114 protein-coding genes (2 of these 114 cut by a window edge) are annotated in these 115343 nt (G+C 49.1%); 59 read left to right on the top strand and 55 right to left on the bottom strand.

Annotated elements, in window-relative coordinates; all coding sequences use genetic code 11:
• The 8 genes from hflK to LAT77_RS07265 form a co-directional block, all read right to left on the bottom strand.
• Positions 1-422: the beginning of an FtsH protease activity modulator HflK gene (gene hflK / locus LAT77_RS07300; protein ID WP_290563901.1), read on the bottom strand. 760 nt of this gene lie to the left of the window's left edge; the window shows 422 of its 1182 coding nt (coding positions 1-422); its start codon is at positions 420-422; the stop codon falls past the left edge of the window.
• A gap of 44 nt (positions 423-466) precedes the next feature.
• Positions 467-1762 (bottom strand): ribosome rescue GTPase HflX, encoded by a 1296-nt coding sequence (hflX, locus tag LAT77_RS07295; RefSeq protein ID WP_290563900.1) that lies wholly within the window; start codon positions 1760-1762, stop codon positions 467-469.
• Between the two features lie 35 nt (positions 1763-1797).
• Positions 1798-2043: an RNA chaperone Hfq gene (gene hfq / locus LAT77_RS07290; protein WP_290563899.1), complete on the bottom strand. Its 246-nt coding sequence runs from the start codon at positions 2041-2043 to the stop codon at positions 1798-1800.
• A 229-nt stretch (positions 2044-2272) separates the two neighbouring features.
• Positions 2273-3232, bottom strand: coding sequence for a tRNA (adenosine(37)-N6)-dimethylallyltransferase MiaA (gene miaA / locus LAT77_RS07285; protein ID WP_290563911.1), 960 nt, complete (start codon positions 3230-3232; stop codon positions 2273-2275).
• 44 nt (positions 3233-3276) lie between these two features.
• Positions 3277-5142, bottom strand: a complete 1866-nt coding sequence (gene mutL / locus LAT77_RS07280; RefSeq protein WP_290563898.1) for a DNA mismatch repair endonuclease MutL — start codon at positions 5140-5142, stop codon at positions 3277-3279.
• A gap of 2 nt (positions 5143-5144) precedes the next feature.
• Positions 5145-6458 (bottom strand): N-acetylmuramoyl-L-alanine amidase, encoded by a 1314-nt coding sequence (locus tag LAT77_RS07275; RefSeq protein WP_290563897.1) that lies wholly within the window; start codon positions 6456-6458, stop codon positions 5145-5147.
• A gap of 44 nt (positions 6459-6502) precedes the next feature.
• Complete coding sequence (tsaE, locus tag LAT77_RS07270) at positions 6503-6976, bottom strand: tRNA (adenosine(37)-N6)-threonylcarbamoyltransferase complex ATPase subunit type 1 TsaE (protein WP_290563896.1); 474 nt, start codon at positions 6974-6976, stop codon at positions 6503-6505.
• 39 nt (positions 6977-7015) lie between these two features.
• Entirely contained in the window at positions 7016-8569 is a 1554-nt protein-coding gene (locus tag LAT77_RS07265; RefSeq protein ID WP_290563895.1) for an NAD(P)H-hydrate dehydratase, read from the bottom strand.
• Positions 8570-8610: 41 nt separating this feature from the next.
• Between LAT77_RS07265 and queG the strand changes: the two genes are divergently transcribed.
• The gene (queG, locus tag LAT77_RS07260) at positions 8611-9753 is read left to right on the top strand and encodes a tRNA epoxyqueuosine(34) reductase QueG (protein ID WP_290563894.1); all 1143 of its coding nucleotides are present in this window, start codon (positions 8611-8613) and stop codon (positions 9751-9753) included.
• A gap of 23 nt (positions 9754-9776) precedes the next feature.
• On the opposite strand, the gene LAT77_RS07255 is transcribed toward queG, so the two are convergent.
• A complete protein-coding gene (locus LAT77_RS07255; protein WP_290563893.1) occupies positions 9777-9986 on the bottom strand; it encodes a YheV family putative zinc ribbon protein in 210 nt (69 codons plus the stop codon).
• A gap of 117 nt (positions 9987-10103) precedes the next feature.
• Here LAT77_RS07255 and LAT77_RS07250 point away from each other — a divergent pair, with 117 nt between their 5' ends.
• Entirely contained in the window at positions 10104-12050 is a 1947-nt protein-coding gene (locus LAT77_RS07250; protein WP_290563892.1) for an ATP-binding cassette domain-containing protein, read from the top strand.
• A gap of 59 nt (positions 12051-12109) precedes the next feature.
• Here LAT77_RS07250 and ptrA read toward each other — a convergent pair whose 3' ends face one another.
• A complete protein-coding gene (gene ptrA, locus LAT77_RS07245; RefSeq protein WP_290563891.1) occupies positions 12110-15013 on the bottom strand; it encodes a pitrilysin in 2904 nt (967 codons plus the stop codon).
• A 138-nt stretch (positions 15014-15151) separates the two neighbouring features.
• On the opposite strand from ptrA, the gene LAT77_RS07240 reads away from it, so the two are divergent.
• Entirely contained in the window at positions 15152-15373 is a 222-nt protein-coding gene (locus tag LAT77_RS07240) for a YheU family protein (protein ID WP_290563890.1), read from the top strand.
• A 3-nt stretch (positions 15374-15376) separates the two neighbouring features.
• On the opposite strand, the gene cysQ is transcribed toward LAT77_RS07240, so the two are convergent.
• A complete protein-coding gene (gene cysQ / locus LAT77_RS07235; RefSeq protein ID WP_290563889.1) occupies positions 15377-16210 on the bottom strand; it encodes a 3'(2'),5'-bisphosphate nucleotidase CysQ in 834 nt (277 codons plus the stop codon).
• Between the two features lie 7 nt (positions 16211-16217).
• The gene (nudE, locus tag LAT77_RS07230; RefSeq protein ID WP_290563888.1) at positions 16218-16796 is read right to left on the bottom strand and encodes an ADP compounds hydrolase NudE; all 579 of its coding nucleotides are present in this window, start codon (positions 16794-16796) and stop codon (positions 16218-16220) included.
• Positions 16797-16875: 79 nt separating this feature from the next.
• On the opposite strand from nudE, the gene yrfG reads away from it, so the two are divergent.
• Together yrfG and sthA are read left to right on the top strand one after the other, a co-directional pair.
• On the top strand, positions 16876-17541 hold the full coding sequence (gene yrfG, locus LAT77_RS07225) for a GMP/IMP nucleotidase (RefSeq protein WP_290563887.1): 666 nt from the start codon (positions 16876-16878) through the stop codon (positions 17539-17541).
• Positions 17542-17629: 88 nt separating this feature from the next.
• Positions 17630-19054 (top strand): Si-specific NAD(P)(+) transhydrogenase, encoded by a 1425-nt coding sequence (sthA, locus tag LAT77_RS07220; RefSeq protein WP_290563886.1) that lies wholly within the window; start codon positions 17630-17632, stop codon positions 19052-19054.
• Here sthA and envZ read toward each other — a convergent pair.
• On the bottom strand, positions 19014-20321 hold the full coding sequence (envZ, locus tag LAT77_RS07215) for a two-component system sensor histidine kinase EnvZ (RefSeq protein ID WP_290563885.1): 1308 nt from the start codon (positions 20319-20321) through the stop codon (positions 19014-19016). The two genes, sthA and envZ, sit on opposite strands and share 41 nt — an antisense overlap.
• Before the next feature lie 3 nt (positions 20322-20324).
• Positions 20325-21050, bottom strand: coding sequence for a two-component system response regulator OmpR (gene ompR, locus LAT77_RS07210; RefSeq protein WP_290563884.1), 726 nt, complete (start codon positions 21048-21050; stop codon positions 20325-20327).
• Between the two features lie 139 nt (positions 21051-21189).
• Here ompR and greB point away from each other — a divergent pair, with 139 nt between their 5' ends.
• The 4 genes from greB (at position 21190) to LAT77_RS07190 (ending at position 25496) form a co-directional block, all read left to right on the top strand.
• Positions 21190-21672, top strand: a complete 483-nt coding sequence (greB, locus tag LAT77_RS07205) for a transcription elongation factor GreB (RefSeq protein ID WP_290563883.1) — start codon at positions 21190-21192, stop codon at positions 21670-21672.
• Positions 21673-21910: 238 nt separating this feature from the next.
• A complete protein-coding gene (gene csrA, locus LAT77_RS07200; RefSeq protein WP_290563882.1) occupies positions 21911-22093 on the top strand; it encodes a carbon storage regulator CsrA in 183 nt (60 codons plus the stop codon).
• Positions 22094-22224: 131 nt separating this feature from the next.
• Positions 22225-24552 (top strand): Tex family protein, encoded by a 2328-nt coding sequence (locus LAT77_RS07195; protein ID WP_290563881.1) that lies wholly within the window; start codon positions 22225-22227, stop codon positions 24550-24552.
• Between the two features lie 20 nt (positions 24553-24572).
• Complete coding sequence (locus LAT77_RS07190) at positions 24573-25496, top strand: AEC family transporter (RefSeq protein WP_290563880.1); 924 nt, start codon at positions 24573-24575, stop codon at positions 25494-25496.
• On the opposite strand, the gene LAT77_RS07185 is transcribed toward LAT77_RS07190, so the two are convergent.
• On the bottom strand, positions 25430-26404 hold the full coding sequence (locus LAT77_RS07185; RefSeq protein ID WP_290563879.1) for a fatty acid desaturase: 975 nt from the start codon (positions 26402-26404) through the stop codon (positions 25430-25432). The two genes, LAT77_RS07190 and LAT77_RS07185, sit on opposite strands and share 67 nt — an antisense overlap.
• 162 nt (positions 26405-26566) lie before the next feature.
• On the opposite strand from LAT77_RS07185, the gene fabR reads away from it, so the two are divergent.
• Positions 26567-27202, top strand: coding sequence for an HTH-type transcriptional repressor FabR (gene fabR / locus LAT77_RS07180; RefSeq protein ID WP_290563910.1), 636 nt, complete (start codon positions 26567-26569; stop codon positions 27200-27202).
• A 50-nt stretch (positions 27203-27252) separates the two neighbouring features.
• Positions 27253-29286, top strand: coding sequence for a S9 family peptidase (locus LAT77_RS07175; protein ID WP_290563878.1), 2034 nt, complete (start codon positions 27253-27255; stop codon positions 29284-29286).
• Between the two features lie 180 nt (positions 29287-29466).
• On the opposite strand, the gene LAT77_RS07170 is transcribed toward LAT77_RS07175, so the two are convergent.
• From LAT77_RS07170 to coaD, 3 genes are all read right to left on the bottom strand, one after another.
• Positions 29467-32238: an EAL domain-containing protein gene (locus tag LAT77_RS07170; protein WP_290563877.1), complete on the bottom strand. Its 2772-nt coding sequence runs from the start codon at positions 32236-32238 to the stop codon at positions 29467-29469.
• A gap of 158 nt (positions 32239-32396) precedes the next feature.
• Positions 32397-33998 (bottom strand): phosphoenolpyruvate carboxykinase (ATP), encoded by a 1602-nt coding sequence (gene pckA, locus LAT77_RS07165; RefSeq protein WP_290563876.1) that lies wholly within the window; start codon positions 33996-33998, stop codon positions 32397-32399.
• Between the two features lie 114 nt (positions 33999-34112).
• On the bottom strand, positions 34113-34604 hold the full coding sequence (gene coaD / locus LAT77_RS07160) for a pantetheine-phosphate adenylyltransferase (RefSeq protein WP_290563875.1): 492 nt from the start codon (positions 34602-34604) through the stop codon (positions 34113-34115).
• A gap of 190 nt (positions 34605-34794) precedes the next feature.
• Here coaD and LAT77_RS07155 point away from each other — a divergent pair, with 190 nt between their 5' ends.
• The 6 genes from LAT77_RS07155 to ubiA are packed head-to-tail and all read left to right on the top strand — an operon-like array spanning position 34795 to position 39661.
• Complete coding sequence (locus tag LAT77_RS07155; RefSeq protein WP_290563874.1) at positions 34795-35985, top strand: glycine C-acetyltransferase; 1191 nt, start codon at positions 34795-34797, stop codon at positions 35983-35985.
• A 41-nt stretch (positions 35986-36026) separates the two neighbouring features.
• Positions 36027-37052 carry an L-threonine 3-dehydrogenase gene (gene tdh / locus LAT77_RS07150; protein ID WP_290563873.1) on the top strand — a complete coding sequence of 342 codons (1026 nt, stop codon included), beginning with the start codon at positions 36027-36029 and terminating at the stop codon, positions 37050-37052.
• A 20-nt stretch (positions 37053-37072) separates the two neighbouring features.
• The gene (gene glpE, locus LAT77_RS07145; protein ID WP_290563872.1) at positions 37073-37396 is read left to right on the top strand and encodes a thiosulfate sulfurtransferase GlpE; all 324 of its coding nucleotides are present in this window, start codon (positions 37073-37075) and stop codon (positions 37394-37396) included.
• Positions 37389-38210, top strand: a complete 822-nt coding sequence (locus LAT77_RS07140; RefSeq protein ID WP_290563871.1) for a rhomboid family intramembrane serine protease — start codon at positions 37389-37391, stop codon at positions 38208-38210. The genes glpE and LAT77_RS07140 overlap by 8 nt, the downstream gene beginning before the upstream one ends.
• Before the next feature lie 9 nt (positions 38211-38219).
• Positions 38220-38792 (top strand): chorismate lyase, encoded by a 573-nt coding sequence (locus tag LAT77_RS07135; RefSeq protein WP_290563870.1) that lies wholly within the window; start codon positions 38220-38222, stop codon positions 38790-38792.
• Positions 38789-39661 (top strand): 4-hydroxybenzoate octaprenyltransferase, encoded by an 873-nt coding sequence (ubiA, locus tag LAT77_RS07130; protein WP_290563869.1) that lies wholly within the window; start codon positions 38789-38791, stop codon positions 39659-39661. Before LAT77_RS07135 ends, ubiA begins: the two co-directional genes overlap by 4 nt.
• Positions 39662-39718: 57 nt before the next feature.
• Here ubiA and plsB read toward each other — a convergent pair whose 3' ends face one another.
• Positions 39719-42160 carry a glycerol-3-phosphate 1-O-acyltransferase PlsB gene (gene plsB, locus LAT77_RS07125; RefSeq protein ID WP_290563868.1) on the bottom strand — a complete coding sequence of 814 codons (2442 nt, stop codon included), beginning with the start codon at positions 42158-42160 and terminating at the stop codon, positions 39719-39721.
• Between the two features lie 159 nt (positions 42161-42319).
• Here plsB and lexA point away from each other — a divergent pair, with 159 nt between their 5' ends.
• The 6 genes from lexA to LAT77_RS07095 all read left to right on the top strand — a co-directional run bounded on the left by lexA (position 42320) and on the right by LAT77_RS07095 (position 47977).
• Entirely contained in the window at positions 42320-42940 is a 621-nt protein-coding gene (gene lexA / locus LAT77_RS07120) for a transcriptional repressor LexA (protein WP_290563867.1), read from the top strand.
• Entirely contained in the window at positions 42937-43359 is a 423-nt protein-coding gene (locus tag LAT77_RS07115) for a hypothetical protein (RefSeq protein ID WP_290563866.1), read from the top strand. Before lexA ends, LAT77_RS07115 begins: the two co-directional genes overlap by 4 nt.
• A gap of 387 nt (positions 43360-43746) precedes the next feature.
• Positions 43747-44868, top strand: a complete 1122-nt coding sequence (gene coxB / locus LAT77_RS07110; protein WP_290563909.1) for a cytochrome c oxidase subunit II — start codon at positions 43747-43749, stop codon at positions 44866-44868.
• 11 nt (positions 44869-44879) lie between these two features.
• Positions 44880-46481, top strand: a complete 1602-nt coding sequence (ctaD, locus tag LAT77_RS07105) for a cytochrome c oxidase subunit I (RefSeq protein WP_126791641.1) — start codon at positions 44880-44882, stop codon at positions 46479-46481.
• A 13-nt stretch (positions 46482-46494) separates the two neighbouring features.
• Entirely contained in the window at positions 46495-47079 is a 585-nt protein-coding gene (locus LAT77_RS07100; protein WP_290563865.1) for a cytochrome c oxidase assembly protein, read from the top strand.
• 10 nt (positions 47080-47089) lie between these two features.
• Positions 47090-47977, top strand: coding sequence for a cytochrome c oxidase subunit 3 (locus LAT77_RS07095; protein WP_290563864.1), 888 nt, complete (start codon positions 47090-47092; stop codon positions 47975-47977).
• 19 nt (positions 47978-47996) lie between these two features.
• Here the strand turns inward: LAT77_RS07095 and LAT77_RS07090 are convergent, their stop codons facing one another.
• The gene (locus LAT77_RS07090; protein WP_290563863.1) at positions 47997-48215 is read right to left on the bottom strand and encodes a DUF2909 domain-containing protein; all 219 of its coding nucleotides are present in this window, start codon (positions 48213-48215) and stop codon (positions 47997-47999) included.
• A gap of 21 nt (positions 48216-48236) precedes the next feature.
• Here LAT77_RS07090 and LAT77_RS07085 point away from each other — a divergent pair, with 21 nt between their 5' ends.
• From LAT77_RS07085 to LAT77_RS07065, 5 genes are read left to right on the top strand one after another with little or no spacing between them, the layout of a single operon-like run.
• Positions 48237-49022, top strand: a complete 786-nt coding sequence (locus tag LAT77_RS07085) for an SURF1 family protein (RefSeq protein ID WP_290563862.1) — start codon at positions 48237-48239, stop codon at positions 49020-49022.
• Positions 49019-49594 carry a hypothetical protein gene (locus LAT77_RS07080; RefSeq protein ID WP_290563861.1) on the top strand — a complete coding sequence of 192 codons (576 nt, stop codon included), beginning with the start codon at positions 49019-49021 and terminating at the stop codon, positions 49592-49594. The genes LAT77_RS07085 and LAT77_RS07080 overlap by 4 nt, the downstream gene beginning before the upstream one ends.
• 45 nt (positions 49595-49639) lie before the next feature.
• Complete coding sequence (locus LAT77_RS07075) at positions 49640-50644, top strand: heme A synthase (RefSeq protein ID WP_290563908.1); 1005 nt, start codon at positions 49640-49642, stop codon at positions 50642-50644.
• On the top strand, positions 50637-51530 hold the full coding sequence (gene cyoE / locus LAT77_RS07070) for a heme o synthase (RefSeq protein WP_290563860.1): 894 nt from the start codon (positions 50637-50639) through the stop codon (positions 51528-51530). Before LAT77_RS07075 ends, cyoE begins: the two co-directional genes overlap by 8 nt.
• 27 nt (positions 51531-51557) lie before the next feature.
• Entirely contained in the window at positions 51558-52205 is a 648-nt protein-coding gene (locus LAT77_RS07065; RefSeq protein ID WP_290563859.1) for an SCO family protein, read from the top strand.
• A gap of 58 nt (positions 52206-52263) precedes the next feature.
• On the opposite strand, the gene LAT77_RS07060 is transcribed toward LAT77_RS07065, so the two are convergent.
• Positions 52264-54432: a S9 family peptidase gene (locus tag LAT77_RS07060; protein WP_290563858.1), complete on the bottom strand. Its 2169-nt coding sequence runs from the start codon at positions 54430-54432 to the stop codon at positions 52264-52266.
• 70 nt (positions 54433-54502) lie between these two features.
• On the bottom strand, positions 54503-55609 hold the full coding sequence (locus tag LAT77_RS07055; RefSeq protein ID WP_290563857.1) for a polysaccharide deacetylase family protein: 1107 nt from the start codon (positions 55607-55609) through the stop codon (positions 54503-54505).
• Between LAT77_RS07055 and LAT77_RS07050 the strand changes: the two genes are divergently transcribed.
• Positions 55608-56996 (top strand): MATE family efflux transporter, encoded by a 1389-nt coding sequence (locus LAT77_RS07050; protein ID WP_290563856.1) that lies wholly within the window; start codon positions 55608-55610, stop codon positions 56994-56996. The genes LAT77_RS07055 and LAT77_RS07050 overlap by 2 nt on opposite strands.
• Before the next feature lie 43 nt (positions 56997-57039).
• Here the strand turns inward: LAT77_RS07050 and LAT77_RS07045 are convergent, their stop codons facing one another.
• A complete protein-coding gene (locus LAT77_RS07045; RefSeq protein WP_290563855.1) occupies positions 57040-58443 on the bottom strand; it encodes a DUF4397 domain-containing protein in 1404 nt (467 codons plus the stop codon).
• Between the two features lie 137 nt (positions 58444-58580).
• Here LAT77_RS07045 and LAT77_RS07040 point away from each other — a divergent pair, with 137 nt between their 5' ends.
• Entirely contained in the window at positions 58581-59186 is a 606-nt protein-coding gene (locus LAT77_RS07040) for a hypothetical protein (RefSeq protein WP_290563854.1), read from the top strand.
• Here the strand turns inward: LAT77_RS07040 and nfuA are convergent.
• A complete protein-coding gene (gene nfuA / locus LAT77_RS07035) occupies positions 59183-59761 on the bottom strand; it encodes a Fe-S biogenesis protein NfuA (protein WP_290563853.1) in 579 nt (192 codons plus the stop codon). The two genes, LAT77_RS07040 and nfuA, sit on opposite strands and share 4 nt — an antisense overlap.
• Before the next feature lie 136 nt (positions 59762-59897).
• Between nfuA and LAT77_RS07030 the strand changes: the two genes are divergently transcribed.
• The 3 genes from LAT77_RS07030 (at position 59898) to LAT77_RS07020 (ending at position 65525) form a co-directional block, all read left to right on the top strand.
• Positions 59898-62534, top strand: a complete 2637-nt coding sequence (locus LAT77_RS07030; RefSeq protein WP_290563852.1) for a M14 metallopeptidase family protein — start codon at positions 59898-59900, stop codon at positions 62532-62534.
• Positions 62535-62700: 166 nt separating this feature from the next.
• On the top strand, positions 62701-64602 hold the full coding sequence (locus LAT77_RS07025; protein WP_290563851.1) for a GNAT family N-acetyltransferase: 1902 nt from the start codon (positions 62701-62703) through the stop codon (positions 64600-64602).
• On the top strand, positions 64602-65525 hold the full coding sequence (locus LAT77_RS07020) for a histone deacetylase family protein (protein WP_290563850.1): 924 nt from the start codon (positions 64602-64604) through the stop codon (positions 65523-65525). The genes LAT77_RS07025 and LAT77_RS07020 overlap by 1 nt, the downstream gene beginning before the upstream one ends.
• A 10-nt stretch (positions 65526-65535) precedes the next feature.
• On the opposite strand, the gene LAT77_RS07015 is transcribed toward LAT77_RS07020, so the two are convergent.
• Positions 65536-66213: a hypothetical protein gene (locus LAT77_RS07015; protein WP_290563849.1), complete on the bottom strand. Its 678-nt coding sequence runs from the start codon at positions 66211-66213 to the stop codon at positions 65536-65538.
• A gap of 49 nt (positions 66214-66262) precedes the next feature.
• Here LAT77_RS07015 and bioH point away from each other — a divergent pair, with 49 nt between their 5' ends.
• Positions 66263-67120, top strand: a complete 858-nt coding sequence (gene bioH, locus LAT77_RS07010; protein ID WP_290563848.1) for a pimeloyl-ACP methyl ester esterase BioH — start codon at positions 66263-66265, stop codon at positions 67118-67120.
• Position 67121: 1 nt separating this feature from the next.
• Here the strand turns inward: bioH and mutM are convergent, their stop codons facing one another.
• Positions 67122-67931, bottom strand: coding sequence for a bifunctional DNA-formamidopyrimidine glycosylase/DNA-(apurinic or apyrimidinic site) lyase (gene mutM / locus LAT77_RS07005; protein ID WP_290563847.1), 810 nt, complete (start codon positions 67929-67931; stop codon positions 67122-67124).
• Positions 67932-68046: 115 nt separating this feature from the next.
• Between mutM and LAT77_RS07000 the strand changes: the two genes are divergently transcribed.
• Positions 68047-68727, top strand: a complete 681-nt coding sequence (locus LAT77_RS07000; protein ID WP_290563846.1) for a 2OG-Fe(II) oxygenase — start codon at positions 68047-68049, stop codon at positions 68725-68727.
• Between the two features lie 28 nt (positions 68728-68755).
• On the opposite strand, the gene LAT77_RS06995 is transcribed toward LAT77_RS07000, so the two are convergent.
• The 4 genes from LAT77_RS06995 to radC form a co-directional block, all read right to left on the bottom strand.
• Positions 68756-70021, bottom strand: a complete 1266-nt coding sequence (locus LAT77_RS06995; RefSeq protein WP_290563845.1) for a DUF418 domain-containing protein — start codon at positions 70019-70021, stop codon at positions 68756-68758.
• Positions 70022-70181: 160 nt separating this feature from the next.
• Positions 70182-70337 carry a 50S ribosomal protein L33 gene (rpmG, locus tag LAT77_RS06990; protein WP_007420939.1) on the bottom strand — a complete coding sequence of 52 codons (156 nt, stop codon included), beginning with the start codon at positions 70335-70337 and terminating at the stop codon, positions 70182-70184.
• A gap of 29 nt (positions 70338-70366) precedes the next feature.
• A complete protein-coding gene (gene rpmB / locus LAT77_RS06985; RefSeq protein WP_126791681.1) occupies positions 70367-70603 on the bottom strand; it encodes a 50S ribosomal protein L28 in 237 nt (78 codons plus the stop codon).
• Positions 70604-70759: 156 nt separating this feature from the next.
• Positions 70760-71482: a DNA repair protein RadC gene (gene radC, locus LAT77_RS06980; protein WP_290563844.1), complete on the bottom strand. Its 723-nt coding sequence runs from the start codon at positions 71480-71482 to the stop codon at positions 70760-70762.
• 110 nt (positions 71483-71592) lie between these two features.
• Between radC and coaBC the strand changes: the two genes are divergently transcribed.
• The 4 genes from coaBC (at position 71593) to LAT77_RS06960 (ending at position 75136) form a co-directional block, all read left to right on the top strand.
• Positions 71593-72837 (top strand): bifunctional phosphopantothenoylcysteine decarboxylase/phosphopantothenate--cysteine ligase CoaBC, encoded by a 1245-nt coding sequence (gene coaBC, locus LAT77_RS06975; RefSeq protein WP_290563843.1) that lies wholly within the window; start codon positions 71593-71595, stop codon positions 72835-72837.
• Positions 72838-72857: 20 nt separating this feature from the next.
• Positions 72858-73316: a dUTP diphosphatase gene (gene dut, locus LAT77_RS06970; RefSeq protein WP_290563842.1), complete on the top strand. Its 459-nt coding sequence runs from the start codon at positions 72858-72860 to the stop codon at positions 73314-73316.
• A gap of 96 nt (positions 73317-73412) precedes the next feature.
• A complete protein-coding gene (gene slmA / locus LAT77_RS06965; protein WP_290563841.1) occupies positions 73413-74006 on the top strand; it encodes a nucleoid occlusion factor SlmA in 594 nt (197 codons plus the stop codon).
• A 68-nt stretch (positions 74007-74074) separates the two neighbouring features.
• Entirely contained in the window at positions 74075-75136 is a 1062-nt protein-coding gene (locus tag LAT77_RS06960; protein ID WP_290563840.1) for a tetratricopeptide repeat protein, read from the top strand.
• Between the two features lie 10 nt (positions 75137-75146).
• On the opposite strand, the gene gpsA is transcribed toward LAT77_RS06960, so the two are convergent.
• The 3 genes from gpsA to LAT77_RS06945 form a co-directional block, all read right to left on the bottom strand.
• On the bottom strand, positions 75147-76163 hold the full coding sequence (gene gpsA, locus LAT77_RS06955) for an NAD(P)H-dependent glycerol-3-phosphate dehydrogenase (protein ID WP_290563907.1): 1017 nt from the start codon (positions 76161-76163) through the stop codon (positions 75147-75149).
• A gap of 25 nt (positions 76164-76188) precedes the next feature.
• A complete protein-coding gene (secB, locus tag LAT77_RS06950) occupies positions 76189-76695 on the bottom strand; it encodes a protein-export chaperone SecB (RefSeq protein WP_290563839.1) in 507 nt (168 codons plus the stop codon).
• A 72-nt stretch (positions 76696-76767) separates the two neighbouring features.
• Positions 76768-77220, bottom strand: a complete 453-nt coding sequence (locus LAT77_RS06945; RefSeq protein ID WP_290563838.1) for a rhodanese-like domain-containing protein — start codon at positions 77218-77220, stop codon at positions 76768-76770.
• A 211-nt stretch (positions 77221-77431) separates the two neighbouring features.
• On the opposite strand from LAT77_RS06945, the gene gpmI reads away from it, so the two are divergent.
• Both gpmI and LAT77_RS06935 read left to right on the top strand, forming a co-directional pair.
• Positions 77432-78976 (top strand): 2,3-bisphosphoglycerate-independent phosphoglycerate mutase, encoded by a 1545-nt coding sequence (gene gpmI / locus LAT77_RS06940; protein ID WP_290563837.1) that lies wholly within the window; start codon positions 77432-77434, stop codon positions 78974-78976.
• A 7-nt stretch (positions 78977-78983) separates the two neighbouring features.
• Positions 78984-80213, top strand: coding sequence for a peptidoglycan DD-metalloendopeptidase family protein (locus LAT77_RS06935; protein WP_290563836.1), 1230 nt, complete (start codon positions 78984-78986; stop codon positions 80211-80213).
• A gap of 22 nt (positions 80214-80235) precedes the next feature.
• On the opposite strand, the gene LAT77_RS06930 is transcribed toward LAT77_RS06935, so the two are convergent.
• The 5 genes from LAT77_RS06930 to ftsY all read right to left on the bottom strand — a co-directional run bounded on the left by LAT77_RS06930 (position 80236) and on the right by ftsY (position 84758).
• Entirely contained in the window at positions 80236-80508 is a 273-nt protein-coding gene (locus tag LAT77_RS06930; protein ID WP_290563835.1) for a YkgJ family cysteine cluster protein, read from the bottom strand.
• Between the two features lie 85 nt (positions 80509-80593).
• On the bottom strand, positions 80594-81454 hold the full coding sequence (gene rpoH, locus LAT77_RS06925) for an RNA polymerase sigma factor RpoH (protein WP_290563834.1): 861 nt from the start codon (positions 81452-81454) through the stop codon (positions 80594-80596).
• Positions 81455-81648: 194 nt separating this feature from the next.
• Positions 81649-82638 (bottom strand): permease-like cell division protein FtsX, encoded by a 990-nt coding sequence (gene ftsX, locus LAT77_RS06920; protein WP_290563833.1) that lies wholly within the window; start codon positions 82636-82638, stop codon positions 81649-81651.
• Complete coding sequence (gene ftsE, locus LAT77_RS06915) at positions 82629-83339, bottom strand: cell division ATP-binding protein FtsE (RefSeq protein WP_290563832.1); 711 nt, start codon at positions 83337-83339, stop codon at positions 82629-82631. Before ftsE ends, ftsX begins: the two co-directional genes overlap by 10 nt.
• Before the next feature lie 48 nt (positions 83340-83387).
• A complete protein-coding gene (gene ftsY, locus LAT77_RS06910; protein ID WP_290563831.1) occupies positions 83388-84758 on the bottom strand; it encodes a signal recognition particle-docking protein FtsY in 1371 nt (456 codons plus the stop codon).
• A gap of 150 nt (positions 84759-84908) precedes the next feature.
• On the opposite strand from ftsY, the gene rsmD reads away from it, so the two are divergent.
• Entirely contained in the window at positions 84909-85526 is a 618-nt protein-coding gene (rsmD, locus tag LAT77_RS06905; RefSeq protein WP_290563830.1) for a 16S rRNA (guanine(966)-N(2))-methyltransferase RsmD, read from the top strand.
• The gene (locus tag LAT77_RS06900; protein WP_290563829.1) at positions 85523-85825 is read left to right on the top strand and encodes a DUF1145 domain-containing protein; all 303 of its coding nucleotides are present in this window, start codon (positions 85523-85525) and stop codon (positions 85823-85825) included. The genes rsmD and LAT77_RS06900 overlap by 4 nt, the downstream gene beginning before the upstream one ends.
• A 9-nt stretch (positions 85826-85834) precedes the next feature.
• Here the strand turns inward: LAT77_RS06900 and LAT77_RS06895 are convergent, their stop codons facing one another.
• Positions 85835-86422 carry a YjaG family protein gene (locus LAT77_RS06895; protein WP_290563828.1) on the bottom strand — a complete coding sequence of 196 codons (588 nt, stop codon included), beginning with the start codon at positions 86420-86422 and terminating at the stop codon, positions 85835-85837.
• Positions 86415-87020 (bottom strand): YhgN family NAAT transporter, encoded by a 606-nt coding sequence (locus LAT77_RS06890; RefSeq protein ID WP_290563827.1) that lies wholly within the window; start codon positions 87018-87020, stop codon positions 86415-86417. The genes LAT77_RS06895 and LAT77_RS06890 overlap by 8 nt, the downstream gene beginning before the upstream one ends.
• Before the next feature lie 89 nt (positions 87021-87109).
• Between LAT77_RS06890 and LAT77_RS06885 the strand changes: the two genes are divergently transcribed.
• Together LAT77_RS06885 and LAT77_RS06880 are read left to right on the top strand one after the other, a co-directional pair.
• Complete coding sequence (locus LAT77_RS06885; protein WP_290563826.1) at positions 87110-88105, top strand: threonine/serine dehydratase; 996 nt, start codon at positions 87110-87112, stop codon at positions 88103-88105.
• A gap of 9 nt (positions 88106-88114) precedes the next feature.
• Positions 88115-89200, top strand: coding sequence for an alanine racemase (locus tag LAT77_RS06880; protein WP_290563825.1), 1086 nt, complete (start codon positions 88115-88117; stop codon positions 89198-89200).
• Positions 89201-89246: 46 nt separating this feature from the next.
• Here LAT77_RS06880 and LAT77_RS06875 read toward each other — a convergent pair whose 3' ends face one another.
• From LAT77_RS06875 to LAT77_RS06865, 3 genes are read right to left on the bottom strand one after another with little or no spacing between them, the layout of a single operon-like run.
• Entirely contained in the window at positions 89247-89666 is a 420-nt protein-coding gene (locus LAT77_RS06875) for a VOC family protein (protein WP_290563824.1), read from the bottom strand.
• Entirely contained in the window at positions 89666-90838 is a 1173-nt protein-coding gene (locus LAT77_RS06870; RefSeq protein WP_290563823.1) for a PLP-dependent aspartate aminotransferase family protein, read from the bottom strand. The genes LAT77_RS06875 and LAT77_RS06870 overlap by 1 nt, the downstream gene beginning before the upstream one ends.
• A 12-nt stretch (positions 90839-90850) precedes the next feature.
• Entirely contained in the window at positions 90851-91816 is a 966-nt protein-coding gene (locus tag LAT77_RS06865) for a PLP-dependent cysteine synthase family protein (protein WP_126791723.1), read from the bottom strand.
• 158 nt (positions 91817-91974) lie between these two features.
• On the opposite strand from LAT77_RS06865, the gene LAT77_RS06860 reads away from it, so the two are divergent.
• Entirely contained in the window at positions 91975-92592 is a 618-nt protein-coding gene (locus LAT77_RS06860; RefSeq protein ID WP_290563822.1) for a hypothetical protein, read from the top strand.
• An 86-nt stretch (positions 92593-92678) separates the two neighbouring features.
• A complete protein-coding gene (locus LAT77_RS06855) occupies positions 92679-94586 on the top strand; it encodes an ABC transporter ATP-binding protein (RefSeq protein WP_290563821.1) in 1908 nt (635 codons plus the stop codon).
• Between the two features lie 7 nt (positions 94587-94593).
• Here the strand turns inward: LAT77_RS06855 and LAT77_RS06850 are convergent, their stop codons facing one another.
• Both LAT77_RS06850 and LAT77_RS06845 read right to left on the bottom strand, forming a co-directional pair.
• Entirely contained in the window at positions 94594-95223 is a 630-nt protein-coding gene (locus LAT77_RS06850; protein ID WP_290563820.1) for a hypothetical protein, read from the bottom strand.
• Between the two features lie 134 nt (positions 95224-95357).
• Positions 95358-96038: an ATP-binding protein gene (locus tag LAT77_RS06845; RefSeq protein WP_290563906.1), complete on the bottom strand. Its 681-nt coding sequence runs from the start codon at positions 96036-96038 to the stop codon at positions 95358-95360.
• A 149-nt stretch (positions 96039-96187) separates the two neighbouring features.
• Between LAT77_RS06845 and LAT77_RS06840 the strand changes: the two genes are divergently transcribed.
• The 6 genes from LAT77_RS06840 to LAT77_RS06815 all read left to right on the top strand — a co-directional run bounded on the left by LAT77_RS06840 (position 96188) and on the right by LAT77_RS06815 (position 102977).
• Positions 96188-96865, top strand: a complete 678-nt coding sequence (locus LAT77_RS06840; protein ID WP_290563819.1) for a TnsA endonuclease N-terminal domain-containing protein — start codon at positions 96188-96190, stop codon at positions 96863-96865.
• Positions 96866-97034: 169 nt separating this feature from the next.
• Positions 97035-98786 carry a Mu transposase C-terminal domain-containing protein gene (locus LAT77_RS06835; RefSeq protein WP_290563818.1) on the top strand — a complete coding sequence of 584 codons (1752 nt, stop codon included), beginning with the start codon at positions 97035-97037 and terminating at the stop codon, positions 98784-98786.
• 6 nt (positions 98787-98792) lie between these two features.
• A complete protein-coding gene (locus tag LAT77_RS06830) occupies positions 98793-99677 on the top strand; it encodes a TniB family NTP-binding protein (RefSeq protein ID WP_290563817.1) in 885 nt (294 codons plus the stop codon).
• A complete protein-coding gene (locus tag LAT77_RS06825) occupies positions 99653-100777 on the top strand; it encodes a TniQ family protein (RefSeq protein ID WP_290563816.1) in 1125 nt (374 codons plus the stop codon). Before LAT77_RS06830 ends, LAT77_RS06825 begins: the two co-directional genes overlap by 25 nt.
• A gap of 658 nt (positions 100778-101435) precedes the next feature.
• Positions 101436-102170, top strand: a complete 735-nt coding sequence (locus tag LAT77_RS06820; protein ID WP_290563815.1) for a hypothetical protein — start codon at positions 101436-101438, stop codon at positions 102168-102170.
• Positions 102171-102197: 27 nt separating this feature from the next.
• A complete protein-coding gene (locus LAT77_RS06815; protein WP_290563814.1) occupies positions 102198-102977 on the top strand; it encodes a hypothetical protein in 780 nt (259 codons plus the stop codon).
• On the opposite strand, the gene LAT77_RS06810 is transcribed toward LAT77_RS06815, so the two are convergent.
• Positions 102974-104653: a hypothetical protein gene (locus tag LAT77_RS06810; RefSeq protein WP_290563813.1), complete on the bottom strand. Its 1680-nt coding sequence runs from the start codon at positions 104651-104653 to the stop codon at positions 102974-102976. The two genes, LAT77_RS06815 and LAT77_RS06810, sit on opposite strands and share 4 nt — an antisense overlap.
• Positions 104654-104766: 113 nt before the next feature.
• Positions 104767-104946: a hypothetical protein gene (locus tag LAT77_RS06805; protein ID WP_290563812.1), complete on the bottom strand. Its 180-nt coding sequence runs from the start codon at positions 104944-104946 to the stop codon at positions 104767-104769.
• A 248-nt stretch (positions 104947-105194) separates the two neighbouring features.
• Between LAT77_RS06805 and LAT77_RS06800 the strand changes: the two genes are divergently transcribed.
• A complete protein-coding gene (locus tag LAT77_RS06800) occupies positions 105195-106079 on the top strand; it encodes a WYL domain-containing protein (protein ID WP_290563811.1) in 885 nt (294 codons plus the stop codon).
• A gap of 262 nt (positions 106080-106341) precedes the next feature.
• Positions 106342-107271, top strand: a complete 930-nt coding sequence (locus LAT77_RS06795; protein WP_290563810.1) for a hypothetical protein — start codon at positions 106342-106344, stop codon at positions 107269-107271.
• Between the two features lie 343 nt (positions 107272-107614).
• Here the strand turns inward: LAT77_RS06795 and LAT77_RS06790 are convergent, their stop codons facing one another.
• From LAT77_RS06790 to LAT77_RS06775, 5 genes are all read right to left on the bottom strand, one after another.
• Entirely contained in the window at positions 107615-108073 is a 459-nt protein-coding gene (locus LAT77_RS06790) for a hypothetical protein (RefSeq protein ID WP_290563809.1), read from the bottom strand.
• A 350-nt stretch (positions 108074-108423) separates the two neighbouring features.
• Positions 108424-108537: an IS66 family insertion sequence element accessory protein TnpB gene (tnpB, locus tag LAT77_RS12390; RefSeq protein WP_367118138.1), complete on the bottom strand. Its 114-nt coding sequence runs from the start codon at positions 108535-108537 to the stop codon at positions 108424-108426.
• Positions 108538-108572: 35 nt separating this feature from the next.
• Positions 108573-108875, bottom strand: coding sequence for an IS66 family insertion sequence element accessory protein TnpB (locus LAT77_RS06785; RefSeq protein WP_290563808.1), 303 nt, complete (start codon positions 108873-108875; stop codon positions 108573-108575).
• 600 nt (positions 108876-109475) lie between these two features.
• Complete coding sequence (locus LAT77_RS06780; protein WP_290563807.1) at positions 109476-110168, bottom strand: hypothetical protein; 693 nt, start codon at positions 110166-110168, stop codon at positions 109476-109478.
• A 37-nt stretch (positions 110169-110205) separates the two neighbouring features.
• A complete protein-coding gene (locus tag LAT77_RS06775; RefSeq protein WP_290563806.1) occupies positions 110206-111159 on the bottom strand; it encodes a hypothetical protein in 954 nt (317 codons plus the stop codon).
• A 292-nt stretch (positions 111160-111451) separates the two neighbouring features.
• Between LAT77_RS06775 and LAT77_RS06770 the strand changes: the two genes are divergently transcribed.
• The 3 genes from LAT77_RS06770 (at position 111452) to LAT77_RS06765 (ending at position 112490) form a co-directional block, all read left to right on the top strand.
• Positions 111452-111808 carry a hypothetical protein gene (locus LAT77_RS06770; RefSeq protein ID WP_290563805.1) on the top strand — a complete coding sequence of 119 codons (357 nt, stop codon included), beginning with the start codon at positions 111452-111454 and terminating at the stop codon, positions 111806-111808.
• A complete protein-coding gene (locus LAT77_RS12385) occupies positions 111753-111956 on the top strand; it encodes an integrase core domain-containing protein (protein WP_367118136.1) in 204 nt (67 codons plus the stop codon). The genes LAT77_RS06770 and LAT77_RS12385 overlap by 56 nt, the downstream gene beginning before the upstream one ends.
• A gap of 222 nt (positions 111957-112178) precedes the next feature.
• On the top strand, positions 112179-112490 hold the full coding sequence (locus tag LAT77_RS06765; protein ID WP_290563804.1) for a HigA family addiction module antitoxin: 312 nt from the start codon (positions 112179-112181) through the stop codon (positions 112488-112490).
• A 611-nt stretch (positions 112491-113101) separates the two neighbouring features.
• Here LAT77_RS06765 and LAT77_RS06760 read toward each other — a convergent pair.
• The 3 genes from LAT77_RS06760 to LAT77_RS06750 all read right to left on the bottom strand — a co-directional run bounded on the left by LAT77_RS06760 (position 113102) and on the right by LAT77_RS06750 (position 114892).
• Positions 113102-113989, bottom strand: coding sequence for a magnesium chelatase domain-containing protein (locus tag LAT77_RS06760; RefSeq protein WP_290563803.1), 888 nt, complete (start codon positions 113987-113989; stop codon positions 113102-113104).
• A 171-nt stretch (positions 113990-114160) separates the two neighbouring features.
• A complete protein-coding gene (locus LAT77_RS06755) occupies positions 114161-114580 on the bottom strand; it encodes a transcriptional regulator (RefSeq protein WP_290563802.1) in 420 nt (139 codons plus the stop codon).
• A 9-nt stretch (positions 114581-114589) separates the two neighbouring features.
• Positions 114590-114892, bottom strand: coding sequence for a type II toxin-antitoxin system HigB family toxin (locus LAT77_RS06750; RefSeq protein ID WP_290563801.1), 303 nt, complete (start codon positions 114890-114892; stop codon positions 114590-114592).
• A 292-nt stretch (positions 114893-115184) separates the two neighbouring features.
• On the opposite strand from LAT77_RS06750, the gene LAT77_RS06745 reads away from it, so the two are divergent.
• Positions 115185-115343, top strand: partial view of a hypothetical protein gene (locus LAT77_RS06745; protein WP_290563800.1) — the 5' portion only. The gene runs 63 nt beyond the window's last position; the window shows 159 of its 222 coding nt (coding positions 1-159); its start codon is at positions 115185-115187; the stop codon falls past the right edge of the window.

Genomic DNA, 115343 nt, shown 5'->3' with positions numbered 1-115343 from the left:
CGAACAACGTTTTCGTCTTCGGTCAACATGAAGCCCGACGTTTGTTGCGAGCTGACGTTATTGACGTCGACATTCGTCACGCTATCGATAAACACAGGACGCCAATGCAGACCTGACGTCACTTCGTTATGGTACGCACCAAAACGCAAAATTACACCGCGCTCTGCTTCTTTTACAGTGTAAAAACCTGCGATAAACCAAATGACACCAAGCAAGACCAGGGCGAAACCTAGTCCTTTCATCGGCAAGCCGCCGCCAGACTGTTGACCGCCGCCACCGCCTTTGCCGCCTAGCCCCAATTTTCCCATCAAGTTGCGCAAAGCTTCGTCAAGATCAGGTGGTCCCTGATCCTTGCCGCCTTGGTTGTTTTGATTCCAAGGATCTTTGTCTTTGCCGCTATTTCCCGGTTGATTCCAGGCCATTGATTACTCCAGCAAATGCCAAGTTAAACACAAAACCAACGCGCTCAGTCCACTTCGTTCTGCAGTGAACGCGTCAATTGATCTCCAAACTGTTTCAATAATCGCTGCCATTCGATGGCAGGCACTCGCACCGATAGTAACACATCTCCATCGTCCTGTGCGCGTTCTTCGGTGACACAATGCATCGCGTATAAGCTACTACGTAATTTACCCGAGTTTGACGATAATTTTAAGGTGGTAATCACCAATTCGGGCGCCAACAAATCATGCAAGGCTTCACGCAGCAGATCAATGCCTTCACCCGTTTGCGCCGAAAGCCAAACTTCCTGCGGTTTACCTTGTTCGTTACGCACGATTCGTGGCGAAATATCTGGCACTAAATCGAGCTTATTCATAACCAAGAGTTGCGGCACGTCCGTCGCTTCAATTTCGGTCAACACCGAGTCGACCTCACGACGATTATCGGCCATTTGCTCGTCATGGCAATCCATCACGTGCAGGAGCAAATCTGCGTCTTTCGTTTCTTGTAAAGTGGCCTTAAATGCGGCAACCAAGTCGTGCGGTAAATGCCGAATAAATCCAACTGTATCGGCAAATATGACTGCGCCAACGTCCGGGAGTTCGTATTTTCTTAACGTCGGGTCCAAGGTCGCAAATAACTGATCTGCAGCATAGACATCCGCATTCGTTAAGCGGTTAAACAAGGTGGATTTACCCGCATTAGTATAGCCCACTAACGCTATGGTCGGGATCTCCGCTCGCTGCCGCGAACGTCGACCTTGTTCACGCTGCTTCTCAACTTTATCGAGACGCGCGAGAATATGTTTAATCCGACCGCGAATTAAGCGGCGGTCGGTCTCGAGCTGAGTTTCGCCCGGTCCGCGCAGGCCGATACCACCCTTTTGCCGTTCTAAATGCGTCCAGCCGCGAATTAATCGGGTCGAGACATGACGCAACTGAGCGAGCTCAACTTGTAACTTACCCTCGTGAGTACGGGCGCGTTGAGCAAAAATATCAAGAATCAGACCGGTACGGTCGAGCACTCGGGCTTTCACGACACGTTCAATGTTACGTTCTTGAGAAGGCGACAACGCGTGATTAAAAATAACCACCTCAGCACCAGTACTTTGTACGAGCGCCGCTACTTCTTCCGTTTTCCCAGAACCAATAAATAGACGTGAGTCGGGGGACTTTCTTGCAGTCGTGATCACACCAACCGCTTCAACACCGGCTGAGGACACAAGTAATTTTAATTCTTCGAGATCTTCGCGTGCAGACTCATGTGGGAAATCAACATGAACCAACACGGCTTGCTCGCCACCTTCATACCGCTCAAACAAGCAAGCCGCTCCTATACTGTTCGACTACAAACAGATTATTCGTCGCCGTCCTGACCCGCTGCTGGCGGATATTGCGTGGGAGTACGCGCAGGAACAACTGTAGAAATTGCATGTTTATAAACCATTTGGCTAACCGTATTTTTTAACAGCACAACAAATTGATCAAACGATTCAATTTGTCCCTGTAATTTAATACCGTTGACTAAGTAGATTGATACCGGAATTCTTTCCCGACGCAAAGCGTTCAAAAAAGGGTCTTGTAAAGTTTGCCCCTTGGCCATGTTTGGCTCCTTATTTATTAGAATTGTTACGGCCGCCAACTGCTAGTTATTCAGCTTCCTTGTTTACACTCGTTCCGCCAGATGACTGCCTAATCCCAAATTGGGGGACACACGACAGCAGCGAAATAATATTACCATTTGGTAAACTAACACAGAGTTTAGCAACAAAATGTCATTTTCGTCCAAATAGATTTGGTGACTTTTTTCAATATTTCAATACTTTTCTTAATTATTCATGCAGCCATGCCGCTGAGGGCAAAGGTTGCTCCGCTAAAATTGCGACCAATTGCCCCATGACATCCGCTTCTAACGGGTTTAGCCAGTGCAGTCCGGTCCACGATCGCAACCACGTGATTTGACGTTTAGCTAACTGCCGCGTGGCAATAATGCCGCGCTCGCGCATTTCTGCTGCGCTGAGTTGACCGTCTAAATACTGCCACATTTGACGATACCCAACACAACGCATCGATGGCAAATCTAAATGCAGATCACCACGTTGGCGAAGGGCGGCGACTTCCGTTTCGAAGCCTTGTGCCAGCATCGTGTCAAAGCGCTGCTGTATACGCTGATGCAGTATCTTTCGATCAGGTGGTGAGACCGCGATTTGCCAAGTTGGCAACGACAATCCCGGTTGCTGTGTTTGCGTCAGCTCAGTCATTGTTTTGCCACTGATATAAAAAACTTCCAATGCTCGTAATAATCGTTGCGGGTCATTCGGGTGAATGCGCTGTGCAGATTTGGGATCACGCTTCGTCAGTTCGTCATGCAGCGCTTGCCAGCCTTCTGTGTCTGCGCGTTGTTGTAGTTCCACCCTAACCTTGGTATCTGCAGGAGGTAGATTCGACAATCCAGCTAACAGCGCCCGATAATAGAGCATCGTGCCGCCGACCAGCACTGGAATATTGCCGCGCTGACGAATCTCGTCAATCAACACCAGTGCATCCGTTCGAAAGTCAGCCGCTGAATATATTTCCGCAGGGTCACGAATATCAATCAAGTAGTGTGGGTATTGCTCTAACTCCGCTGCACTCGGCTTCGCCGTGCCGATATCCATACCGCGATAAATCAAAGCCGAATCAACACTAATCAATTCTACCGGCAAAGCATCATACAATTGCATCGCTAATGCCGTCTTTCCCGCTGCTGTCGGGCCGCTAATGCAAATCACGCCTTGTTGCAGGTGCTCAATGAATGCCGTCTGCGATAACTCTTGAGGCCATGGAAATACGGTTGTCACTTTAAGTTTCCTTGTTTTACGTCTTCAGCGCCGGCTGCACGTATAGCGTTTTGCCAGTCCAATCGCAGTAGCCAATCCGTTTCAATATCAGACATCGACACCCATGCTTGCAATTGTTGCCAGACCTGCTCCGCACGCTTTTTATCATGAATTGGCTCGCGCTCATGCGCGGCTAGCCAACTGGCAATACCAGCGTCCATTAACGCTTGCACCTGTGACGACGACTCGAGCTGTGGTGAGAGTCTGCCAAGCTGGGCAAATAATTGCGGCAGAACCGCAGCCAAATTTGCCTTACGCAAACTTGCTGGCACATGCGTAATACGCAAGGTCTGCTGGTCCCCTACACGCCGTTGCTGTTGGTAATGAATCCCCAGGCGATGTAAATAGCAGTCATGCATAGCCTGATCAGCGGCCACTTTAATCTGAGTGGGCAAGAGCAGTGGCTGGCCACTTAGCCCTTGCGAAAACTGCTCATTGAGCTGCTGGCTGCGCAGATACTGATGCGCTTTGATTAAGTCGAACAACGCCAGTTGATCATCGCCCTGCTTTAACAACAGGTATCGGTGCTGGAGAATATCCATTGCCCGCCATTCAGAAGGGGACTCTGGCGCATTTTCACCAGGCTCCGTTGCCCGAGCGCCCGGCAGAATACCTCCCGCCATCGACCAATATCGTTCATTATGCTGCGCTTCACCAGCGCTGAGCGCCGCTTTCCCGTGCCATTTTACCGCCCCACTTTGACGCTGTTCCGGAAAAGCATCCTTGTAGGTTTCGTTTGCTTGCTGATAGTGATGACTTACTTCACTTTCGGTCACTTGCATCCCTTGCATCTGCAACAGAGCTTCGCGAACTGTCGCATAAACGAAATCATGCACCTGTCGCGCCTGATGAAAGCGTACTTCGTGTTTTGCCGGATGGACATTGACATCGACATGCTGCGCTGGCAAACGCAAATACAAAACATAGGTCGGTAGACGATCCTCTGCCAGCCACTCTTGATATGCCTGACGAATTGCATGACTGAGCAATTTGTCTTTCATCATCCGGCCATTGACATAAATATACTGCAAATCCGCTTGATGACGACAAGCGTTCGGTGGCGCCAGCCAGCCAAACATGGAAAGTCCGTCCGCACTTTGCGTATTACTCACAAATGCGGCTTCTGAACTAAAGCGCTTACCGACAATTTGTTCGAGTCGACGCGCCCAAGCCTGCTGTTGCTCAGTGCTCGGAGATTCATCAAGATTTGCCACCGCGACTGCACGAAACTGACGCAAAGTTTGTTGGTTGTGGCTCAACTGGATATCAACATCCGGACGCGCTAACGCGATCCGTCGGACGACTTCGTCAATATGGCCAAACTCGGTCTTTTCCGTGCGCATGAATTTGCGCCGTGCGGGGGTGTTAAAAAATAAGTCCTGAACATCAACCGTGGTGCCGTCAGGATGTGCGGTCGGCGCTAGCTTCACCTCCATGTCACGGCCTTCACACCACGCTTCCCAAGCTTCTTGCTGCGCAGCCGGTTTTGACACCAAACGAAGGCGTGCAACCGAACTAATACTGGCTAAGGCTTCACCGCGAAAGCCTAGACTTAAAATCGCTTCTAGGTCGTCCAGCGTCGCAATCTTGCTAGTCGCATGACGGCTCAGAGCCAAGGTCAGTTCATCACGTTCGATACCACTGCCATTGTCACGAATTCGAATTCGCCGAGCGCCACCTTTCTCGATATCAATCCAGACTTGTGTCGCGCCAGCGTCAAGACTATTTTCCACCAGTTCTTTGACGACGGATGCTGGGCGTTCAACCACCTCGCCGGCCGCAATTTGGTTGGCTAATTGTGCCGGTAATAATCGAATCGCCATTTTTACCTCGCCACAGGAATTTCGAGGCGTTGGCCAATCCGAATGGTGTTGCCCGTTAAGTTATTCTGCCGCCGAATTGCATCCACTGTGACGCCATACCTTTGCGCAATCACAGAGAGTGACTCGCCGCGGCTGACCACATGCGTCCGAATATCGGTCGCTGCCAATACTGTACCTTCCACCGGGTTGCGCAGAAAATATTCGCGAACGCCGCGGTAAAGAGCATCAGCCAAGCGATCTTGATGATTGCCATTAATCAGTAACCGTTCTTTCTGGGGGTTAGAAATAAAACCTAACTCTACCAATACGGACGGCGTTCGTAATGAACTCAGCACACCAAAGCTTGCCGCTTCTGGCCGACTGCGGTGCAACGTGGTAACGCCGCCAAGCTCGCGTAATAAAATGGTCGCAGCTTCAAATCCACCCGCCATCGAACTGTCCCGATACATATCAAGAATGGCTCGATTCAAAAACGGATCTTCTTCCTCGCCTTGTAATAAATGTTCGACATCGATGAGCTCTTCACTCAAGCGCTCTTTATTCTCCAATGCCCGACCAAGTTCTGTTTCGGAACGTCGATGTGACAAGATCCATACCGAAGCTCCGCGTGGTTGTGGCGACGTGAATGCATCGGCATGTAAGGACACGAAAAAATCAGCACGTTCGCGCCGAGCGATACTTGTCCGTTGCGCCAAGGATAACGTCTGATCACCGGTGCGAGTCAGCACGGCGCGCATTCCTGGATCCGCATTGATACGCGCAGCGAGTTTCCGCGCCACAGCTAAAGTGACATTCTTTTCATGGGTTCCATTGGGTCCAACAGAACCTGGGTCGCGACCACCGTGCCCCGCGTCAATGGCAATGATGAGTGGGCGCAGTGGCATTTCATCCAATGTCCGGGGTATCCGCGCCGGCGCTTCTGCAGCACTAGTAGGCTCAATGGTTCTGGAGCTATTGGCACCAGGAATATCAACGACAAGTCGATGCCCAGCAAATTCGGAAGGTCCGAGGGGAAATACTTCCGGCTGAATCGCACCACTAATCTCCAACACAATCCGTGTTGTTCCAGATTGAGGCGGATTACTGGTCCGGATAACCCGAAGGACGTCGGATTTTACATCCACGTTTTGCAGTGTGACTTGGTTCGTCGTTTGTCGAAAATCGATAACGATACGATGTGGTTGCGTATCAAATATGGTGAAATAGCTATACTGAGCTTCGCTGGACAGGTCAAATACCACCCGCGTTTTCTCCGCAGATGGCCACACACGCACATTATCAATCTGGTTGCTTGCTTGCGCTGAGACAACATTCATCACAGCACTGCTAAAAAGCACGCATAGGCACGTCCAGAGTACGACTACAACTCGTTTAATAACACTTCCCCAATCGCCGAATAGGCTTCAATTTCCGCCGTTCGCCCACTATTTGTGGGTCTCAATGTAATCACAATGTCCGCAGCGGGTAATATTCCAACACCACGTTCTGGCCATTCCACTAAACAAATCGCCCCATCGCCAAAATAGTCACGGATCCCCATATATTCCAATTCTTCTGGGTCGGCCAAGCGATATAAATCAAAATGATAGATGCGAAATGTCGCCAGCTCATACGGTTCAACCAAGGTGTAAGTTGGGCTTTTCACCGCGCCCTGATGACCCAGTGCCTGAATAAAGCCACGGCTAAACGTCGTTTTACCCGCACCGAGGTCACCACGCAGATAAATAGTTTGCACGGATCGTTGCCGATTTGCTGCCTGCTGACTAATTATTTTCGCTATCTGAGCGGCAAATCGCTCGGTTGCCTCTTCATTGACTAAATCTATCGTTTTCAAAGCCTTCGATCCACAGTTCAAAGTTTAAATAATGCGTTATTAACCATTTTGGCTGCTCGCTAGACCGGGCAATTCGGCAAGTAAGTCCGTCGCTAGCAACCCGCGTGAGATCCCACCAAGTCGTCCTGCTGCCTGTTCGCCGGCACAGGCATGCATGAGTACCGCAAGCCGAGTAATGGCAGCGGTCGAGGTCGGAAAGCCACCACTCTGTCGTTGTGCTAACAAGCCAGCAATAACGCCAGTTAAAATATCACCCATGCCTGCGGTTGCCATTGCCGGTGTTCCCTGTGTACACACCGCGAACGTTTGCTCATCACCATCCGCGACAACCGTTCCTGCGCCTTTTAAGACCACAGTTCCTTGTAATTGTTCGCGTAACGTATCCGCCGCTAACCAACGGTTCTTTTGAATTTCAGTGACTTGTGCACGCAAAAGACGTGCTGCTTCGCCTGGGTGAGGCGTGTAAATCATTCCCTCTGCAGGCTGCATGCCCTTTTCACCAGCGTATTGTGCCAGCAAATTCAAGCCATCAGCATCAACAACAGCGGTCAGATCACGTTCATAAGAACGTTGACAAAATTTTTGCCACCATGCTCTGCCCCAGTCACTTTGTCCCAAGCCCGGTCCAATCGCAATAACACTCGCCTGTTCGAGCAATCGTTCAGCGAGCGTTTCATTGGCATCGGCAGCAATCACCATAATCTCAGGTTGTTGACCGATAATCGACTCGTTACCCACTGCACAAATAACTGTCACTTTACCCGCCCCAACACGCAATGCAGCAGTTGCGGCCATACGCACTGCGCCTGCCATGCCGCGGCTGCCACCAATGATCACGACATGACCAAAATCACCTTTCTGGCAGACCGGTAAACGACGCGGTAAATCATGTTGCAGCTGAACGGGCTGCAGCCACCAAGCAGCTGGCTCGGTCAATAAACGGAATTCACGCTGAATGCCAAGGTCACTGAAGGCGAGTTCACCGACATAATTCGCAGCATCACCGGTGAGCAATCCTCGTTTCACACCGACAAAAGTAACGGTTTTTCGTGCTTGTACCGCAATACCTAAAGCGTTACCTGTGTCTGCGTGTAACCCGCTCGGCACATCGATCGCCAAAACTGGCAAACCGCTATCATTCACCGAAGCAATACACTCGAAGAGTTCACCACTGACATCACGTTGTAAACCCGTGCCAAGTAGTGCGTCCACCAGCCAATCACTTTCGCCCTCTTGCCAATCCTGCAATGGCTCGACATCACCCTCAACGTCGAGCCACAGCTGCAGCGCTCGACGCGCATCGTCACTCGCTGGAAAACCATGCGCGCACACACGAACAGAAAATCCCGCCTGTTTGGCGAGACTGGCGAGCACATAACCGTCACCGCCATTGTTGCCAGTGCCACATAACACCGTGATCGCAGCGGACTGCGGTAACGCATCGGCCAATGCCTCCCACGCGGCCGCACCGGCGCGCTGCATCAAGGTCCACAAATCAACACCAGAACGCTGCGCAGCCTCCGCTTCGAAGTCGCGTACCTGTTCCGGCCGATAAACTTGCTGTGGTATGCTTGTGTTTAACCAAGTGTGCATTGGCGAATCCTCTGAGCAATATGCTCAGTCTATCGCATTCTATGAGGAATAAACCACTGGACTACCACGCTCTTGCCGAAAAAATTAAACAATGGGGACTTGAGCTGGGCTTTCAGCAGGTCGGAATTACTGATCTCGACCTCAGCGAGCATGAAGCGACCCTGCAGCAGTGGCTCGACAAGCAGTACCACGGCGACATGCATTTTATGGAGCGCCACGGCATGTTGCGCGCGCGTCCTGCTGAGTTGCAGCCCGGAAGTGTTCGCGCAATCTGTGTCCGTATGGACTACCTCCCCAAAGGGGCTAAGTTCGCTCAGGTCTTAAAACAGCCGCAGCTCGGCTATATTAGTCGTTATGCCTTGGGGCGTGACTATCACAAGATGATGCGCAAGCGCCTGAAGGCACTCGGTGATCGCATTCAAGCCGAAGTCACGACAGCTGAATTTCGACCGTTTGTCGACTCAGCGCCAATTCTTGAGAAACCTTTAGCGGTAAAAGCTGGGCTAGGTTGGACCGGTAAACATTCGCTCGTGATGGACAGCAAGGACGGCTCTTGGTTTTTCCTCGGCGAGCTATTGATTAACTTACCCTTACCGATTGACCAACCACAACCCGAACAATGTGGCAGTTGCACGGCTTGTATCACGATCTGTCCGACACAGGCGATTGTTGAGCCTTATGTGATTGATGCACGCCGTTGCATCAGTTACTTAACCATCGAACACAGCGGTGCAATACCGGTCGAATTCCGGCAAGCCATGGGGAATCGAATTTATGGTTGCGATGACTGTCAGTTGATTTGTCCATGGAATCGCTATGCCACGCCAACGCCAGAAACTGACTTTTTACCTCGCCACGAGCTGCATGAACCCAATTTAATTGAATTGTGGCGTTGGACCGAAGCGGATTTCCTGCGTATCACTGAAGGCTCACCAATCCGCAGGATTGGCTTCGAAAAATGGCAACGGAATTTAGCCGTTGCCATGGGTAATGCGCCAGCAAGTCAAGCCATGATCAGTGCACTGGCTCAACAACGGCCGCATGCAACTGCTTTGGTGCAAGAGCATATTGATTGGGCTTTGGCGCAACTTGAAGCGCGTCTAACACAAGCCGAGAAGCCTGCAGATCGATTAAAACAACGGCTTATTCGAGTAATTGAAAAAGGTTTACCGCGCGACGCTTAAGTCGCGCGGCGAATCACAATGCGCTATTGCGGTTTAAAGATGCCGATCACTTGGTCAACTGAGACTGCGGCACCTTTCTTCTCTTGCTCGCGCTCAGCTTCGCTCATTTGGTAATCACACTCGACACAGGTGACCTGCTCCTGGTCATTTTCTAAGTACACCATTAAGGTGTCTTGAGCCTTGCACTGGGGACAAGTGGCACCGGCTATAAAACGCTTACGACTGCGTGACATAAGTATTCCTCGTGTGAAGTATCCTGCGCTTTTCGCTGAGTATGGCTGCGAGCGCTAGCGAACTCAGGTAAACTACGCCTCATTACGACGATTTTCAATTTTCTGGACCAACTGTTTATGATCCAAGCCGACGGCTTAAGTTTATTGCGAGGCGGGCATCAGCTCCTCGCCGCTGCTCAGTTTACCATTTTTCCGGGCCAACGTGTCGGTTTAGTCGGCGCCAACGGTGCGGGTAAGTCTTCGTTATTTGCGTTAATTCGCGGGGAACTTAAGGAAGACGCGGGGCAACTGCAAGTGCCACAACATTGGCGGATTGCCAGCGTCGCACAAGAAACGCCGGCACTCGATATCCCCGCTTTGGCCTATGTCATGCAGGGCGATCAAGACTACACGCATATTCAACAGCAGTTGCAGCAACTCAATCAACAACTGCATGCAGAACCAGATAATCACCGCATTGGTGAGCAAGTCGCCGCCTTGCATGGGCAGCTCGATGCAATCGGTGGTTATGATATTGAAGCACGTACTGCACAATTATTGACTGGGTTGGGGTTTAGTCAAGATCAGCTGCAAGCTCCGGTAAGAAGTTTTTCGGGTGGGTGGCGTATGCGCCTCAACCTTGCCCAAGCGTTAATCGCCCGTGCTGATCTCCTGCTCCTCGATGAGCCCACTAACCACCTCGATTTAGATACCATCGTCTGGCTCGAGCATTGGTTGAAACGCTTTCCTGGCACCGTCATGGTGATTTCTCACGATCGTGACTTCCTCGACGGGGTCGTGACCCATATTATTCATATCGAACGCAAGTCGACCAACAGTTACCAAGGCGATTACACGAGTTTCCAGCGCCAGCGCAGCGAGCGACGAGCGCAACAACAACAGCAATATGATAAAGAACAAACACAACGTGCTCACTTGCAAAGCTTTATTGACCGCTTCCGCGCCAAGGCGAGTAAGGCTAAACAGGCGCAAAGCCGCCTCAAAGCCTTAGAAAAGCTAACGGCCACAGCACCGCTTGGCGATCAAGAGCCGTTTGATTTAAGTTTTCCTGAACCGACTAAACTACCAAACCCGTTAATGCAGCTTGATCAAGTGCAAGCCGGATATGGTGAAAGCACTATTCTTGAAAAGATTCAGCTCAACTTGGTGCCAGGAAGTCGCATTGGTCTGCTTGGTCGCAACGGTGCAGGTAAATCAACCTTGATGAAAGTTCTTGCAGGTGAACTCGCACCACAAGGCGGTGTCCGTGAAGCCAGTCCAGGTTTGGTGATAGGCTATTTTGCTCAACATCAATTAGAAACATTAAGTCTTAACGATAACGCCATCACGCATTTGTATCGAATTGACCCGAAAGCGCCAGAGCAACGTTTACGCGATTTCCTCGGCCGCTTTGGTTTTACTGGCGATCGCGCATATGAACCGGTCGAGCCTTTTTCGGGCGGCGAAAAGGCTCGTCTGGTGTTGGCTCTACTGATTTATCAAAAGCCCAACTTACTCTTGCTCGATGAGCCAACTAACCACCTTGACCTCGACATGCGCGAGGCCCTCATCCAAGCTCTACAAGAATTTTCCGGGGCCATGGTCATTGTCTCGCATGATCGTCACTTTTTACGCGCAACGGTCGATGACTATTATCTCGTTGCGCATCGCGAAGTGGCACCCTTTAAGGGAGATTTAGATGACTACGCCCGTTGGCTTGACGAGCAAGCAGCGTTAGCAAAAGCGACACTTCTGTCTGCGTCTGTGAATGCAAAAACCACTGCAGATAATCAACAGTCGTCATCCAATCGCAAAGCTGAACGCCAAGCGGCAGCACAGAAGCGCCAACAGTTGCAGCCTTTACGGAAGAAAGTTAAACACGCCGAGCAGCAATTGGAACAAGTAACTGAACAACTCGAAGCCGTCGAAGCGCAGCTGGCCGATCCAGAGATTTATCAAGCTGCACGAAAGGAAGAATTGACCGACTTATTGCTACACCAAGGGCAGCTAAAAGAGCAACTTGAGACAATCGAAATGGAATGGATGACGCTCAGCGAAGAATTACAACACCTCGAATCTGAATAGCTCCAAAAAATAAAGGCACTGCCATCACGACAGTGCCTTTTTATTTCAAAGCGCAGCGATTATTGCTGTGACGCACTCCATTCCGTCATGCTTTCAATCACTTGCACACCGTCAAAGGTAGCAAAGTCTTCTTCAGCAAAGCGAGTACCACGCAGCTGCACTAAAATGCGTGCTGCTTCACCGTCCATGATCAGACGCTGATAGAAGTTTTGAATGTCCGCTTTCGTCAAAGCGCGCAGTTCGGCAGCCATTTGCTCGGTGCTGTCGAAGTCATAGCGTTCATTTGACCAATCACCACGGAAACGGCCGGCTTCTTGTCCGAGTGTCTGCGGTGGCTGCAAGAGGTCCGTCAACACACTCGCACGAACTTGCTCGAACTGCTCATCGCTGAGGTTAGCGATTCGCTCGGCATAACCAGCACGAAACTCGTCAAAGCGAGCCAATAATCCAGAAGTACCACGCACTGGGCTCTGAATGTAGAAGCCAATACCTGAGTAATCTTCAATGTTCATGCGATTCGCACCGACAGCGTAGCCGAGTTGGTCTTCAGTTCGTAGCTCAGTGAAGAAACGGTTATGCATCATTTCAGACAATACCCAAGCCCGCACGCGCTCACCATAACCTTCTTGAGGCGACAACCAAACATCCAAAACGGCCGTATCTTCAAGAGTCAAATCATCCTGCCAAGTGACTTTCAAATCAGTCGTCGGCTTGACGATGGGTGAACGTGCATAGGTGATGCTCGGATCCACAGTCACGTATTGTTTTACGTCTTCGACCAGAGCCATCGCGTCGGCATTGTTGTAGTTACCAAACACGAATACACGCATGATGTTGCCTGCAAGCAGCGAGTCACGTGCGGCAAGTACATCGTCTAATCCAATTTCTTGCAACATGGCGATTTGATCTTGGTAATCAGCACTTGGTAAGCGCATGATTTGATTAAACGCAGGGAACATCTGCTGCATTGGGAACTGTAAACGTTGGTTCTGTACTGAACGACGTAAGCGATCTGCAGATTGATTTACCGCATTTTCGCTCGGGCTAAACTCAGCGAAGCTGGCCAGTACCCGCGACGCTAATTGACCTTGCTGGTCATTAAAGCCCGTCAAGGTTAATTGCAAACCATTGCTTGCCGACAAGCGGAAACCGGTGCCAGCAATTGACGCTTCACGCGCTAGTGCTTGTTGAGACAAATTAAAGGTGTCCATCAATACTTGCACCGCAACTTGCTCGCGGAGTGATTTGTCAGTCCAAGGCTGATACATCTGCACGAGCACTTCTGCACGCGGCTCAGCAAAGCGATGGCTACGTTTCAGGTAGACAGAAACGCCCGGCTCTGCATGAATTTCAACCGGCTTCTCTGTGACTTCTTCAGAGCTCATGGTTAAGTCTTCTGGGAACAAGGTATTCACCGAAGGCAGATTGACGGTAAACTGCGCCGCTGCTTGCTGCCAGTTTGCGTAGTCTTCGGCTGTGATGTCCTCAACGCGATAGCGACCATCGAAGAAGTACATTTCTTGATCGGTTTCTTCTTGCGGCGACACATACCATACGCGCAAGTTATCGGTCGTTAGTTGGTTCAACACCCGATTAATGCGCTCTGGGCTATAACCGTCCAGACGATAGTTATGATCAATCACGTCCGAATACGGGTAATACAGCAAGTTCGCTGCCAAGCTAGTGGCATAATTAAACGCACCAGTGCGACGCAAGAAGGTGAACTCGTTATTTAATACGGTCGCAACTTCCTCGTAATACGCTTCGCTGATCCCTTCTGCACGTAATTGCTCAAGGTAGTTCAGAACAACACCGATAATGGTATCGCGATGGGCCATACCCGCTTCTGTCAGGCTTACCTGAATCTGGAAGCGACCGGCATTACCATAAGCATTCGGGCTTGCGCCAGCGCCCATACTTTCCATCCAGCCTAGTTCACGGAATAGAGCCGCAGGAGTTCCTGGCATTTCTGAGTTGAGCAAATGCGCCACAATGCGGTTCGGCTGATAACGGTAGTCTTCAAGGTTATTTTCGATGGTGAAATCGAGGCCAACCGAGCGCATTTCCATTTGTGGGCGATAATAGATTTTTTGTTCCAACTGTTCTGCAGTTGCAACCGGCACATCAATAACCGGCGCTTCAACATTGCGGTTTGGAATGTCGGCGAACGCTTCTCGTGCTAATGCTTCGAGTTCGTCCAGTGGACGGTTACTCACCACAGAAGCGGTCATTAGATTGGCTGAGTAGTAACGCTCGTAGAAAGCCAGCATCTCGTCGTGAAGTTTACTGTCTTCTTTGTCCGACAAAGTTTCGTTATTTCCGATGCGGAACCGTGCAATCGGATGCTCTGGATTCATCAGAATATTATTCAGGGCAAAAAGAATATAGCCGTCTGATGCGCGACGCATGGACCATTCCGAGTCAACTGCGTTTACTTCTTTTTCGGCATACTCCGGATAAAACATCGGTGCTTTGAAGAAGTCAGCAAAACGGTCTAACGCTTCTGGTAACGCATCGTTGTTCACTTCCAACATGTAATTAGTATGGTCATCAGCGGTATATGCATTGTGCATACCACCGTTTTGCGCCATAAATTCACCATACTCGTCTGGATCAGGATACTTTTCGGTGCCTAAAAAGAGCATGTGCTCTAAGTAGTGCGCCAAACCGAGCTGCGAGTCTGGGTTTTGCATGCTGCCCGCATAAACGGCTAACGCTGCACCTGATTTTTCTGCTTCAGGATCATGGACTAACACCATGCGCACACCGTTTTCAAGGGTAATGGCACGATACTCGCGCTGGTCATTCGGACTGGTATTGATCACATACGGATCAATATTTGTTTCTGGGCCTTGCGCGACCGGGCCTGGCTGGCAGGCACTCAATACGACAGCCGCCGAAGCCAGCAGCGTGAACGAGCGCAAGTGCTTCAGCAACGATTGTTTACTTTTACGCACTAACATAAGAATTCCCATAGTTATTGTTACTTTTTCGTTGTGTATTATTCAGAGTGCACATTCAATGTGCAATGTTTACCTGTAATTCTGGTAAGCTATTTTGTAACTGAATGTTATGCCTGCCAACAGAAAGCGAGCGATTCCATGCAAATCCCTTACTCCGAAATCGATAACGATACACTGCTCCGCCTCATCGAACATTTTGTGTTACGCGAAGGCACGGATTACGGTACCGAAGAGAAAAGTTTAGCAGAGAAAGTGGAAGATGTGCGGAAGCAACTTCAGAGCGGTGAAGCGATTATTGTCTTCTCAGAGCTTCATGAATCGGTAAACATTGTCCTGAAGCGTGATTATCAAGGTGACTAGATCTTAATCCGCAAGGGGTGATGGAAAGACTGAGCTCCAATTCACAGACGGATCACCTAAAACAAGAAAGTTGGGATTACCCGTGTCTTGGGTTTGATTGTAGGTGAGCGGCTGAAAATGCAAGTCTAGAAGCTGGCCGCCGGCTTCTTGAACAAGAATTTCCGCAGCACCCGTGTCCCATTCACCGGTTGGTCCAATGCGCATAAATACATCGGCTTTCCCTTCCGCCACTAACGCCGACTTCAGTGCACAACTGCCTGTATGCATAATGGCTATCGGACGCTGCTGCCCGAGGCGCGATAACACTCGTGATTCGGGTTGGCGACGACTCAAGGCAATCGTAATTGGATCATACTTGGGATCTTCGAATTGACGAACTTGGATACGTTCTTTTCGACCTTGACTTTGCTTGAAAGCACCACCACCAAGTGCTGCAAAATAAAGGCGTTCGGCAACCGGCCAACCGATCATGCCAAGTACCGGCTTTCCGTGCTGAATAAGGGCAATGCTTACGGCAAAATCGCCACTGCCAGCAACAAACTCTTGAGTGCCATCGAGCGGGTCCACCAGCCAATACTGTTGCCAACGTTTGCGTTCCCGCCAGGGCTGTACAGCCTCTTCCGACAACACAGGAATATCCGGCGTGAGCAGTCGCAATTCTTTGGTTAACAACTCACTTGCGGCATAATCCGCGCTTGTGACTGGCGAGTCGTCATCTTTGCTAAAGGTTTTAAAGTCGCCAGTGTCGTAGTGGGCCAATAAGAGTTCACCGGTGCGCTCAGTAATTTTTGCCAGCGGTTCGATGAGTGTGCTGAATTCTTCTTGCTTCAAGGTCATCAGTACGCTACTCCATTGCTTGCCGTTGTTCGCGCCAACGCTGCATGAGCAGCAGCGCGGCAACACTGCGGGCTTCGGTAAAGTCGGGTTGGGTTAACAATTCGTCCAGTTCCGACAATTTCCATGGCACGATTTCCAAAGGCTCAGGCTCGTCACCCAACAACTGCTCAGGATACAAATCTTCACCGACAAACAAGATCATGGCTGCAGAAAAAAAAGCGGGTGCCATAGAAACCTGTTTCAGAGTCGTTAATTTGCGCACACCATAGCCGATTTCTTCCTTTAACTCGCGATTCGCTGCTTGCTCCGGCGTTTCTCCCGGATCAATGAGGCCTTTGGGGAAACCTAATTGATAATTGTGCAAACCAGCGGCATATTCACGCACTAGGAGGACTGTCTCGTCGTCGAGAAACGGCACCACCATGACTGCGCCACGGCCACTGCCCTGCATACGTTCATATTGCCGTAACTCGCCATTGCTAAACTTTAAATCAATTGCTTCGATGCGAAGCAGGCGACTTTTCGCTACAATCTGACGCGAAAGGATCGTTGGAATTTGTTTTTCGTTCTTGGATTTTTGCGTCATGCAGATACCACGAAGTTCTGTTCTAACCCTTTCACCATACTATCTAAACCCGACAATGAGAATAGGCATAGGCAAACCCATGTTGAATTGGTCTGAAATCGATACCGTTTTATTAGATATGGACGGCACATTGCTCGACTTACGTTATGACAATCACTTTTGGAATGAGCAACTCCATTACCATTACGCCAAGCAACATGGTCTCTCGATCGAAGAAGCACAGCAACGCTTAGTCGCACATTTTCGTGACGTCGCTGGAACTCTAAACTGGTATTGTTTAGATTATTGGGAAAGCACGCTTGGATTACCCATTCGGCAACTGAAAACACAGACTACCGAATTGATTCAATTGCGCCCCGACACGCAAGACTTTCTGCAGCAACTCCAAGCTGCGGGTAAAGATGTTGCCCTGCTTACGAATGCTCACCCGGATGCGTTGGCGTTAAAAAACCAACACACGCCGCTTGCACAGCTTTGTCCGCGACAGTTCTCAACTCACGAGTTTGGTTACTGCAAAGAGTTTCAAGAGCTCTGGCAGCGGCTCCAGCAAGCCTTTCCATTTGATCCGGCGCGTACGTTGTTTATCGATGATGGTGAGCATATTCTAGACAGCGCGCGCCAATTTGGTATTCGCTACACGGTCGGCATTACCAATCCAGACAGCGGCTTACCCCTGAAGCAATTTAACCAACATCCGGCAATTTCATCATTTCAGCAATTACCGGCGCTTTCGGTGTCAGCTTAGAGCCTCTAACCTTGCAGGATTGCGGATAGACGTTCATGATTCAAAGTAATGAATGCGAACTAGTACAACAAACGAAATAGGATCATCTATGGCTACACAATATGACTTCGACAGTATCGTAATCGGCTCAGGCCCCGGTGGCGAGGGTGCTGCCATGATGCTCGCCAAGCGCGGTCAACGTGTGGCGATGTTCGAGGCTGAATCGCGGCTTGGTGGCGGCTGTACGCACTGGGGTACCATTCCATCGAAAGCGTTGCGCCATTCGGTCAGTCGTTTAGTTGAATACAATGCTAGCCCACTGTTTTCGCGCCAGCAGATGCCCCATAAACTAACTTTTTCGGAAATTCTCAATCATGCTGAATCGGTGATTCGCAAGCAGGTCAAACTGCGCAGTTCATTTTACGAACGCAATGACGTGACCGTGATTCACGGCGTCGCTAGCTTTATTGATTCGCATACCGTGCAAGTTTTGCATCCTGACGGCTCGGTCGACAAGCTAACCATGGGCAATGTCGTCATCGCCACCGGCTCCCGCCCCTATCACCCGCCTGGCGTTGACTTTTCACACCCGCGAATTTATGACTCAGACACGATCTTGTCGCTAAAACATGATCCGAAAAACATCATTATCTTTGGTGCTGGTGTCATTGGCTGTGAGTATGCCAGCATTTTCCGCGGGCTTGGTGTTAAAGTCGATCTCATTAATACCCGCAATCGTCTGCTGTCGTTTTTGGACTCAGAGTTCTCTGACGCCATAAGTTACCACTTACGCAATAGCGGTGTGGTCATTCGCCACCAAGAAGAAATGGCGCGTATTGAGGGGCGTGACGACGGCGTGATTCTTGAAACCGAATCGGGCAAGCGCATCTTTGCCGATTGCTTACTCTATGCAAACGGTCGTTCGGGTAACGTCGAAAAGTTAAATCTCGAAGCAGTAGGGCTGACGCCCAATTACCGCGGACAACTGGAAGTGGATGAAAACTATCGGACCGAAATTCCGCATATTTACGCCGTGGGCGATATTATCGGCTACCCAAGCCTCGCCAGTGCCGCCTACGACCAAGGTCGCTTTGCTGCAACTGCTCTGCTTGACGGTCGCTGTGACACTAAGCTTGTTTCTGACATTCCAACCGGCATCTACACCATTCCAGAAATTAGTTCCGTAGGTGCTACCGAAGAAGAGCTGACCGCGGCAAATGTCCCCTATGAAGTTGGACGAGCGCAATTCAAGCACCTCGCGCGAGCGCAAATTGCCGACAGTTTAGTCGGCAGTCTGAAAATACTCTTTCATCGTGAAAGCAAAGAAATTCTCGGCATTCATTGCTTTGGCGAGCGTGCCTCGGAGATTATTCATATCGGTCAAGCCATTATGGAACAGAGTGGGGAGGGAAATACCATTGAATATTTCATCAATACCACATTCAACTACCCCACTATGGCTGAGGCTTATCGTGTCGCTGCATTAAACGGCCTTAATCGATTGCCTCCGCATTCGGGTAACGCGGAAGTGTAACTCGAATTTTTAGCCCGCCACGGGGATCGTTGCGGGCTTCAACTCGGCCTCGATGCATCTGCGTAAATCGCTTCACAATTGCTAAACCAAGCCCCGTTCCTTCGTCATTCCGCGCCGTATTCCCGCGCGTAAATGGCGTAAACATGGCCTCCACTTGTTCATCAGCAATGCCGGCACCTTGGTCGCGGATACTAAACCAAATATGCTCTTCGTCGAGTGACAGCCCTGATTCAATTTCAATGGGTGGCTTGCCATAGCGCTTGGCGTTCATGACTAAATTGGTTAAAATGCGCTTGACTGCGACCGGTTGCAGTTCAACATCAGGCACCGGCTGCAGGTGCAAGCTAATTTCCTCGCGCGCTAAAAATTGCTCGGCGGCGACGACCTCTTCGATCAATTCATTCAAATTTACAAAACTAAACCCGACCCGCTCGCTCGCTCTGGCGAAATCGCTAAATTGGCTGAGAATACTATTTAAGTCATCAACGTCTTGAATAATCCCTTCGACTAATAAGTCATTCGGATCCATCATCTCAGCCGCTAAACGGATCCGCGTTAATGGCGTTCGCAGGTCATGAGAAATACCAGCAAGTAACAACGCACGGTCATCATCAATACGGTTTAAATTAGAAACCATGCGGTTAAACGCACGGGTCACTTTAACTAACTCCACGGTCCCTATTTCTGGCAGTGGATCGGGATTCGCACCTTGTACAATTTGTTCCGCGGCGAACTGTAATCGTTCAAGCGGGCGATTCAATGACCGAGCAAACCAAGCGGCGGCGAATACGCTCACCAAACCGATCACACCAAGTAACCAAATTAATGGCCAAAATTGAGCGTCATTCAATTCATCCATCGGCACGAGGAACCATTGTTCCTGACCATCAAAGTTCACCCATATCGAAACACCATCTTGGGTCGCCACACGAATTTCACTTGGTCGTCCGACTTCAGCTGTCACCATGCGCGATAGCCAATCATAATGTTGAGCACGAGCTAAACCGGCATCTTCTGCAGCAAGGCCATTAAAACTTCGCACTTGACTCAAGTCAGCCACATTCATGCGTACCAAAGGATCAGGATGAGCATCTAACCATTCCGCAACTTCGGTGTGGTTGGTCACTGAACGTACCAATTGCTGCACGCCAGGCTTAAGAACATAGGCAGAAAAAAGCAGATAAGTTAGGGTTAAATTTACCAATAGGACCGCAGCAATTAAACTAACTGTTCGAGCAAATGACGTTTTTGGTAGCCAACCTCGCATGTTCTAAGGGCTCTCTTTACCGTCAGGAACAAACACATAGCCAAGCCCCCAAACGGTTTGCAAATAACGTGGTTTAGAAGGCTCTGCTTCAATCATGCGGCGCAAACGCGACACCTGAACATCAATGCTGCGCTCCAATGCGCCATAGTCTCGGCCGCGCGCTAAATGCATCAGTTTGTCGCGTGAGAGAGGTTCTCGTGGGTGCGTCGTTAACGCTTTGAGTACGGCAAACTCGCCACTGGTCAAACTCAGGAGCTGCTTACCTTTGTGCAACTCCCGTGTCGAGGTGTTAAAGCGGAACTCACCGAAGCAAATATCGTCAGCTTCCGCTGTTGGGGCTCCCGGAGCTTCGCGCAACTGTCGTTTCAATACCGCTTTCACCCGCGCAAGCAATTCCCGCGGATTAAACGGCTTTGCGAGATAGTCGTCGGCTCCACTTTCAAGGCCAATAATCCGATCCATTTCACTGCCCTTAGCTGTTAGCATAATGATCGGCAGCTGATTGCCAGCAGCTCGCAGTCGCTGGCAAATACTGATGCCATCCTCATTAGGTAGCATGAGATCAAGCACCATCAAATTAAAGTTTTCACGCAAAAGCAATCGGTCCATCTGCGCTCCATCAGCGGCAACGCGAACAGCAAATCCCTGCTCGGTCAAATAACGTTCCAACAAGGTCCGAAGTCGGATATCGTCGTCGACGACTAAAATTCGCTCTTCTGGTTCGGCCATTCCCGTCCCCTTTTGGGTGATTTTTATTTTACTCTATTCACGGCATACATCGGTCGACAAACAGGTAAGTACAATGTTTACCTGTACACTAAGATTACGATTATAATCAGTTCCAATCAAAAAAGAATGCAGGACAACCGTGAAAACCAATTTGATTACTGCTGAAGGACTAGAACAGCTCCACAAGGAGCTTAATTACTTATGGCGCGAACACCGACCCGAAATCACCAAGAAAGTGACTTGGGCAGCGAGTCTTGGTGATCGCTCCGAGAATGCAGATTACAAAGAAAACAAGCGCTTACTAAGACAAATTGACAGTCGCGTGCGTTATCTTAGAAAACGCATCGAAGCACTAAAAGTCGTCGAGTACTCTCCGCAACAGGACGGGCGCGTCTTTTTTGGCGCGTGGGTCGATATCGAGGATATCGATGGACAACGCAAATCATTTCGAATCGTTGGCCCTGACGAAATTTATGGCCGTAACGATTACATCTCCATCGACTCACCGATGGCGCGCGCGCTCTTGAAAAAAATGGTGGATGACGAAGTCACCGTATCAACGCCAAGTGGACAAAAGACTTGGTATATCACTGCGATTTCTTACCAAAAGAACTCAACCTAAAGTGCAGTAAATAAAAAGTAGCCATTGGATTGTGAATCGCTCAATTAGCGGTTCCATTTTCCCAAAAAAAGGTTTATTTTACGATGCTTGTCCGACTTGCGTCGCAATTTGTCGCAACACGGATGCTTTTACCCGATTAGGCTGGAATAATATCCGGCAATTATGGTCAAACCATACGATTAGGAAAGATTCCAAGAGTCTGCTGAACAGACCGAAGTCCACTGAGGAATAACTGCAAATGCTTATATTAACTCGACGCGTCGGTGAAACACTGATCATTAACGACGACGTAAAGGTCACGGTCTTAGCCGTCAATGGCAATCAAGTTAAGATCGGTATCGATGCACCAAGCCATATTTCTGTTCATCGAGAAGAAATTTATCTGCGTATCGAAGCTGAAAAAGAAAAAAACAAGCTTTAACCAGCCACGAGCGTCTGCCGCGCGAAGTTTGAATCTTATGTTATTCTCTACAGTCGACCTTTGTATTGGTTCTCGTTCCTAAGCTCTCATGATACCATCCCATCTGTTTTAACTGACTAAAAGAGATGGGTATGACTGCTGGTTCTTCTTCGATTGCGGCGCACATTGCGGCCGAACTTCAATGTAGTGTGCAACAAGTTACAGCGACGATTACGCTGCTTGACGAAGGCTCCACTGTTCCATTTATCGCCCGCTATCGAAAAGAAGCAACGGGTGGATTGGACGATACCCAACTACGAACGTTAGCCAGTCGCTTGAGCTATTTGCGTGAGTTACATGAGCGTCGCGCGGTTATCCTCAAAAGCATTGCCGATCAAGACAAACTCACCGCTGAACTGCGTTCGGCGATTGAAACTTGTCAATCCAAAACTGAACTTGAAGATCTCTACTTACCTTACAAGCCGAAACGCCGCACCAAGGGCCAAATTGCATTGGAAGCGGGCATTGGCCCACTAGCCGAGAACTTGCGCACCGCATCCGCCGATCCGGAAACACTTGCCGCAGAGTTTATCAATGCCGACGCCGGTTTTGCCGATACAAAAGCCGTGCTAGAAGGCGCACGCTTCATTTTGATGGAGCAATTTTCCGAAGACGCCCAACTACTGAAGACGATTCGCCAACGGCTATGGCAAGACGCCGAAATGACCGCAACCGTAGCCCCAGGTAAAGAGCTGGAAGGGTCGAAATTTCGCGATTACTTCGATTACCATGAACGTTTGCGCAGCATTCCTTCGCATCGTGCACTTGCGCTCTTTCGAGGGCGTAACGAGGGCGTATTGCAAGTTCGCTTAAACGCCGATCCGAATACGGACGAAAGCGTTCGAGTCAGTGCTTACGAACCAGTCATCGCCGAGCATTTCAGCTTGGATACTGAGCAGGGTTTAGCGGGTGCTTGGCGCAAGCAAACCGTCCAGTGGACATGGCGGATCAAAATCTTACCGCGAATGGAAACCGACTTATTTGGTCAATTGCGCGATCAAGCCGAAGTTGCAGCGATACACGTCTTTGCCACCAACCTGAAAGATCTATTGATGGCGGCGCCAGCTGGGCAACGCACAACACTCGGCTTAGATCCGGGACTGCGTACTGGCGTGAAAGCCACGGTTGTCGACGGTACTGGCAAGCTCCTCGCGCAAAGTACAGTGTTTCCGCATGCACCGCAAAACCAATGGGACAAAGCGCTCAGAACCTTGGCGTCCTTGTGCAAACTGCATAAAGTAGAACTCGTGGCGATTGGTAATGGCACAGCTTCACGTGAAACCGACAAACTTGTGGCTGAACTAATGAAAGCGAATCCACAATTTAAACTGACCAAAGTTATGGTCAGTGAAGCCGGCGCCTCCGTTTATTCGGCGTCTGAATTGGCCGCACTTGAGTTTCCGGATCTTGATGTATCGTATCGCGGAGCGGTATCAATTGCGCGGCGCTTACAAGACCCACTTGCTGAACTCGTCAAAATTGAGCCAAAAGCGATCGGTGTGGGCCAATATCAGCACGACGTCAGTCAATCCTTGTTGGCACAAAGCCTCGACGCTGTCGTCGAAGACTGTGTAAACGCTGTCGGTGTCGACGTGAATACTGCCTCGGTTCCCCTACTCGCTCGAGTTGCCGGCCTAAATCGCAATTTAGCACTCAATATTGTCGCTTATCGCGAGCAAAACGGCGCGTTTGCTAGCCGGAAATCGCTGCTGAAAGTGCCGCGAATGGGGCCAAAGAGTTACGAGCAAGCTGCAGGTTTTTTGCGCATTATGGGCGGTCGTAACCCATTAGATGGATCTTCCGTGCACCCAGAAGCTTATCCCATTGCTGAACGCATTGCTGCGGCCAATGGCAAAGCGGTCGCTGACATCATCGGTGACAGCAGCTTCCTCAAGTCACTCAACGCACGAGACTACATCGACGACCATTTTGGTGTGCCGACCGTCAGCGATATTATTCGCGAACTTGAAAAGCCGGGTCGCGATCCACGTCCTGAGTTCAAAACCGCTGAGTTTAAAGAAGGCGTTGAAACCCTCGCGGATTTAAAAATAGGTATGACCTTGGAAGGTGTGGTCACTAACGTGACCAACTTCGGCGCATTTGTCGATATTGGCGTTCATCAAGACGGTTTAGTTCATATTTCGGCATTGGCAGATAAATTTGTCAGCGATGCTCATGATGTGGTCAAAGCGGGTGATGTCGTCAAGGTCAAAGTTATCGACGTGGATACTGAGCGCAAGCGAATTGCCCTGACCATGCGATTGCACGATCCGATCGACCAAGCTGCGGTGCCATCGTCAACGACCACTGGACGAAAGCCATCCACTGCGGCCAAATCCAAGCGGAGTGAATCTATACCAGCGAATAACGCCTTTGCCGAAGCCTTAGGCAACGCCTTCGCCAAAGCAAAACGTCGTTAACCGAGGAAGCTTAGAGAACCATGGATGCTATGCTACTCATCCTCGCTTACCTTGCGGTTGGCCTGAGTTTGAAACGTTTGCACTTGATGCCAGTGAATACTGGCCAAGTGCTTAATCAATATGTCATTAACGTCGCTGTACCGGCGATGATTTTGTTGCATCTACCCAAGCTCGAGCTCAATAGCGAAGTCTTGTTACCGGCACTGATGCCTTGGTTACTTTACCCATTAGCCATCGGCTTGATTTTAATCGCTGCTCGAATCATGAAGTGGTCGCGCGAACTGACGGGTGCCTTATTGATCGTCGTGCCCTTGGGCAACACATCATTTCTTGGCTTTCCCATGGTGGAAACCTTCTTTGGTAGTGAGGGCCTACCCTATGCGGTCATTTACGATCAGGTCGGTTCGTTTGTTGCGCTTGCGTTCATCGCCTCTACCTTTGCCGCCGTCTATGGCAATCTCAACGAAGGTTCGCATGCACCTAACGGTGGTTTCGCCATTGCTAAGAAGCTTCTGACGTTTCCGCCTGTTGTCGCCTTAGTGATCGCCCTTCTCTTTGGTCAAAGCGAATATCCGCGAGTGATTCAGCCCCTGATCAGCAATTTAGCTGCGACTTTAGTGCCGGTCGTTATGATTGCGGTCGGTTTCCAGTTACAGTTTCGCATCCCGCGCGAAGATCTGTTGCCATTTACCTTTGCCATGGTGATCAAATTGCTGGTCATGCCATTGGTGGCATTTGGCGTGGTTCGTACGTTAGATATGCAGAGTTTAGCGGCGCAAGTCACCGTGCTGGAAGCATCAATGCCCTTTATGATCAGTGCCGGCGCTATTGCGATTAGCGCCGGTTTGAAACCAAGGTTTGTTGCATCTTTGGTGGGTTATGGTGTTCTGTTCGGATTGCTCACTGTGCCCATCTGGGCTTGGGTATTACAAAGTTCTTCTTGAAACTTCTCGACCATGGTTTGCGAGCGCGGCGACTTTCGTTTCGCGCGCATCGCATCGCGTGCTTTAGTGATTTCACTCGCACGGGTACGACGGAGGTTTTTCGCAAGCCCAACACTACGTAGCGTCAGAATCAACCATTTCGTTGGATCAAAGTGGTACCAACGGACACCGTTACGGTAATCACCAGAAAAGATATGATGGAAGTTGTGATAGCCTTCACCGAAGGTTAATAACGCCAACCAGCCATTATCCCGCGCTGAGTTGCTCTCGGTGTAAGTACGCTTTCCCCAGACATGGGCCAAGGAGTTAATGAAAAAGGTCGTATGGTGTCCAAGCACCAAGCGAAATACACCCAAGACTAACAACGCACCACCCACTTGACCCAGCGCCAAGCCGATTGCCAAAGGTAAACCAATGTTCATAATTAAGACGAGCGCTAGGTAGTGCTTGTGCTGCCAACGAACGATAGGATCACGTTGTAAATCTTTTACATTGCGGTAGTCGTTGTAGCGATCTTCGTGATACTCACGCAACATCCAACCGATATGGGCAAACCAAAAACCGCGGGTTATGGAATAGGGGTCTTTATCTTCATGATCAACGTGTTTGTGATGCTCACGATGGTCAGAGGCCCAATGTAAAATACTGTTTTGCAATGCTAAGGCGCCGCCTAGAGCAAATAGAATTCGGACCGACCAATGTGCATCCCAGGCTTTATGCGACCACAAACGGTGATAGCCAGCGGTAATGGAAATACCGGCAAAGACAAACAAACCGATAAAAGCGAGCCATAATGGCCAAGTAAAACCTTGTGACCAAAGATACCAAGGTACACCAATAAGACTAACAAGGAGGGTTGAAGCAAAGAGTGTGGTATTGAGCCACAAAATTGGAGGTTTTTCTGTCATGTACATCTCTCAACGATTGAATCAACACGTGAAGCAAATTTAGGCTAACACGTGTACGCTGAATTTACCCTTTCTCACTGCAGAAAACAAGTCTACAAATTGAATTTAATGGCCGTCACTGATACATTCCCGAGTTACCCATTCGGTTTAGGAACCATGGTCATGGTAGGAATTCGCGCCAAACAGAAAGAAAAAACTCGGCGAGCACTGATCGACGCGGCACTCAATCAATTGAGCCCGCAAACCACCTTTTCGAGCCTAAGCCTGCGTGAAGTTGCCCGTGAAGCTGGAATAGCACCAACCTCCTTTTACCGGCACTTTCAGAATATGGACGAACTCGGTCTAACCTTGGTTGATGAAGGCGGTTTAACCCTACGTCAACTGTTGCGGCAAAGCCGCCAACGCCTTGCAAAAGGCGGCTCGGTCATTCGTATTTCGATTGAAATTTTTATGGATTTCATCAGCAATAACAGCAGTGTATTCCGGTTGTTGCTGCAAGAACGCAGTGGTACTTCCAAGGAATTTCGCTTAGCAATCGCCCGTGAAATCGAGCACTTTAAGTCTGAACTTGCAGATTATTTGCACACCGAACGTCAATTACCCACCGACCTTGCCGAAATTCAGGCCGACGCCATGGTCCGTGTCGTGTTCAGCGCCGGTGCTGATGCGCTTGATCTGCCCCCCTCTGAACGACATCTACTTGCAGAGCAAACCATTCAACAGCTACGTATGATTGCACAGGGCGCAACCAGTATGCAGCAAGCCGCAAGTACGGATGCGACCTCGGCGTCAAACTGATACACTGATTTAGATTTATGAATTAACTAACAAACAACAAGGAGTAAGCCATGAGTCGATTACTTGGTTGGCTCAGCGTCATATTATTCGTCACGGTTCCCGTAACGGTTCCCGTCAGTCATGCGGAACAACGAGATATTACGCTTGAGGAAGTCATCACGACCCAACGCGTCGCACAAGCTGTTACAACAACCGATGGCTCGGTCACTGCATTTACCAAAGTACGTCCGCGGACACCGTATAAAGAAGATGACGGTGGCGCTTATACCGAACTATTTGTTCATAACGCCGCCGGCCAGATCGTCCCATTTATTACCGGTGACGTGCGGATTGGTCAAATCCGTTTTAGCCGTGATAACCAATATCTGTATTATTTATCGCAGCGCGGCGATGACAAACACACCAGCTTATACAAGATTCCTGTAAACGGTGGTGAATCAACTCGCGTGTACACCCACGAAACAGCAATCGGCAGCTTTGACTTTTGCACAACCGGCCGTCATATCACCTTTACCGCACGTGAAAAGGGTCCTGAAAAGGCCACCGAATTGGCGAAAAAGGGCTTTCGTGCGCAAGTCTATGAAGAGCAAAGCCTGAAAACGCAAATTTGGTTGCTCGACACTGAAGCAGAAGAGCTGAAAGCACGTGTTCTTGAACTGGACGAGCATGTTCATTCGGTGCAGTTCCGCCCACAACATGCACAGCTGTTGGCACGCGTGGCACCGACCACATTAGTCGATGACGATCTCATGTTGAGCAGTTACGTCATCTTCAATACCGACGGTGAAGAAGTTGTTCGCGTGCAAAGCGAAGGCAAGCTTGGCAGCGCCGCGTTTTCACCAGACGGCCAACGTCTCGCCATTATTGGTGCCGAAGACCAACATGATCCAGCGACCGGTCGACTGTATTCAGTTAATCTCGAAAATGGTGCATTGACCGATTTAGCGCCGGGCTTAATCGGCCAAGTCCAAGACATTATCTGGGCTGACAACGACCGTTTAATCTGGTTAGCCGATATTCATGTGGAAACCGAAGTTCGAGTGACTAATTTAGCCAGTGGCGAAACCTCGACCTTGATCGAACAAGGCCAAGCGATTTTCTCGCGTCTGAATAGCATCAGTGACAGTGGTAAACTCACGTTGGTGGGACACACCCCTGCTCATCCACCTGAAGTTTTCCACTTTAGCAATGGTGAAGTCTCGCGTGTAACTGACTCGAATCCTTGGTTAGCCGACGTTCGCCAACCGCGTCAGGAAGTCATTATCCATGAAGCGCGCGACGGTCTGACGCTGGAAGGCATTTTAGTTTACCCTCACGATTATCAAGAAGGTACGCCTGTTCCAGTCATCATGAATATCCATGGTGGTCCAGAAGCACACGTGCGCAATGGATGGAATGACCGCTATTCAAGCCCAACTTGGTATGCGGCGCAGCAAGGTTTTGCCACCTTCTTCCCGAACTACCGCGGTAGTACTGGACGTGGTGTTGAATTCTCGAAGCTAGGTCAAAATGACTATGCGGGTAAAGAATTTGACGACATCGTCGATGCGAAAGAGCATTTGGTGGCCATTGGACTAGCCGATCCAGATCGGGTTGGCATCACCGGCGGCTCATACGGTGGCTATGCGTCAGCATGGGGTGCGACCAAACAAACTGAGCATTTTGCTGCCAGTGTAATGTTCGTTGGGATCTCCAATAACCTTTCAAAATTTGGTACCACCGACATTCCTAACGAGATGCACTTGGTGCATGCACGGAGTTACCCATGGGACAAATGGCAGTGGTATTTAGAGCGCAGTCCAATTTACTGGGCTGAACAAGCACGAACTCCGATTCTGATCATGCACGGTGCTGAAGATACCCGTGTGCATCCGAGTCAATCGATGGAGCTTTACCGCTACTTGAAAGTTCACGGTAATGTCCCCGTGCGTTTGGTGCTTTACCCTGGCGAAGGTCACGGAAACACGCGTTCAGCGTCTCAACTGGATTATGCAATGCGCCTCATGCGCTGGATGAATCACTACTTGATAGAACAAGCAGAGGGCATTCCGGCACACGAACTTCCGCATGCAGAGCGTCTGTAATATTTAAATAGCAATCGACACTAGCCGCGGCAGGAAAATTGCCGCGGCTTTTTTATACCTGATCGGAAAGCGAAGCACGTACTTGAACAAAAAAGCTGACGTCAATTCTTACACTAGCTTGCGTTTGCCCTCGCTGGGGTGCGGAGCACGTTTCGTGTGCGCAACGCCACTGGTTTTAAACTAGACCTCACCGTTTTGTTCGGCAAGAAAGTTAAGTAGCTGGTCCAATGGCATCGGTCGCGCCAAATAAAAGCCCTGCATAAACTCGACACCGGCTTCGCGAATAAATTGCGCTTGCGCTTTGGTCTCAACACCTTCGGCAATAATGCTTAATTTGAGTTGCTTGGCCATATCAATAATGCTGCGCGTGATCGCAGCGTCGTTCTCGTCTTCGGTCACATCTTTGATAAAGCTACGATCTATCTTTAAGCAGTCCACCGGCAGTGTTTTCAGATACGCCAAACTCGAAAAGCCAGTACCAAAGTCATCGAGTGAAACGCGGAAGTGTCGTGCGCGTAACTTTGACAGCTGTTCGATAGCCCGGCGGGTATCATCCATTAAGACACTCTCGGTTAATTCAAGGTGTAAAAGTCGCGCTGAGAAGCCGGTTAGATTTAAGGTGTGCGTCAATGACTCAATAAAGTTCGAGCGACTGAACTGTCGTGCTGACAAATTGATCGCCATTTCAATATCGCCAAACTCTTGCATTTTCAAGCCGTCAACACAGGCTTGGTGCAAAACCCAAGAACTAATCGGAATAATCTGGCCGGTGTCCTCAGCGAGCGGAATAAACGCGCTCGGCGGCACGAAACTTCCATCGTCCCGCTGCCAACGCAGCAACGCTTCAACACCGACGACTTTTGCATCCTGGCTGCGAATAATGGGTTGATAATAGAGTTTTAAGGCCCCCTTTTCGAGCACATGCTGCAACTGGTTGCGCAACGTCACAGACTCATAGAAGTGCTGGCTAATCTCACTCGAGTACATGTGATAATGATTACGTCCAAGGCGCTTAGCTTGATACATTGCCATGTCGGCATGTTGAATCATTTGCTTCGCATCGAGTGGACTTTGAATGGATGTGGTGACGCCGATGCTCGCAGTAATATACAAACGATATTGCTCGATATGGTAGGGTTGGGCAATGGTTGAGAGTAATTCGGCAACCACATCGGTTAATGGTGTTTCGACGCTGAGTTTCGGTACCAGTACAATAAACTCATCGCCTCCGAAACGACCAACGACACAATGTTGGTTCACTGCACGCTGGATCCGCGTTGCTGTCTCCTGCAATAAACGATCACCGATTGCAAGTCCCATACTGTCGTTTACGGGTTTAAAGCCATCCAGATCGATAAATAAGACACCAATCGTTTCGCCACTCTGTTCACTCGCTTGACACCAGTGTTGCAACTGATCTTCGATCACCGTTCGGTTGACCAAGCCAGTCAGTGAATCATGGGTTGCTTGAATCTTTAACCGTCGTCGCTGCGCGCGGAGAATTTGCCCCGTTTCGCTGCTAATCACCAAAAATACTGCAAGCAACAGACCGCCCATTAAAACCAGAACATACAAATTGGCTAAATTCACCAATGGTTGAAGGTCAATCAAATAACCCTCAAGCGGCATGTTTATACCGAATGGCATGCGCATGTTTCGAGCCACCGCATACAACGCCTGAGGTGTGCGTTCACGAGTGTCAATCACCTCGGTCGTTTCACCTGTGCTGCGCAGTAAATAGTAATCGTTAACCCGTACGTGGGTATGCAGCAGTGTGACTGCGTTTGAACCCGTCGGATTAACCAACTTGGCAAAATCAAATACAGCGATGACCGTCCCAAAAAGTTGGGTTCGCCGAGCACCCTCATCATTGTGCTCGGGTCGAAACACGGGCAATTTCACCATAATGACCGTCGAATAAGGTGCTTGATAGGATTGTATCGGCGCATGGAAGCTGGGTTGACGAGCACTAGTAACCAACCAACGCTGGACATCTGGCGTGTCGAGTAGTGGTGCAAATGCAATTTGTTCGGGCTTACGTTCTTCCCAGTCCAATTGGCCGTCTGCATCGAGAAAAAGGATCGACGAAAGGTGCGGTACATCATTCAAGTATGAAAGTACATCGACCTCCATAAGCAAAGGAAGCTCGTCCAGCCCGATGTTTTGCCAGCGCCGCGCAAGCCGTTGCATAAGTTGCACGTTTTGGTGCGTTACGAGTTCACGCAAGGCAACGGTTTGGACTAAATAGCGGTCAGCTTGTTGAGCCGTCCGTTGTACCTCTGAGACGGTTAACGCAAACCAAAAAGAGCAGACCGTGATCACGGATAACGCACCAACCCAAATTGCCCGAACACTCGGCTTTAGGCTACTCACGTCCCGAAGGTATGAGCCGATAAATAATGCCACGCCGAACATCGACAAATACAGTGCACTAATGGTCACGACAATCGGATGCTTGCCAAAGAGCTGGTAATTATCGCCGAACCAACACATGCCTAAATAGACTAAACCCGCCAAAGTACAGAGTACGCCGCAGGTACGCCATAACACGCGCCGTTTATTCGGTGAGATTCCGAATAGTAAACAAACGCCCATTACGATGAATAAAGACGAGATTGGCCAATAGACGGAAGCACTGACTAGCGAAAACGGAATTAACGCAGAGTCAGGAAAATACACACCTTTAATGACCGAGTAAGTTGAAGATAGAGTGACTAATGCAGAGAAGACAACACGCACTAAATGCATATCCCGGATGGCACCGAGCATTGCAAAACCTACCGCAAGGGAGACAACCGCAGCAGTGGTCGAAATAACTTCCAATAACGGCTGTGTTACTGGAAAAAATGTGTAATAAGTTAGGCCGAGTGCCCCGGTTACAATTGCCGCAAAAACAATGGTATAGAAGGCTGCAACCGCCGGTGTACTCGAATGAATTAGAGGCCGACGCAAAGTAATTTCCGATTGTTATAATTATGTTTCGAGTGTATGGGTTTTCGTTCTAGGGGTCAAAGAGAATTCATGACTGGACAGTAGAATTAGGTGATAACCCCCAAAAAAACTTCATAAAAAAAGCCAGCATAAGCTGGCTTTATTAAGCGATCGCTCAATTAAAGCTGAGGACCTGCGGCAACCAACGATTGCCCTTCTTCATTATCGGTAAATTTCTCGAAGTTGCTGATGAAGCGGCCGGCTAAATCTTTTGCCTTCGCGTCCCAGTCTTGAACGTTCGCGTAAGTGCGGCGCGGATCAAGAATACTGGAATCTTCTACACCTGGTAGCGCTGTTGGCACAGCCAAGTTAAAGTATGGCAATTGAATAAATTCGGCGTCTTCGATACTACCATCAAGGATTGCATCGATAATTGCACGTGTTGCTTTAATTGAAATGCGTTTGCCCGTGCCGTTCCACCCAGTGTTTACCAGATAAGCTTCAGCGCCCGAAGCTGCCATGCGTTTGGCTAATACTTCTGCATATTTCGTTGGGTGCAAGCTCAAGAACGCAGCACCGAAACAAGCTGAAAACGTTGGGGTTGGCTCGGTAATGCCGCGCTCAGTACCCGCTAGTTTTGCGGTAAAACCTGACAAGAAATGATACTTTGCTTGTTCCGTGGTTAATTTAGACACTGGCGGCAACACACCGAAGGCGTCTGCGGTTAAGAAAATAACTTTCTTCGCATGACCCGCTTTCGACACTGGCTTAACAATATTGTCGATATGGTAAATCGGGTAAGAAACACGAGTGTTCTCTGTTTTCGAACCGTCATCAAAGTCAACAGTTCCGTCGTCCAACACGGTGACGTTTTCTAATAATGCGTCACGGCGAATGGCGCGATAAATGTCGGGTTCTGCTTCTTCGCTGAGGTTAATGGTCTTCGCGTAACACCCGCCCTCAAAGTTGAACACACCGTCATCGTCCCAGCCATGCTCGTCGTCACCGATGAGCTGACGCTTCGGATCCGTGGACAAGGTTGTTTTGCCGGTGCCTGATAAACCAAAGAAGACAGCGACATCGCCCGCCTCGCCGACGTTAGCAGAACAGTGCATTGAAGCAATGCCTTGCAACGGCAGGAAGTAGTTCATCATTGAGAACATACCTTTCTTCATTTCTCCGCCGTACCAAGTACCGCCGATTAACTGCATGCGCTCAGTCAGGTTAAAGGCAACAAAGTTCTCAGAATTTAAACCGTGCTTTTCGAAGTTCGGATTCGTGCACTTCGCACCGTTCATCACCACGAAGTCAGGCTTAAAGGTTTTCAGCTCCTCGTCGCTCGGACGAATGAACATGTTCTTGACGAAATGTGCCTGCCACGCCACTTCTGTAATGAAACGCACCGCTAAACGCGTGTCTTCATTCGCTCCGCAATAGGTGTCGACCACAAACAGGCGCTTGCCAGAAAGCTGCTTTGTTACCAGCTGCTTTAAGTCAGTCCATACTTCTGGAGAAATTGGCTTGTTGTCGTTCTTGCCTTGATCAGACCACCAGACTGTATCGCGAGTGGTGTCATCGCGAACAATATATTTGTCTTTCGGTGAACGACCGGTAAAGATACCGGTATCGACGGCAACTGCACCAGTCTTTGTAACACGTCCTTGTTCATAACCTTCAAGATCGCTGCGTGTCTCTTCAGCAAATAATAAATCGTAAGAAGGGTTGTAGACAATTTCGGTGACGTCTGTAATGCCATAGTGGCTCAGATCCAGATCAGTCATGCGAAGGGCTCCTGCGGATACGAATGATAAATGGGTTTAAGTGTGTAATATGCGGGCAAAATCATAGCGTTTTTGACGCCAAAAAGATAGCGCAAATTACCGCCACTTCCTGACCTAGCCCCCTCTTCCCTTGAACTTCTGCCCGAGAGCCTGAACAATTTCAGGCGGTGTAAATTGACTCACGTCACCACCGTGCAATGCCACTTCTTTGACCAAAGTCGATGAAATAAATGAGTTTTCCTCTGACGGTGTGAGAAAAACACTTTCCAAATCTGGATTCAAACGGCGATTCATGTTGGCTAATTGAAACTCAAACTCAAAGTCTGACACCGCCCGTAAGCCGCGAATGAGAACGTGCGCCTTTTGTTCTCGAGCCAAGTCAGCAAGCAGGCCAGTAAAGCCTAATACACGAACATTATCTAAGCCCGCAGTGACTTGTTCAACCAACGCAACCCGCTCTTCCAACGTGAATAGCGGCTTCTTACTGGTATTGGCAGCCACGCCGACAATCACTTCAGAGAATAATTTGGCCGCTCGTTCAATCAAATCAAAGTGGCCGTTCGTAATCGGGTCAAACGTTCCTGGATATATTGCGCGTCGATACATAAGCTTTGCTAATCTATGAAAAGAACATGAATAGAATAGTAACGGATGGATGGGAATGCGTCCATTGGTCACAGTTTCGCGGTTAAATTTTATGGTCAGACCGGAATATTCGACAAAGGGTGCTGCAAATCGATACGCGAACACGTAAAATACGCGCCTACATGAGCTGCCAAAACTTCAGGAGATTGAAATGAAAGAAGCATTTTACCAACAGTTAAGCGACCAACTCGCTGAAGTCAAAGCGGAAGGATTATTCAAGAAGGAACGGGTAATCGTTTCTTCACAGTACTCTGAAATTGAAGTCAATGGCCAAAAAGTACTTAATTTTTGCGCCAACAACTATTTGGGCTTGGCGAATCATCCTGACCTCATTCAGGCCGCCAAAGATGGCCTCGACAGTCACGGCTTTGGTGTTGCGTCGGTGCGCTTCATTTGCGGCACGCAAGATATTCACAAAACACTTGAGACCAAACTCAGTGAGTTTTTAGGCACCGAAGATACAATTTTGTATTCATCCTGTTTCGACGCCAACGCGGGTTTATTCGAAACCATTCTCGGCCCAGAAGACGCAATTATTAGCGACGCGTTGAATCATGCCAGCATCATCGACGGCGTTCGTCTGTGCAAAGCTAAGCGCTACCGCTACGCGAACAACGACGTTGCTGACCTTGAGAAACAACTGCAGCAAGCGGTTGCTGACGGCGCTCGGCATATGCTGATCGCGACCGACGGGGTGTTCTCGATGGACGGTATCATCGCCAACTTACCAGGTATTTGTGATTTAGCTGAGAAATACGGCGCTATGGTGATGGTCGACGACTCGCATGCTGTTGGTTTTGTTGGCCAAAAAGGTCGTGGCACACACGAATATCATCAGGTCATGGATCGCGTCGATATCATTACCGGTACCCTTGGCAAAGCACTCGGTGGTGCTTCTGGCGGCTTTACCTCAGGCAAAAAGGAAGTGGTCGAGTGGCTACGTCAGCGCTCACGTCCTTACCTATTCTCAAATTCCTTGGCACCGTCGATTGTATCTGCATCCATTAAAGTCCTTGAGATGCTCAGCAACGGTGACGAATTGCGACAACGATTAATCGACAACAGCAATTACTTCCGCGAGCGCATGACAGCGGCTGGATTCAAGCTTGCTGGTGCCGACCACGCGATTATCCCAGTGATGCTCGGTGACGCCAAGTTAGCATCAGAGATGGCAGACCGCATGTTAGCTGAAGGTGTTTACGTGATCGGCTTCTCCTTCCCTGTGGTACCAAAAGGGCAAGCACGCATTCGGACACAAATGTCGGCGGCGCACACTCGCGAACAACTCGACAAAACAATCGACGCATTTATTCGTGTCGGTAAAGACTTGGGCGTCATTTAAGACGTCCGTTTCCATACTCGCATCAACCAAGTGAGTTTGATATGAAAGTATTAGCAAAATTAAAAGCAGAACCAGGTATATGGATGTCTGAAACAGACGTTCCTGAGTACGGTTACAACGATCTCTTAATTAAGATTAAAAAGACCGCGATTTGCGGCACTGATGTGCACATTTATAAGTGGGACGAGTGGTCACAGAACACCATTCCTCTGAGGATGACCGTCGGTCATGAGTATGTCGGTGAAGTTGCCGCGCTCGGCGAGGGTGTCCGCGGCTTTAAGATAGGCGATCGCGTGTCTGGCGAAGGCCACATCACCTGTGGACATTGCCGGAACTGCCGCGCAGGTCGTCGCCACTTGTGTCGCAACACCACAGGCGTCGGCGTCAATCGACCAGGCGCATTCGCGGAGTATTTGGTGATTCCTGCGGAAAACGCGTTCAAATTACCAGACAATATTTCCGACGACATGGCCGCGATTTTCGACCCCTTTGGTAATGCGGTACACACAGCGTTGTCATTCGACTTAGTCGGTGAAGACGTTTTGATCACGGGCGCAGGTCCGATTGGCATTATGGCTGCGGCGGTCGCCCGCCATGCTGGTGCTCGCCATGTTGTGATTACAGACATCAATGACTACCGTCTAGAACTCGCCACGAAAATGGGCGCGACCCGAGCGGTCAATACCATGAATACCAAGTTGGAAGACGTCATGAAAGAGCTCGATATGACCGAAGGCTTCGATGTCGGACTGGAAATGTCGGGTGTGACGGTTGCGTTTAATCAAATGCTGAAAACCATGAACCATGGTGGCAAGGTTGCGCTGCTCGGCATTCCTCCGGGAGACATGGCGATTGATTGGAACCAAGTCATTTTCAAAGGCCTCGTGATCAAAGGCATTTATGGCCGTGAAATGTTCGAGACCTGGTACAAAATGGCAGCACTCCTGCAGTCTGGTCTCGACTTATCGCCGATGATCACGCATCATTTCCATGTCGATGATTTCCAACAAGGTTTCGATACCATGTTGTCAGGAAAATCAGGTAAAGTGATTTTAAGCTGGGACTAACGTTACAAGAGGTTGAATCCATGGGTGTTTTTCAGCGTATTTCCGCAGCCGACGCACAGGCGATGATGGCCAAAGGCAACGTGCAGGTCGCTGATCTCCGTGATCCAACCTCATTTGGTCAGGCGCACATTCCCGGCTCAGTTCGGTTAAGTAATGAAAACCTACAGAACTTTATGCTGGAAAGTGACTTCGATGCGCCATTGCTCGTTGTTTGCTACCACGGTGTGAGTAGTCAAAGTGCCGGCCAATATCTTGCTGAGCAAGGCTTTGAGAACGTTTACAGTCTTGACGGTGGTATGACTGCATGGGCCACGAGTTTCCCCGAACAGGTGGCCCGTGATTAAGCTTTTAAGCAGTGCTAACAGTCAGGAAGTGTTAGCATTGCAAAATGCACTGCGTCGCGCCGGTATGCCGGTGACTGTGACTGAGCGGGGCAGCACGCTCGAGCTTTGGCTGGTACAAGCAAGTTATGAAGCAGCCGCGCGCGAGTTTATTCGCGAATACAAAGCGAACCCGCCCGCTGAACAGCCAAGTCAAGCCCCCGTTGCCAATCTCGGTGCCGCTGCAATGTGGCAATTACTCGCTCGCCAAGCGGGCATTTTTACGTTTGTTATTTTTGCGATTGTTGTTTTAGCTGCTGTCGCGCAATGGTTCATTGCTCCCGACCTGACCTTAAGTTACCTCATCTTTTCCCCTTACGGCGGTCAAGTTCTTGAAGTTTCACAGCCTTGGCGCTGGGTGACACCGATTTTTTTACACTTCTCCGCCACTCACCTTATTTTCAACTTGTTTTGGTGGTGGTACCTCGGTGGTCGTTTAGAACTCACCTACGGCAGTACAACGCTTATATTCGTCACTATTGTCACCGCCGTGACTTCAAACTATGCACAGTGGTTTATGTCCGGGCCTTTATTTGGCGGTCTTTCGGGCGTCGTTTATGGCCTGCTCGGTTTTGCCATGGTGGTGGCTTGGAAGCGCCCTTGGCATCCACTCGCGTTGCCGCCTGCGCTACTCGTATTCATGATTGGATGGTTATTACTCGGCTACACCGACTTACTTTGGGTGAATATGGCAAACGAAGCGCATAGTGTCGGACTGCTGAGCGGTATCGCCTTGGGTCTCTTATTGCGCAACAAACGCCCTGCACTTCGACGTTAATAGGACCAAATGACCATGGAAACCCCGCTGGGAACGCAAGCGCAATGGCTTAATCCTAAGCATGTCCAGCTGCCACCCGATTTACGTGACTGGTTAACCGATGCCGGCTCATTGACCGCAAAATTAAAAGCGCTCCATGCTGATTTTCGCGTTCAGGTTCTCTGTCAACGTCAAGGCTTTGCAGATGACCATGAATATCGGCAATTAGGTCTCGAAAAGCAGCCTGTCACCCTGCGCGAAGTGCTGCTTTACTGCAACGACCAACCTTGGGTTTTCGCCCGCAGCATTCTGCCGCACGAGCAGTTGCAGCAAAGCGCTGAAATTACGCATCTTGGGAATAACCCGTTGGGTGAGCATTTGTTTCAACGCCAAGACATTACACCGGGACAAATTGAGGTCGCATCCTTTGCGCCCGACTCGAAAGTTGGTTGTCTCAACCATACCTTGCATGGGAAACACCAGACCTTGTGGGGACGTCGACGTTGTTTTCATTTGCCCGAAACCGCCATTTTAGTGGCGGAAGTATTCCTTTCGCCAACGCCCTGCTATGCTTATAACCCAACAATGGGAGGTGATGCATGAGTCGTTATGATGCTTATCGTGCGTTAATGCGCATGGATAAACCAATTGGTACTTGGCTATTATTATGGCCAACCTTTTGGGCATTACTAATCGCTGGGTCCGGCGACCCATCTGTTCGCTTAGTTGCCGTTTTTGCTGCGGGCGTGTTCCTCATGCGTTCAGCAGGCTGTGTCATTAATGATTTTGCGGATCGTAAGCTTGACGGCCATGTCAGCCGCACGCGCGACCGTCCACTCGCAACCGGCGCAGTGACGGCGCTAGAAGCATTGGTACTTTTCTTCGTTTTGGTTGCATTGGCCTTTATCCTCGTGTTGACGCTCAACACTCTCACCATTTTGCTCAGTTTCGTCGCTGTAGCACTGGCCATTATTTACCCGTTTGCAAAACGTTTTACCCATTTGCCACAAGTCTTTCTTGGTGCCGCATTCAGTATGGCCATTCCCATGGCGTTTGCAGCCCAAGCATGGAGTTTACCATTAGTCTGTTGGCTGCTGTTTGGCGCCAATTTAGCTTGGACGATCGCTTATGACACCGAGTACGCGATGGTTGATCGTGAAGACGACTTACGGGTAGGAATTAAATCAACCGCCATCTTATTCGGTAAATATGACGTTGCGCTCATTGGCTTGTTACAGCTCGCAACACTTTGCTTACTCGCCCTGGTCGGCTGGCTGATCAACGGCGCCTTGGTCTATTGGTTCGCGCTACTCGTTGCCGCCGGTCTTTTTGTTTGGCAATTATTGATGATTCGCCATCGTCAAACAGACGCCTCATTTCGCGCATTTCGTCAAAATCATTATGTGGGCATGATCATTACTATTGGTATCGCTTTACATTATTGGTTACCGGCGCCGCTCGGTCTGGCCTAAGTGATGATAAAACGAAAAAAAGGAGAGCAATGGCTCTCCTTTTTTCGCTTTATCCGTTTAGCTTTCGCTCAGGAGGTGCTGAACAGACTGTCGAATCGTTTGTTGAACTTGGCTTCCCAAGAGTTCATCAACTTCGTCACTGAGCGCACCGGTTGCTTGTTGTGCCGTATAAGTTCCCTCGTCGGTGACTTGGATATAGTTTTGCTCTTTCAAGACACCGACCAAAATCGAAAATATACGTTTGTCATAAAACTCCGGAGCGTCGATACCATGGCGGGCTCCAATGCGTGACGCGACCTTTTCACTATATTGCTCGAGATCTGCCCGTGATAAGTTTTGCGCCTGTTGTAGCAACTCCAATACAATCGCATAACGAACCAGCGTTTCTTCCGCCGCATTGGATAACAATGTCAATTGAACGTAGCCCGGTTCGCTACGCGCAACAAGCTGATAGCCACTTGCCGTCTCTTCGATCCAACCCTGGCGGACAAACTCTTCACAGAGCGCTTCAACCCACAACGAGATATCACGCTGTTCCCGATTCAAAAACAGTTCGGCTTCGAGCATTGGGTACAAGCGGGTGACAAAATCACAGGCTTGTTGCAAATTAAACACTCTGTCCCGACGAACAAATCGCGCCAACATGGCAGGGACAATAAACAGATGCAGAATATTATTGCGATAATACGTCAATGTCACTGCTTGCACTTGATCGACACTCACCACAGTGCCTGCCGGCGTTTCTGTAATCGCGAGCTTGTCCATCTTCACTAAGTGCTCCCACATGGCATCGGCCGGCCATTCGGGCACTTGAATATCACGGCTATACGGCACTTCCCGCTGCAGCGCGAGATAAGACTGAATCTGCGCCAAGAGTTCTTCACGGTTTAAGGTATGGCGCTCGGCGCTGAGTAAAGCCAGTGCTGTTAAGTTAATGCTATTTAATGCAGCACCATCATTCACTCGGCGCATCAAAACATCCGCTAAGGTGTTAACCACGGGAGTCATCCAGCGCGGTTTCGCCGGCTCTTCTGCACCACTCGTCACTGAATCACGCCAGTCTGACTGAGCTCTGTCGAGGTAGTCTGACAAACGCAACGGTTCACCGAAAGTGACATAGCCGTGACCGAAATTACGTAACTTACGTAAAATGCTGAATACTTGGAAAACGGATTCTTTCTTCTTTGCTTGCCCTTTCAGTTCACCGTGGTAAGTACCCACTTCCATTACGTGTTCGTAACCTAAATAAACCGGCACAAAGGTAACGGGACGAGTCACACCGCGAAGTTGGCTCTGCAGAGTCATCGCCAACATACCGGTTTTCGGTGGCAATAAACGCCCCGTTCGACTGCGGCCACCCTCCATGAAATACTCAACCGCATAACCTTTTTGGAACAAGCGGGTAAGGTATTCACGAAAAACCGTGGAATAGAGTTTATTACCTCGGAAGCTTCGGCGGAGAAAGAATGCGCCACCGCGACGAAAGAATGTGCCAATCGGGAAAAAATTGAGGTTCACACCGGCAGCAATATGCGGTGGCACTAACCCTTCTTTATAAATCACGAAACTCAGCAACAAATAATCCATGTGACTGCGATGGCACGGCACATAAACAATTTCATGGCCGTCTTGGGCTAATTTCCTTATTCTCTCACTGTTTTGCACCGTGATCCCGTTGTAGATCTTGGTCCACAACCAAGTAAATAAATGGTCGGCAAAGCGCACCAGGCCTTCACGATAATCTGCAGCGATTTCCTGTAAGTAAGCTTTCGCGCGCTTTTCTGCCTGCTCTGCGCTAATTTTTTTCGCTCGCGCTTCGTCTTTAATCGCTTCGCGAATCGCCGCGTTAGTCAACAAATCACGGATCATTTCTTCGCGACTTAATAACTTCGGTCCCGCAACGGCATAGCGTAAGCGAGCAAAATGCGTGCGCGCGACCCGAGTTAACTTGTGTGCAAGCGCCTCGTCGCTTGCATGACTATCCGCCATGGTTCGCAAACTCACCGGCTGTGATACGCGGGCAAGAATATTGCGGCCACTAAACATCACCAGCCAGAACTTACGGAATTTGCCGGGGACTTCAATGTCTGCGGTCATGGTGCGACCTTCATTACGTTCCCGGCCAGGCTCACGCCCCCAAAACAAGGCAATCGGATGCATATGAACATTATAATTTGGGTGCTGATGGTGCAGTTGCATCAACTCGACAAAAGCTTCTTGCGGGGTTTGCGTTAAACGTCGTTTCGGATCCTCAAGATAGAGCACGCGATCAAACGTTTTACCATTAATAACCAGTGGTTCGGTGGGGTCAGGAAGACCGAGTTCGAGCGCCGTATTGCGTGCAACTACCAAATCAGTTGCAGAGGGTGCTTTCATCACATAGACGACATGATCGGGTGCTGATGGTTGATGGTCGTGGGGGTCGGCGATGGCCTTAAAACGAGTTAACCAAGACACTGGCCAGCGCAAAATTTTATAAAGCAACGACGTCGATTTCATATCCAAGAGGCCTGTTGTTTACTGAGAGTCAATTATGCGCCTTAGAATACCACTTTTCTGGTTTGGTTGCGCTGTTAACAAAATTTAAGCAAAAAAAGTTGCAACTGGTTAAATACTGTATATACTCACAGCATACTGTATGAATAAACAGGTGATCCCATGCGACCATTGACGCCACGACAACAGCAAATTCTTGATCTCGTTCGCGATACGATTGAAGCGACCGGCATGCCGCCAACGCGCGCAGAAATCGCTGAGCGCCTTGGTTTTCGTTCATCAAACGCTGCAGAAGAACACCTCCGCGCATTGGCAAAAAAAGGCGTCATTCAAATGATTCCTGGTATGTCACGCGGTATTCGGGTTCTACAAGACGAGCCTGAAAAGCTCGCTGAAGGTTTACCTTTAATTGGTCAAGTTGCCGCTGGTGAGCCGATCTTGGCGCAACAACATATCGAAAGTCACTATCAGGTCGATCAGTCCATGTTCCATCCGCACGCAGATTTTTTACTCCGTGTGCAAGGCATGAGCATGAAGGAAATCGGTATTCTTGACGGCGATCTACTCGCCGTACACAAAACAAACGAAGCTCGTAACGGACAGATTGTAGTCGCCCGTGTCGATGATGATGTCACAGTAAAGCGCTTTGAGCGCCGCGGTAATGTTGTACTTCTCCATCCGGAGAATGAAGAGTTCTCAATTATTCAGGTCGATTTAACGCAACAGTTTATGACCATTGAAGGACTTGCCGTCGGCGTCATTCGCAATGGGGGCTGGTTATGAATTATTCCACATTAACACGACGTTTCTCACATCCCGGTATCTGGGGTAATGAAAAAGCCACTCAATCGACCGTGCACTCGGCCAATCTGCACCAACAACTTTGGGTGACCTTGAGCACCATGCGTAAGCGTGACGATCAATGGGTGACGGTGATTGGCAAAGCGCCAAAAACGCTGATTGCTCAATTAATCGCCGCCGGTATTCGACCCGACCAAATTCGACGCGTAAATACAAGTGATCAGACCACTGCATTGTGGGCAACTGAACAAGCACTTTTAATCAATAACAGTCAATTGGTCATTGCTTGGTTAAAACCCTGCGAAGGCCGTGAACGCCAACGTTTACAACTAGCCGCGAAAGCCAGCCAAGCACTAAGCTTTATTTTTGATAGCAGCGAAAAGCAAAACGCTGTTCATTAATTAATCACTCCACACCCTTGCCCGAGGGTACCTCGGGGGTATTGTTATAAATACCCCCTTTTTTATTAACATTTTTGGTGCTATTTTGATCCCCATCAATGTATTTGCTGCTACACGATGCTGTTCTTTGGCATGTGCCCGGTATTTTGAACCACTCTGCTATCCGCGCATGTGCTCATCGATTCGTCTCAGCGACTTGATATACCTAACAATAACTGCCTTTAAGGTAATAATAAAAACAAAGGGTTAGGCAAGACTGAGATTTTTGGGGAAATGCTGTTCCTTTCTTGCTGACCTCTTTGTGCTTTTTGACACGACACGCCCCCCTGCTGTTGTGGGAAAAAGACTAAGAGGAGAAGTCGAGTGAATGTAAGACTAACGCGCCTGTTGCTCGCGTTGTCGGCGCTGAGTATTTCAGCAACGGCCAATGCCGAGCAGAGCCTGCAGTTAAATCTTACCCGTGGTGTGACAGACATTAGTAATAAAGTATATGACCTGCATATGCTGGTTTTTTATATTTGTCTCGCTATTGGGGTTATCGTCTTCGGTGCAATGTTCTGGTCGATTTTGCGCCACCGGAAGAGTCGCGGTGTTAAACCTGCAACATTCCACGATAACGTTAAGGTTGAAATTGCATGGACCATTATTCCATTTTTAATCCTGTTTGCGATGGCGGTTCCAGCGACCATCACCTTGATTAAAATGGACGACACATCGGACTCTGATGTAAGTGTACTTGTAACCGGCTCTCAGTGGCGCTGGCATTACAGTTATTTAGATTACGATGTCGAATTCCAAAGCATTATGGCGACGCCACGTGAGCAAATTTACGGCCGTTTACCACAAACCGAAAATTACTTGTTAGAAGTTGACCGTCCTCTGGTCATTCCAACCGGTAAAAAGGTGCGTTTCCTAATTACCTCTGACGATGTTATCCATTCTTGGTGGGTACCAGCATTTGCGGTTAAAAAGGATGCCAATCCGGGGTATATCAATGAAGCTTGGACCCGCGTCGATGAACCGGGTATTTACCGTGGTCAATGTGCTGAACTCTGCGGTCGCGACCATGCGTTTATGCCGGTCGTTGTTATCGCTAAAGAGCCGGCTGAATTTGAAGCTTGGATTCGTGGCGAAGAAGAACGTTTACGTACTGCACGCGAAGAAGAGCAGCGTCTGCTATCGATGCAAATGAGCATGGACGAGCTAATGGAGCTTGGTCAGCAAGTTTATATGGCGCAATGTGCTGCTTGTCACCAGCCGAACGGTCAAGGTATTCCTGGCGTGTTCCCCGGTTTGGCCGGCGTTGGTGTCTCAGTTGGCGACCAGCAAGCCCACATCGATGTGGTGGTCAATGGCGCGCGCGGCACTGCGATGCAAGCGTATCGTAATACGCTAAGTATGCGCGAGCTCGCTGCCGTTATTACCTACGAGCGTAACGCTTGGGGCAATAACACGGGCGATATGGTGCAAGCCGCTGACATTCACCACTTCATTCAAGGTAATCAATAGGGGGCTTCGCTATGTCTACGATTGTAACTGATACCCATAGCGCCCACGACGCGCACGACCACCACGATCACCATCCGAAAGGGATCAAGCGTTGGTTGTTTACTACCAACCACAAAGACATCGGCACCATGTACTTATGGTTCAGCTTGATTATGTTCTTTGTGGGCGGCTCCATGGCGCTGATGATTCGCGCTGAATTGTTCCAGCCCGGCATGCAAATTGTTGACCCGCACTTCTTTAACCAGATGACCACGATGCACGGTGTCATCATGGTCTTCGGTGCGGTTATGCCGGCATTCGTTGGTTTAGCCAACTGGATGATCCCGATGATGATCGGGGCACCAGATATGGCCTTGCCACGGATGAACAACTGGTCGTTCTGGATCCTGCCATTCGCATTCCTGATCATGCTGTCGTCTTTCTTCATGCCAGGTGGCGCACCAGCCTTCGGTTGGACTTTCTATGCACCGCTGTCGACCACTTACAGTACCGACTCAACGGCACTGTTCGTGTTCAGTATGCATATTATGGGGATGTCATCGATTATGGGGGCGATTAACGTCATCGTCACCATCATGAATATGCGCGCTCCAGGTATGTCCTACATGAAAATGCCACTATTCGTCTGGACATGGTTCATTACTGCATTCTTGCTCATTGCGGTTATGCCAGTTTTAGCCGGTGTTGTGACCATGGTTCTGACCGACAAATACTTTGGTACGGCATTCTTCGACGCCGCTGGTGGTGGTGATCCGGTCTTGTTCCAGCATTTATTCTGGTTCTTCGGTCACCCTGAAGTGTACATCATGATCCTACCGTCATTCGGTATTGTCTCGGCCATTATTCCTGCGTTTGCACGTAAACCACTATTTGGTTACGCCTCAATGGTTTACGCCACTGCTGCAATCGCTGGTTTATCGTTCTTGGTTTGGGCACACCACATGTTCACAACCGGTATGCCGACTTTCGCTTCGCTGTTTTTCATGTATATGACCATGTTAATTGCCGTCCCAACAGGGGTGAAGGTCTTTAACTGGGTCAGTACCATGTGGCGTGGCGCCATGACCTTTGAAACGCCGATGCTATTCTCACTGGCATTTGTCGTGTTGTTTACCATTGGTGGCTTCTCCGGCATTATGTTGGCGATTACACCGGTGGATTACCAGTACCACGACACCTACTTCGTCGTCGCTCACTTCCATTATGTCTTGGTAAGTGGTGCGGTGTTCTCGATTATGGCTGCGGCGTACTACTGGTTACCGAAATGGTCTGGCGTTATGTACGACACTTTCCTCAGTAAACTGCATTTCTGGTGCTCACTAATTTCGGTCAATATCCTGTTCTTCCCGATGCACTTCGTCGGCCTAGCGGGTATGCCACGCCGAATTCCAGACTACGCACTGCAATTCGCTGACATCAACGCAATTGTCAGTGTTGGTGGTTTCCTGTTCGGGTTCTCGCAGCTGATTTTCCTTGCCGTTTGTATTAAATGCGCATTGAAGAAAGGCGAACCTGCACCAGCGAAACCATGGGAAGGTGCCGAAGGTCTCGAGTGGACTGTGCCGTCACCGGCGCCTTACCACACCTTCGATGTACCACCGGTAATTAAGTAAGGAGTGCCGTGAAATGAGCGAATCTCCGGAACAAAAACCACAGCGCCAAGATAACAGTCGGGTCATCACCCGGCTGTTAGGCTCCGTGATCATCATGTTTGCATTTGGCTTCGCCCTTGTACCCCTGTATGAGAAGTTTTGTGAAATAACAGGGTTCAATGGCCGCACGAGTAACACCGCAGCGGTAGCTAATTATGGCATGGAAGTCGATCAAACTCGGGTGGTTACGGTTGAGTTTCATACTCGTGTTAGCCGTGGAATTCCTTGGGAGTTCCATCCAGAGGTTCGGTCAATTCGTGTGCATCCGGGCGAAGTGAAAGTGGTGAATTTCTACGTCGAGAATCGCACAGGCAAAGACGTTGTCGCGCAGGCATTGCCGTCTGTATCGCCAGGTGAAGCGTCGTTGTATTTAAACAAAACCGAGTGCTTTTGTTTTGAACAACAGCCGTTAGCCGCCGGCGAGCGTGCCGTTATGCCAATGCAATTTTATCTCGACCCGGACTTACCCGAGCATATTCACCGCTTTACTTTGTCTTACATGATGTATGACCTAACTGACCAGGCGCGTGTGACAACCACCGCCAGTCGGTCAGAGTGAGGGAATTTCAATGAGTACAGAAAATCATAATCCACAAAAGTACTATGTTCCTGACCAAAGTATATGGCCTTTGGTCGGTGCCATCGCCTTAGGCCTTATCGCCTTTGGTGCGGGCCATTACACCATCGAGTGGTCGAAACAGGAAGCTGGCTTCGGCCATTACTTCCTCGGTGCTGGCTTGCTCGTAATGGTGGTCATGTTAGTTGGTTGGTTTGGCGACCAAATTCGAGAATCACGGGCTGGTTTATATAACGAGCAACTTGGTCGTTCGTATAAGCAAGGCATGAGCTGGTTCATTTTCTCTGAAGTCATGTTCTTTATGGCATTTTTCGGTGCCCTCTTCTATGCTCGCATGATCGCGGTGCCATGGTTAGGCGGCGCGGGTAATAACGAGATGACCGGTCAGATTTTATGGCCCGGTTTCGAAGCGATTTGGCCGTTAACGACAACACCAGACGGTACCACCACACAATCAATGGGTTGGTTAGGTTTACCATTGATCAACACTGTGATTCTGGTGATTTCGTCGGTTACCTTACATTTCGCCCATGTCGGCTTAGAGGAAGGGAAGCGCCAAAAATTGAAATTATGGTTAGTGATTACCATCGTTCTTGGCTTAATCTTCCTCGGTTTGCAAGGCTATGAATACGTTCATGCCTATCGTGACCTTGGCTTAACGTTAGACTCAGGTATCTACGGCAATACGTTCTTCATGCTCACCGGTTTCCACGGCTTACACGTGACGCTGGGTGCGATTATGATGATCGTCATGGCCGGACGGGTATTTGCCGGTCACTTCACCAAAGATGATCAGTTTGCGTTCCAAGCAACCGCTTGGTACTGGCACTTTGTTGACGTGGTTTGGTTGGTCTTGTTCGTCTTCGTGTACGTCTTGTAATAGAAAAGAGCGCCCCTGCTCAGTAGGGGCGCTGATTTAATGTGGTGACATCAAACAGAAGTGCGAGAATGATGAATAAAATCACCACCGCAGAGAATAACACCCGTTTACCTATGTAATGTGACATGGGTGGTGCGTCAGGATCGTTCTTCAACGCACTAAATAGCCCGCGAAATAAGTTCGCGATGATGTATAGCAGTAACGCGACGAGTAGTATTTTGAGTATAACGGTTAACACGGCAGGTCCTCAGAAGTTGTTATGACAGTCCTTCGCCTTGGTTCATTATTATTTCGCCTCCATCTTGGAGCGCTCCTTATTACTTTGCTTGCGATCGCAATCTTGGTCAAGCTTGGTTTTTGGCAAATTGACCGTGGCCAAGAAAAACAACACATCATCGATCGCCACGAACAGGCTGCCGTCTACACCGAAATCACGCCGGCAACGTTAACCGAGCTCGCGCAAGCAGCCGATAGCGAAATTGAATTCCACGGCCATATTCAACAACAACCGTTATTTCTCATTGATAATCAAATTCACCAAGGTCGCAGCGGTTACCATGTTCTCGCGCTCGTGCGGCCGAACCACGTTAGTGACTGGCTCGTGCCCGTCAACCTCGGTTGGGTACCGGCCGACTTCGACCGTTCGGTACTACCGACCATTGAGCTGCCAGAAACCGAAGTCACCATTCAAGGTCGTATTCGTGTGCCAGCGGCCCAACCGTTTATGTTGCAAGCACAAGACTTCCAGGGTCTCGGTACTGCAGGCGTGCATCGTATTCAGTATCCAGAACTCGATAAGCTCGGTAGCGAGCTCACTGCACGATTGGGCGCACCGCTTGCACAGTTTATCGTGCTTCAAGATCCACAAGCTGAGCTTGGCTATGTGCGTGACTGGCCAATCGTCGTCATGCCGCCACACCGTCACTACGCCTATGCGCTGCAATGGTTTGGCTTAGCCTTGGCGGCTTTTATTGTCTTTGTGTTTGCCAGCCGCGAACGCTCAGGGTCACTTCCGCAGAAAAACAAGAATAAGGAAACGCAATGAATAAGCCCCTCACACCGGAACAGCAAAAGCGTCGCAATCGCCGTGTATTACTCACGGTTGCTGCCATTTTTGTTCTTCCTCTCGCTGCCGCCCAGTTGGTTTTGAAAATGGGCTGGTATGAACCGGGCGTCAGCAACAAAGGTAATTTGGTCAGCCCAGAGATTCAGTTGACCGATAGCAGTAACGCATTGCTGCCGAATAAATGGCGGATAGCCTATGTTGTGCCCGCTGAGTGCCAAGAACAATGTGGTAACGCTCTGTATGTGGCGAGTCAGTTGTATCACGCACTCGGAAAGCAGCAGGACCGCGTCCGTCCAGTCGGCATTCAAGGTAACCAAAGCGCCACACAACTTCCGGCGTTGCCCGCTGACTCCAATTTACAGTATGTGCGCGATGAGGATTTGCATGCAGAACTCAGTGCCTTACCCGAGCATAGTTTGTTTATTATCGACCCAGTCGGCAACGTCGTGCTGTGGTACCCCACGAGCAACGATCGCCAAGCAACGATTTTGCAAGGCCGAGATTTACTCAGTGATCTGCAAAAACTACTCAAACTATCACGAGTAGGTTAAGTTAGAACGTCGTAAGCGTTTGCAAGAATAAGGATAAGAACAATGATGCAGCGTTATGTGAAAATTGCTTTAGGGTTAGTCATTGTGGTGATTATTTTGGGTGCATATACCCGCCTCACTGACGCCGGTTTGGGCTGCCCTGATTGGCCCGGTTGTTATGGTTTCTTAACCGTACCACACAGTGAAACACGGGTAGAAGCCGCAGAAATGCGCTTCCCGGAGCGTCCGGTTGAACACTTTAAAGCGTGGAATGAAATGATTCACCGCTATGCAGCGGGCATTTTAGGTATTCTGGTTCTTCTTATTGCGGTAACCGCCGTCCAACGCCGCCGTCGTATTGGTGCGGGCAAACCACTGAAACTACCATTGGCCCTGTTGGCTTTAATTATTTTCCAAGCGGCGTTAGGTATGTGGACTGTCACCATGAACCTACAACCTGTGATCGTCATGATGCACCTGCTCGGTGGTTTTTCGACCTTCTGTTTGTTGGCGCTGTTGTATTTACGCGAGACTCAGCCAGCGCTTGCGACTGAGCCGAAATTGCGCGCATTGCAATCGCTGGCCATTCTCACCATGATTGTGGTCATTGGCCAAATCGCGCTGGGCGGTTGGGTGGCAGCAAACTACGCGGCTCTAGCCTGCACGAACCTACCGATTTGTGAAGGTAATTGGATGGAGCGTCTGGACATTGCCGGTGCATTTTCAGTACCGGAAGCAGACGACTACGAGTTCGGTGTGCACAGCTACGCTGAACGTATGACCATGCATGTTTTCCATCGAATCGGTGCGATCGCTGTCATCGCTGTGATGGGCTGGTTACTCTTAAAGCTTTGGTTAAACGCAACTAGCCAGTGGTTCAAGCGCCTAACCTTTGTGATGACCTTCTTGCTCGTATTACAAGTTGCCCTTGGGGTAACGAATGTCGTTGCTAGTCTTCCATTAGCAGTGGCCGTTGCTCACAATGCGGTAGGCGCACTGATGCTCGTATCCTTGGTCGCTTTAAACTATGCTCTCTATAAAATAAAAAGAAAGGAGGTGAGCCATGGCTAATCAAGTCGCGCTAACCCAACGCGCCAGCTGGCGTGAATATCTAGAACTGACCAAACCACGTGTGGTGGCACTGTTGTTGTTAACAGCGTTGGTCGGCATGGCGCTGGCGACACCCACATGGGTCGCTGCGGACATTCTCATTCCGGCCATGCTCGGGATTGGCTTAATGGCGTCTTCGGCAGCGGCGGTGAATCACCTGGTCGATCGTCATATCGATGCGAAGATGGCAAGAACACTTCGCCGACCTTTGCCTACGGGCGCTTTGTCACCGCGAAAAGTGCTGACGTTTGCCATGATCATTGGCACCTTGGGTTATATTATTCTCGAATTGTTCGTCAATCGCCTGACTGCAGTCTTAACCTTAGCCAGCTTGGTCGGCTACGCAGTGATTTACACCATGTACCTGAAGCGCGCGACACCGCAAAATATCGTTATCGGTGGTTTGGCGGGTGCAGCGCCACCATTACTGGGCTGGACCGCTGTCACCGGTGAAATCCATGCGTTCCCGCTGCTGTTAGTCATGATCGTCTTCACCTGGACACCGCCGCATTTCTGGGCCTTAGCAGTTCATCGTGCGAAAGACTATGCCAAAGCCGAAATTCCGATGTTACCGGTCACACACGGCATCGCCTTTACCAAAACCTGTATTTTGCTTTACACCATTTTACTCACCGCAGTGTGTATTTTGCCCTACCTCGTCGGCATGAGTGGCTGGCTGTATTTGATTGGGGTTAATATTCTCAATGTCATTTTCCTCGGTTATGCATGGAAACTAAAATACCGCCCGGAAAAATTGACCGCGTGGAAAATGTTTAAATTTTCCATCTGGCATTTAATGGTGTTGTTCATCTTACTGCTCGCGGATCATTATTTGATCGCGCAGTAACTGTTTTCTTTTGGAGGTTTCGAGCCCATGAATTTTCGCAAACTGATCATATTAATTCTCGTTGCGGTTATCGGTGTTGGCAGCTACGTCGCTCTCAATCAAGTCAATCCACCGGAACTGGAGTCGAGCCGTATTTATGATCAGCCGCGTCTTATCGAACCATTTCTGCTGCAAGGAAGTGACGGCGCAGAGGTGACGAATACCGCACTCGAAGGCCAATGGACCTTGCTGTTCACCGGGTATACCTTCTGTCCCGACATCTGCCCAACCACAATGGCGCAGTTAAAGGCGCGTTGGGCGGACATTAGCAGCGCAAGTGATTTCCCAGTGCAGGTTTGGATGATTAGTGTTGACCCGAAGCGCGACGATGTCGATCGCATTCGCATGTACGTGGACTTTTTCGGTGAAGGCTTTTATGGTGTTCGTGCCGAACATCCAGAGCTCTATCCTTTCGTACGTAATATCGGTCTGATGTACTCGGTGCCTGATGAAAATGAAACCAATTACTTGGTCAATCATAGCTCTGCTATCATCTTGGTTGATCCGAATGGACACCAGCAAGCCATTTTCCGTCCCTCTCACGAACTTGGTGAAATAGCCACTGTGAATCCGAATCATTTAGTTCGAGACTTTCAGAAGATTGCTCGCTACTTAGAGCACACCAACAGTTACTGATTACTGCATGAAAAAACGGCCACATAAAGTGGCCGTTTTTTATGTCCGTCTAGCGATTTTAATCCGCCAGCAGTGACAGCATAAATGCATATTCTTCCGCGCGCTCGCGCAAAGCAGAGAAACGTCCTGAACTACCGCCATGACCTGCCGTCATATTGGTGCGGAACAACAAGACATTGTCGTCGGTTTTATAGTGACGAAGCTTAGCTACCCACTTCGCTGGCTCAAAGTATTGAACCTGTGAGTCATGTAGACCCGTCGTCACCAAAATCGCTGGATAATCAATCGCAGCCACATTGTCATACGGTGAATAGGACAACATATAGTCGTAGAACTCTTTCTGCTTGGGGTTACCCCACTCGTCAAACTCGTTGGTCGTAAGTGGAATGGTCTCATCAAGCATGGTCGTAACCACGTCAACAAAAGGTACCGCGGCATGTAAACCAAGATACTTCTCCGGCGCCATATTGGCCACAGCACCGATTAACAAGCCCCCAGCACTACCACCTCCGGCAATCACTTTCTCTGAATGTGCATAGCCTTCATTAACTAAATGGTCGGTCACGTCAATAAAATCGGTGAACGTATTCTTTTTATTGAGTAACTTGCCGTCTTCATACCAATGGCGCCCCATTTCCTGGCCACCACGAATATGAGCAATCGCATAGACAAATCCACGATCAACCAGTGATAGCACCGAACTACTGAAAAACGGATCCATACTGCTCCCATAAGAGCCGTACGCGTATTGATACAAGGGCGCTTCACCGTTGGCAACAAAGTCATGTCGATGCAGCAAGGTGACAGGAATCTGGCTACCATCACGCGCCGTCGCCCATGTTCGCTTGGTCACATACAAAGACGCATCATAGTTTGGTACCTCAGTTGCTTTTAACACCGTTTGTTCGCCACTACGCATATCGTAGGCGTAGGTCACCATAGGCGTAGTTAACGAACTGTACATGTAGCGCAAGGTGTCAGTAAATTGGTCAATATTCCATTCGAAACGCATCATGTACGCATCTTCATCCGCTTCAATAAAGCGCGGATTCGAAAAGTCATCCCATGGCAATAATTTAATTCGCAGCAGACCATTACTCCGCTCATTAATCGCCAAGTAGTCGGCAAAGACCGCATAGTCGTTAATAAATACATCATCGCTGTGCGGAACTAAAGGTTGCCAGTTCGATTTATCACCGATAGCGTCGTGCGTCACTTGCATTAACTGGAAATTCGGCGCCTGATAATCGGTACCAATAATCCAGCGACCGTTGATATGCTCCGCCTCATACAATAAGCCGCGTTCGCGTGGTGCAATAACGGTGAAATCACCATCTGGTTGATGTGCATCAAGTACCCATATTTCGCTACTGACGGTTTGCGACAGATAGATTTGAATAAATTGCTGGTCGGTGCTATTGCCGACATAGAGATAGAACGTATTATCCGCTTCCTCATAGACGACTTCGGCTTCTTCCGCCGCTTGACCTAAGCGATGCTTGAGCACCCGCGTTGACAATAAAGTCACCGGATCGTTTTCCACCACAAACAAGGTTTGATTATCTTGAGCCCAAGCCACAGAGCGCGAAAGCCCTGTCAATCGGTCCGGCAAATCTTCGCCTGTGTGCAAGTCCCGCACGCGTAATTCATATTGGCGCCGTCCGGTCGTGTCGACAAAGTAGGCCACATAGCGGAAATCAGGGCTGTAACTTAGATTGGTCACCGACATAAACGCATGGCCGGTCGCCAACTCATTGACATCAATAATGACTTCCACAACGCCTTGGTCGTCTTCACGCACGTAAAGCGGATACTGCTTCCCTTCTTCGTAGCGCGTGTAGTACCAATGCTCACCGCGACGTAAGGGCGTGCTGCTGTCGTCCTGGTTGATGCGACTGAGCATCTCTTCTTCAATTTCTTGCACTAAAGGTTCATAGCGGTCGGCATAGGCGCGGTAATATTCGTTCTCAGCTTCAAGATAGGCGATGACCTCGGGTGCAGTACGGTCATCGTCGCGCAACCAATAATAGGGGTCATGACGATCGCCATGTGGCGATTCAACGACATAATCAATCCGCTCAGCAATAGGTGCTTGACGTTGACTAAAGGTGTCCGACGCTTGTTCCGGGGGTTGGCCACCGCAGGCGAGTAAGGTAAACGTCAATACAGCCGCCAGAGTCAGGCGGCTGTAATGATAATAGCGTGAAGTAGTGTTATTGTGAGTCATCAGTCATGCTCCGTATAGACGATAACTCACTATAGTCTAAGCTTAAATTTGCTCCAACTATTTGTTGTTTTTAATCCGGCCAACTACCCTGTTGATCGGGACGAATCCACTGCACCGAATACCAATAGAAACGTCCAGGCCGGCTAATACTCGGTACCGTGCAATTATAGCGTTGGCGACCGATTCCAATCGGCTCATCCGCTTGCACCGAAAACGTTTGCTCATCGTGCCACTGCGGGGCATGTGGATGACTGCGGATAAAACAATTCAGTTGGTTACGATGAAAGTCACTGGTATCCAATTTTAATTTTAAAATTGGTCGTGTGTCTTCGTGATCGAGCAGGGTATCTTCGATATGCGTTTCGAGTACCGGCATGCCTAGCGCTGCCATTTTAGTCCCTAAAGTGCCTAGGTTGGCGTACATACCCGCCGCCGCGAAGCGCGGAATGGCGCGGAAATCACTATGTTGACTGAAGCCACCCGAGTGCTGACCAAAACCAATAAACCCGAGCTCAGCAACGAGGTCCGCAAGCACAGCGTCATATTCACCGTAAGGGTAAGCAAACAGCTTGTAACTCACCCCCACTTCTTCCTTGATTTTCGCTTCAGCATCTAAAATGTTTTCACGCATGCGCTGCAGCCAAGCTTGTTCATTCGCAAAGTCGGCTCGACGCGGTAAATGGGCATGATCCAACGAATGGTTGGCAATTACGACACCGTCGTTATGTAGATCCCGAATTTGGTCCCAACTCATATATTGACCCGGTGTTTGGCCAATGGGGTCCGTGGTGACAAATAAAGTCCACGGCACATCAAACTCTTTTAAGATTGGCCAACCATTGGTGTAAATATTTTGATAAGCATCGTCGAAGGTGATCACCACAGACTTCTCAGGAATCTCTTTCCGTCCTTGCGCTGCAGCGATTGCGTCACGAATATCAATGACGGTGAAGTCGTTGTCCTTTAAATAGGTTAGATGTTCACGAAGTTCGTCTGCGGTCACGCTCGTCACGCGCGGCGTGCTATCACTGACGTGATGATAAAGCAGAATCGACGCATGGGCGTCCTCTTGCGCCTCGGTCACAGACGGTGTAAAAAACAACATTGCGCCGGCAAGTATACTCGCCACAACAGTTAACCAACCTAGTTTCATCCAAACCCCCGGAGTTTGTCTCATGTCTCAGCCTCAAACTGAGCAGTACCGTAGCCTGAGTTCAATATTGAACGCATGGCAGGATCATCGCAAAGTATTCTTAATTGCTTTACCAATGATGATCTCAAATATTGCGGCACCACTCTTAGGTCTTGTTGATACTGCCATCATAGGGCATTTGCCGAATTCTATCTACCTTACGGCCGTGGCAACGGGCGCTATGATCATTAGTTTCATGTACCTATTAGCCATCTTTTTGCGCATGTCGACAACGGGTCTAATCGCTCAAGCTTATGGGGCCAAAAGTATTGTGAATCAACGCACCATTTTGGTGCAAGCCGCGACGCTTGCTGTCGTTATCGGCGTACTCCTGGTACTTTTGCAGCCGTTGATTATTTGGCTTATGCAGGCGCTCGTCGCTATGGATGGTGAATATCAACGCTTGGCCACCATTTACATCCAAATTCGAATCTTTGGCGCGCCAGCAGCTTTACTTAATCTCGTGATTCTCGGCGTTTTACTCGGCCGCCAGCAAGCTGGCCGCGCGATGGTGCTCGTCATTTTCACAAATTTAGTGAACGTCATTGGTACGGTTGTTCTGGTCTTACTACTGAACTTCCATGTGTATGGCGCGGCAATTTCGACGCTTGTGGCGGAATGGGCGACCTGCTTCGTCGGCTTATATTGGTTACAAAGCAGTTTTAAACTGAAATGGAAAGCCTTTCAGACGCTTCGTCTACCACAATTTCTCGCCTTGTTTGCCCTTAACCGCGACATCTTTATTCGCTCGTTGCTCCTTCATGCCTGTATGGCCACCATGACGGTGGGCGCAAGCTATATCGGTCCTGACTGGGTCGCCGCGAATGCTGTCTTAATGCAATTTCTGATTCTGATTTCGCTCGGTCTCGATGGCATCGCCTATGCAGTTGAGGCACTCATTGGCGAAGCCAAGGGCGCAAAGAAACCCGAGCTAATTCACAAGTGGTTGCGACTTTGCCTATTCTGGTCAACCCTCTTCGCTGTCCTTTATAGCCTCATTTTTTGGCTGTTTGGGGCTTCGATTATCGCGCTCATTACCAATATCGAATCGCTACGCGAAACCGCTGAGATGTATCTACCATGGCTGATCGTTTTACCCTTACTCGCCCATTGGAGCTATTTTTACGATGGCGTTTTTATTGGTCTAACCGCAAGTAGAGCCATGCGCAATACCATGGCTATTGCAGCGCTCGGTGTGTTTTTCCCGGTCGCCTTGTCTACACTTTGGCTTGGTAATCACGGACTTTGGCTAGCGCTCTGCGCATTTATGGCGGCCCGAGGTTTCGGGCAATGGCTGTGGTTACGCCAAGAAAAAGGCCCCATCGTTGCGGAAGGGGCCGAAAACGACGGCATAACTGCGTCGAGGGAGTGATAGTTATACGCAGACCTGCTGTTACGCAGGCCTGCTCAGTCAATTATTCAGTGACAAAGTCATCAAGAACAATCAACTGTGGTGGCAAACCACCGGTTGTTGCGTCCACCGCGATAGCGGTATACAAACCACCGCCTTGGAGATCCAGTAAGAGTGGACCAATGGCCGCATCTTTAGTACCTGACAAGGTCACCGTGACGAAATACTCGCCTGGCGGTAATGCCACATTGCCCGTTGCTTGCAACGCTGACGCATCGAAATCTACACCTTCAAATGCTGGTGAAGCGTCACTAATGTCGTCAGTCGCAGTCACGTAGATATCCACTAATCCAGCCGTTGGCGAAGCGTGGATGATACGGACGATAGCAGCAGTTGTGATGCGGCGGTTGTCTTCAAGCAATACAGCTGGTGCAATACCGTCACCACCGAGTTCACCGACCGCCAAAATGCTGTACTGTTGAGCATTCTCTACCGGCAGGTCGACATCGATGACAGTAACGTCAGTACCAGCAGCGTTGACCTTAATGTTGTAGGTGTCAGCTGGCAGATTCAAATAGCCAGAGAAGGCTAAGAAAGGCACTTCGGTTAATACGGCGTCATCATTGACGAGCACGTCGACCGCGGGTGCATCAGCGACAGCGTGAACGACGCGTGCATCAGCACCGGCATCAACTGAATGGAGTACTGCTGAGCCTTCGCCATCAGCGATGAGTAAAGCAATTGGGCGTTCACCACTGTTGGCGCCGACACTTGGTGTCGCTGTGACAAATAGATCTGCACCTGCTGGAAGGCTAATTTCACCCGAATCGAAAACGACTGCGTCAGCGTCACCAGCGACGGTGATACGAATTTGGTAATCACCACCAGCGACTTCAACTTGGCCTGTGTGGTCTTTATAAGCCAATGTCGCAGCGGGCTGTTCAGCGCTTAAGTCGGCACCAAACTCTGTTAAGTAGACGTCGACCGTCAAGTCGACTGGCACACCATGCAATACTTGTAAGCGAGCATTACCATCACCAACTGTAGAAACGTCGTTGGCAACAATAAATGGCTCTAAAGTTTCGTCGTCTACGCGACCGAGTGCAAACACGTCATAGCGGGTGTCCGCCTCTAAATCGAGAGACAAAGGACCAATCACGGTAACGGTCGAGTTATCCGGCAAAATCGCGTCCACACCGACTTCGTAGTTACCTTCTTCGACAACAGCAAGACCTGAAGAAACCTGATAATCAACTCCCTCTAGGAAGTTATCGCCATTCACGGTAATATTGACCGCTGGCGCATCAGCAGACGCGTGATGAACTCGCAATTCAAACTCGCCAGCTGGCGGCGGTGTTGGCGGTTGCGGTGGATTTGGTTGTGGTGTTTCTGGACTGCTGGAACTATTACAAGCCGCAAGAAGTAGCGCTGCGACCGATGCACTTAAAATTTTTGTGGTTCTGTTCATTGTGTTTTCCTCATTGGATTGTCAGCAACGATCATTTACGAGGGGTACACGTGAACAGGATCACAAAACTTACAAACAACTTGAAAAAGTTGTATTGGTTTAGTTTCTAAGCTTATGTAAAACAAAGGAATTATAATTTGCGCAATGCATTGTTCGTGCTTGCATTTGGGATCATCCTCATCTCGTTGATTCTCGGCGCGATCTCGCCGATTCAAAATTTATTTACCCAAAACAATCAACGCCCAACACCTGAAACCGCAACATCCGAGCCCGCTGAGGTAATTGTGCGCAGTGATTTCAGCCAAGCAAATACCAGTGTTGAAGCGAATGTTGGGGACAGCAATCAAGAGGATAGCGGATTATCGGAGTTATTGGATAGTCATGCGCGGATGCAAGTCCTGCTGGGGGAAGAGCCAAGCCTCACCGGTATTATCGAAGAAAATATCCAGTTAATTGGCAATATTGAGCATCACGCAGCTTTTCAACATCATCAAACCATCCTCAAGCTAATTCAGGATGCTGCCAATGTTCAGCCTATTTCTGTTGTCTGCACAGGGACGATTTGTAATCTTGCCATTTATGCAAACTCTGCCGAACGTGCCGAGGAGTTCGTGGCAAAGCTCATTCAACCGAGTCCGCAGCTGCCAATAGATTCAGCAGAAGTTCGGCCATTTAAAGAAGAAGAGCACAACCTTGTTCACGTTGTGCTCTTTATGAAGCCGGTTACTGAACGACCCAATTAATAGTATGAGTGTTCGCCGCGCATGTGTTCAGTAATGTCGCGAACACCATTGAGCTCGCCTGGGAACGATTCAAGCAGCTGCTTTTCAATCCCATCCTTCAAGGTTACATCGACCATCGAACAACCATTGCAACCACCACCAAACTGAAGAATGGCAACGCCATCGTCAGTAATTTCAGAAATCATCACATTACCGCCATGGCCGGCAAGCTGGGGGTTGATTTGCGACTGAATGACATAGTCGACACGCTCAATTAACGGGGCGTCATCGGCCACTTTTTGGGCTTTCGCATTGGGTGCTTTTAAGGTTAATTGCGAGCCCAGCTCTTGCTGCACATAGTCAATTTCAGCGTCTTGCAAAAACGGCGCACTTTCAGCGTCAACGACAGCAGAGAAGCCGTTAAATGGCAGTAATTGGTCATTGTCTTCGACCGCATCCGGTGGACAATAAGACACACCACATTCCGCATTTGGACGACCCGGATTGACAACGAACACACGAATATTCGTGCCTTCTTCTTGCTTGCTCAGCAAATCACAAAAATGAGCTTGGGCTGATTCGGAAATGGTAATCATACGTCATTCACCTTTATACTTGAGTATTTCACTAGGGTTTATTCTATCGCATCTGGTAAGCATTGCATAGTAACTCTGTTGGTAAATCCGCTTGAATTTGCTAGCTTGTGGGCACTAATTCACAGGAGTTTTTAACATGTCTAAAACTTTAACCACCCATTTACGGCGTTTCACAGCTGCCGTGGTGGCGGTTGCCGGCGTTTCCTCAGCCGCGGTTGCCGTTGACCTTGATTACTATTTACCAAGCAATGTCAGCTTTGACGAAAGCATTCCGAAGCCTGCTGAGGTTCTCGGTTACGAAGTGGGCGAATGGCATGCTCGTCCAGAACAAATTCACCGTTACCTTGAAATTCTTGCTGAACGCTCAGACCGAATGACATTGACCATCAACGGTCGTTCTCATGAGCAAAGACCGATGTTACTTTTGAAAGTGAGCGCTCCAGAAAACCAAGGCCGCTTGGAAGAGATGCGCCAGCAACATTTGGCGGTGTCTGATCCAAGTCAGAACGTCAACGCCACAGAAGCACCGCTTGTTATTTACATGGGTTACAGCGTGCACGGCGATGAGCCCTCTGGCTCCAATGCCGCTATTTTGACCGCTTATTATCTCGCTGCTGCACAAGGTGACGAGATCGACCAATGGTTGGACAACACGGTCATTCTTCTTGACCCAATGTATAACCCCGACGGTTTGTCACGCTTCGCGACTTGGGTGAATCAATACAAAAGCATGACTCCAAGTGCAGATCGTCAGCACCGCGAACATCAGCAGGATTGGTTGCGTGGCCGCCAAAACCATTATTGGTTCGACTTGAACCGCGACTGGTTGTTACTCCAACACCCCGAGTCGCACGCGCGGATTCAAGCCTATCAAGACTGGATGCCCAACGTATTAACGGACCATCACGAAATGGGCACGGATTCAACCTACTTCTTCCAACCTGGTATTCCATCACGGAAAAATCCGCTGACGCCGGACGAAAACGTGCGTCTGACCGAGCGTTTAGCTGAGTACCATGCAGATGCGTTAGACGATATTCACAGCCTCTACTATACCGAGGAGTCCTTTGACGACTTCTATTACGGCAAAGGCTCTAGCTATCCTGACGCACAAGGCACGATCGCCATCTTATTTGAGCAAGCCTCGTCACGTGGACATTTACAAGAGTCGGTCAATGGTGATGTTTCCTTCCCATTCACAATTCGCAATCAGTTCATTACGTCGTTGTCGACCATTCGCGGCGCTGTCGCCGAGCGTGACTGGCTCCTCGATTTCCAACAGCGCTTTTTCAAAGAGAACCTTGAACTTGCTGGCAAAGAAAGCTTCGACGGTTACCTGTTGCGGGAAACCGATGAAGGACGCATGAATGAGCTGCTGCGGATCATGCGCATGCACAACATTGACGCCTATGCAGTCACCGAAGCGTTCACGGTCGACAACCAAACCTATCGCCCAGGCGAGGCTTATTACGTGCCGATCCGGCAACGTAACTATCGTCTTTTGAAAGGTGTCTTCAGCACCCAGCAAGACTTCCCTGATAACACCTTCTACGACGTTTCGGCATGGACTTTACCGCATGCCTTTAACGTTGAATTTAGTGAAGTGCGTCACAATCGTCGTTTCCGCGTCAGTGATCAAGCGTGGCAAGAGCCAACCCAGTTCGCCGCAAACCAACTCGCCGACACACGAGTGGGTTATGTATTCAGCTGGGAGCCGCAGTTCGCACCACGTTTACTGAGTCATCTGTTACAAAACGGCATTCACGCCCGTTTAGCGGCAGACGAAATGACCATTAGCACGCCAAATGGGGAAGAAACCTTCAGTCATGGCAGTGTCATTGTGACGCGCGCCTACCAAACTCGCCCTTGGTCGGAAGTACAATCTGTGCTTGCCGAGCACGCTGACCAAAACCGTGTTCGTGTCCACACCTTAACCAGCGGTTTAACGCCGACCACAGGTATGGACATTGGTAGCCGTAGTATTGACCCAGCACGCATGCCAGCGGTGATGATCGTGATTGGCGACGGTGTCAATTTGCAAGAAGCTGGGGAAGCTTGGTACTTCTTAGATCGCGACGTCAATCTTCCTGTGACCCTGATTGAAACGCAGCGTTTGGACCGTGTGGATATTGACCGTTACACCCACATTATTCTCGTTGACGGCCATTATCGCACCTTCAGTGACCGCTTCCGTAGCCAGCTACAACAGTGGGTTCGCCGCGGCGGTACCTTGATCGGCCAAAAAGGTGGCGCGCGCTGGATGGCGAGTAATAATCTATTGGGCGCTGAAGTAGTGAGTCAGGATGAGTTCCGGGCGCAATTCCCAACCGAAGGTTTAACCTATGGCGACCGTGATCATTATTTCGGTCAACAGCGTCTTGCCGGAGCAATTTTCAGCACGAACCTCGATCTGAGTCACCCACTTGCGGTTGGCTATACGCGATCGCAGTTACCGGTATTCAAAAACAGCACCATGGCATTCGTCGCCAATAACAGTCCATTTGTTGACGTTGCGCGCTATGCTGAAGATCCGGTGCTGGCTGGATTTACCTCGCAAGGTAACCGTGAAGTCCTGAGTGAACGCAGCAATATCGTTGCTCATCGTTTAGGCGCCGGTCGTGTTGTCGGCTTTGCCGATAACGTCAACTTCCGTAGCTTCTTCTGGGGCTCGAATAAGCTCATGGCTAACGCAATCTTCTGGTCGCAGTATGTGCTCGGCACAGCAGCCGGCGAAGAAGAAGAGGAAGAAGACGAGGATGCTCACGCCCATTAATAACGCGCAGTGATCGCAACCAGCCCCGCCGTCATGGCGGGGCTTTTTTATGCAACTTTAGTCGAGTTTTCATCATATTCTCGGCAATCCTTTGACCTAGACCATCGTATTTTTACTGTGCATCGCTATACTGAGCCTATTCATCATGGTAAGGACGAGGTTACCAATGTCAGAGGAATCGCCAGTCTACCGCGCCAGTCCGCAACGTTCAGTCGCGCCCGACGGGCAGCTGCTATGCCAAGGGAAGCCGGTTAAGTGGCCACAGCTCATTCAGTCCGGCCAGCGTATTTTCATTGGCTCCCATGCAGCCGTGCCACACACCATGATTCAGAATCTCCTTGCCAACTGTAAATACCTGCACGATGTCGAAATTATTCAAGTGGGTGCATTTGGCGACAATGCCTGGGCTGAACCGGCCTATCAAAATCATTTCAAAGTGAATTCATTGTTTATCGGCGGCGAACAAGTGCGTCGAGCCGTCGCAGAGGGACGTGCCGACTACACGCCGACCTTTATGTCGGATATCCCGTCGTTGTTCCTCGATGAAATTCTGCCGCTCGATGCCGCCTTAATTATGGTCAGCCCCGCAGATCAACATGGCTATCATTCGCTCGGTGTCAGTGTTGACGTTGTTTCGGCCGCATTACGGGCCGCGAAAACCGTCATAGCGCAAGTGAACCCAGCGATGCCCGTGACCTTTGGTCAGGCATTTATTCATAAAGGTCAGATTGACGCCTTTTATTATGCGAATGAAGCTTTGCTCGAACTGCCGCCGCCGAAGTTCGATCCCATCACCGAGCGCGTCGGTCAATATGTATCGCTGCTTGTTGACGACGGTGCGACCATTCAAATTGGCTTTGGCAAAGTCTGTGAAGCGACACTACGCTACCTCAGCAACCACAAAGACCTCGGTGTGCATAGCGAACTCATTACTGACGGTATCATGGATCTCATGCTCAGTGGCGTGGTCAATAATCGATTGAAAACCTTTCATCAGCATAAGTGTGTCACTAGTTTTGCCATTGGAACCCAGCGTCTCTATGACTTCGTCAACCATAATCCACACATTGGCTTCTATCCGAGTGAATATGTGAACTCGCCGGCAAATATTGCGCGTAATGACAACATGGTCTCGATCAATAGCGCCATTGAAGTCGATTTAACCGGCCAAGTGGTGTCCGACTCTATCGGCTATCAATTCTATTCTGGGATTGGTGGCCAGGTTGACTTTAGTCGCGGCGCGTCGATGAGTGCCGGCGGCAAGCCGGTAATTGCGCTGCCATCGACAGCAAAAGACGGCAGCGTATCACGTATTGTCCCACACATAACCGAAGGTGGCGGCGTGGTCACCTCACGTGCCCACGTGCATTATGTCGTCACCGAATTTGGGGTCGCCTCGTTACGCGGCAAAAGCATTCGCGAACGCGCGCTCGAACTCATTCGGGTGGCACATCCGAAGTTCCGCGCACAGCTGCTCGAAGAAGTCCGTCAGCATTACTACGTGCCGAATTATCAAAAACAAACGCCCGTTGAGGTTCCGGAACTTGGCGAAGTCGGCTTTAAAGAGCTTTTCATCGGCGGAGAACAATTTGACTTGCGCCCCTTGAACCCAAGTGACGAGCGTCGATTACAGGAATTTTTCTACTCGCATACCAAAGAGACCCTGCAAATGCGCTACAACACGGTACCGACACAGATGAGTCGAGAAAAGTCCTGCACGTTAGTAAGCGTCGACCAAAGCAAAGACTTAGCCTTGTGCATCGTTCGCCAAAAAGGTTCAGCGGCGCAGATTCAAGCGGTTGGCCGTTATTACTTAAGCCATGATGGCAGCAATTGTGAGGTCGCTTTCGTCACTCGCGAAACCCACCAAGGCAAGGGCATGGCGAAGTTATTGCTCGACGAAATGATTCGTATTGCCAAACGGCGCGGTGTCGGCAAAATGCTTGCCTACGTGCGCGCGGAGAACCAAAAAATGTTAGCGGTCTTCGAGCGCGCCGGCTTCCAGCGCTTACCTGCCGACGAACCAGGCGAAGTTTATTTAGCCTTATCCCTTGGCGAGGACTCTTAATGGCCATTACTATTTTTAGCCACAGTTACTGCAGTTTGCATAAAGTTACCGAAGTGCATCCAGAGCGCCCCGCTCGCCTTGGCGCGATCAACGACCAGCTGATTCGTTCCGGTATGGAGTATGTCCTCACGCAAAAGGATGCAACCCCTGCGAGTAAAGACGATCTGTACCGCGTGCATGATATTGCGTACGTGAATGACCTTTTTGCCCGCGAACCGCAAGCGGATGACGACCATATTTGGCTGGATCCGGACACCTTGATGGGGCCTGGAACATTGCGTGCGGCACTGTATGCTGCCGGCTCCGGCAAAAATGCGGTCGATGAGGTCATGACCGCCGAGAATGCCAAAGCATTTTGCGCGGTCCGGCCACCGGGACATCATGCCACCGCGAATCAAGCCATGGGTTTCTGTTTATTCAACAATATTGCCGTCGCTGCCGCCTACGCCTTACATCAGTACCCGATTGAACGCGTTGCGATTATCGATTTCGATGTTCACCACGGCAATGGCACCGAGGACATCTTCTTGCAGGATGAGCGCGTACTGTTTTGTTCTTCCTTTCAACACCCGCTTTATCCCGATACCGGCGCCGATACCATGAGCCCACACGTCATTAACGTGCCCTTAGCGGCCGGGTGTTATGGCACGGAATGGCGACAGCACGTCGCCGAACGCTGGTTCCCAGCCATCGATCATTTTGCGCCGGATTTGATCCTTGTCTCCGCCGGCTTCGACGGTCACCTTGAAGATGATATGGCGCAATTTAATTTGGTCGAAGACGACTACCACTGGATTGCACAAGAGCTTTCGAATCTCGCCAACCAGCATTGTCATGGACGGCTCGTCGCCATGCTTGAAGGTGGTTATAACCTCAGCGCGTTGGGTCGCAGCGTTGTCGCCTTTTTAAAAGGTTTACTTTAACACGCCGGCGTTAAGCTGACGGCGGAAGGGTATAAGCCAAGCCCCAGGCGTCAACTAAGCAAGGTTCTTGGCGCAATACCGCTGCCATGGCTTCAACCGTGGCACCGCTAGTGATGACATCATCAATAATCGCCACGCGTTTGGCGAGTAGCGGCTCTCGCCAATAGAACGCTTCCGCGAGGTTATGGCGACGTTGGCTAGCGGTTAAGCGGTGATTCTCGCCGGTATGGCGTTTATTGAGCGGCTCCTGCAGCGGAATCGCCAGAATTTTGGACAGCTCAGCGGCGAGCAATTGCGACTGATTATAGCCACGGTGTAGCCAACGTCTTTCACTTAATGGCACCGGCACTAACACCTCTGGTAAATAGAGTTGCTCGTGTTGATAAACCTTTACCGCCTGTGCAGCCAATAAAGGTGCCATATGACTCGATAGGCCAGAAATGCCATTGAATTTAAAATCATGAATCCAACGCTCGACCGGCTGTTGATAAGCCAAAGCCGCTAACCACAGTCGTGTATGCTCGTGATCTGCAACCAAAGGTTGCGGCGCCAGCCGAGGCAAGTCGCCATAGCAAGTTTGGCAGAGGCCAGCGCTAAGCTCTGCCCGCAAACAACACAGCCAACATGCACCAAAGTTTGTCGGTACGGGGTTTAGCTGCGATAAAAATTTGTTAAGATTCAAGTTCACTGGACACCTCCTTGTTGTCACCCTTTCATTCGTTTCAAAGGTAGTCGTCATGCCCAATAAAGCCAGAGAATTAAGCGTTCGCGTACAACCTTGTGCGCACGATCAAACGGCGCCGACACTGGTTCTTATACATGGCTGGGGATTGAATAAAGAGATTTGGTCGCCAATCAGTCCGTTGTTGTGCGAATTTGCTCAGGTCGTCACCATCGATCTACCGGGCTTTGGCCACTCCTCTTGGCAAGCGGGCAATGATCAATTTGATCACGCTTGCCATCGCGTTATGGCCAATTTAGCCCACCACCTGAACGGCCCTTTCTATTTAGCGGGTTGGTCGCTGGGCGGTCAGTTCGCCACACAACTCGGGTTAGACTATCCGACTTATGTGAAAAAAGTCATTACCATTGCCAGCTCGCCTTGTTTTATGGCGCGAGACGGTATTGCTACCAGCAGTAGTGTCCCCTGCGCACAAGACGAAGCATGGCCGGGCATCAAACGCGAAACCTTGGAAGCGTTCCGTTATCAGCTGAGTACTAACTTTCAAAAAACGCTCGAACGTTTCTTAGCCGTTCAAGCGCTTGGCAGCCCAGCGGCCAAAGAAGAAATTAAAACCATGCGAGCACTGTTAGCGAGCTGTCCAGAACCGTCCCCTGACGCACTGGTTGCCGGTTTACGCTGGTTAGCTGAGGTCGACTTACGTCAAGACCTGAAAGCGCTGCAAGTGCCGCTGGTGCGCTTGTACGGTCGTCGCGATAGCCTCGTACCAATCGCGACGAGTGCTGCGATTACGCCTTTTTTAGCGAGTACTATGCCCGCCAGCATCCAGTTTGACGCCAGCGCGCATGCGCCATTTATTACCGAAGCCGACCGTTTCGTCACCACCTTGCGTGCCGTTGTCTGCGCTGAATGAGCTATTTTTGGCAGCGCGGACAGTAAAAACTGTTGCGCTGGCCGATCCGTATCGCGCGGATCGGTTGTAAGCATTGCACACAGGGTTCGCCGGTGCGGCCATAGACTTGCAACTCCTGCTTAAAGTAGCCGGGCTTGCCATCTGCACTAAGGAAGTCTTTGAGGGTGGTACCGCCTTGGGTGATGGCTTTAGCGAGAATGACCTTGATTGCTTCGCCAAGTTCGAGATAGCGTGCTTTGCTGATTTTTCCCGCCGCCCGACGCGGGTCAATCCCGGTGGCAAACAAGGCTTCATTGGCGTAAATATTACCCACACCCACCACTACGGCGTTGTCCATAATAAAGGATTTCACCGGGGCCGTTTTTCCCCGTGACAACTCATACAAGCGCAAACCGGTAAACTCGTCCGTAAGTGGCTCTGGACCAAGCTTGGATAAAGCCTCATGCACTTCGTCAATACCCTGCCAAAGCACCGCACCAAAGCGGCGCGCGTCATTTAGGCGCAAACTTAAGCCGCTGGCTAATTCTAAGGCAAAATGGTCATGCTTCTGCTTTTCACTGTCCGTGGGGACGACGTGAAGTTTACCTGACATGCCCAAATGAATAATCAGTGTTCCAAGACGGGACTCCAACAGCAAATATTTGGCTCGCCGCTTGACCGCTGTCACCTGCTCTCCCGCTAATTGCAACACGTCGTTGGAGATCGGCCAGCGCAGTCGCGGTTGCCAAATTTTTACTTGGGTAATGGTCTGCTGTTCGAGGTGTGGCGCGATGCCTAACCGGCTGACTTCCACTTCTGGCAACTCTGGCATAGACTATCCTATTGAAATTTAGAGAACTATTTTTATACCTTCAGCAGGAATCTGAGCGTATATTTAGCGCCCCGAAACCACGTGGTAGTGTACCAGAGGAACAAGCGTTCACGCGATGACTCAATTACTTGCAAACTTACATGAAGCGCAAGGTCAACTGACCACCGACATTGCCGACGAGGCATGGATCGCTCGGTTTGATCAATTAGCCGACCGCGGCTATGTCATTATTCGCGACTTTCTGCCGAAAGCTGAAGTCGCTGCGCTCTATCGCTACACGCAAGCATTGGACGATCAAGACTGGTCGCTGGCAGGTATTGGTCGCGAGCAACAGCACACCGTGAATACCCGAGTCCGCAGTGACAAAATTCGCTGGTTGCGGCCGGAAATCGCAGCAGAAGCTGTCTACCTAAATACAATGGACGAACTGCGCATTCGTTTGAATCGTCGCTTGTTCATGGGTTTATTCGACTACGAATGCCACTTAGCTCGGTATCAAGCGGGTGCTTTCTACAAAAAACACCTCGACGCTTTCAAAGGCCGCAGTAATCGAGTTTTGACGACGGTGTTTTATTTGAACCCTGAGTGGCATGTTGACGATGGCGGTGAACTGGTGATCTACGGTGATCGCGGTGAGGTGTTAGAAACGATTCTGCCGCAGCAAAATACCCTCGTCGTCTTTCTTAGCGATGTCTATGTTCATGAAGTAAAAACCGCCCATCGCGAGCGGTTTAGTATTACTGGATGGTTTCGTCACAACACGTCAAACGCTTATCGCGTTGATCCGCCAAAGTAGTCGCTGCTGCTTTGGCGGTGTTACGGCGTTAGACTTTGCGCATCGGCTGCAATTTCAGGTAAGTTGCACTGCGCCATAGCCATTCCATCGGGCCGTATTGATAGCGCTGCAACCACCACGTGCTAAACCAAAGCTGTAAGCCATATAGAACAAGCGCCATCAACGTGATGGCAAAGCGCCCATACTCACCGTACAAGCCAATACCATACCCATAAAACAGAGTAGTGAAGACAATCGAGTGGGTCAGATAATTGGTCAACGCCATGCGTCCCGCCGGAGCCAAGTGTTGAATCCACTTCTTACCGCTGATGTACAAAATCGTCAAAATGGCCATATACGCCAAACATAAGCCAAGGTTAGCCACTGCTTGCAGCGTAAAGACTTGTGCACCACGGTAATCTGGAATCATCATTTCAATATCGGTACCAAAAATACCGACAAACAATGCACTCGGCAAACCCAATACCAAACCAACGATCAAAAGCTTGCGAATTGCATTTCGGTGTTCCAGAGGCTTAGTAAAAATCTGTAAACGCGCCAACGATGCACCAATCAAAATGGTGCCCAAAATGGTTGGAATGAAGAAGATAATGCCGCCACCGCCATACATCAGGGCAATTTCGCTGATTCGAAGTTGGATGACCTCGGCGTAGCTACCACTGGCATAGACACTATGTCCGGTTGCGATCATCTCGGCCATCACTGCTCGCTGCTCTTCAAAATCTGCTAACATTTCCGGTCCAGCTGGCGAATTCAGGCCCATCTGAATACCCCAGGCACCTAACCAATAGAGCAAAACGGTCAAACCAATCAGCGCCACACCCCATTTCCATAAACGCTTCGCTGGTGTTTTGGTGAACAGTAATAAAAATAGTCCGGCAATGGCGTAGGTTAAGAGAATATCGCCACCCCACACATAAACAATATGAATGAAGCCGAACAAGCCTAAAACAAAAATACGCCGGAAATACAGCCAACGTGGCGAATTTACTTTCTCAATAGCTCGGTCGAGAAATAGTACAAAGCCCATGCCGAACAATAACGAAAACATGGTGTAGAACTTACCCTGCACAAAGGTATAAACACTCCAAGCCGTCGCGTAGTCGAGACCGGTTTGGCTGGTGTCGAGTCCATACGCCATGGCAACCAGCGGGCGCTGAAAGTATTCAATATTCATGAGCAATATGCCAAGCAAGGCAAAGCCACGGATAATATCGAGCAAGTGCATTCGCTCTTGCGGTGCAGTTGGGGTGGCGGCGCTGAACGCGGCCGGACTGTTAGCAGACGAGGTCATAGAAGGTCTCCAATCTTTATTGTTATTTTTTGATCGCGTAAGTTTAGACCTGTTCTTTCCCTCCAGCAAATCGTTAGATGTAACAAAGCGTGTTGTAAGCGTTGACTTGCAGGCACAAAAAAACCCGCACACAGCGGGTTTTTCTTATGCTTAACGAAGCTTACTTAATTTTAGCTTCTTTAAACATCACATGCTTACGAACAACTGGATCAAACTTTTTGATCTCAAATTTTTCTGGCATGTTACGTTTGTTCTTGTCTGTGGTATAGAAGAAACCAGTACCAGCAGAAGAAACCAGACGAATTTTATCGCGCATCGTAATATTCCTTTCGTTCTAGCCGGTAATTAAATCCGGACGCCTTTAGCGCGCAGATCAGCCAGTACCGAGTCGATACCGTTTTTATCGATGATCCGCATACCTTTCGTAGAAATGCGCAGTTTTACCCAACGCTTTTCGCTTTCCACCCAAAAGCGGTGGCTTTGTAGGTTTGGCAGGAAACGACGGCGGGTCGCATTGTTCGCGTGTGAGCGGTTATTACCAACCACAGGCCGCTTTCCTGTTACTTGACATACTCGTGACATGTTCGTTACTCCGAAATTGCTTTGCAAGCTCGCCTAATCGCCCTGATGGCCTTGCCCTATAAATCGAGGGCGCAATTTATACTAAAATTTGCCGCAAAAGACAAGCTTCAACGCGTATTTTTTGCGCTTTAATCGTAAATTCAGATCTTTTTTGATCTATAACCAACCTCGTTCAGCAAACGAGACGGTCTCACCGGCGCCGATGACAAAATGATCGAGCAAGGCTACATCGATCGTTGTCAGCGCCTCCTGGATCCTCGTTGTCACCCGTTGGTCGGCTTGGCTAGGCTCAGCCACACCTGAAGGATGATTGTGCGCTAGAATCACGGCCGCTGCGTTGTGACGCATCACCAATTTGATAATTTCGCGAGGATAAACCGGGGCAGCGTTAATCGTGCCGTAAAACAGCTCGCAATAATGCAGCAAACGGTGCTGACTGTCCAGCAGTAATAGCGCAAATACCTCACGAGGCTGATGCCGAAGTTGCGCCGCTAAATAGTCTTTGACCATTTCCGGTCGGGTAAATCCAGCACCGTCGCGAAGTGGCGTGGCTAAGTAACGTCGGGTCAGCTCCAAGACCGCCTGCACTTGCATGCAACGCGCTAAGCCAACACCCGGCAATTCCAACAATTGCTCTTGCGGCAAGGCAAACAAGCCTGCCAAACCGCCGGCGCTTTTTAATACGCTTCGACTCCACTCCAGCACGTCTTGTCCCTGCCGGCCGGTGCCAAACATCACTGCTAATAACTCGGCATCGGTTAAGCTTGCAGCACCATGTGCCGCGAGTTTTTCACGCGGTCTTTCTTCCACCCGCCAGTCTTTAATTGAGGTTCGAAGCGCTTCCGGTTCCTGTGTCTTTATCCTTAATGTCTCACTCATTATGCCAACTCCTTTGGACGAATAACGGGCGACTGTTGACGCAAACATCGCCAAAAGCAAACGACCCGTGTTAATCTTAAGGGTAAGGACTTACTTCCACGGAAACAACTATGGCAAGCCTTTCAAATCGTAAGCTATTGCTGATTGTGACCGGCGGCATTGCTGCCTATAAAACACCTGAGTTGGTGCGGCGTTTGCGCGACCATGGCACCGAAGTGCGCGTGGTGATGACAAAAGGGGCGAAGGCTTTTATTACCCCGCTCACCTTGCAAGCTGTGTCTGGCCATCCTGTCCACGACGACTTACTTGACCCCGCGGCAGAAGCCGCCATGGGGCATATTGAACTCGCCCGTTGGGCTGATCTTATTGTCGTTGTTCCAGCCAGTGCAAGTGCGATCGCACGCTTAGCCCATGGCTTTGCCGACGATCTGTTTAGTACTTTATGTCTTGCCACGGACGCGCCCATCGCTGTGGTTCCAGCGATGAACCGACTCATGTGGTCCGCTCCGGCAACCCAACGTAACGTCGAACTCTTGCGCGCGGACGGCAAATTAATATGGGGACCAGCCGAAGGCTCCCAAGCCTGTGGTGAAGTCGGTGCCGGTCGGATGCTCGAACCGAGTCAGATCCTCGAACAGATTCAGACCTTTTTTGGCAACACCACTTCATTGCATAGCGAACCTGCAGCAACATCTGGCGCGTTACACGGCTGTCAATTGCTGATCACCGCTGGCCCGACGCGCGAAGCGATTGACCCTGTGCGTTATTTAAGCAATCACAGTTCAGGAAAAATGGGCTTTGCCCTCGCCGCTGCCGCCCATGCTGCCGGTGCACAGGTAACTTTAGTCGCCGGACCGTGTTCGTTAGCGACGCCAAACGGCGTGACACGCGTCGACGTAACGTCTGCGACCGACATGCAACGTGCCGTCGCTGAGCATATTGGCCATGCGGATATCTTTATCGGTTGTGCCGCTGTCGCCGACTTCCGGCCAGTTCAGGTTGCCGGACAAAAAATGAAAAAGAGTCAGGGCGAGGATCACATGGTGATCGAACTCGTGAAGAACCCAGATATCTTGGCGTGGGTCGCCGCACAAACACCAGCCCCTTTCTCGGTCGGTTTTGCTGCGGAAACCCACGACGTGGCAAACTACGCTAAGGAAAAACTCCAGCGTAAAGGCATTCAGCTGATTATCGCCAACGATGTCAGTGATCCCGCGATTGGTTTTAATAGCGACGACAACACCGTGACGGCCTATTGGGCTGACGGCGAGCAAAGTTTTGCAACCGCGAGTAAAGAACGCCTCGCCGAACAATTAATCGACTTAATTAGTCAACGTTACGAGCAGTCTATCTAACAATAATTTATGGACCTAAGATGAACAAATCGATCGACTTGAAAATCCTCGACCCTCGTGTCGGTAAAGACTTTCCCCTGCCCGCCTACGCCACACCCGGTTCGGCCGGTCTCGATTTACGCGCATGTTTAAGTGAATCTATTGAACTTGCAGCGGGCGAGTCAGTTTTAATCGGCACCGGAATCGCTATTCATATTAGTGACCCAAGTCTTGCCGCCACTATTTTACCGCGCTCCGGCCTTGGTCATAAGCATGGCATTGTGTTGGGCAATCTGGTTGGTCTCATTGACTCAGATTATCAAGGCGAACTCAAAGTTTCGGTGTGGAATCGCAGCAATCAAGCCTTTACCATCGAGCCCGGCGAGCGAATCGCCCAACTGGTCATTATTCCAGTGGTGCAAGCCGATTTTAATTTGGTCAGTGAATTTACCGAAAGCGATCGCGGTACGGGTGGGTTTGGCTCATCCGGCCGACATTAAACAATAACAATTTGGGCGACTGACACAAACATCGGGACACATCGATGGTGACAGCAAGACCTTTTGCAAAACAGCAACTTCATCAGGGATTTGCACATGACTACAGCACGCAAGAGCAACCGGCGCGAGGAAATCCTCGGCACGCTGGCACATATGTTGGCGACTTCGATCGGCCAACCCATCACCACGGCGAAACTGGCCGCTGAAGTGGGTGTTTCCGAAGCAGCGCTATATCGCCATTTTCCATCCAAGGCACGGATGTTTGATGACTTGATCACCTATATCGAGGACATCCTGCTCGGTGGCGTGAATAAAGTACTCGAGAACGAAAAGCAGACCTTACCGCGCGTGGAACAAATCATTCATTTGATTTTACGCTTTGCTGAGCAAAGTCCAGGAATGACCCGCGTGCTCACTGGCGATGCCCTCATGGGCGAGAACGAGCGATTACGCGCTCGCGTCGTTAGCTTATTTGAGCGTTTAGAAAGCCAAATTAAGCAAATTCTTCGCGAGCGACGGATGCGTGAAGGTGTTCAGTTCAATAGTGACGAAGGCATGTTGGCCAATATCATTATGGCGTACGCTGAAGGTAAGTTAAGCCAATATGTGCGCTCGAGCTTTAAAAAGAAGCCAACTGCAGAGTTTGCTGTACAGTGGCAGTTACTCGAACAACAACTACTGAGCGCTTAGATTTTCATCATATTGCACAAATTTCAATCATGGGCTAGATCTTAACAAAACAACAAAGGATTTAGCCCATGCCTGCATTTACTCGCCTATTCTTATTGCTGCTGCTCTGTGCAGCGTTCTCAACATCGGCAAATGATGATTTCACAGCCCTCGCTGACAAGTTAGCGCGCGAGCAACCGCCACAAGCAATTGCATCGCATGTAGCCAATTGCAATTCCGGCAATGCCGTTAGCTGCCGTCAGGTTGGGATGTATTACAACCAAGCCAAAGCGCCCGCCGATTATCCACTTCGCATCGCCTATTATTTCCAACGCGGTTGCCAAGGGTTCAGTCTTGATCCAGCCGCTTGCGTTTATTTAGCCGAGATCTATGAACGAGGTCTGGGTGTCACAGCGAATGCAGAAAAAGCCTTTCAAGCAGTCAGTTCACTCTGTAACTTGATGCAGGATCCAAGAGGCTGCGCTATGTTTGGTCGTTATCTCCAAGATGGCGTTGGCACCCCAGTGAACCTCACCCAAGCACTCCGTCATCTGCGAACTGGTTGTGATGGCAATCTCCCAGAGGCTTGTTTTCGTGCAGCAGTAATCCTTGAAAGCGGCGACGCCGGTGAAGTGAATCGCGACCTTGCCGCGCATTACTTTGGTGCCAGCTGTATTCGCGGTGTCGAATTGGGCTGTCGGCGCTTTCAACGTTTAGGTTTTTCAGACGCAGAACTTCCAAGTTTTTATACCACTGCATTGGCGCAACTGAACGCCACTGCATCCCGATACGTCGTCAATCTCGTCGGGGAAGTGCCCGCACCCACCATTGACCCAGCGGATTTAACTGTGCACAAATCCAACGACATATTTGCGCCATCACCAACCTGCAGCGAGCCCGTCATGCGCGCACAAGCGCTGCAAATCAATGCAGACGATAAGAGTGAACAGCGTGTGAAACTTACACTTACACGAGGAGGTGGTTTTCATGGTCTTCCGTTTATGTTGGTGCGAACGGAGCTTAGCAATGGTCAAGCACATTGGCATTGTCTCAGTGCCGAGGGCGCCGAGATTAGCAGTCACAATGGTATGCTAGTCTACTTAGGAACAAACGGAAGAGGCGGTTCGATAACACTTAACGCCTCGCGTTGATCGCGAGGCGTTAGTCTCTGGGTGCAGCGACGCTCTCGCTGGTCTGCGCGCGGGCAAGTAAGTCTTGGGCGACTTGCATCGGCTCTTTGCCTTCGTACAGAACTTTATAGAGCTGCTCCGAAATTGGCATTTCGACGCCATGACGCTTCGCTAACGCCACCACTTCGCGGGTGTTGCGATAACCTTCAACAGCCTGACCAATCTCTGACATCGCTTGTTCAACCGTTTTTCCTTGGCCAATAGCCAAACCGAAACGGCGGTTGCGTGACTGGTTGTCGGTGCACGTCAATATCAAGTCACCGAGACCGGCCATACCGGTAAAGGTTTCGGCTTTGCCACCTAAAGCAAGGCCTAGACGAGTCATTTCCGCGAGCCCACGGGTAATTAATGCGGTGCGAGTATTTGCTCCAAAACCTAAGCCATCCGCCATGCCCGCACCGATGGCAATCACATTTTTGACCGCGCCGCCAAGCTGCATACCAATGAAATCATCATTTAGATACACGCGGAATGAGCGATCACAGTGCAAGGCCTTGGAAAGTTTTTCGACAAAATCGGGTTGGTTCGCCGCCACCGCAATCGCGGTCGGCATCCCTTTCGCCATTTCTTTGGCGAACGTTGGACCTGAGAGCACCGCAAGGGCACGCTCATTGCCAAGAATATCGGTCGCCACGTCACTCAGCAAACGACCAGTTTCTGGCTCCAATCCTTTGGTTGCCCAAGCAACGCCGGCGTCTGGGCGTAAGTGCGGAGCAATCTGCTGCAGAACTTCAGCAAAGCCGTAGCTCGGCACGACGACTAAAATAGTGTCCGATGCTTGTACCGCTTTGATCAAGTCTGGCTCGAGTTCAATTCCATCAGGAAACGCACAACCGGGTAAGTAACGTGAGTTCTCACCCGCTTGCTGCATTTCGCGTACCTGTTCACTGTCACGCCCCCACAATATTGTGCGTTGGCCTTTTCGAGCGATACAGATAGCAAGGGCGGTGCCATACGACCCCGCCCCTAATACGGTCACTGACGACATATCTGTCACAGTCGGTGTCCGTTGCTTACGCGTCAGCTTGTTGCGCTTGAGCTTGCTGCTCTTGCTGCTGCATGTGCTGAGCAAACACAGCGTCAAAATTGATTGGCGCTAAGTTCAACTGCGGGAAAGTACCCTTAGTGACAAGTGCAGAGACTGCTTCACGCGCATATGGGAACAAAATTGTTGGGCAGAATGCGCCAACGGTGTGAGCCATCGCTTGCTCTGGAATGTCTGCAGGAATCGTGAAAATACCAGCTTGAGCAACTTCACAGAGAAACGCGGTTTCGCCATCAACGACATTTTTCACGGTTAAAGTCAGAACAACTTCGTGAACACCGTCTTCAAGCTTGGTGTTGTTCACGTTCATGTCTACGCTTAACTCTGGCTTCCACTCTTTGCGGAAGATGGTTGGGCTATTCGGCGCTTCAAACGAGACGTCTTTCACGTAAATGCGTTGAATTGAGAACTGCGCGCCAGCTTGCTGTTCGTTTTGTGCTGCGCCATTTGCTTGGTTGTTTTGCTCTTCAGCCATTGTACTTACCTGCTTTAACTTAAAGTGATGAAATGAAATTTATACGTCGCCGCACTGCGTTCAGGAGCGATGCTACTTCTTCTTTTTTTGTTGTTTTTCTGGAGCCTTACTCACCGGTAAGCTCGCTCCTTGCCATGCTTGCAAGCCACCTTGCAGCACATACACCTGAGAAAATCCTGCTTTGACCAAGGCCGTTGCAGCGGTCCGCGCAGTGTTTCCGTAGTTGCATACGGTTACAATGGGGGCATCTTTGAATTTCTCAAGGGTTTTAAAGTCACCTGCACGAACTTTTTCCATCGGCAAGTGCTTCGAACCTGTAATATTCGCTTTACTGAATTCGTCAGCTGAACGAATGTCGACAAATAGACCACCACGATTCACCTTGATCACTGCTTCTTGCGGTTTTAAAGGCTGTATCGATGAAAAACGTTTTTTCGCGATATCCATCACCAACATGACAAATACAATTAGCCACAACGTGCTGAGAATGTAATGTTCCATGGCGAACTGGAATAATTGTTCCATGATCTCTCCTGTAATTCTGCTTTCTGACCGCACGCTTAAAAATGCGTTCAAAAGTTTGCGCAAGAGTATACCTTCTCAGCTCTCAGATGCCAGTAAAATCTGTAGTTTTGAGGTGCTTCTATGCCCTAAATACGTTAAACTTAGGGAATATTTTTCGGAATGATTTTCATTTCGTAGCCTTCTTGGTTTTAACGTCGAAAGAGGAGCTCACATGGCCGCCACGCAGACTGGTAAAAAAACGCTAGCCCTGTTGATTCTTGATGGTTGGGGTGCCCGCGAAGCGGCTCCTGACAATGCGATTGCCGCTGCTCATACACCCAATCTCGATCGTTTATACCAGACTGTTCCCAATACCCTGATTGATGGCTCGGGCATGGCCGTCGGCTTACCCGATGGACAAATGGGTAATTCCGAAGTCGGCCACGTTAACTTAGGTGCGGGCCGGATCGTCTATCAGGACTTTACCCGCATTACTAAAGCAATTGAAGACGGCGACTTTCAAGCTAATCCAGTGTTACTCGCTGCCCTCGATAAAGCCATCGCTGCCAACGGGCGCGTACATATCATGGGCTTATTGTCGCCAGGTGGTGTGCATAGTCATGAAGACCATTTACTAGCGATGGTGAAATTCGCGAAAGAACGCGGTGCCGATGAGGTTCTGGTTCATGCATTTTTGGATGGTCGTGATACCCCACCGCGTTCGGCGATGACGTCTATTGAGCGCTTTGAAAAAGCATTTAAATCGCTACCCGGTGCGCGCTTCGCCAGCCTCTGCGGCCGTTATTTTGCGATGGATCGCGACAATCGCTGGGATCGTGTTGAGAAAGCATGGCGGTTACTTACGCAGGCAGAGAGCGAGTTTCATGTGCACTCCGCCGTTGACGGTTTAGAGCAAGCCTATCAGCGTGATGAAAGCGACGAATTCGTCAAGCCCACTTGGATTGGCGAAGCAACGCCGATAACCAACGGCGACGCGGTATTTTTCATGAACTTCCGAGCCGATCGCGCCCGTGAACTGACCCGCGTCTTTGTCGATGCTGAATTCGACCACTTCGATCGCAGTCCACGACCGCAACTTGCCGATTTTGTCATGTTGACCGAATATGCGGCCGATATTCAAGCGCCGGTAGCCTACCCGCCTGAGTCACTCGACAATGTGCTCGGTGAATGGCTCGCCAAGCACAACAAAACTCAGTTGCGTATTTCTGAAACCGAGAAGTATGCACACGTCACTTTCTTTTTCAGCGGCGGCCGTGAAGACACATTTGCTGGAGAAGAACGGGTACTCATCCCTTCACCGCAAGTGGCGACTTACGATTTGCAGCCGGAAATGAGCTCAGTAGAACTCACCGACGCCTTAGTTGAGGCCATCGACAGCGGTAAGTTTGACGTTATTATTTGTAACTATCCGAATGGTGACATGGTCGGCCACACGGGTAACTTTGAGGCTGCCAAGCAGGCCTGCGAAGCGGTTGATCTGGCAGTCGGGCGTGTTGTCGAAGCACTGCAACGAAACGGTGGTGAGTGTTTGATTACGGCTGATCATGGTAACGCTGAGCAAATGAATGATCACCAAACGGGTCAATCGCACACCGCACACACCAGCAACCTCGTGCCCTTGCTTTATGTTGGCCGCGAGGCGATGCCGATTGAAGGTGGTCGTTTATCGGATATTGCCCCGACCATGCTGCATTTACTGGGTATGGAGACGCCGCCAGAAATGACCGGCAAAGTGCTCATGCAACTCAAAGGATAAGATGCGCATGCAACGCAATCGTGTGCTTCACATGGCTCATAAGGTGCCTCCGCGCGCTGCACGATTGCGGTTGCCTGCATATGTTCAGCAGGGTTTGCTTACCCTCACAATCAGCGTCATGATTTTCCTTGCTGCCGGAGCACAGCCGAGTCACGCCAATGATCCACGTGCCGAGCAAGCGCGTGCAGAGCAGCAACTCGCTGCCCTGCAACGCGAGATTCAACAACAACGTCGCGCAATCGAGCGGCGGCAAGAACGTTTATCGCGCACCGAGCGCGAGTTACGCGAGTTAGAGAGCAAAGTGCAGCAAGCGAGCCAAGCTGTGCGGCAAACTGAATTGCGCATCGCTCAGGTTGAAGGTCATATCTATGAGCTTGAACAAGAACAAGCTCGCCTGCAAAGCGAAGTAGAAACGCAAGCGAACTTACTTGCAGATCAAATTGAATCGGCTTATCGCAACGGTGACGAAGGCTTTCTAAAAATGCTGCTGAACCAACAGAGTCCTGCTCGCTTTGAACGAATGCTCGCTTATTATGAATTCCTCAATGAAGCCCGTCTTGCGGAGTTAGAGAAGCTTCACAGCCTCGAAGCACAACTCAAAGAAGTGCAAGCAGAAGTTGAATCGCAGCGGCAAACCCTCGCCAGCACCTTTCGTCAGCAACAACAGCAACGGGAAACCTTGGCCAAGCAGCAACAGGAACAACAGCAATTAGTCGCTCGCTTGCAACGCGAACAGCAGTCGGACGAGGCGACCTTGGCCAACCTATTGCGTAACGAGCAAGAACTCAATGACCTCCTTGCTGCCCTGCAACAAGTACTCGCACAACAAGGTATTCAACTCGATGGCTTGGCTAATCTCCGTGGACAGCTTACTTGGCCGGTGACGGGTTCGCTGCGACATAGTTTTGGCCAGCAACGCAGCGGCCAAGTGCGTTGGCGTGGGGTTGTGATGAATACCGAGCTGGAAGCGCCAGTGAAAGCCATTGCCGATGGTCGCGTCATTTATTCCGATTGGCTGCGCGGTTTTGGCATGGTCGTGGTCATTGACCATGGTGAGCATTACATGAGTCTATATGGCTACAACCAAGCACTACTGAAGAACGTTGGTGAACCTGTGCGTCGTGGTGAAACCATTGCCCTGGCAGGGCAAAGTGGCGGGCAGCGTGAAGCCAGTTTGTATTTTGAAATCCGCCACGAAGGCAACCCGATTAATCCCGCACCTTATATGCGCCGCTAACTTGATCTGACCGCGTCGGACGTTAATTAACGTTCGGCATGTCCGTAGCAGTCGCCTGTTCTAAGTCCAGAAGCAAAATAAGTGCCTCGTCTCGATGGGTACCACACACGTATGCTTGAGCGGTAAAGTCAACACACACTTTAGGACGCTCTGGCAAACCAAACAGCCGACACAAATTGTTGTCATCAAGCTGGACACACCGAGTATTTGCTGGTTTACCGTTAGGCATCCCTGGGATTGGACTTGAAATGGATGGCGCAATGCAGCACGCCCCACATCCTTTACGACACTCCAATTTCTGTCTCCATCACAGCTCTAAAAACAAACAAGCCAGCATTGCAGCTGGCTTGTTCAAGTTCGTTCCGACGTGAAACAAAGACTTATTGCATTGCTACACGTAATTTCTTCATCGCATTCGCTTCAAGCTGACGAATCCGCTCTGCAGACACTTGGAAGGTCTCCGCTAAGTCATGCAAGGTAGCCTTATTACCATCGTCTAACCAGCGAGCGCGAATAATTTCTTGGCTGCGCTCGTCCAAGCTCGCCAAAGCTGAACTTAAACGGCGATTCGCTTGCGCTTCCCAGTTTTCCGCTTCAACAGTCGCGGCAACATCTGACGACTTGTCTTCTAAATATTGTGAAGGCGCAAATACGGTTTCATTGTCGTCATTATCATCCACACCGGCGTCAAAGGCTGCGTCATGGGCGCTCATACGCGACTCCATTTCCAGCACTTCCGAACTACTGACACCAAGCTCCTGCGCAACCGTATTCACTTCATCGTGCGTGAACCAGCCTAAACGCTTCTTCGCTTTACGCAAGTTAAAGAATAATTTGCGCTGTGCTTTCGTGGTTGCAACTTTAACGATACGCCAGTTGCGCAAGACATATTCATGGATCTCAGCTTTGATCCAATGCACAGCAAAAGACACTAAGCGAACACCAACGGTTGGGTCGAAGCGTTTAACCGCCTTCATCAACCCGATATTCCCTTCTTGAATTAAATCAGCTTGCGGCAGGCCATAACCTTGGTAACTGCGTGCGACATGCACGACAAACCGCAAGTGCGACATGATCAGCTGCCGTGCAGCTTGTAAGTCGCCACTTTCCTGTAAACGCTCAGCCAGTGATTTTTCTTCCTCTGCACTGAGCATCGGAATACTATTCACCGATGCGATATAGGCTTCCAAGCTACCCGTGCGGGGAACCATCAAGGCCATTGATTCAGAATGTGCAGTCATTTACTACCCTCACTTCAAGCGAACCGAATCTATGTTTCACAAAAATTAAGACCGTTAAACGCGTCAAAAGTTCCGCAAAATGCGCTTTCCAAAGCACTTCCGGTACGTTAAACCATCCCTCATTCTAACAAAGAAAATCACCGGTGCAAGCGGGTTATAACTTAACTTTGTAACGAATTGATGACACGCGTATTTTACGTCGGTTCAATAGCCGCCACATGGCGACGAACAGCAATCCATGAACCCAGCAAACCCAAGACAATTGCCACTAACCAAAGCACCATCATTTCGCTAAAATCCAGACCTGCCAAGCGGAAGCTGCTGTCATACAATGCGGTCAGCTGCGCGACCGAAGCGCTAATCCACCACACCATTAACGTGGTACTAATCCAAGCAATCACGCCACCAATCACGCCATACCAAAACCCTGTGTACAAAAATGGGCGCTGGATATAGGCATTGGTGGCGCCGACCAATTTCATAATCATAATTTCGTCGCGCCGATTTAAAATCGCTAAACGAATGGTGTTACCGACAATTAATACGACCGCTAGTGACAATAAGATCGCCAGTGCAGCGAGGCTATTCTCGACGACATTGACGATGGCCTGCAAACGTTGCAACCATTGCAAGTCGAGTCGCGCGGAATCTACTTCTCGCTCCTGCTCAAGTACGCCCAATAGACGTTGGGCACGTTCGGAACTGCGATATTCGGGAACAGGTACAACAACGAGCACATCAGGCAACGGGTTTGATTGTAAGTAGTCCAGTGCGCTGCCAAATCCCGAGCTTTCTCGAAATTCACGTAAGCCGGCTTCACGGTCGATTAAGTTCACCGTTTCAACTTCGTTCATCAGCCGCACACGTTCACGAAAGGACTGAATTTCTTGCGTTTGCAGGTCCTTTCGTAAGAACAAACTGATTTCGGCAGCCTGATCCCATTCACCCGTCGCTGACTGAGCGTTTTTCACCACCACATATAAGGTCGCAGGTAGGGTTAAACTGAGACCAAGCACAGCGATGGTCATCAAGGACGCCCAAGGCGTCCGGCTTAATTCACCGAGACTGCCAATACCCTGCTGTAGGTTGGTCACGAAGAACATCACCAGCCGCCGCCAGAATGAAATTTTCACACTGCGGGCACCGCTCGACTTTTTGCTGGAACCGCTACTAATCAATCCCATGACGGCAACTCCTCGCCTAGCGGATCAAACTGACTTCCAGCTAAACCGTCATCAATCATGAAGCCATCTTTCAAAACCAAGTTACGATGGCGCATGCGAGCGACTAGAGCGAGGTCATGGGTCGCAATTAAAACCGACACGCCCACTTGGTGGAAGGACTCAAAGAGTTGCATGATTTCAAGCGATAATTTCGGGTCAAGATTTCCAGTCGGCTCATCCGCCAACAGCAGCGGTGGTTTATTGACGATAGCCCGAGCAATACCGACACGCTGTTGTTCACCACCCGAAAGCATGATCGGATACTTGCGTTCATGGCCGCGCAAGCCGACTTTGTCGAGTGCTGCTTGCACCCGCTTTTTCGCTTCCGACTGGGTAAACCCTTCGATGTACAACGGCAGCGCGACATTATCAAACACCGTTTTGTCCATCAGCAAGCGATGGTCTTGGAAAATCATGCCGATATCGCGGCGTAAATAGGGAATTTGCCGGCTTTTTATTTTATTCAGATCGTGGCCGTTAATGAGTACTCGGCCTAACGACGGTCGTTCCATCAGCGCGACCAAACGCAATAAGGTACTTTTACCAGCACCGGAGTGACCAGTAAGAAACGCAAGTTCTCCGGGGGGCAACTCGAAGGTCACCTTTTTCAGGGCTTGGAAGCCTCCCGGATAGGTTTTACTGACTTGCTCAAAGCGGATCATTGGCGACTATGCCTCTTGTTGTTATTGCGCTGGAGCAGTTAGGGCGTCTTAAGCGTCAGCACCCTTCTCGTTTTGATTAAATAATGCGTCGACAAACTCGGTGGCGACAAACGGACGCAAGTCTTCCAGTGATTCACCGACGCCGATATAGCGAATCGGGATCTTAAACTGATCGGCCAACGCAAAAATCACACCCCCCTTTGCAGTACCGTCGAGTTTCGTCATCACGAGGCCGGTCACACCCACCGCCTCGTTAAATAATTTCGCCTGACTTATGGCATTCTGACCTGTGCCGGCATCAAGGGTCAAGAGCACTTCGTGTGGCATCTGCACATCAAGCTTTTTCATGACCCGAGTGATTTTCTTTAATTCTTCCATCAGATGCGCTTTGTTCTGCAAACGTCCCGCCGTGTCTGCAATCAACACATCGACTTTGCGTGCTTTCGCAGCTTGTACGGCATCAAAAATAACCGAAGCGCTATCCGCCCCCGTATGTTGTGCGACCACAGGAATTTGATTGCGCTCACCCCAAACTTGCAGCTGCTCAACCGCTGCGGCTCGGAACGTATCGCCTGCCGCGAGCATCACTGACTTACCTTCGTTTTGAAATTGACGTGCGAGTTTGCCAATGGTGGTGGTTTTGCCGACGCCATTAACGCCGACCATAAGAATCACGAATGGCCCTTCGCTGTTCTCCATGCTCAGCGGCTGCGAGACCGGCGCTAACAGTGCGGCCATGTCTTCTTTCAACTTACTGTACAGTAACTCGGCATCTTTCAATTCTTGGCGTGAAGCATGGTCGGTCAGATCGTCGATGATCTTGCGCGTGGTCGCCACGCCAACGTCGGCCATCAGCAAATGGGTTTCTAAGTCTTCAAACAATTCGTCATCAATTTTTTTGCCGACAAACAGGTTAGCTAAACCTGAACCCAGCGATGACGAGGTTTTTTGTAAGCCTTCACGCAAACGCTGCCACCAACTTTTCTTGGCGGGACGTTCGGCGGTTGCTGTTGGCTCTGATGCAGGCGCAGAGGTTGCCTCTGTTGCAGATGAACGCTCGGCGGCATGCTCGGTGGCCATTGCCGGTTCGACTTCAATCTCAACGTCTACAGGTTCGTTGGCAGCAGTCGTTACCACTTCCGCGGATTGTTCTTGCCGATAGTCAGTCTTTACACCCGCAGCCGACTCTTGCATTGCGGTTGCAGCATCATCCACCGCAGAAGGTAGCTCTTTTTTGGGCGCTGAAGGCTCTTTACTGGGCGCTGAAGGCTCCTTTGTGTCCGCTAAAGGCTCCTTTGTGTCCGCTAAAGGCTTTTCCGCGTCAGCCAGCGGCGTTTCGCTAACGATCGGATCGGGCTTCTGTTCGTCGTGTTTTTTACGACCAAATAAAGAGGAAAAAAATGAACCTTTCTTTGCCATGTGCAACTTCTTCTCATACTCATTCTGATGACCAAATATACTATCACGAGCGCACCTTGATGTGTACGTGCGGATCGCAGAGAAAAATGACAGTTTGGTCGCCAACAGGCTACAATAGCCGCGATTCCAACCAAGTACAGAAAGGCAACTGTGAAGAAAACAAGCCCACGCACAAATGGTAAAAACGGACAAATCCGCATCATCGGGGGGCGCTGGCGTGGCCGCAAACTGACCGTCGCCGATTTACCCGGATTACGGCCAACGACCGATCGGGTTAAAGAAACCGTATTCAATTGGCTCCAGTTTGAACTGCAGCAGGCACGGGTTCTCGATGCGTTTGCCGGCACGGGTAGTCTAGGTTTAGAAGCGCTGTCACGCGGTGCCGAGCAAGTTATCTTTATTGAGAAATCAGCGCAAGCCGCTCGGCAGCTTCAGCAAAATTTAGCGGTTTTGCAGGCGCAAGCAAACAGCCACGTTATCACCACCGATGCCATTCAAGCCTTGATGAATCTGCAGATTCTGTCTGAACAAGACGCTTTTGACGTTATTTTTCTCGACCCGCCTTTTGGTCAAAACTTACTGCAGCCCTGCCTTCAGCTTATTCACGAGCGTAAGTTGAGCAAACCCGGTCGCTTTATCTACATTGAAACCGAAAAAGGCTTACAGTACACCACGCCACCACATTGGTTGCTGTATCGCGAAAAGCAAGCAGGTCAGGTGCTTAGTCGACTCTACATTACTGGTGAATACGAAGAGGAACCGCTATGAAGTACGTGATTTTAATCGGCAAAGTTGTATTTATCGGTATTTGGGGGTTTCTGATCGGCGCATTGTTTTTCGCCTCAAGCAAAGGTCAAGTGGCGTTATTTTCGTTGTTATTGATGATTTTAAGCCTGCTGCATGTGTTGCAGGTATTTATCTTCTATTCGGCCTTCCACCAACCGCTGAAAAACAAAGGCTTAGCGGTCAGCGGCAAAGACTATGTGGCCATCTTCTTTTTTGGTGTCATCGGTTGGCTGATGGCATTGCAAAAGCGCAATCAGCTGGATAGTCAAAACAAGGGCTAATGGTTTAAATTAAAGCCCCAAATTCGATATGCCTTCTTCACGAGCAATCGTGCGCATTTCCCGCACGGTATCTTTGTCGACATCGACAACGTCTTCAAGAAAATCAATCATGGCTTGCTGAATATCAATTTCGTACGCCATCAGAGGATGTTGCTCGATCTCAACAGCGCGTTGTCCAGCATCGTCGATTTCAGCGAGCTCGCCCAGCTCGAGAAAATGCGCCACTGAGCCTTGCGAAATCTTGGCGACATCGAGGCAGGGAATTGGATCACGGTCGTCTAATCCTTGCAGCAATGAACTCAGCGCTGTGCAGGCGGCAATGGCTGGATACATGCCGAGCACATCAAAGTCCTGTTCATTGGGTGTCACTTCTTCGAGTTTTTCCTGCCACCGTTGCCAGTCGCTACCTTTATTCACCGCCAACTTATCCCATGCCGCGTTGAGTGCTCCGCGCAACACTTTGCTGTCACCGAAGCCGGTACTGTCCGCAAAGCGGTCGTAGTTTGGCAGCATACGTTCACACAAATACGCCGCTAGGGCCGCTTGTTGGCGATAATCAAGGGCGCGAATGCGCTGAAAGGTTGTCTTTTTAGCCATTTAAAAGCCCCGTTTGTTCAATGTAAGCAACAATCCCGTCGAGGAACATTTGCACCGCAATCATCACAAGTAAAAGACCCATAAGACGCTCAACCGCATTCAAGCCGCGTTGACCCAGAGCCCGCAAAACGAAATTGCTAAATAGCAGAATTGTCGCCGAAATTGCCCACGCAGAAACGCTTGCAAGGGTCCAGTCAAACATCCGATCGGGCGACTGACTCGCTAATAAAATTAACGTCGCCAACAGCGAAGGTCCAGAAATCAGTGGTATAGCGAGCGGGACAATAAACGGCTCGTCACCCGCAGGTAAACCCAACACGCCACCTGGCTGTGGGAAAATTAATCGCAGCGCAATGATGAATAGAATAATACCACCGGCAATGGTGACCGCTTCTTGACGCAGGCCTAACGCATCGAGCAAAGCGCTGCCAAGGTACAAAAATAGCAACATGAAGAACAAGGCAAAGAGCAATTCACGGATGAGTACTTTGCGACGGCGTTTGGGATCCACATGGCGTAAAACCGAAATAAAAATCGGTAAGTTACCCAGTGGGTTCATAATTAACAGCAACGTGATCGCCGCGGTCAACGTATCCATGTCTGCTCCTTAAACAAAACTGGCCTGCTAACAGTAAGTTATTGTACTCTAGAAGCATAGTTTACGGCCAGTTAAGCGGAGTTTTAATTGTGACAGGATGGCAAAACCTTGCCGGTAGTGACGCCTTGAACCTTGCTTTCATTCAGCGAGCCGATAAATTGATCGCGCCTTATATCGTACAGACTCCCGTTTTAACCAGCCCTATTCTCAATGAAATTGCTGGTGCCGAGCTGCACTTTAAATGCGAAAACTTACAGCATACCGGCGCCTTTAAGTTTCGCGGCGCAATGCATGCACTCCTGCACTTAACCGCAGAAGAGCGCGCCAAGGGTGTGTTCACTGTGTCGTCAGGTAATCATGGAGCGGCACTCGCTGCAGCGGGTCGCGAACTCGGTATTCCGGTGCGCGTCGCTGTACCCAACAATGCGCCAGCGGTCAAAAAACAGAATATTGCCCGTTCCGGTGCGTTAATAACTGAAATTGAACCCGGCATGGCTGCCCGTGAAGCCATCGTGCAGCAGTGGCGCGAGGAAAGTGGCCTGCCGTTCATTCCACCTTATGACCATCCCTATATTATCGCTGGTCAAGGGACTGCAGCGCTGGAGCTACTTAAAGTTGAACCGGATTTAGACGTATTGCTTACCCCTTTAGGCGGTGGCGGTCTACTGTCGGGTAGCGCCATGGTTGCGCATAGCCAAGGTATTGCCGTGTATGGCGTCGAGCCCGAATTGGCGAGCGATGGTGCCGCGTCCTTGCACAGCGGTAAAATTCAGCCGGCAATGCCGCCGCGCAGTATTTGTGATGGGCTATTAACCAGCTTAGGTGAGCATACGTTTGCGGTGATTCAAGAGCGCGTGAACGATATCCTGGTGGTCAACGAGCAAGAAATTATCGACGCCATGCGGTTAATTTGGCAACACCTGCATCTTATCGTTGAGCCTTCTTCTGCCACTGTGTTTGCTGCCGTCTGTAAGTATCGCGAACGCTTTCACGGTCAACGACTTGGCTTAATTCTGAGTGGTGGCAATGTCGCAGTGGCTCACTTACCTTGGCCAGTGCAGCGTTTGCATCTTCAAGCGGAGTAACAGCTTCTTATGGCAACAAAAACGGTCAATTGGAATACGATTTCGGGTCCAGAAGTTTTGGTCGACAGTCAAAAGAGCAAGCGTAATATCGAACGTATGCGCGCTAAGGCTGCGCACGCCAAAGTCGCCTTGCGACCACATTTCAAAACCCACCAGTCGGTCACGGTCGGACGTTGGTTTGGGGCTCCAACTGACACGCCAATTGCGGTGTCGTCGGTGGCGATGGCGCGGACATTTGCTGACGCTGGCTGGCAGGACATACTCATTGCAATTCCGTTAAACCCGCGCCAGTTGCCTGCATACAATCGCTTAGCTCAGGAGGTAAAGCTCGGGCTAACCATTGAACATGACGATGCTTTAAAAACGATTCGCAGTCTGCAACACCCGGTCGATGTCTATGTTGAAGTTGACGCTGGTTATGGTCGCACCGGCATTTCCTGGCGTCAGCACGAACGCATTGATGCGTTGTTACAACAAGCTTCAGGGGTAGCGTCCGTGCGCCAAGTCGGTTTGTTATTGCATGCAGGGAATAGTTATCAAATGCGCGGTGACAGTGGTATTGCTCAGGTTCACAACGAAAGTTTAAGCCGCCTTGCGGAACTTGTGGAACGCCTGCAGTTTCCTCGTGAGCAGCTGCGCATCAGTGTCGGTGACACACCAACCTGCAGTCGCATGAGTGAATTTCCTGGCGCTGACGAAATTCGCCCCGGTAATTATGTATTTTATGATCTGATGATGCAGCGCATTGGCGCTTGTGACTGGCAAGACATCGCTTTGGCCGTCGCTTGCCCAGTGATCGCTCGTTACCCAGAGCGCGGTGAAGTTGTCATTCATGGTGGTGCTGTGCACTTTAGCAAAGACTTTGTCACCATCGACGGTAAACCTTGCTATGGCCAAGTCATGCACATGACCGCAAGCGGCTGGGCTGGTCCTGTTGTCGGTGCAGAATTACGTGGGTTGTCGCAAGAGCATGGCAAGGTTAAAGTGCCCGACGCCATGATGAAAGAACTGAAGTTGGGCGATTTGCTGCTGATTGTGCCGGCGCATTCATGTTTAGTCATGGACGCCGCAAAAGGCGAATGTCGGGTTATTTAAACTGCGACATTCGCCCTGATGCTACAACGTCACATGCCGAGAATAATTATTTGGCAAATAGATTGGCCAAATCCGCAAAGGCTTTGAATTCCAGCGCATTACCTGCAGGGTCATAAAAGAACATGGTGGCTTGTTCGCCCGGCTGTCCTTGAAAACGCACGTAGGGCTCGATCACAAAATCGATACCCGCGGCACGCACCTTGTCGGCCAATGACTGCCAGCTGTCCATATCCAATACCGCACCAAAATGCGGCACCGGAACGTCATGGCCATCCACCGGATTAGTCACCGGCGGCAACAAACGCTCTGGAGCAACATGAGTGACCAGTTGGTGACCGTAAAAATTCCAGTCAATCCAATGGTCACTACTGCGACCCTCTGCACAACCGAGCAACTCACCATAAAACGCCCGCGCTTTCGCTAAGTCGTCCACCGGAATTGCGAGATGAAACGGAGGGATCGCCATTACATTTTCTCCAACGCTTGTTGCAGGTCGTTAATTAAGTCTTGGGTGTCTTCGATACCCACAGAAATGCGCACGAAATTGTCATGAATACCCAGTTTCTGACGGTTTTCTGCCGGAATCGAGGCATGGGTCATAATCGCCGGGTGCTCGATTAAGCTTTCCACGCCACCTAAAGATTCAGCCAACGCAAAAATTTCCACGGCCTCAAGGAAGCGACGTGCCGACTCTAAGTCGCCATCGAGGAAAATCGAAATCATGCCACCGAAACCACTCATTTGCGCTTTCGCTAACTCGTGTTGCGGGTGACTCTCAAGACCTGGGTGAATGACCTGACGCACGCGCGGGTGTGCTTCCAACCACTTGGCGATTTCCAGTGCCGCCTCGTTATGGTGCTTCATTCGCAACGCTAAAGTCTTCACGCCACGGAGCGCAAGATAGGAGTCGAATGGACCCGCTACCGCACCAATTGAGTTCTGTAAAAACGCCATTTGTTCTTGCAGATCTTCGCGCTCGCCAACCACAGCGATACCACCGACCATATCCGAATGGCCATTCAAATATTTCGTCGCCGAGTGCATCACAATGTCCACACCCATTTCCAGTGGCCGCTGGTTATAAGGCGTTGCAAACGTGTTGTCGACCACCACAATCATGTCGGGGTTGTGTGCGCGTGCACAGGCAACAACCGCTTTAATATCGACTAATTTCAGCATCGGATTGCTTGGTGTTTCCACCCACAGCATCCGGGTTTTCGGGGTGAACGCCGCTTTTAATGCCGCTAAATCGGTTAGGTCGACGTAACTAAAGTGCAAACCTGCTGAACGACCACGAACTTTGTCGAACAAGCGGAAACTACCACCGTACAAGTCGTCCATGGCAACCACGTGATCGCCGCTATCGAGCAATTCAAGAATGGTCGAGGTTGCCGCCATACCTGAGGCAAATGCATAGCCCCGTGTGCCACTTTCTAAATTGGCCACCGCACGCTCCCACGCAAACCGGGTTGGGTTCTGTGAACGCGAATACTCAAAACCGGCATGCACGCCTGGGCTTGACTGAATATAGGTCGAGCTGGTCACAATCGGTGGCATGACCGCGCCGGTCGTTGGCTCCGGCTCCTGACCACCGTGAATGGTGCGGGTTGCAAAACCTAAATGGTCGGTATTACGCATGTTATCCACCTCTTAATCTAAATCTTGAGCGGCAAGCCACTCGTCATTGAAAAACTTCGAAAGGTAGCGACAACCGGTGTCGCAAGCGAGTGTGACGACGCGCTTCGGTTCCGTTTGTTCACGGCAGTAACGCAGCGCGGCAGCAATGAGGGTACCGCTTGAGGAACCAACCATAATGCCCTCTTTTAGCAATACTTCTCGCGCCACGGCAAACGACTCTTTGTCGCTAATGCTATACGCTTTGCCTGCCAACGCGATGTCGCAAATGACTGGAATAAAGTCTTCGCCAATGCCCTCAATGCGCCAGCTACCCGCTTCAACTTCTTTACCTTCGTTGATCAACGGCGCCAAAATTGACCCGTCTGGATCTGCAAGAACTAAGTCAACATTTGGGTTTTGCTCGCGCAAATAACGGCCAACACCGGTCAAAGTGCCGCCTGAACCAACCCCACACACAAACGCATCAAGTTTGCCTTCCATTTGCTGCCACATTTCTGGTGCAGTCGTTTCATAGTGCGCTTTCACGTTGGCTGGGTTTTCAAATTGATTGATATAGAAAGCACCACGCTCTTTCGAAATACGCTCGGCCATGTCCTGATAATACTCTGGGTGGCCTTTTTGCACGTCTGATCGCGTTTCAATTACTTCCGCACCTAAAGCACGCAAGTTATACAGCTTCTCCCGGCTCATTTTATCCGGCAGAACAATAATCAACTTATAACCTTTTTGCGCCGCCACGAGCGCCAAGCCCAAACCAGTATTTCCTGCGGTTGCTTCAATAAGGGTGTCGCCTGGCTTGATTTTGCCTTCGGCTTCAGCGGCGGCAATCATCGAAACAGCGATGCGGTCTTTAATTGAGGCGCCTGGGTTTTGCGTTTCTAACTTCAAATACAATTCACACGGGCCGGTGTCGAGATGGTTCACTCGGACCATAGGTGTGTTGCCGATCATTTCCAGGGCATTTGCAAAAACCTTCATGTGTTCGCCTCTTTCGCTTAAATAAATATAAAGTTGCGCATATTCTACTCGACTCGTGCCTGAGTATCTATGCGAATCCGGCATAAGCCATACCTTTTGTCGACGGCGTTTTGCGGTTAGAATGGTTAGTTACACTACAAAACAAAGAGGAACGATCGATGCGCTTAACCAAATTGCACCTTGCCGTTGTTGGTGCCACAGTAGCCCTTGCGGCCTGTACGCCCGCTGCGGAAGACCCGCAAGACGTATTTTTTAATACCATTGCCGAGCATTGTGGTAACGCTTATGAAGGTCGCGTCACCTCGGGCAATCCAGAAACCGATGCCACGTGGATGAATAACCGAATCGTCATCGAAGTTCGTGAATGTACGGAAAATCGGATTCGTATTCCGCTGCATGTGGGCGATAACCACTCACGCACCTGGATTATCACTCGCCTGCCACAAGGTGGCCTTGAACTAAAACACGACCATCGTTTAGAAGACGGTAGCCACGATCCGATGACGATGTACGGTGGCTCAACAGTGACCCCAGGCACGCCGACTGCGCAAGCTTTCCCAGCTGACGAGTACAGCAAGCAGTTGTTTACCGAGCTGGATGCCACGGTATCAATTACCAATACGTGGTGGCTGTCATTCCCAGACGAGAACACGATGCGTTATCGTTTGTCACGTGAGAACCGAGAGTTTCATGTCGATGTCGACCTGAGCTCGCCGTTGCCAGCGGACGATTTCCCACCTCTGCCATGGGGCTGGGAAGATCACTACCAGTACTAATGACCCTGCCGACAGTTTGTAGGCAAACTGTCGGCAAATTTCTTCCGTGGCCATTGCCGCCCGTCGTCGGAAGTTGAGGCACACACATGTTTCGTTGGTTTGAAGACCGTTTAGCACCTTTCCCTACAGCCGAACCCAGCCAGCCTCCTAAGGGCTTCTTCGCTTTTTGCTATCACTTCACCAAAGGCTCGGAAAAATATCTCATCACCGTCGCCATTTTAATGGCGCTGGTTGCAATAACAGAAGTTTGGCTATTTGGCTTCCTCGGTAGCATTGTCGATTGGTTGTCGGTGCAAGAAAGTGACCAATTTCTAGCCAACGAATGGTTCAAACTCGTCGCCATGAGCGCTGTGGTACTCATTGGCTTGCCGCTCTTAGTTTGGTTCCAGTCGTTGATACTGCACCAAACCTTGCTAGGCAATTACCCCATGCGAATTCGTTGGTTAGTGCATCGCTACTTACTGAAGCAGTCGATGAGCTATTACCAAGACGAATTCCCCGGCCGTGTCGCAACGAAACTGATGCAAACCGCTCTGTCGGTGCGCCAAGTGGTAATTAGTTTCATTGAAGTCGTCAATTACATTGGCGTCTATTTTATTGCCATGTTCTTTATTATCGGCAGTGCCGATATTCGACTGGTGCTGCCGCTCGCTGGCTGGGTGATTGCCTATGCCGCGTTACTCTATTACTTCGTGCCGCGTTTAGGTCGCATATCGCAAGCGCAAGCCGATGCCCGTTCGATTATGACCGGTCGCATTGTCGACAGCTACACCAATATCCAAACCGTGAAGCTGTTTTCTCATGGCGATAGAGAAATTAAATTTGCCCGCGACGGCATGGACGATTTCTTGGTGACCGTGCACAAGCAAATGCGCTTGGTAACACTGCTTTACGGCTTTCTTTATATCATTAACTGTTTGTTGCTTTTTGCCTCAGCAGCATTGGCCATCAGCCTATGGATCAATGATGCGGTGTCATTAGGCGCGATCGCCGTGGTGATTGGCTTGGTGTTGCGTTTATTCGGTATGTCACAAATGGTCATGTGGCAATTAACCCAATTGTTTGAAGCCATCGGTACCGTGCAAGACGGCATTAATTCCATCGCAGTGTCGCGAACCGTGGAAGATCAGCCGAATGCACCAGTGCTTGAAGTGAAGCGCGGCGAGATTGAGTTCCGTAATGTCAGTTTTTATTACGGTGCCGTTGCTGGTGAACGAAGCGAAGCAAACGACTCTGGCGCAGAAGAAAAACCGCAGGGCGCTAGTTTCCGTCCAGCACGCGTGATCGAGAACTTGAACTTAACCATTGCTGCCGGTGAGAAAGTAGGAATTGTCGGTCGTTCGGGAGCAGGCAAATCGACATTAGTCAATTTGTTACTGCGCTTTTATGACATTCAGGAAGGTGAGATTCGCATCGACGGCCAAAACATTGCTGCCGTGCAGCAAGATAGTTTGCGCGCGCATATCGGCATGGTCACGCAAGACACCTCGTTGCTGCACCGCTCTGTGCGTGACAACATTCTCTACGGTCGCCCGCAAGCAACCGAAGCCGAATTAAAGCGTGCCGCAGAACGCGCCCACGCCGCTGACTTTATTGGCGATTTAAACGACCATCAAGGCCGCACCGGCTATGACGCCCATGTCGGTGAACGGGGCGTCAAACTTTCCGGTGGCCAACGTCAACGCATTGCAATTGCTCGTGTCATGTTAAAAGACGCACCGATTTTAATCCTCGACGAAGCAACGTCAGCACTCGACAGTGAAGTTGAAACCGCCATTCAAGAGAACTTATATAACTTGATGGAAGGTAAAACCGTGATTGCGATAGCTCATCGTTTATCGACGATTGCTGAAATGGATCGTTTGATCGTCATGGACCAAGGTCAGGTGATTGAACAAGGCAGCCACGACGAGCTCATCGCCCTCAATGGTTTGTATGCCAAACTCTGGCAGCGCCAATCAGGCGGCTTCCTGGCCCATGACATCGACGAATAAGTCGAACTTACTCAAATGGTCGTGGTGATTCACCGGTGAGGCACTGTTGATACAGTGCCTCAAGGTCATAATTCTGCTCACGCAGCTCGCGGCCATGCAGGGTGTAACTCGCAAGTAAATACTCACCATCGCGGTGCATCGAGACGTCATCGGCACCGACAAAACGGTCAATGTGAATGACGCGTTTATACAGGCCACGATAGTCACAACTCATGACCACAAAGATTTGCCCGCTGGCTGCTTGACCTTCTTCGGTATCTTCAGCAATACCCGACCCCATGGCAACGACGTTATAGCCTTCACCGTCGTAATCTGCCAAGGTCGACTGATTACCTGCGTAATACATTGCCAAGCTAAACAGCACCAGAATCGCAATCATGGCGATCCAGATCGCCACGCCAATACGCAAGATCTTCCATTGGGCAAATTCGCCTACCGCTTTGCGCAAGAGTCCGTAAGCCACAATTGCAGCCACAAGAAACATCACCGTGATCAAGCTTTCATAGATGATTTGGCTGTCGGTCCAGCGCCAAACATAAACTAAATCACCGGGTAACATCACGACGTCAAACCAAACCGGAATCGTGAGCAATAGAATCGAAATGCTCACCCACAAAATGCGCTGCTGTTTTGACATGAATCTCCCTCATGTAAGTCGTCCACAAAATGAATTTTATTCATGTTGCTGTATGAAGTGGCCATGAAGTTGGCCCTCTTGCCACTTATCTTGCTTTATTGGTAGCAGAAGGTCAAAGTTCGGCTCTAATGAGATCACAAATCCCGCAGCTGTGTCAGTAGATTATCAAGTGCTCGGTAGCTAAGTGCTTCAAGCAAATGTTCGCGCCGTAACCTTTCTTCGCCGCTGAGATCTGCGATGGTGCGTGCAAGGCGTAGAGTGCGGTGAAAAGCGCGATGCGAAAGCTGCAAGCGCTCCATCGCCGAGACCAAAAACTCATGGTCCTCGTCACTGAGAACCGCGACCTCAGTCAGGAGGCGAACTGACAAATTCCGATTTAAACAGCCTTGCCGCTCGAGTTGTCGCTGTTGCGCAGCCACAACCTTTTCCTGTAGTGATTGGGAAGCCATTTTTGCTGTTTTAGTTTGCTGGTGTGCATCGCGCAGCGCATCCGGCTGCCGTGGCACATCGACTTGCAGGTCAATGCGGTCAAGAAATGGGCCTGACACTTTACTTAAATACTTTAAGATTTGATCCGGCGTCGATCGCGAGCTGCGAATATCGCCATTAAAGGTGCCGCAAGGTGATGGATTCAATGCACAAATAAGCTGAAAGCGTGCCGGGAAAGTGGTTTGCTGTTGCGCACGGCTGATACAAACTGTGCCTGACTCAAGCGGCTCTCGTAAAGTATCTAGCACATGTCGAGGTGTTTCGGTTAATTCGTCTAAAAATAGAATCCCATGGTTCGCGCGCGTCACTTCACCAGGTTTTGGGATCGAACCACTGTGAGATACAATTAAATATGATACCAGCCGAACAGTAAATCAATAACTTACGTTCATTTATACAATTAAAAATGATACCAAATATACAACAATAGATGATACTATCGGGAAATTATACAACAATAGATGATACTTTCCGGATGTATAGCCAACGCAGAAAGATAAAACCAACTCGCAGAAGTGTTTCTGGGCAGTATCCTTTCCGAGGCGAATCATCGATTCCGTATGAATCCACTCTTGAGCGCGACTTCCTTATTATTCAAGAGGCTGATAGGTTTGTTACACAAATAATCCCGCAACCCGTTCAGCTCTCCTACGTGCATGCCAACGGCAATACCTATCGATATACTCCGGACTACCTTGTATTCAGATCCGGTCCGAACTCCTTCCAGAAGTCACATAGTGGAAAGCCGGAACTCGTAGAGGTAAAGCCAACCAGTGAATTAAAAGCAAACCTCGGCAAAATGCGACTTAAATTCAAGGCGGCCACTCAGTTTGCCAAACAGGAAGGATTTATCTTTCGGATTTATGATGAGCGTCGCATACGAACGCCTATGCTCAAAAACTTGGAGTTTTTGAATAGGTACCGGCGTTTCCCATTTACGGAGTTTGACCCGGTTGAACTCAAGAAAATCGTAGAAGTTGTGATGACACTGGAAGCTCCGTCAATCGACGAGCTACTTGCGCATGAGCGCATTCAATCACAAGAGTTTGCGGCTGCGAAGCTATGGCATTTAATTGCAACGAATACCCTATCTTGCGATTTATGCCAGCCCTTAACCCCGCACTCTCGAATATGGGTGGACGAGTATGAGTGACCAGGAACCGGATAAGAATTCGGCGCACGTCCCTTTGCGAGGGAAGTTCAATATTCGATCCAACACCTTGGTGTCATGCCGCGGTTCGCTCTATATAGTGAACGATATTCTCACTCCTTCGCAGGTTGTCGCCAAAGAGCTGGATACTGGCAGAACTAGCATTCTTAATGTGAGTGAGATTGTTAGCGTTCATGCAGCAAATGTTCAGGTATCAACAGCCCAGAAAGACTTTGCAGCGATGAATAGTTTGGAGTATGAACGCGCTAAGTGGCGCTACAGTGTGATTGAGCCATTGCTAGAGCTAAACCCGATGACAAAAGAGGATGTTCAAGCTCGGGCAGATGAGATGAACATCGGCATATCAACTATCTATCGTTGGATACGTAAGTTTAAATCTCTTGGTGTTATATCTGCACTAATGTCCGAACAACGTGGACGGAAGCAACTCGATACGCGACTAGATAGACGAGTTAATGAGGTCATTAATGACACCATTGAAAAGAAATATCTAACGGCGAGACGGCCTAGCGTCATGAATGCAATACGTGAGGTGGCCATTGAATGTCGCAAATTAAATTTACCGGCACCACATCCAAATACTGTTCGTCATCGCATCAGTAAAATCGACGAGCGCTTGTTAGTTAAACGCCGGGGCAATCGTCAGAAAGCTCGTAATCTTTATGATCCTGCAGCTGGCCAGTTTCCCGGTGCTGACTACCCATTATCCGTCATACAAATTGACCACACTCCTATGGATGTGATTGTCGTAGACGATGTTCATCGAGAGCCAATTGGCCGACCATTCCTGACATTGGCGATCGACGTATGCACCCGATGCGTGACAGGATATTATATTGGTTTAGAAGCACCAAATGAGAACTCCGTAGCGATGTGTATTGCGCATTCGATTTTGCCCAAAGAAGCATGGCTGGAATTCAAAGGTGTTGAAGCAGAATGGCCTGTTTTCGGTTTTCCCGGAAAAATTCATGTTGATAATGGTTCTGATTTTCGAACGAAAACACTAACGCATGCTTGCCGTGAGTACGATATTCAACTCGAGTATCGGCCCGTAAAACAACCTCAATACGGTGGCCATATTGAACGGTTGCTCGGAACATTTATGCGTCAATTACATGATGTTCCCGGAACAACGTTTAGTAGTATCCACGAAAAACAAGATTACAAATCAGACAAGCATGCCATCCTGACCATGAGTGAGTTGGAAAAGTGGCTTCTTGTTCTAATCGCTAAAACCTACCATTATTCAAAACACTCGAGCATCGGGATGCCGCCAATGAGAAAGTGGGAGCTCGGTGTTTATGGTACCGATGATACACCGGGTATTGGGTTACCCGCTTTAGCTAACGATCCACATACCGTGCAACTTGATTTCATGCCACTTATCGAGCGGACTATTCAGAAAGACGGTGTTGAAATTGATGGCATTCAGTATTACGACGAAGTACTGCGCTTTTACATTGGCATGAAAGATGAAGCCACTAAGCGTGGAAAGCGATTTATATTCCGGCGCGATCCTCGCGATATTTCGACAATCTGGTTCTTCGACGAGCGTGAAGGTGGCTATCATCCGATAAGTTATGCTGACCAGCGCCTGCCTCGTATGAGCTTATGGGAGCTCAAGCGCATTAAGAAACATTTGGCTGACCAATCTCGTGACTATCGGGCCACTGAAGAGTTAATCAGTGCCCACGAAGAGCTTCGTGAAATTGTGAAAGATGCCGAGAAGAAAACGAAAAAAGCACGGAAGATTTCACAGCAACAGCGACGCTTTGCTGAGGGCGTATCGCCGGCAGGTGTCTTAACAGGTAAACTCAATGAACCGAGTGCACCAGATCCTATGGACTCACAGGTACCTGATGAAGATATTTTCGGCGACCTCAAACCTTTTGACGAATGGTGATATGTGATGACAAATGACCAAATGGATTTATCGCATGTCAGCGAAAAGTTTCACGAGATTGTACATTTACCGAATGAGCATCGCGCTGGGTTTATCAATAATCATCGATGGATCGCATATCCTACTGCAAAGCGAGTTATAGACGAACTTAATGCATTGGTTTCGTATCCTCGTCAAACCCGCATGCCGTCCATGCTAATCATTGGTAAACCAAATAACGGAAAGTCATCAATTCTTGAGAAGTTCGAAGAATTGAACCCACCGTCGGACGAAAACTCAGCTGAAGATGACTTGATCATCCCTGTGATGAAAGTGGAAGCATCCAGAGCCGACGCTAAATTTCTATATATCGAAATACTGTCAAAACTGTGGGCTCCGTTTTTGCCCACACAAACACTAGCCGTATTGCGATATCAAGCCGTGAATATCATGCGGGACAAAAAGCTGAAAGTCTTAATGATTGATGAGTTTCACTCTCTGATATCCGGTACGCGGGCCCAGCAACAGGAGGTGCTTCGCGAGATCCGTTATCTTTCAAACACTCTACATTTATCCATCGTCGGTGCCGGTACCAGTAGTGCGGTGAATGTCACCAAGCATGATGCTCAATATACGAGTCGATTTACGACCATTGAGTTGCCGACTTGGTCTTTGAATCAGGACTATCTCCGGTTGTTATTAAGCTTTGAGCAAGGCTTACCGTTGAGAAAGCCGTCAAATTTAGCCACACCTGAAAAAGCGAAAGCTATACTGAGTAAGTCTGAAGGCGTACTTGGTAACATCCACGCCATCATTAAGCGCTCCGCAATCGAAGCAATCCGCTCCGGAAGCGAGTCCATTACGATGGAGATAATTAATAAACAACCATGGCAGATTCTAAGGGGCAATTAGGATATACATCGAGTGGCATAACTAAGTGGCCGAATCCCGTCCATGCTTTGCCGGATGAGCTATTATCGTCCTTGCTTATTCGGGCAGGCTTTCAAAACCACATAGAGCCAATGCCCCTCGCAGCATCCATTTGGGGTAAATGGCGAGCATGGGTGTTTGATATTGATAGAGCGCTACCCAAAGTTCCGATACAGCAGCTATCTTACTCCACGGGGATGCCTGTTCAGCAACTAAAACACCTTACGCTTAAACCCTACATCCGCTATATCTCATCCGTAAAACTAAATGCTAAGCAACGTTGGTTTTGGGTAACCTCACTCGCACATCGCAATGCCGTGCGCCGAAGCAGCATCATGTTTTGCCCTCAATGCTTACTTGAAGACGCCATTCCCTATCTTCGCATGCAATGGCGGTGTTCTTGGATAACAACGTGCCATGAACATCATTGTGTGTTGTTAGATAGATGCCCTCATTGTGAATATCCAATTCATCCGCATCGATACTCTTTTAATATTTCAAGCTTTAACAGATGCGCATCATGCGGTGATCGGCTAGACGAGCTAAAAGCGCCGACCAAAACACATACAGAAATCGCGCAGCAACAACAGCATGGTTTTCACTTAATGCGAACTTTCGACGATAGTGCCGACACATGGTTTGCTGAATTAAAGTTCTTACTTGGATTCGTGCGTAAATCCTATTCATCTCAATTAAAGTGTGCTCAAAGCTTGTGTAATGCGTTTGAATTAGCACCGCGGCCACAACAAGGCCTAAGTCCGTTCGGGAGTGTTAATTTCCCAGACCTGACGTTAAATGATAGGCATATCCTGCTTGAGCTCGCGTTTCGCCTCAAGGCACTTTCAACGACTGACTTAACGTCATTACTTCTGTCACACGGTGTGACTTGTTCATTGTTTAAATCAGATAGCCAACATACCCCTGAGCGTTTCGATGCTATATCTCAGCATCTCAAAAGAATGGATCGCTCTCGTAAGGCGAGATCCACAACCGACGCTCAATGGCCGCCACCTAAACCTGACGATCAAGTTCAACGAAAACTTGATGTACTGCATCGGGAGATCCGTGCACGTGGTCGTTGAGGGGGTAAATAAAAATCACTGCAGTGAATGTGGTGCATACTTTAGCCGGCCAAAAAGAGTGTCTGGTAGCTCTCAGTATTGTGCATCGTGTTATAAGCGGCTATTTGAGAAACGAAAGTGTTTAAACTGTTCGAAAGGCTTTCGTGAGCTTCCTCACTCAAATCAAAAGTATTGTCGTACGTGCCGGCCAATCTATGTTCCCTGCATCCGATGTGATCGAACAAACTACAAAATCGGAATGCATCACGAATCAGGTCCTGTCTGTAATCGGTGCGTTAAATATTTCGTTCCTTGGAAAACATGCGCTGAATGCAACCAGCAGAAGCCTAACGTGTGCAAATCACCAACTTTCGGTATCACTCACTTAATTTGCTCGAACTGCAAGGAAAAGTACTTCGAGGCATGCGATGGCTGTAGCCGAAAGCGGCATCCTTTATACGCTAAAGATACACTGAAGCTGTGTAAGATATGTTTCACCGAGGGCAAACGGCACTGTCTTGATTGCAATATCAAAATACCTGCTGGCCTTGGTACCCGTTGCAGAGACTGCGGCGCGATTAATCTGATTAAGCGTAAAGTCGCGTTTGAAGTCCATCAGTTCAATCACGAATCAACAAGAGATAGTTATCGAAAATTTTCATTATGGCTCGCGAGTCAAATGCAGCCGGTCGTCGCTTCATCAAAAGTGGTCAGCTACGTATCTTTCTTTGCTATGGTCGATTTAAATCCTTCTGGGTGGTGGACTGATTGTGATGTACTTGCCACGTTAGGTAAGGGGGAGTTGCGACACGATAGCTTACCTCGCAAATTTTTCCGCTCTTTAGGCATTGATATTTCGCGTTCAGCCATTACAAATGCAACATTGAAGCGATGCATAAACAATGCGGTAGATGCGCTCAGCGAATTAAATGGTCATTATTATGAGGCCTTCATTGGCTACACAGAGTACTACGATAACAAATATAGCTCAGGGACCATTACACTTCAGACACTCAAACAAGCGCTGAGCACTGCTGCGTCGTTCAAAACCTACATCACCAGTGCCAACATGCCATTGACTCAACGCACACTCGATAGCTTTCTTAAAAACAAACCTGGGCATCGAGCCGCGATTAGTAGTCTCGTTAGTTATTTGAATCGCTTTTACCCGGAGGTTCGGCTAGCCGTTCCCGCGCTTCGGTATAAGAATCCAAAACATGTTGTTCGTAACTACATCGAGTATCATCGCCACAAGCGGCCTCCGAACCTAACGGAAATCAAGGCGATGTTGGAGTACTTGCACAATGTCCCGCGGCAGCTGTCGAAGACTATCACCATCAAAGAAGTTCAGTTCATGAGTAAAGACTCTCTTCTTGTCGATACTCCTCGATATCAGTATATTGTGTCTTATTAGCAGAAAGGGCCAATGGTAAGCACAAACATGGAACGTATTTATCACTACACCTCAATCCAGTCGCTTAAAGCCATTCTTGAGTCACGTAAATTCAGGTTCAGTAGATTGGATCAGCTTGATTGTCACGCCGAAACTCAATTTCATGAAACAATAAACTTTGGTTTGTACTTTTTTGTTAGCAGCTGGGCAGGCGGAAATCATCATGAGCTTCCAATGTGGTCCATGTACGGAGATAAAGGAAAAGGCGTTCGTATTTCAACTACTCGCGATCCGTTTAAACGGTATCCCCACGCCATAGGTGACACCGCTGATTCTGCAACCGTTCCGGCAGACTGGATTACAAACTCAGACTTATGGTTTCCGTTCTCTCTTAACGATAAATGGTTTACTAAGCCTGTCGATTACGTCGATGATGTGAGTTTTTGGTATAAACGAGCGGTTTGTAATGAAAACTCAGGGATTACGCTTGATGGATTCCCTGATCTTCCATTTAAGAAAGACCAGCTTTGGCAATTTCAGGACGAAATTCGCTTTTTGATATACGCGATACCAAAAACCTATCAATCAAAAATAGACAATATCCCAAGAAGCGCTCCCCCAAACCAAATCATGTGGTCTGGGATTGCACCACGCGTCACCCATATTGACTTAGAGCTCGATCCGGAAGTATTTGAGGATATGGAAGTCACCCTCGGCCCTCTCTGTGGTCACCCCGAGCAAGCGACCGTTGAATTTATTCTTAAGCATGGTGCTCCCAACATTAAGTTAAATGCATCAGACGCGACAGGGAAGATTCGACGGCTTTAGCTTTTATCCTTGGATAAGGTTGTTAAGAGCCTCTTTAATAAATCATCCGCTTGTACGTGCTTATAGGTGTGAAACGTCCATCCATACTCCGGTATGATTTTGTCCCAATTGCCTCGATTGGAGCTTATAGCGTCGAGAAAGTCATCCATTTTACTTATATCTATGCCGCCTCCCCGAATAATGCACCCGCGATGACGAATCACACTTTTGCCACGGGATTGTCGTGGTTCAATTTCCATTAAAGTTGTCTTTTTGCCGCCTAGAGTAAACTCAGCCATGAGCAACCTCCTAGCTGCGGCCGGACTTCCGTTATGATAGTCCCAATCTCTTTTTGAAGGGAAGGTTAAGACTCCATAAGCTCCGTTGATGAATTGTACAACATCATCGTCAAGCTCATAGGCTCCGAGTTCCGATATCTTGCGTTCTTGTTGTTGTGATTCAAGTGCTGCCCAACTAGCTCGCAGTAACTCATCGTCTCCCTCGACTACGTTCGGTGTATTCGTGTGGGAGCCGGCAACATTAGGATCCGCTCGATTCGACTCCTTAGCGTTACTGAATTTCTCAGGTGTGTCCGTTGGCACTACTTTTCCACTGCTGGTTGCTCGCTCTTTTCTGACAGCTGCTTCGACCGTTGATACATTTCCAAGTATTACTAGTGGCTCTGCATTCAGGGTCGTTCTCTCAACTTCTTTCGAGGACGATTTTTTTGAATTTAATGCTGCTTTTTTTTGGGGATTCTCGTCCTTTTTAGGTTTTTTCTTCCATCCAGGCTTACGCTCCTCGTCTTTCGACTCTGAAGATACGCTAGCAGTGTTGGCTCTATCTCGAAAAAAATCGTAAACATGCGGATAGGAAATGCCAACAATGTCGATGACCATTGCGCGAACAACCCGACCATCAGGATCTACAAGTAAAGGCTTGAGCAAAACGTCGAGCTCCATGGTGCCCTTGCACCAAAAAGGTATATCCAGAAAAGCACCATCTGCTCGGCTTTTGTGAAGCGAATGACGTATTCGCTTTTGTACACCTCTAAAGTACGAGCAATTTTTTAGGTGGTGGACATGGATTGACTCGCTATCATACACGTTCATGTGTAGCCCAATGACGGTCTGATTCGGGGCCGGCTTATTCTCCATCTTCTCCAAGTCTACGTCATAGCACAGCAGCTGAACTGCCTCAGCATACTCATGATTCAAGAACGTTGTTTTAAAGTAGCTACTTACGCCGTATAGCCTAGAAAAAATTGTCAATGTTGGAATTAAGAGCTCAACACCATCGGTAGCCTTTACCACTAGAAACTTTGAGTTCCTATGTTCTTTGGGAATGCGGTGTCTGAAGTTAGGTATGTAGTAATGGGCGGGCTGTTTCGGATCTTTTGCATATCCATGAACAAAATTAGGTTGGTTGAAATCCAGAACCAACCGTCGTCGCTTATATAGTGCTGGAGCTGGGTTCTGCGGGTGATTCGATATAACACGCTCTTGATTCAGCCAACAACTTCCTTGCGGAATGAATGCTAGGTCAGTTAGCGCGACCTTAACAAACTTTATTTTGTCTTTGAAAGACAAGCCTACTTCGACAATTGGGCTGTCCGGAGCGGCTCGATTGTAGGTCACTCGTCCATACGAAATTACCGTATACACCTTGTCATCATTTGGGAGACTTTCCAATTTCATCCGTTTCCACTCCTTAATCGATAAACGGAATAAGAACGAGGTCACCGTCAATCAGGGATGCACAAGCATCCCGTGCTAGCAATGACGACCCGCTCAGTTCAACCGATTAGGGCTTATTTGGATGGTTTTTCCTTACGAACACCTTTGAACGGCATCCCATCAGACTTAACGTCCATGAAACGACCGGTTGTGGAATCTCTCTTTACCCAATGGCCACTTGGCGTTTGAGTTTGAGAGCGTTGGCGGACAGCGCCGCGACGTTGATTGTCACCAATAGGGGGATTAGTAGCCATAGTTGCCACTCCTTCATCAAATGTAAAAGATTTGACACCTAATAGGAGTTGATACACACTACAGCTTCCAGACGGTAGTGGTGTTCTAACCTAGTTAGGCATCGCATATCAGAAGAAAAGCTACCTTCAAGGTGGCTTTTTTTCTGTATCTACGATAATACTAGTCAAATTGACCTAGTCAAGCATTTTGATCTGTTTTTTCGATCTGTAATTATGCTTTTGATCGGTTTTGTAGAATCAGGTGACTTATGTTCGATGAACTTTCCGGCTATCAAAAGGAACTCCTTGCCCACATTGAGTTTAAGGGGCGTTTCTTTGGGCTTGTCTCACGCTTGGATTTGACTTCTCGTTTCGAGATTAGCGATGCAAGCGCGACAAGGACTTTCCGCCTGTACAATGAGCTAGCACCTGACAACATCATCTATCGACCGAATATTAAGCGTTATGAGTGGCAGGAACATGCCAAGCCAATCATTCCAATCTCGCCTGCAAAATGCCTTGGTACCTTGATTGACGGGTTTGGCGATAGCTATGCCCACATCGAGGGCGAAACGATAGCTGCGCGAAACACCCTAACAGAAACAGACCTCGACATTCTGTCCATCATCACACGTGCGATTAAACGTAAACACGTATTACGTATTTACTATTTATCAAAGACGAATCCGGACGGCTCATTCAGAGAAGTTGTGCCACACTCTATCGCCGATAGCGGGTTACGTTGGCATGTCAGGGCGTTTGACAGAAAGCGACAGAGCTTTATTGACTTTGTGATCAATCGAATCAGAACCGCTGAACCACTCAAAACGGCAACAATCCTTGAATCTGAAACGATTAAAGAAGATGATGCGTGGAATGATTTTTTGGAGCTCCAAATTCAAGCACATCCACGACTCAAAGAAATCAAAAAAGTTATTGAGTTTGAGTACCGGATGGATTCAGGAGTCCTAACCCGCAAAGTCAGGAAGGCTCTGGCCGGTTATCTTTTGGATTCTTGGAATGTGGATGTTAGCGAGGATGCAAGCCTAATTGGCAACCATATTATGTTGCACTTGAAGAATACACGAGTGTTACCTTTTAGCGAGAAATTTTTAGCACCTGGGGCTGGAATAGCTTCTGTATCACCTGACTGATTAAGGTAAATGGCATTTACCTTTACCCGAAGAATAGAACTATGACATCGTCGAGATTTCCATTAAATTGACAGGCCCCATTATTAGAATCACTCGTAGGTCGAATTGAGCTGTACATGACAGGCCTCCATTATTAGTGTTAGCTTTGAAGTCAGACGATAGCGGGTGAATATAGACTGACTATTTTTATCTTGCACTTGCAGGGAAAATGTGATTCTAATAATCAAAGGACGATAAACATACAAAAAACAAGGAACAGAACATGAAATTAGCAAGTATCAACTTTCTTATCTTAGCCTCTTCGTTAACGATAGCACCTTTAACTGCGAATGCGTTGATAGTCGATGAAGGCGTTAATGCGCATGACGATAATATCGTGCAGCTTACTTTGGATGTGAACGGGAATTATCATATCTCATTTGATGCCGCAGCCGACTTAGTAACTTCAACCGCCGAACATGAGGAGCACGACATAGTTGTGCATCAGTCCTCAACCTCAATGCGAGTAAACGGATTACCCACTACCACTGAAGATCGAATCAATGGTTTCGTGAGTGCCGTTAGATATTTCACAGAAGATAGTCCTCGCAGCTTTTCCCTAACTCCGAGCCCTAATAGAGAACGAATGGATACAGAGGAGTACGGTGAAGTTCAGCATTATGATTTTTGTATTTATTTTAGGTCCGGATTAAGAACAACCGCATGTACTCGTATTTGGTTTGCTGTCGATGAAATGAATTTAACCTTTCGATTTGATGCCGCCGAAATAGAATACGAGGTGAATAGTAAACTCGGCGATGTATCCGAAGGGGGTCCATCAGAAGGATTTTTTTTTGACCCCAATTTATTAGGCAGCCTTCACAAACAGTTTATAGAAGCACCTAGTTATACATCGGATGACGATGACGGCTGGCCTGATCCTACGCCCGAAGAATACGCTAATTGGGTGATGGAGAGTCTACGTGCCCTATGCGGTGACCTTTCTGAGTATTGTATTGATTATGGTGTACATGATAGATATATAGAATCGACTGGGGCATGGGAAGTGTTTGGATGGTACGAGGGTTATACTGGTGATACCGGTGGTACAGCAGGAAGCTTTTACGATCATTTGCCAGCTCAATTTGATAGACCTTTAAACAACACTGTTACTCCTCCTCCTGGTCCTCCAGGCGGGCAAATCGATTTGTGATAAGCGAGTGCCGTTGTTAAGGCGTAAATTATAGTGTCCTACGTGAAGGTTGAAAATCCTTTCAACCTTTTTAAATCTAAATGCAGCACTCCCGGACGAAATCTAATCTCCACTAGATGCCGTTTCCAATTTCCAAATCGATGAGATGAACTGAGCAAACTAGCCAGCGTCAATTACAGAAAAAATCTCAAACTAGCGTTTTGTCTTACAACTTACGAGGCGTTTAATGTTTGTTCATGCAAGACATTTTAAGTTGCATATCGGCATGTCAGGATGTCTGCGTCGAAGTAACATTGTTAGGAGCGTTTGAAACAAAAAATCCACTAAAAGAGGGGATCTTGGGCTACTTGCTTGCGAACCTAGCCTTTCTTCTCGCTAATCTCGCTTTTGCCTCTGAGAGACTTACTCTTGCGCCGTTTGGGGATGGAGAAGTTTTCATTGATGATTTCAAATGTTTAGCCATTGTTCCACCTGAACCTGTATAAGCGATGCCGTGATGCCAGTCATATGTATGGCCTTCCTTCTGTATCAGGTAGCCCGAATGTTCATCTATTATTAAACTACCGAATACCTCATTTGGGTCCAACTCCTCATAAAATCTTAAGTAATCATCTTCCGTTAAATCTCCAATTAAAAGTGCCTGCTCAAGAAGAATTGGATATTCGCTGCCGGAAAAGAGATAAAGCTCGCCGTCAGCATAGATGTACTTCCTCATTTTCGCTTCGACAGTGAAATCTAAGCCGTCCGTCCATCGAGAGTCGATTGCAGCAAATTTAGAGGTTTTGACTATTGCAGTGGTCATTGATTTTTATCGTCATGTGAGTCTAATCAAACACCATTATTATTTAATAACTTTAATGGGAAATAAAGATCTCTAATGTTCTTAAAGATCTTTAATGTCCGCCCACACTAGACCGCCCTAGAATAGGGTTTTCTTTGACCGATTGGTGATCGATAACTTGCTGTTATGCTTGATCTCCATATAGCCAAAAACGATCCGGTTATTGCGCTAAAATGCAGGGGTTGATGGCCTTTCATCAGAGTGTCAACAAGGCCATCTAAGAGCCATACCCACTGCCGCTCAGTGAGCGTGATGGTGCTGCCTGGCATCTTGCGCGGCCATTTTAATTTGGCTTTTCCAAGGCGCTTGTACTAGAGGCAAAAGCCGGTTTTGTCCCAGTACAGCACTTTCAGTTTATCGCGCTGGCGGTTGCAAAAGATAACATCCGCACCCCCAAACCGGACAAATTTAGTTAATGTTGACATGTGTAAATAGATAACCGGCGGCTCAATGAACATTTTCATGCGCTGAGCTCTTTGACCAGTTGTGCGACCCAACGCGGTGAAGCCGACAACGGCAATACCAACTCGGTTTGGCCAATACGAAGCTGCAACGTCTGCTGCGAAGCGTGCGATTGCGGCATCGCTAAGGCAAAGCCCATGTCGTTATCTTCAGCGTCGCGCTGCAGTTCTAATCGCCGCTGACTAAAATACGCCGGATTAATGCCACGCTGCTCGCAGAAATCTTTCTGGCTGAGATCGCTTTGTTCAAATTCAGCTATCAGCGCTCGCCACTGCTCGGGTGTGCGATGTAATCGACTCATCGTGCTACCACCTTTTAAATTCAACCTGGTGGTAGCCTATGGCTTCAAACTATGGCTGAATAGGTGTGGTTCCTGCTACGCTTACGCACTAAATAAGATACGGCGTGAGAAGACAATAATCGCCAGAGTGAATCGCAAACAGAAAATGGTAACCATGAGCGAAGAAGTGCTGGACTTAATCGTAAATTCTTAAAAAACGTTCACGCTCTCGCCCTGAGAACCAAGCCCCTATTTAAAACTGTCACCGGCAATGTAATAATGACCCACCGAGGGTAATTTAAAATTGACCCACCTTGAGAAAAATAATACAGTCAATGTGTGCTACTAGCGACGCTCACCAACTTTAGGGGGAAAGGTCACGCAAGCTCAAGAGTATGTCTCTTAAAACTCATACCCTTGAAACCACTCATTTCGGGTCTTCGGGATAGTTCATTAAAAATAATTTGTTAGCGCTTATTGTGGGAATCGACACTAGCGTGCCGCTGACAGAACCATGAGATAGTGGATAATCACGTTCTTCTCTCCTAGAAAAGAAAACGGCCCAAAACTAGGACCATTTATACATCAAAACCCGATAACTCATAATACTCGAACAGTATATTACGTTTGCTGGTGCAAACACTGTTTCCGAATGAAGTTAATAAATGAATCTCGGTTACTCATTTCCCGTAAAAATCTAATGTTGTATTCATCGAACGAATCATCATTCTTGATATGAAAAACAAATATATCACCGCTGAGGTTAAACCCCATTAAGCTAAACCAATCGCGCTTCTGTTCGATTCTAGAGATGTTCTTCAAGGGCAATACTACTTGTCCTTTGCTAACGCCATTTAAAATCAATCTATCATCGACTAGTTCAGCAGAATTGAACATATCAAGCATCAGCTCCGCAAAAAAAGCAAATGAAATCGGGATTAAAATCAACATAAAGTAAGGAACAATAGAATCTAAACTACTAAACATGACTAAAAAAAGCAGTAACGGGTTTACGAGACCACAAGTGAACAGAGCGGCAAGTAAATAATTCCGCTTTTTTTTACGTGTCATAATTAGCAATGAAGTAGAAGCTGATAATTGATTGCGACGTTGTTCATGCACAGTCAGTACAAATTTTTTCGATAAATTTACAACAGCTCCTAATGTCGCAAATGTTATGAATATAATAATTATACTTTTGCCCGTGAGGTGTTGCTGTTCCTCCCCTTCAGGAACACCGTACAATAGCGCAAGAAAAGCTAAAATCATGGTCGAACCAACGATAATCGCGTGAAGTATTTTTCTGTTATTCATATCTTAATTCCTAAGGCTTATAACTAATTGCTCCCATCTAAATTGCGAAACAAACAATTTGACGAACACTAGGTTCACCAGGAGAACCTGTATAGCGAGGCTCGCATCGAAACTGTTCGTTCTCGAATACAAATTCTATCCAAAATGGGTCGCCAGTTGGGGATGACGTAACATCTGGAGCAATACTTCCACCGCCTTCATTTTCAGATTCGTCATTTAGGTAACGATCACAGCTTTCCAACGCTAATTGAGTTTCGTTAAATGAAGCAATACACGAGTTCCGTTGGTCCATATGGAGTACATGAGCCGTAACAGCCATCACAGCTCCCGCTGAACAAATAGCCCCGCCAGTTTGGAAACCCGCACCGGCACAAGAAACCAATCCAGTGACCCAAGTTACATATTTTGATATCCGAATCATGCGAGTGCATCTTTCAAGTGTCGGGTATCCATTGTAAGGCTTGCTTTTCTGTCGATCTATACTTTCACAATAGGGAGTAGATTGATTTGTACTCTGTTGATTAAAAGAATTAATACCTGTGTCTATCGGACAGGGCGTTCCTAAAGGAACCGCGACGTGGCAAAACGGGTCTGTGGGCCCAGAAGGGGCAGTGATGTATGGTAAATGTTGACCAAACTTAGACAGCACATGGTGAGCAACCGAGGATAGGGGTTCTTCTGATTGAACGCCATAGAGACCGTAATATAGATTCTCGATGTCCGAATTGTAAAAAATAGTTTCATTACTTTCGATATTTATGAGGTAAAAGCTATCATCATCAAAACTTACCGTCAGAGTACCATTTTCATAATCCTCCCTGACTGCTAACCAATTTCCTTGTTGATCCGCAACCGTGAATCGAAATTGTCCCTGTTCATCAGCCCAAGATACACCATGGGGAGATGTTTGCATATAATGCTGATATGCCAAAACGCTATTGGAATAAAAAAATGAGCCTAATATTATTATAAAATAAAAAATCCGTTTCATACGGTACTTTTCCTTTATCAATTTTTAACGATTAAATTTAATTACTGATTTTTTGAGGAAACTTATAGCTTACTCAATCAGCAAAGTAACATCTTTTTTACATTAGTCAAGCTTGAATAGTTCAGGTTGTGACGGCCCCATTATGAGATCAATTACTAGCCTCAAGGCTGAAAGTTTAATTTTCGACCGAAAAACAGTACTAATCCCTTTACCTGCACCTTTTAAAAGAGCTATGTTCATGAGTGTTTAGGTCCACTCCATCAGGCAGCTATTTAGTAGGAGCATTAACGAAATGGGAACTACTCTAGGTTTTATTGAAAAGCAGACATTGATTAACAAGCGAGCTCACTCAGTTGACGCTAGTGAGAGCGTTGGCCATGAATGGGCGATAGGCGGCACTAACGCTTCGCTCGAGTGTGGTCAGCGTCATCATGCGTTGTATGTTGTGGATATCAGCACACATAACTGCTTAGCAATCGATGCTGGACTGTCACTTTCAGCGGAGGGCATTATCAACGTGCTGGAGCAACTAAAGCTGGGGCGGGGGTTACCGACCTGCATACACGTAGATAAAAGCTCAGGAAGCTTCAGTAATGGATTGCAGAATTGGTGTGATGAACACAACACTTGGTTATATCAACAACATTAAGCCAAGCCTGGGTGCTCGTATCGAGCGATTCCATCAATCATTTGAGGCGGAGTTTCTAAGCGCGTCTTCGTTCCTGACGCTTGCGCAATTCCGCGAATTGGCATCAATTTGGCGAATGAACTACAACGAACGAGTGAACCCAAACTAGAGTGAAGCGTCGGACGCCTTCCCATAGCGAAGTTGACGTCGGAACTCTAAAATCGTTTCTAACCGTAACACATCCATTCAGCAACAATTTAATTGCACCGAGCGCCACTTAGTGGCGTTCGGTCGTGTTTTACGAGCCGACTCAGCACAAATCAATTGATGCGTAACATTATCAAGAAATTTTCTTGTGTTTGATGTTGATTACTTCTGTGAGGGGTAAACTATGAGTACCGCGTTTCGCACCAAACTAACAATAGACCATCCTGGCGTGCTATTCCGCGCCCGATTTTTAGAGCGCTACAATATCAAGGTTCAGACGGCTGCCGACAAGCTGCATATGAAACGCCCACAGCTCTCTCGCTTTATCAATGGTCATACGTCGGTGTCTAACACTCTAGCCCTCAAGTTAGAGGTCGCAACTGGGGTGTCTGCTCAATACTGGCTATCTCGACAAGCTGAGTATGACATACAGCAATTAGAGCGCTCAGGCAAAATTAAAGTCGAAGCAGAACCCCTATTAGAGTGTGTAGACTAAAGATACGAGCTGGGGATTGTGAAAGTAGTTTTGATTTCACCAGTTGAGCGCATCAGGTCGGAGCCAAACAGCATCCAAATGATTTCGACATTGCGCTTGCAGAGAAGGCACTATCGCACTTTTGGCTATACACTCTTGCACGGTGGTTTTTTTGCTGAGTGCCTTGGCGGGACACTCAGCAGGTGGTAAATCTTTAATCAGATACAGCTTAATTATGGCAGACCCCTAGAGGGGCTGCAACAAACCGTTTACGATTTTCGTACCTTCACGCCCCCCGCAGCCGACTTATCTTGCGCCGAACAATGTTATCCGCTGCGTTCACATCGGCATGGATTTTCTTCGCCGGATGATTATGCGTACACGCCGCGTTAAAACAATGACACTGACTCACGGACGTGTCTTTGGAGTGCTTACTCATTTTGCCTGTACGCAGATTCTTTCGCATGTGCGCCAGCGGATTGCGCGGAATTTTCCCCAAAAAATCCCTTTTTACGTTGCAATCGGTGCCTTGGTTAAACTTCACCTCAATCAGAGCAATCAATCAAGCTATTGATTTTATGGGCTTTACTGTAAACCTTATGATTTTTTGTTGCGGGAATTTAGTATCATTTTTAATTGTATATTATCATATTTAATTGTATCTCACAACCACCACCCACCAATGCTGCTGCAGAACACGAATGATGAGGAGCTCGGAAGGGGCGCTGACGCCAACGTTCGGGGGAAAAAGGAATACCCGCCAATGACTCGATAGCCGCAACTTCAAGTGCCGCAGCCTCCTCAAGCGGCGGCATCAATCCGAGTAAACGCTGTGCCAACATCGTTTTGCCCGTCCCCGGTGGTCCAACAAACAAAACATGATGCCCGCCCGCCGCGGCAAGTAGCAGTGCCCGCTTCGCTTGCTCTTGACCATGTACGTCGGCAATATCACCCGTTAACACTGGGGCGACCGCTAGCTTGGTGGGCTGGACAACATCCAACCGACGTTGTCCGCCTAAGTGCTCGGCAGCAACCTTTAAAGAAGGCACGGTGTAAGCGACCGGTTGGCGAAGCAAACCCGCTTCGGACTCATTGCCCTTGGGAATCAGTGCACGTCGCCCTGCTTGTTGACAGGCAAGCAAGGACGGTAACGCACCGCTCATATTGCGTACCGCCCCATCAAGCGCAAGTTCGCCATAGACTTCAAGTTCGTCCAACTGTTGGTCATCGAGTTGCTCGCTGGCAACCAAAATGCCAAGAGCGATTGCTAAATCAAATCGTGCACCCTGCTTCGGCAACTCGGCGGGCGATAAATTAACCACAATTTTGGCGATCGGAAAGTCAAATTCACTGTTGAGAATCGCAGTTTTTACCCGATCACGCGCTTCGCGTACCGTTGTCTCTGGCATGCCAATAATCTGAAAGGTTGGCACGCCGCGTTTACCCACATTTACTTCAACCCGCACCGCCGGCGCTTCCATCCCTAACTGCGCTCGCGTCCGCACCACTGCTAATCCCATCGCAACCTCTCTGCATCCTGCAAAACAAACAGTCTACCTGAGTCCGCGACAAAGCACGCCTATCGACAATGGATTTCAGCGATCGCTGACAGAGTTAGTAACCGGGGCATCGTGTTGGCCTGCAAGAAACGCAGATTTTCGAGGACGGAAGTAGCGTATTATTATTTCAATTCAGAAAAATATTGCCGGTGCTACGCCAAAGCGCTCAGCCAGCTTGGTGATGTGAGCTCTGGTCAGGTTCTTTTTACCTGTTAGCACTTGTGAAACCATGCTCTTTTTACCGATTTCGTTTTCAAAATCAGTGGTGTTCAGGCCATTTTGGTCCATTAAGACTTTCAGCGTTTCGACAGCTGGGTCTAGCCCTGCCTGCCGGAGGTTAAATGTCTCAAATCTGAGAGACTCGTCCTCATAGCGCTCAATAACATTGCTTAGCGCTTCAATCACGACTAGGTTAGCGTCATAGTTATCCAAGAGCTCCTCGACTAGTTCAAGCGCCTCCTCATACTCCTTATCGTTGCTAATTCCAGCCAGTAGCGGCACATTCGACATAATTGTTTCTGCCAGCTTGGATACTTCAGCGACAACTAACATTTAAGCCTCCTATTTTCGATACTTTTTACAAAGCGCATCGTACTCACTGTGGGTAAGGATATGTTTTACGTAAATCCGGTTGTGTCTAAATTCGATAAAGGCAAGTAACCTCAAATTATTGCCACCTATGTCGATAATCCACCACTTATCCTTGTACTTAAAGTTATCCAACGAACTAAATACAGATTTGAGTTCCGTCGGACTTTTAAAATCACCGCGCCTTAGCACATTGTATGTACTCTCGATTGCTACTGCATGGTTCGGAAACTTTTTAATTGCATCAGCAAATGGCTTTCGTGAAATAACGTGCATCCTTAACTCCGTTTACTACTGGTAAACTATATCAGGGGTAACGTGAGTTTACAATAAGTAAACCTCCAATAATTTGGATGATGATTTGCGACTTATTCACTGCACACCCGCCGATGCCGCAAAAAAATGTAGTCTACCTGAGTCGGCGACAAAGCACGCCTATCGACAATGGATTTCAGCGATCGCTGACAGGATACCCTACCGTCCGCAACCATGAATTTGCCTACAAAGCAAACAGCGCCATTTTGATCTATAGTTATTGGTGCATCGTAAAATTGATGCGGAGGTGTTTATGAAAGCATGTGTAATTGGAGGTTTCGCGCTTCTGATGCTCGCAGGATGCACTAGCACCGGAGGTTATCAAACCGCAGCAAAGTCCGAAATTGATTGGGACAAGGTCAACCAAGTTGAGCGGTCAGCTGCCACCGGCAGTAACCGTGTGATTTGGGTC

The sequence above is a fragment of the Aliidiomarina sp. genome, assembly GCF_022565475.1.
In the GTDB taxonomy this organism is placed as follows: domain Bacteria; phylum Pseudomonadota; class Gammaproteobacteria; order Enterobacterales; family Alteromonadaceae; genus Aliidiomarina.
The sequence above is the reverse complement of the archived record's forward strand: the minus strand, read 5'-3'. Positions and strand labels throughout refer to the sequence as shown.

Coding starts and splice junctions, on each gene's coding strand:
- dut (WP_290563842.1), top strand. CDS start 72,858: ATGAACAAATCGATCGACTTGAAAATCCTCGACCCTCGTGTCGGTAAA.
- coaD (WP_290563875.1), bottom strand. CDS start 34,604: ATGTATCGACGCGCAATATATCCAGGAACGTTTGACCCGATTACGAAC.
- queG (WP_290563894.1), top strand. CDS start 8,611: ATGAGGAATAAACCACTGGACTACCACGCTCTTGCCGAAAAAATTAAA.
- LAT77_RS06765 (WP_290563804.1), top strand. CDS start 112,179: ATGAGTACCGCGTTTCGCACCAAACTAACAATAGACCATCCTGGCGTG.
- ftsE (WP_290563832.1), bottom strand. CDS start 83,339: ATGATCCGCTTTGAGCAAGTCAGTAAAACCTATCCGGGAGGCTTCCAA.
- LAT77_RS07060 (WP_290563858.1), bottom strand. CDS start 54,432: ATGACTCACAATAACACTACTTCACGCTATTATCATTACAGCCGCCTG.
- ftsX (WP_290563833.1), bottom strand. CDS start 82,638: ATGGGATTGATTAGTAGCGGTTCCAGCAAAAAGTCGAGCGGTGCCCGC.
- LAT77_RS06805 (WP_290563812.1), bottom strand. CDS start 104,946: ATGGCTACTAATCCCCCTATTGGTGACAATCAACGTCGCGGCGCTGTC.
- LAT77_RS06800 (WP_290563811.1), top strand. CDS start 105,195: ATGTTCGATGAACTTTCCGGCTATCAAAAGGAACTCCTTGCCCACATT.
- LAT77_RS07095 (WP_290563864.1), top strand. CDS start 47,090: ATGAGTACAGAAAATCATAATCCACAAAAGTACTATGTTCCTGACCAA.
- ubiA (WP_290563869.1), top strand. CDS start 38,789: ATGAGTCGTTATGATGCTTATCGTGCGTTAATGCGCATGGATAAACCA.
- nfuA (WP_290563853.1), bottom strand. CDS start 59,761: ATGATTACCATTTCCGAATCAGCCCAAGCTCATTTTTGTGATTTGCTG.
- LAT77_RS06875 (WP_290563824.1), bottom strand. CDS start 89,666: ATGGCGATCCCTCCGTTTCATCTCGCAATTCCGGTGGACGACTTAGCG.
- LAT77_RS06770 (WP_290563805.1), top strand. CDS start 111,452: ATGGGAACTACTCTAGGTTTTATTGAAAAGCAGACATTGATTAACAAG.
- LAT77_RS07265 (WP_290563895.1), bottom strand. CDS start 8,569: ATGCACACTTGGTTAAACACAAGCATACCACAGCAAGTTTATCGGCCG.
- LAT77_RS06960 (WP_290563840.1), top strand. CDS start 74,075: ATGCCTGCATTTACTCGCCTATTCTTATTGCTGCTGCTCTGTGCAGCG.
- ftsY (WP_290563831.1), bottom strand. CDS start 84,758: ATGGCAAAGAAAGGTTCATTTTTTTCCTCTTTATTTGGTCGTAAAAAA.
- LAT77_RS07190 (WP_290563880.1), top strand. CDS start 24,573: ATGGATGCTATGCTACTCATCCTCGCTTACCTTGCGGTTGGCCTGAGT.
- slmA (WP_290563841.1), top strand. CDS start 73,413: ATGACTACAGCACGCAAGAGCAACCGGCGCGAGGAAATCCTCGGCACG.
- LAT77_RS06880 (WP_290563825.1), top strand. CDS start 88,115: ATGGCAACAAAAACGGTCAATTGGAATACGATTTCGGGTCCAGAAGTT.
- fabR (WP_290563910.1), top strand. CDS start 26,567: ATGGTAGGAATTCGCGCCAAACAGAAAGAAAAAACTCGGCGAGCACTG.
- LAT77_RS07135 (WP_290563870.1), top strand. CDS start 38,220: ATGACCATGGAAACCCCGCTGGGAACGCAAGCGCAATGGCTTAATCCT.
- LAT77_RS07065 (WP_290563859.1), top strand. CDS start 51,558: ATGAATTTTCGCAAACTGATCATATTAATTCTCGTTGCGGTTATCGGT.
- glpE (WP_290563872.1), top strand. CDS start 37,073: ATGGGTGTTTTTCAGCGTATTTCCGCAGCCGACGCACAGGCGATGATG.
- gpmI (WP_290563837.1), top strand. CDS start 77,432: ATGGCCGCCACGCAGACTGGTAAAAAAACGCTAGCCCTGTTGATTCTT.
- sthA (WP_290563886.1), top strand. CDS start 17,630: ATGGCTACACAATATGACTTCGACAGTATCGTAATCGGCTCAGGCCCC.
- bioH (WP_290563848.1), top strand. CDS start 66,263: ATGCCCAATAAAGCCAGAGAATTAAGCGTTCGCGTACAACCTTGTGCG.
- LAT77_RS06780 (WP_290563807.1), bottom strand. CDS start 110,168: ATGAATAACAGAAAAATACTTCACGCGATTATCGTTGGTTCGACCATG.
- LAT77_RS06825 (WP_290563816.1), top strand. CDS start 99,653: ATGGCAGATTCTAAGGGGCAATTAGGATATACATCGAGTGGCATAACT.
- csrA (WP_290563882.1), top strand. CDS start 21,911: ATGCTTATATTAACTCGACGCGTCGGTGAAACACTGATCATTAACGAC.
- LAT77_RS07055 (WP_290563857.1), bottom strand. CDS start 55,609: ATGAGACAAACTCCGGGGGTTTGGATGAAACTAGGTTGGTTAACTGTT.
- LAT77_RS07085 (WP_290563862.1), top strand. CDS start 48,237: ATGACAGTCCTTCGCCTTGGTTCATTATTATTTCGCCTCCATCTTGGA.
- LAT77_RS06815 (WP_290563814.1), top strand. CDS start 102,198: ATGGAACGTATTTATCACTACACCTCAATCCAGTCGCTTAAAGCCATT.
- LAT77_RS07155 (WP_290563874.1), top strand. CDS start 34,795: ATGAAAGAAGCATTTTACCAACAGTTAAGCGACCAACTCGCTGAAGTC.
- LAT77_RS06850 (WP_290563820.1), bottom strand. CDS start 95,223: ATGTCAAAACAGCAGCGCATTTTGTGGGTGAGCATTTCGATTCTATTG.
- cysQ (WP_290563889.1), bottom strand. CDS start 16,210: ATGACCTTGAAGCAAGAAGAATTCAGCACACTCATCGAACCGCTGGCA.
- LAT77_RS07030 (WP_290563852.1), top strand. CDS start 59,898: ATGTCTAAAACTTTAACCACCCATTTACGGCGTTTCACAGCTGCCGTG.
- envZ (WP_290563885.1), bottom strand. CDS start 20,321: ATGCGAGGTTGGCTACCAAAAACGTCATTTGCTCGAACAGTTAGTTTA.
- LAT77_RS06775 (WP_290563806.1), bottom strand. CDS start 111,159: ATGAAACGGATTTTTTATTTTATAATAATATTAGGCTCATTTTTTTAT.
- LAT77_RS07250 (WP_290563892.1), top strand. CDS start 10,104: ATGATCCAAGCCGACGGCTTAAGTTTATTGCGAGGCGGGCATCAGCTC.
- LAT77_RS07185 (WP_290563879.1), bottom strand. CDS start 26,404: ATGACAGAAAAACCTCCAATTTTGTGGCTCAATACCACACTCTTTGCT.
- LAT77_RS07045 (WP_290563855.1), bottom strand. CDS start 58,443: ATGAACAGAACCACAAAAATTTTAAGTGCATCGGTCGCAGCGCTACTT.
- tnpB (WP_367118138.1), bottom strand. CDS start 108,537: ATGTCAACATTAACTAAATTTGTCCGGTTTGGGGGTGCGGATGTTATC.
- LAT77_RS06860 (WP_290563822.1), top strand. CDS start 91,975: ATGCGCTTAACCAAATTGCACCTTGCCGTTGTTGGTGCCACAGTAGCC.
- radC (WP_290563844.1), bottom strand. CDS start 71,482: ATGAGTGAGACATTAAGGATAAAGACACAGGAACCGGAAGCGCTTCGA.
- LAT77_RS06820 (WP_290563815.1), top strand. CDS start 101,436: ATGCAGCCGGTCGTCGCTTCATCAAAAGTGGTCAGCTACGTATCTTTC.
- LAT77_RS06935 (WP_290563836.1), top strand. CDS start 78,984: ATGCAACGCAATCGTGTGCTTCACATGGCTCATAAGGTGCCTCCGCGC.
- LAT77_RS06760 (WP_290563803.1), bottom strand. CDS start 113,989: ATGGGATTAGCAGTGGTGCGGACGCGAGCGCAGTTAGGGATGGAAGCG.
- LAT77_RS07025 (WP_290563851.1), top strand. CDS start 62,701: ATGTCAGAGGAATCGCCAGTCTACCGCGCCAGTCCGCAACGTTCAGTC.
- LAT77_RS06755 (WP_290563802.1), bottom strand. CDS start 114,580: ATGTTAGTTGTCGCTGAAGTATCCAAGCTGGCAGAAACAATTATGTCG.
- secB (WP_290563839.1), bottom strand. CDS start 76,695: ATGGCTGAAGAGCAAAACAACCAAGCAAATGGCGCAGCACAAAACGAA.
- LAT77_RS06865 (WP_126791723.1), bottom strand. CDS start 91,816: ATGAAGGTTTTTGCAAATGCCCTGGAAATGATCGGCAACACACCTATG.
- LAT77_RS06790 (WP_290563809.1), bottom strand. CDS start 108,073: ATGACCACTGCAATAGTCAAAACCTCTAAATTTGCTGCAATCGACTCT.
- LAT77_RS06830 (WP_290563817.1), top strand. CDS start 98,793: ATGACAAATGACCAAATGGATTTATCGCATGTCAGCGAAAAGTTTCAC.
- LAT77_RS07275 (WP_290563897.1), bottom strand. CDS start 6,458: ATGAATGTTGTCTCAGCGCAAGCAAGCAACCAGATTGATAATGTGCGT.
- mutL (WP_290563898.1), bottom strand. CDS start 5,142: ATGGCGATTCGATTATTACCGGCACAATTAGCCAACCAAATTGCGGCC.
- plsB (WP_290563868.1), bottom strand. CDS start 42,160: ATGAAATCGACGTCGTTGCTTTATAAAATTTTGCGCTGGCCAGTGTCT.
- LAT77_RS07115 (WP_290563866.1), top strand. CDS start 42,937: ATGAATTATTCCACATTAACACGACGTTTCTCACATCCCGGTATCTGG.
- LAT77_RS07175 (WP_290563878.1), top strand. CDS start 27,253: ATGAGTCGATTACTTGGTTGGCTCAGCGTCATATTATTCGTCACGGTT.
- LAT77_RS07020 (WP_290563850.1), top strand. CDS start 64,602: ATGGCCATTACTATTTTTAGCCACAGTTACTGCAGTTTGCATAAAGTT.
- mutM (WP_290563847.1), bottom strand. CDS start 67,931: ATGCCAGAGTTGCCAGAAGTGGAAGTCAGCCGGTTAGGCATCGCGCCA.
- LAT77_RS07050 (WP_290563856.1), top strand. CDS start 55,608: ATGTCTCAGCCTCAAACTGAGCAGTACCGTAGCCTGAGTTCAATATTG.
- LAT77_RS07100 (WP_290563865.1), top strand. CDS start 46,495: ATGAGCGAATCTCCGGAACAAAAACCACAGCGCCAAGATAACAGTCGG.
- LAT77_RS07080 (WP_290563861.1), top strand. CDS start 49,019: ATGAATAAGCCCCTCACACCGGAACAGCAAAAGCGTCGCAATCGCCGT.
- pckA (WP_290563876.1), bottom strand. CDS start 33,998: ATGACTGATCTGGATCTGAGCCACTATGGCATTACAGACGTCACCGAA.
- yrfG (WP_290563887.1), top strand. CDS start 16,876: ATGTTGAATTGGTCTGAAATCGATACCGTTTTATTAGATATGGACGGC.
- rpmB (WP_126791681.1), bottom strand. CDS start 70,603: ATGTCACGAGTATGTCAAGTAACAGGAAAGCGGCCTGTGGTTGGTAAT.
- cyoE (WP_290563860.1), top strand. CDS start 50,637: ATGGCTAATCAAGTCGCGCTAACCCAACGCGCCAGCTGGCGTGAATAT.
- LAT77_RS06945 (WP_290563838.1), bottom strand. CDS start 77,220: ATGGAACAATTATTCCAGTTCGCCATGGAACATTACATTCTCAGCACG.
- lexA (WP_290563867.1), top strand. CDS start 42,320: ATGCGACCATTGACGCCACGACAACAGCAAATTCTTGATCTCGTTCGC.
- LAT77_RS06810 (WP_290563813.1), bottom strand. CDS start 104,653: ATGAAATTGGAAAGTCTCCCAAATGATGACAAGGTGTATACGGTAATT.
- rpoH (WP_290563834.1), bottom strand. CDS start 81,454: ATGACTGCACATTCTGAATCAATGGCCTTGATGGTTCCCCGCACGGGT.
- LAT77_RS06895 (WP_290563828.1), bottom strand. CDS start 86,422: ATGGCTAAAAAGACAACCTTTCAGCGCATTCGCGCCCTTGATTATCGC.
- LAT77_RS07255 (WP_290563893.1), bottom strand. CDS start 9,986: ATGTCACGCAGTCGTAAGCGTTTTATAGCCGGTGCCACTTGTCCCCAG.
- rpmG (WP_007420939.1), bottom strand. CDS start 70,337: ATGCGCGATAAAATTCGTCTGGTTTCTTCTGCTGGTACTGGTTTCTTC.
- hfq (WP_290563899.1), bottom strand. CDS start 2,043: ATGGCCAAGGGGCAAACTTTACAAGACCCTTTTTTGAACGCTTTGCGT.
- nudE (WP_290563888.1), bottom strand. CDS start 16,796: ATGACGCAAAAATCCAAGAACGAAAAACAAATTCCAACGATCCTTTCG.
- LAT77_RS07075 (WP_290563908.1), top strand. CDS start 49,640: ATGCAGCGTTATGTGAAAATTGCTTTAGGGTTAGTCATTGTGGTGATT.
- LAT77_RS06855 (WP_290563821.1), top strand. CDS start 92,679: ATGTTTCGTTGGTTTGAAGACCGTTTAGCACCTTTCCCTACAGCCGAA.
- LAT77_RS06900 (WP_290563829.1), top strand. CDS start 85,523: ATGAAGTACGTGATTTTAATCGGCAAAGTTGTATTTATCGGTATTTGG.
- ompR (WP_290563884.1), bottom strand. CDS start 21,050: ATGGCCGAACCAGAAGAGCGAATTTTAGTCGTCGACGACGATATCCGA.
- ctaD (WP_126791641.1), top strand. CDS start 44,880: ATGTCTACGATTGTAACTGATACCCATAGCGCCCACGACGCGCACGAC.
- LAT77_RS06750 (WP_290563801.1), bottom strand. CDS start 114,892: ATGCACGTTATTTCACGAAAGCCATTTGCTGATGCAATTAAAAAGTTT.
- coaBC (WP_290563843.1), top strand. CDS start 71,593: ATGGCAAGCCTTTCAAATCGTAAGCTATTGCTGATTGTGACCGGCGGC.
- tdh (WP_290563873.1), top strand. CDS start 36,027: ATGAAAGTATTAGCAAAATTAAAAGCAGAACCAGGTATATGGATGTCT.
- ptrA (WP_290563891.1), bottom strand. CDS start 15,013: ATGTTAGTGCGTAAAAGTAAACAATCGTTGCTGAAGCACTTGCGCTCG.
- LAT77_RS06995 (WP_290563845.1), bottom strand. CDS start 70,021: ATGACCTCGTCTGCTAACAGTCCGGCCGCGTTCAGCGCCGCCACCCCA.
- LAT77_RS07000 (WP_290563846.1), top strand. CDS start 68,047: ATGACTCAATTACTTGCAAACTTACATGAAGCGCAAGGTCAACTGACC.
- LAT77_RS06795 (WP_290563810.1), top strand. CDS start 106,342: ATGAAATTAGCAAGTATCAACTTTCTTATCTTAGCCTCTTCGTTAACG.
- LAT77_RS07195 (WP_290563881.1), top strand. CDS start 22,225: ATGACTGCTGGTTCTTCTTCGATTGCGGCGCACATTGCGGCCGAACTT.
- LAT77_RS06840 (WP_290563819.1), top strand. CDS start 96,188: ATGTATAGCCAACGCAGAAAGATAAAACCAACTCGCAGAAGTGTTTCT.
- LAT77_RS12385 (WP_367118136.1), top strand. CDS start 111,753: ATGGATTGCAGAATTGGTGTGATGAACACAACACTTGGTTATATCAAC.
- LAT77_RS07240 (WP_290563890.1), top strand. CDS start 15,152: ATGCAAATCCCTTACTCCGAAATCGATAACGATACACTGCTCCGCCTC.
- LAT77_RS06870 (WP_290563823.1), bottom strand. CDS start 90,838: ATGCGTAATACCGACCATTTAGGTTTTGCAACCCGCACCATTCACGGT.
- gpsA (WP_290563907.1), bottom strand. CDS start 76,163: ATGTCGTCAGTGACCGTATTAGGGGCGGGGTCGTATGGCACCGCCCTT.
- LAT77_RS06785 (WP_290563808.1), bottom strand. CDS start 108,875: ATGAGTCGATTACATCGCACACCCGAGCAGTGGCGAGCGCTGATAGCT.
- LAT77_RS06890 (WP_290563827.1), bottom strand. CDS start 87,020: ATGGATACGTTGACCGCGGCGATCACGTTGCTGTTAATTATGAACCCA.